Source organism: Acidovorax sp. GW821-FHT10E03 (assembly GCF_059415205.1).
The window spans coordinates 282,013-394,025 of record NZ_JBWKMU010000004.1 but is presented as its reverse complement, the minus strand read 5'-3'; the positions used below and the strand labels follow the sequence as shown (position 1 = coordinate 394,025).

Genomic DNA, 112,013 nt, shown 5'->3' with positions numbered 1-112,013 from the left:
TTCTTTTGGGTACTTTTCTTTGGCGAAGCAAAGAACAAGTACCTCGCCCGCCGGGGCGACATCCCGGCCTCCGCCCTTCACTCAGGCACGGCGTGAACTATAAGAACAATAGCTAACAGCGATTGAAGGACAGGCGCAAACCGATGATTTGCCTTCCAATCCCGTTGCAAAGATATCGCTCACCCGGCATCCGGCACCACCGCCGTCGCCTCGATCTCCACCTTCGCCCGCTCCTCCATCAAACCCGCCACCTGCACACACGCCATCGCCGGAAAATTTTTCCCCAGCACCTCGCGGTACACCGCGCCCAGCTCCTTCAGCCGCGCGTTGTATTCCGTGCGGTCCACCACGTACCAGGTCAGCCGCACCAGGTGCTCGGGCCCCGCGCCGCCGGCCTCCAGCACCGCACGCACGTTCAGCAGCGTCTGCCGGGTCTGGTCGATGAAATCATCGCTCTCGAACTGCTGCTGCGCATTCCAGCCGATCTGGCCGCCGGTGAAGACCATCGTGCCGCGCGCGGCCACGCCGTTGGCGTAGCCCTTGGGGGTCACCCAGCCTTCGGGTTGCAAAAGGGTGTTCTTCATGGTGTCTTGGTCGAGGAGGGTGTGGTGGTCGTGGCGGCGACGGCGCCCTGGCGCAGCTTGAAGCGCTGCAGCTTGCCGGTCTCGGTGCGGGGCAGGGCCGTGACGAACTCCACCACGCGCGGGTACTTGAACGGGGCGATGGTCGCTTTCACATGGTCCTGCAGCGTCTTGACCATGGCCGCGTCGCCCGTGTGGCCGGGTTTGAGCACGCAGATGGCCTTGACCACCATGCCGCGCTCCTCGTCGGGCACGCCGATCACGCCGCACTCGGCCACGGCGGGGTGGCGCAGCAGGGCGTCTTCCACCTCGGGGCCGCCCACGTTGTAGCCGGCGGTGATGATCATGTCGTCGTCGCGCGCCTGGTAGAAGAAGTAGCCGTCGGCGTCCTGCGTGAACGCGTCGCCGGGATAGTTCCAGCCATCCTTCACGTACTTGGCCTGGCGCGGGTCGTCGAGGTACTTGCAGCCCGTGGGGCCGATGACGGCGAGCTTGCCCACGGTGCCCCGTGGCACCTCATGGCCATCGTCGTCCACCACCTTGGCGGTGTAGCCGGGCACGACCTTGCCAATGGCGCCGGGGCGCGTTTCGCCGCCCGCCGACGATACAAAGATGTGGAACATCTCGGTGGCGCCGATGCCGTCCGTCATGTCGATGCCGGTGGCGCCCTTCCACAGCTGGCGCGTGGCGTCGGGCAGGCCCTCGCCGGCGCTCACGCAGATGCGCAGCTGGGGCAGGCCGATCTGTTGGGCGAACGGCGCCATCTGCCGGTAGAAGGTGGGCGCGGTGTAGCAGATGGTGACGCCCGCGTCGCGCATCAGCGTCACCATGGTCTGGGGCGTGTAGGGCTGGTCCGGGAAGTACACGCTGGCCCCCGCCCACATCGGGAACACGAGCAGGCCGCCCAGGCCGAAGGTGAAGGCTAGCGGCGGCGATCCGGCCACGATGTCGTCGGGCGTGGCGCGCAGCACGTGGCGCGGCCAGGCCTCGCAGGCGGCCAGCACATCGCGGTGGGTGTGCACGGCGGCCTTGGGCGCGCCCGTGGTGCCGGAGGTGAAGGCCATGAGCGCGATGTCGTCCGCCGCCGTGGGGCAGTGCGGTGTGGTGCCCGGTTTGTCCTGGGCGCGCTGGATGAGGTCGGCCGCGTCGGGCGCGGTGTGGAAGGGCACGATGGTGGCGAGCACCGGGTGCTGCGCCTGCGCCGCCTGCAGCTCGGCCAGCAGGCGGCCGTCGCACAGCGCCAGCGTGGGCTGGGCGCGCTCGATGATGCTGGCCAGTTCGCCCGCGCGCAGCAGCGGCATGGTGGCCACCGCCACCAGCCCGGCGTAGACGGTGCCCAGCCAGGCCAGCGCCATCTCCACCGTGTTGCCGCCGCGCAGCAGCACGCGGTTGCCGGGCACGAGGCCGTGGTCCTGCGTGAGCACCTCGGCGATGCGCGCGGCCTCGGTCCAGGCGTCGCGGTAGGTGTACGTGCGGTGCGGGCCGCGCAGCAGGGGCCGGTCGATGTGGCCCGCGCGCTCGGCCTGATCGAACAGGGCGTGCACGAGATTGACCTGCTCGGGGATCTGCTGCTCCGGCAGGTCGTAGCGCAGTGTGGGCCGGGCCCCGGGCGGGGGCAGGCGGTCGTGCACGAAATGGTCGGGCTGGGCGGATGCGGCTTTCATGGGATCACTCCTGCAGGACGGCCTTGCCGATGATGAGTTGCTGCACTTCGGTGGCGCCTTCGTAGATGCGCAGCGAGCGGATGTCGCGGTACAGCGACTCGACCTTGCTGCCCACTTCCACGCCGCGCCCGCCGTGCAGTTGCAGCGCCATGTCGATCACGCGCTGGGCGTTTTCGGTGGCGGTCATTTTTGCCATCGCGGCTTCGGCAGTGACGCGGGTGCCACCGCGCTTTTCGCCCTCGTCGCGCAGCCAGGCCGCGCGGTAGGTGAGCAGCGCGGCGCCGTCCACCAGCGCGGCCATCTCGCCGATCCTGGCCTGCGTGAGCTGGAAGTCCGCCAGCGTCTGGCCGAACATGCGGCGCTGGCGCGCGTGGTGCACGGCCTCGGCCAGCGCGCGGCGCGCCATGCCCAGCGCGGCGGCGGCCACTGACGCGCGAAAGATGTCGAGCGTGCGCATGGCCAGCTTGAAGCCGCCGTGCAGTTCGCCGAGCAGGGCAGTGGCGGGCACGGTGCAGTTGTCGAACTGCAGCGTGGCCAGCGGGTGCGGCGCCATCACGTGGATGTGGCGCGAGGCGTCGAGCCCGGGCGTGTCGGCGTCCACGATGAAGGCGCTGATGCCGCGCGTGCCGCCCGCCGGGTCGGTCTTGGCGAACACGCAGTAGAAGTCTGCAATGCCGCCGTTGCTGATCCAGGTCTTGGTGCCGGTGAGGGAATATGAGTCTTTTTGGCCGCTAGCACTTGATGGATAAGCGCTGGTGGCTACTGTTTGCATAGCGCCCACGTCGGACCCTGCCTCGGGCTCGCTGAGCGCGAACGCCGCGATCAGCTCGCCGCGCGCCACGCCCTGCAGGTAGTGCGCCTGCTGCGCCGGGCTGCCGGCCAGGGTGATGGCGCCGCTGCCCAGGCCCTGCATGGCGAACGCAAAGTCCGCCAGCGGCGAGTGGTAGGCCAGCGTCTCGCGCAGCAGCACCAGCGCGCGCGAGTCGAGCGCGGGCAGCGCGCCGCCCTGTGCGGCGGGCACGCAGTAGCGCAGCCAGCCGTCCGCGCCCAGGCGCCGCACCCAGTCGCGGCAGGCGGCGCGGTCGTCGGTCTCATCGACCTGCTGGGCGGCGGCCCAGGGCACCAGGCCCTCGGCCAGCGCGCGGTGGGCGTCGTCGAAGAAGGGCAGGGCCAGGTGCGCCGTCGAGGGCGGGCGGGGGGCCGGGGGGGTGGCGACGTGCATGGGCTCAATCTCCCTGGAACACAGGTTTCTGCCTGGCGGCAAACGCCTCGTAGGCGCGTCGGAAATCTTCGGTCTGCATGCAGATGGCCTGGGCCTGCGCCTCGGCCTCGATGGCCTGCTCGATGGTCATGCTCCACTCCTGGCTGAGCATGGTCTTGGTCATGCCATGGGCGAAGGTGGGGCCGCCCGCCAGCGTGCGCGCGGTGGCCTGCACGTTGGCCAGCAGGTCGGCGCTTTCATACAGGTCGTTGAAGAAGCCCCAGGCCAGGCCCTCGTGCGCCGTCATCGCGCGGCCGGTGAACAGCAGCTCGCTGGCGCGGCCCTGGCCGATCATGCGGGGCAGCAGCGCGCAGGCGCCCATGTCGGCACCGGCCAGGCCCACGCGGGTGAACAAAAAAGCGGTCTTCGTGGCCTCGGTGCCGTAGCGCATGTCGCAGGCCAGCGCCATCATCGCGCCCGCACCGGCGCAGATGCCGTCGATGGCGCCCAGCACGGGCTGCGGGCAGGCGCGCAGGGCCTTGACCAGGTCGCCCGTCATGCGCGTGAACTCCAGCAGCTCGGGCATGGTCATGGTGGTGAGCGGGCCGATGATCTCGTGCACGTCGCCGCCCGAGCAAAAGTTGCCGCCCGCGCCGGTGACGACGATGGCCTTCACGTCGGTGGCAAACCGCAGCGCGTAGAAAAAATCGCGCAGCTCCGAATAGCTCTGGAAGGTGAGCGGGTTCTTGCGGTCCGGCCGGTTGAGCGTGACAGTGCCCACGCCAGCATCGAAGCTCCACGCGAAATGCTCGGCCACGTAGCTGGCCTGGGGGTTGAACTGCTCGCGCATGGGGTTGCTCGCGCCGATGAAATGCTTCATTCCGTGGTCTCCAAAGAGTTGTTCTGGGTGTGTTCCTTGACCTTGCCCAGCAGGCGGTGCAGGGTGCTGATGTCGCGCTCGCCCAGCGTGGCGAAGGCCTCCACGATCCATTGCTCGTGCTGGCGCGCCATGTCGATGAACTGCTGGCGGCCCTGCGGCGTGAGGCGCACGAGGTACGCGCGGCGGTCGCCTTCCACGTCCATGCGCTCCACCAGCCCTTCGGCCACGAGCTGGTCGGTGATGCCGGTGATGTTGCCGCTGGTCACCATCATGCGGCGCGAGAGGTCCTTCATCTTCATGCCCTCGGGCGCGCGTTCCAGCTGCGCCATCAGGTCAAAGCGCGGCAGCGTGGTGTCGAACTGCGCGCGCAGGTGGCTGCGCACCTGTTTTTCGATGAGCTGGGTGCAGGTGAGCATGCGCAGCCACAGGCGCAGGGCCTCGGGGTGCTCGCTGGGGGCGGCGTCGTGCAGGCGGGCTTCAAGGTCCATGGCTAGCCTTCTTCCTCGGGTGCTCTGCTTTTGGTAGCTGCCTGCGCTTGATTGGCAAGCGCTGCAAGCTGTTTTTGCTTGGAAATCTCGCGCAGCATCTGGTCGCGGCCGCTGGCGTACTGCACGGGCCAGTCGGTGTGCGCGGCGGCCACGGGGCTCAGCTGCGCGGCCGCGTGCAGCGTCCAGGCCGGGTCGGCCAGGTGCGGGCGGGCAATGGCGCACAGGTCCGCACGGCCTGCGGCAATGATGCTGTTGGCGTGGTCGGCCTCGGTGATCGCGCCCACGGCCATGGTGGCGATGCCCACCTCGTTGCGGATGCGGTCGGCGAACGGGGTCTGGTACATGCGGCCGTACACCGGCCTGGCGGCGCGTGTGGTCTGGCCGGACGACACGTCGATCAGGTCGGCGCCGGCCGCCTGGAACAGGCGCGCGATCTCCACCGCGTCGTCCGGCGTGGTGCCGCCCGGCGCCCAGTCGTGGGCCGAGATGCGCACGCTCATGGGTTTGTCGGCCGGCCACACGGCGCGCACGGCGGCGAACACTTCGAGCGGGTAGCGGCAGCGGCCCTGCAGGCTACCGCCGTACTCATCCGTGCGCTGGTTGGTGATGGGGCTGATGAAGCTGGCCAGCAGGTAGCCGTGTGCGCAGTGCAGCTCCAGCCAGTCGAAGCCGCAGGCCACGGCGCGGCGGGCGCTGTCCACGAAGGCGGCGGTCATCCGGTCCATGTCGGCGCGGGTCATGGCGGCGGGCGCCTGGTTCTGCTCGCCGTAGGCCAGCGCGCTGGCCGCCAGCAGCGGCCAGTTGCCGTGGGGCAGCGGCTCGTCCGTGCCCTCCCAGCCCACGCGCGTGGAGCCCTTGGGGCCGCTGTGGCCCAGCTGCAGGCCGATCTTGGCGGTGCTGCTGCCGTGCACGAAGTGCACGATGCGCGTGAACGCGGCCTGCTGCGCGTCGTTCCACAGCCCGGTGCAGGCGGGGGTGATGCGGCCCTCGGGCGTGGGGCTGGTCATCTCCACCATCACCAGCGCCGCGCCGCCGAGTGCGCGCGCGCCCAGGTGCACCAGGTGGAAGTCCTGCGGCACGCCATCGACCGCGCTGTAGGTGGCCATGGGCGAGACGACGATGCGGTTCTTGAGCGTGAGGCCGTTGAGCGTGAGCGGTGTGAGCATGGGGGGAATAGCAGCTTTGCCGCCTGCCAACCACGCCTCGTAGCCCTCCAGCCATGCGGCATCGCGCAGTCGCAGGTTCTCGTGGCTGATGCGCTGGCTGCGCGTGAGCAGCGAATACGCGAACTGCTCCACCTCCATGCCGGTGTAGCGGCCCACGTTCTCGAACCACTCGGTGGAGTTGCGCGCGGCGTTCTGGATCTTGAGCACCTCGACGCTGCGGCGCGCCTCGTAGTGGGTGAGCACCTCATCGATAGGCAGGCCCGTCGAAAATTCGTTCGCCAGGTCAATCGCGTCTTCCAGCGCGAGCTTGGTGCCGCTGCCGATGGAGAAATGCGCGGTGTGCGCCGCGTCGCCCATCAGCACGATGGGCACGCGCTTGCCGCTGATGGTCTCGCGGTGCACCCAGGTGTTGCAGATCACGCGCGGGAAGCGGATCCAGTTGGCCGAGCCGCGCAGGTGCGTGGCATTGCTGATGAGCGCGTTGCCGTCCAGGTATTTGGCAAACAGCTTCTCGCAGAATGCAATCGCCTCGGGCTGCTCCATCTGGTCGAGACCGTGCGCCTTCCACACGGCCTCGGGTGTCTCGATGATGAAGGTGGAGGTGTCGGCGTCGAACTGGTAGGCGTGCGCCTGGAACCAGCCGTGCTCGGTCTGCTCGAAAGCAAACGTAAAAGCATCGAGTTTTTTGTGAGTGCCCAGCCAGACGAAGCGGCACTGGCGCAGGTCGATGTCGGGCTGGTAGGTGGCGGCGTAGCGGGTGCGGATGCGGCTGTTGAGGCCGTCGCTGGCGATCACCAGGTCGGCCTGGTACTGGGCGGCCAGCGCCTGGTCGTCGGCCACGTCGGTCTCGAACACCAGCTCCACGCCGACCGCGAGGCAGCGGTCCTGCAGGATGTTGAGCAGCCGCTTGCGCCCGATGCCGCAAAAGCCGTGGCCCGAGGAGCGCACGCTGCGGCCCTTGAAGAACACCTCGATGTCGTCCCAGTGGTTGAACGCATCGCCGATCAGCGCGGCCGTCGGTCCGTCGGCCGCGCGCAGGTTCTCGAGCGTCTGGTCCGACAGCACCACGCCCCAGCCAAAGGTGTCGAACGGCCGGTTGCGCTCGACCACCGTGACCCGGTGGACAGGGTTTTGCTGCTTCATGAGCAGTGCGAAATAGAGGCCTGCGGGCCCGCCGCCAATGCAGAGGATGTTCATGTGAAAATAGTTTAGGCCTAAACAAAATACTGTCAATGGGGCCTTCCCGGCGGGGGCTTGCGGGGGAGGTGTTGACGCAGTGCAGCACCCATTCAAAAATAGGCGGCATGAAGCACTTGCTGCACACCCTGGAGGGGCGGCTGGCTGCGTTGCCAGTGCCCATGGCCGTCCAGCTGCCCGCCGGGCAGCAGCTGGGCGCGTCCGAGCCCGCCGTCACGCTGCGGTTTCGCGACCGCATGGCGCTGGTGGCCCTGGCGATGGGCGAGATCGGCAACGTGGGCGCGGCCATCGTCGAGGGCCGCGTGGCGCTGGAGGGCGGCATGCGCGACCTGATGGCCGCCGCGGCGGGCCTGCTCACCCGCGACCCGGCCCGCGAGCAGCACAGCGGCTGGTGGCGCCGGGTGCTGGCGCGGGCACGGTCCATGGCGGCGCACACGGTGGCCCGCGATGCCCGCCAGGTGCAGTTCCACTATGACCTCTCGGACGACTTCTACGCGCTCTGGCTCGACCCGCGGCGCGTCTATTCGTGCGCCTATTTCCGGGATGCGGGCATGTCGCTGGCCCAGGCCCAGGAGGCCAAGCTGGACCACATCTGCCGCAAGCTGCGCCTGGCGCCCGGCGAGCGGTTCCTGGACATCGGCGCCGGCTGGGGCGGCCTGCTGCTGTGGGCCGCGGAGCACTACGGCGTGGATGCCACGGGCATCACGCTGTCGCGCAACCAGCACGCGCATGTGCAGCAGCTCATCGAGGCGCGGGGGCTGCAGGGCCGTGTGCGGATGCAGCTGTGCGACTACCGCGAGCTGCAGGCGGACCGGCCCTTCGACAAGGTGGCGTCCGTGGGCATGTTCGAGCATGTGGGCCGCGCGCAGATGGAACGCTACTTTGCCACCGTGGCCCGGCTGCTGCGCCCGGGGGGCCTGCTGATGAACCACGGCATCACGGCGGGCGCGGTGGACAACGCGCAGCTCGGCGCGGGCATGGGCGACTTCATCGAGCAGTACATCTTCCCCGGGGGGGAGCTGATCCACGTGAGCGCCGTGCTGCACGACATGGCCCGGGCGGGCCTGGAAATGGTGGACACCGAGAACCTGCGCCCCCACTACGCGCGCACCCTGTGGGCGTGGTCCGACGGGCTGGAGGCCCGTCTGCCCGCGGCGCGCGAGGTGCTGGCCGCGCAGTCCGGCGCCGAGCAGGGCGACAAGGTGCTGCGTGCCTACCGCCTGTACCTGGCGGGCAGCGCGCTGGGGTTCGAGCGCGGCTGGATGGCGCTGCACCAGATGCTGGCCACGAAGCCCGACGGCCAGATGGCGGCCGGGGCCCTGGCCGGAGCACAATCGGACTATCCGTTCACGCGCGACTACATGTACAACCGCTGAACCTGAGCGGCCCGCAAACGCCTGTCCACCATCGCCGTGCCGGGTTTGCCGGCCGCTTCAAGCCCTACCGAGGAATACGTTTCACCATGCTCTACAAATTCAAGTCCCGCGCTGCCGCCGATCTGATCATGCTGGAGCCGCAAGGGCGGCAGATCGTGACCATCATGGGCAAGACACCCGGTGCGAGCGGCATCGTGACGGCGGCGCAGATCCCGGGCGCCATCGCGGCGCTCGAGGCCGCCGTGGCGGCGGAGGAAACGCTGCCCCCGCCCGAGGACGCCAGCGACGATGCCGTGGCCGAGGAGCGCGCCGACACGGTGCGCCTGCGCCAGCGGGTGGCGCCGTTCATCGAGATGCTCAAGCGCAGCGCGGCGGCGGACGTGGACGTGGTCTGGGGCGTGTAGCACCGCATGAATGGCGGCGTGGCCGCGCGGGAGTGGCTGCGCGCCAGAGCGGGCTCCCGCTGTCCGCCCTGCCGGGCCCCTGTGCGGGCCGGGTGCCATGCCCTCCTGCGCTTTCCTTGTTTCACCATCCATCATGATCCACGACCCTTCGCCGCTGGCCGTCGTGCAGGCGCAACTCGATGCCTACAACGCCAGGGACATCGAGGCCCTGCTGGCCACCTACGCCGCCGATGCGCAGCAGCATGTGCTCCATGGAGAACGGCTCGCGCACGGGCATGCTGAAATGCGGCCGCGCTTTCTGGCGCGTTTTGCCGAGCCCGACCTGCATGCGCGGCTGCTGTCGCGCACGGTGATGGGCGGCGTGGTGGTGGACCTCGAACTGATCACGCGCAATTTCCCGGAGGGGCTGGGCACCCTGGAGATGCTCTGCGTCTACGAGGTGGCCCAGGGGCGGATCCAGCGGGCTTCGTTCGCCCAGGGCGAGAAGCGCTTGCTGGCCGCGCCCCCCTCGGCGCCACCGTGACTTGACCGACAGGCGGCTGCGCCGGGGGCCTGCCGCCGGCGTGGTCGGTCAGTCGACCTTCGCTCCCGAGGTCTTCACCACCTGCGCCCACTTCTTGTGCTCGCTGTCGATGTGCCTGGCGAAGTCCGCCGGCGTGTTGCCGCCCGGGATCGCGCCCTGCGCCACGAGCCGTTCCTTCATCGCGGGCGTGGCCAGCGACCTAGCGACTTCCTGCTGGATGCGGTGGACGATGTCGGGGGGCGTGCCCGCGGGAGCCAGCAGGCCGAACCAGGAACTGGCCTCGTAGCCCTTGAGCGCGGGGCCGCCCGCCTGCTCCACCGTGGGCACGTCGGGCAGCGCGCTGGAGCGCTCCGAGCTTGTCACGGCCAGCGCCGTGAGCTTGCCCGCCTTGATCTGCGCCATGGACGAGGGCAGGTTGTCGAACATCACGTCCGCATTGCCCGCCACCATGTCCATGAGGGCCGGGCCCGATCCGCGGTAGGGCAGGTGCAGCATGAAGGTGCCCGTCATGCTCTTGAACAGCTCGCCCGCCAGGTGGATGGACGTGCCGTTGCCGCTGGAGGCCATGTTCATCTTGCCGGGGCTGGCCTTGGCCACGCGGATGAAGTCCTGCACGTTGTGGATGCCCTGGGCCTTGGCCTTGTCGGCATTCATCACCATCACGTTGGGCACGGCGGCCACCAGGGTGATGGGCACGAAGTCCTTGATGGGGTCGTACGGCAGCTTGGCGTACAGCGCGCGGTTGATGCCGTGCGTGCCCACGGTGCCCATGAGCAGGGTGTAGCCGTCGCCGGGGGATTTCGCCACGATCTCGGCGCCCACGTTGCCGCCCGCGCCCGCGCGGTTGTCCACGATGAACTGCTGGCCGAACGCGCGCGAGAGTTCGGGGGCCATCGCGCGGGCCAGGATGTCGGTGGTGCCGCCGGGCGCGAAGGGCACGACGATGCGCACGGGCTTGGTGGGCCAACCGCCCGCGGCGGGCGTGGCCTGGGCGTGGGCGGAGCCTGGCGCGAGCAGGGTGGCGGCCGCCGCGATGGCCATGGCGCCCAGCGCGCTCAGGGTGAATGCGAACGCCAGGGCCTCGCGGCGGCTGCGCGCCGGGGCGCGGGGCTGGGAGGTGCTGCGCGCAAGGTGGTGGTGGTGGGCTTGTCGATGTTGCGCCATGGGCGGGCTTTCGTTGTGAGGGAGGATCTGCCGGCAAGAGAATGCCACGATGGTCCCCTTTTTACGCGGGCCGGCATGCCGGGGTTCACATGGATTACCCGGAGCGCGGCGGCGTGCGGCGGCCCGTGGCGGCGCGGGCAGGAAAAAGCCACCAGGCCCGGGGGGCGTGGTGGCTTGCCGGCTTCCTTCAATCCTTCAAGCAATCCTGAGCACCGCAGCCCGCAGGGTCGCGGGCTGGGGGCGCAGGTGCCGATCAGTCCGCGTAGGAGCCCGCAGCCTTGATGGCGGCGCCGAATTTCTCGGTTTCGGACAGCACGAACTTCTTGTGCTCGGCGGGTTCGACGCGCTTGTCGGTGGCCACCACGGCGCCCAGGCCTTCCTGCTTCTTGATGAACTCAGGGTCCTTCAGGGCCACCTTGAGGGCTTCGTTGATCTTGGTCAGCACCGGTGCGGGCGTGCCCTTGGGCGCGTACAGGCCGTGCCAGATGGTCACGTTGAAGTCCTTCACGCCGGATTCGGCCAGCGTGGGCAGGTCCTTGAGGGCGGGCGTCGTCAGGCGCTTGGAGGTGGTCACGGCGTAGGCCTTGACCTTCTTGGCCTCGATCTGCGAGGTGGTGTTGGTCGTCTGGTCGCACAGCAGGTCGATCTGGCCGCCGATCAGGTCGGTGATGGCGGGCGCGGTGCCCTTGTAGGGCACAGCCGTCATGTCGACCTGCACGGCGCTCTGGAAGATCAGGCCGCACAGGTGCGAGGCCGAGCCCTGGCCTGCATTGCCCAGGTTGATCTTGCCCTTGTTCTGCTGCAGCCAGCCAGCCAGTTCCTTGTAGTTGTTCGCGGGCATCGAGGGACGCGCGATGAGCGTCATGGGCACGTCGTTGATGATGCCCAGGTACTCGAAGTCATTGGCCACGTTGAAGGCCAGCTTGCGGTACATGGTGGGCATGGTGGCCATGCTCACGTGGTTCAGCAGCAGGGTGTAGCCATCGGGTGCGGCCCGCGCCACCTTGGCGGAGCCGATGGTGCTGCCCGCGCCGGCGGAGTTGTCCACCACCACGCTGATGCCGCCCAGGGGCTTGCGGATGGCTTCGGCCAGGTCGCGCGCCACGCGGTCGGTGGGGCCGCCCGCGGCGTAGGGGACCACGATCGTGATCGTCTTGTCCTTGGCGGGGAACTCCTGGGCGCTGGCGCCGAAAGCGGTGGCTGCGGCGGCAGCGATCAGTGCGAGTTTCAGCATCTTTTTCATGGTCTCTCCTGTGAATGACGGGCCATGATAGCGAGGGGGGTTTACGGGAACATTGCGGATATTACGTAGCCCGCCCGGGGCAGGGGCTTTAAGTGAAAAAGGCCTGCGGCGCCCGTCAATAAAGCGCTAAATGCTATAAAAAAAGGAGTATTGATTAGGGTAAACACTGCGGTGACCCGCCGTGCCAAGTGGGCATTTCTTGCGTTGCCGCAAACTGCCGGTGGTCCAGTGACCGGGTGCCTGTCTGTCTGTCTGCCTGCATGCTTGCACCGCACCGCTTCAGTCCTCTGCGCTCGATACCGGCGCAGGCCAGGCGGGAGGCGTCGAGCAAGGGCCGCCCCGCAGCGAGGGGGCCGGCCCCTCGGGGGAAGGCGCCGAAGGCGACGCAGGGGGCTACTTGTAACTCCGCGTGTCCTCGATCACCTTGCCGTCGTTGGGCAGGGTGCCCGGGGCCACCATCTGCACATCGCCGCGCAGCTTGGTCACCTCGCGGATGGCGTCGCCCAGCTGGCGCGCTAGGCCCTCGGCGGTTTCGCTGGTCTCCACCTGCAGCACCATCTGGTCGTTGGCCATCTCGCCGCTGACCACCAGCCGCGCGCGCAGCACCTGCGGAAAGCGCCGCGCGATGGTGGCCACCTGGCCGGGGTGCACGAACATGCCGCGCACCTTGGTGGTCTGGTCGGCGCGGCCCATCCAGCCCTTGATGCGGGTGTTGGTCCGGCCCGTGGGGCAGTCGCCGGGCAGCACGGCCGACAGGTCGCCGGTGCCAAAGCGGATCAGCGGGTAGTCGGGGTTGAGCGTGGTGACGACCAGCTCGCCCACCTCGCCCTCGGGCACGGGGTCGCCGGTGCCGGGGCGCACGATCTCCACGATCACGCCTTCATCGAGCACCAGGCCCTCGCGCGCGCTGGTCTCGTAGGCGATCAGCCCCAGGTCGGCCGTGGCGTAGCACTGGTAGCCGCTGATGCCGCGCTCGGCGAACCAGTCGCGCAGCGAGGGGGGGAACGCCTCGCCCGAGACCAGCGCCTTGGTCACGCTGGGCAGCGCGATGCCCATTTCCGCGGCCTTCTCGACAATGATCTTGAGGAAGCTGGGGGTGCCGATGTAGCCCGCTGGCCGCAGTTCGGCCATGGCCTGCACCTGCTGCTCGGTCTGCCCCGTGCCGCCCGGAAACACGGTGCAGCCCAGCGCATGGGCGCCGGTTTCCATCATCGAGCCCGCGGGCACGAAGTGGTAGCTGAAGCTGTTGTGGATCAGCTCGCCGCTGCGAAAACCCACGGCATGGATGGCCCGCGCCATGCGCCAGTAGTCGCGGCGCGTGCCCTCGGGCTCGTAGATGGTGCCGGGGCTGGCGAATACGCGGGTCATGCCGGGGCCAAAGCCCAGCGCGCTGAACCCGCCGAACACGTTGGCGGCGCGGCCCGCCTGCTGGCGCTCCAGCAGCTCGTACTTGCGCGTGACGGGCAGCTGCGCCAGCGCAGCGCGGCTGGTGACGGCGGCGGCATCCACGCCCGCCAGGATGCCGGCAAACGCGGGCGATGCCTTCTGGGCATGGGCGATCTGCCGCGGCAGCGCGGCCATCAGGGCCGCTTCGCGCTCTGCGGGGCTGCGGGTTTCCAGGGCGTCATAGAACGTGCTCATGCCTGGTGTTCCTTGTGAAGTGGTTTGAAGTGAAATTGGCCTCTAGCGCTTGTCCATCAATCGCAATCAGCTATGAATTTGGGAGTGGATTCATCCGTGGTCTCAGAAAGTGCGCTGCTCCCGCCAGCGCACCCGTGGAACTGGCTTCGCCAGGCCACCGGGTGCGTCCCCCTGAGGGGGAAGGCGCGCCAGCGCCTCAGGGGGCACGTCAAGCCAGCCAGCGCTTGCGCCGCTTGTAGCTCTTCACATCCTTGAAGCTCTTGCGCTCGCCACCGCCCACGCCCAGGTAGAACTCCTTGACGTCCTCGTTGCTGGCCAGGTCGCTGGCGGCGCCGTCCATCACCACGCGGCCGCTTTCCATGATGTAGCCGTAGTCCGAGTACTTGAGCGCCATGTTGGTGTTCTGCTCGGCCAGCAGGAAGGTGACCTTTTCCTTGGTGTTCAGGTCCTTGACGATGTTGAACACCTCTTCCACGATCTGCGGTGCCAGGCCCATGGAGGGCTCGTCGAGCAGCACCATGCTGGGGTTGGCCATGAGCGCGCGGCCGATGGCGCACATCTGCTGCTCGCCGCCCGACGTGTACGCCGCCTGCGAGGTGCGGCGCGTCTTCAGGCGCGGAAAGTAGTTGTAGACCTTCTCCAGGTTGGCCGCGATCTCGGCCTTGCTGGTACGGGTGTAGCTGCCCGTCATCAGGTTCTCTTCGATCGTCAGGTGGGCGAAGCAGTGGCGCCCCTCCATCACCTGCACCACGCCGCGCTGCACCAGGTCGGCGGGCGAGAGGTTCTCGATGCGCTCGCCACGCAGCTCGATGCTGCCCTTGGTGACCTCGCCGCGCTCGCCCTTGAGCAAATTGGAGATGGCGCGCAGCGTGGTTGTCTTGCCCGCCCCGTTGCCCCCCAGGATGGCCACGATGCTGCCTTCGCGCACCTGCAGCGAGACGCCCTTGAGCACGAGGATCACGTGGTTGTAGATGACCTCGATGCCGTTGACGTTGAGAACGATGTTGCTGTTGGAGTCCATGGTCTTGCCTTCCTGTGCCAATCCAAAAAGCTGCTGCACAACCCTTTGGATTGGCGGCTGCCAAAGAGGCAACCGCTGTTCACTGGCCCCTGAAACGGTCGCTGCCCAGGCCAGGGCCACCGCGCAAGGGCCGCCCCGCCGCGCTGGTGGCGTCCCCCTTCCCGCAGCGCGAAGCGCTAAGAGAGAAGGGGGAAGGCGCGTCAGCGCCTCAGGGGGATGGTCCGAATCAAGACTGGCAGTCCGCCGCATCCCGGCGCGTCATCTTCTTGTCGGCCAGGTACTTGTCGGCGCCCGCCTTGATCATGGGCTTGAGGATCTGCTCATCGGCCTGGTACCAGTCGGACGAGAAGTTCCACTTGGCGCCATCCCAGGTGTGCACGCGGGCCCAGGTGGAGCCCATGTGGTCGGCGCAGCTCGTGGACAGGGGGCGCATCACGCCGCCAAAGCCCATGGCGTCGAGCTTCTTCTGGTCCAGGGCCAGGTTCTCCATGCCCCAGCGCACCTGCTCGCCGGTCATGACCTTGCCCTTGCCGAAACGCTCCTGCGCGCGGCGCACCGATTCCACGGCCAGCATCTGGATGATCACGCCGCGGGTGTACAGCACCGAGCCCACTTCGTCCTTGGGTCCCGTGCCCTGGCCCTTGTCGTGCACGTTCTTCAGGATGTCCTGGATCACCTTGGGCTGCTGGCCCGAGGTGTTCAAGGCCAGCGCGTTGTAGCCCTTGGCGCCTTCGCCCACGTCACGCACGTCCGGCTCGGCGCCAGCCCACCACACGCCATACATCTTGTCGCGCGGATAGCCGGTGGCCTGGGCCTCCTTGAGGGCGGTGGAGTTCATCACGCCCCAGCCCCACAGCAGCACGTAGTCGGGGCGGCTCTGGCGCACCTGCAGCCAGGTGGCTTTCTGCTCCACGCCGGGCGCGGTCACGGGCAGCATCTGCAGCTCGAAGCCATGCATCTTGGAGCGTTCCTGCAGCAGCGGGATCGGCTCCTTGCCGAACGGGCTGTCGTGGTACACCAGGGCGATCTTCTTGCCCTTGAGCTTGTCCATGCCGCCCGCGGCCTTGCCGATGTGCTGGATCAGGATGTCGGCGCCGGTCCAGTAGCTGCCCATGAAGGGGAAGTTCCATTTGAACGCCTGGCCGTCCTGCGCCACCGACAGGCCGTAGCCCAGCGTCATCAGCGGGATCTTGTCCACGGGGGCCTTCTCGGTCAGCGCGAAGGTGATGCCGGTGGCCTGCGGGTCGAACAGCGACACGCCGGGGCGCCCCTTCAGGCGCTCGTAGCACTCCACGCCACGGTCGGTGGCGTAGCCGGTTTCGCATTCTTCAAAGGTGAGCTTCACGCCGTTGATGCCGCCGTCGCGGGCGTTGATCATCTTGATGTAGTCCTGCTTGCCGTTGGCCCATGGCACGCCGTTGGGCGCGTAGGGGCCGGTGCGGTACGACAGCAGCGGGAAGAACTGCTCCTTGGCTTGTGCGAAGGCACTGGTGGTGATGGTCGACGCACCGGCGGCGACCACGGCAGCGGCGATCACGAGTTTCGAAAGCTTCATGGATGTCTCCTTTGGATGAATGTGTTGAAGCACGGGGAAGAAACCGACGGATTCAAGGGCTGCGAGCTTTGCACTGGCATGCACGAGGCCAGCGCCACCGTGGAACTGGCTTTGCCAGGCCACCGGTGGCGTCCCCCTCCCGAAGGAGAGGGGGAAGGCGCGAAGCGAATCGGGGGGTGCATATCAATCAATGCGGGAAGGGCCACAGGCGCAGCTTCTGCTTGGCGGTGGACCACAGCTTGGCCAAGCCATGCGGCTCCACGATCAGGAACCACACGATCAGCGCGCCGAAGATCATCAGCTCGGCGTGCGAGACACCGGCGGTGGACACCTCGATGCCGAACAGGCCCATGAAGGCTGGCAGGAACTGGTTGAGCACGATGGGCAGCACCACGATGAAGGCGGCGCCAAAGAACCCCCCGGAGATGGAGCCCAGGCCGCCGATGATCACCATGAACAGGAGGCGGAACGAGATTTCCACCGAGAAGGCCGCGGGCTCCCACGCGCCCAGGTGCACGAAGGCCCACAGCGCGCCGGCCATGCCCACGATGAAGGAGCTCACGGCGAAGGCGCTGAGCTTGGCGTACATGGGGCGGATGCCGATCACGGCCGCCGCCACGTCCATGTCGCGGATGGCCATCCATTCGCGGCCGATGGCGCCACGCACCAGGTTCTTGGCCAGCAGGGCCACGACGACCAGCAGGGCCAGGCAGAACAGGTACTTGCTGGTGGCGCTCTCGATGGGCAGGCCGAAGACCTGCAGGTTGTTCACCGACACCGAGCCCGAGTCCGAGTTGTTGGTGAACCACTTGATGCGCAGGAACATCCAGTCGGAGAAGAACTGCGCGGCCAGGGTGGCCACCGCCAGGTACAGGCCCTTGACGCGCAGGCTGGGCAGCCCGAACAGGATGCCGAAGAACGTGGCGCACAGGCCGCCCAGGATCAGCGCCGGAATCAGCGGCATGCCCGGAAAGCGCACGAAGAAGTTGTAGGCGCCATAGGCCCCCACCGCCATGAACGCGCCCGAGCCCAGCGAGATCTGGCCGCAGTAGCCCACGAGGATGTTCACCCCCAGGGCCGCCAGCGCCATGATGACGAAGGGAATCAGGATGGCGCGGAAGATGTAGTCGCTGGCCAGCATGGGCACGACCAGGAAGGCGACGGCCAGCAGCAGCGCGATGGCGATGCGGTCCTGCGCGATGGGGAAGATCTGCTGGTCGGCGCGGTAGCTGGTCTTGAACTGGCCGTTTTCGCGGTAGAGCATGGAAGTTTCCTGTTCTTGTTGTTATGGGTTACACGCGGTCGATGATCTTCTCCCCGAACAAACCTTGCGGTCTGAACAGAAGGAACACCAGCGCCAGCACATACGCGAACCAGATCTCGATGCCCCCGCCCACGAACGGGCCCAGGTACACCTCGGACAGCTTCTCGCCCACGCCGATGATCAGCCCGCCGATGATGGCGCCGGGCACGGACGTGAGGCCGCCCAGGATCACCACCGGCAGCGCTCGCAGCGCCACCGTGGTCAGCGAGAACTGCACCCCGAGCTTGCTGCCCCAGATCATCCCGGCCACCAGAGCCACGACGCCGGCCACGCACCATACGATCACCCAGATGCGGTTGAGCGGAATGCCGATGGATTGCGCGGCCTGGTGGTCGTCCGCCACGGCGCGCAGGGCGCGGCCGGTGGACGTCTTCTGGAAGAACACCGACAGCAGCGCCACCAGTGCGGCGGCGATGGCGGCGGCGATCACGTCTTCCTTGTTCACCAGGATGCCGCCCTGGAAGAGGCTGTCCAGCATGAAGATCGGGTCCTTGGGCATGCCCACGTCGATCTTGTAGATGTCGCTGCCAAACAGCGTCTGGCCCAGGCCTTCCATGAAGTAGGTGATGCCCAGCGTGGCCATGAGCAGCGTGGCGCCTTCCTGGTTCACCAGGTGGCGCAGCACCAGCTTCTCGATCAGCCAGGCCACCACGAACATGATGGCGCCCGCAATCACGAAGGCCGCGAGGTTGGCCACGATGGGGCTGCTGATGCCCGTCCACTTGGGAATCCACTCGGCAAAGCGGGCCATGGCCAGCGCGGCGAACAGCACCATCGCGCCCTGCGCGAAGTTGAAGACGCCCGATGCCTTGTAGATCAGCACGAAGCCCAGCGCCACCAGCGAATACAGCATGCCGGCCATGAGGCCGCCGATCAGTGTTTCGAGAAAGAATGCCATTGTTTTTTTCTCCCGCCCTTAGTGGCTCGTGCCCAGATAGGCACTGATCACGTCTTCGTTGTTGCGCACTTCGTCGGGGCTGCCGTCGCCGATCTTCTTGCCGTAGTCGAGCACCACCACCCGGTCGCTGATGTCCATCACCACGCCCATGTCGTGCTCGATGAGCACGATGGTGGTGCCGAACTCGTCGTTCACGTCGAGGATGAAGCGGCACATGTCCTGCTTCTCTTCCACGTTCATGCCGGCCATGGGCTCGTCGAGCAGCAGCACCTGGGGCTCCATGGCCAGGGCCCGGCCCAGGTCCACGCGCTTTTGCAGGCCGTAGGGCAGCTGGCCCACGGGGGTCTTGCGGAAGGCCTGGATTTCCAGGAAGTCGATGATGTGCTCGACGTATTCGCGGTGGCGGATCTCCTCGCGCTCGGCCGGGCCGATGCGCAGCGCCTGCATCAGCAGGTTGCTTTTGATCTTGAGGTTGCGCCCGGTCATGATGTTGTCGATCACGCTCATGCCCTTGAACAGCGCCAGGTTCTGGAACGTGCGCGCCACGCCCATCTCGGCCACCTGGCGCGAGTTCATGTGCGAGAAGGTCTTGCCGCGGAAGGTGATGGAGCCGTCCTGCGGCGTGTACACGCCGTTGATGCAGTTGAGCATGGAACTCTTGCCCGCGCCGTTGGGGCCGATGATGGCGCGGATCTCGTGCTCCTTGACGTTGAACGAGATGTCCGTCAGCGCCTTCACACCGCCAAACCGCAGGCTGATGTTCTTGACGTCGAGGATGACGTCACCGATCTTCTTTTTGGTCATGGATTGAATGCCTGGACTCAATGGGTGGGGTGCGGGGTCATGCGGCCTTTTTCACCGGCGCGAAGGTCTTGGTGTCCGACAGCTTCAGGGTGGCACTCACGCTGCCGGTGCGGCCGTCCTCGAACTTGACCTGGGTCTCGATGTACTGCTCGGTGCGGCCCGCGTAGAGAGCGTCCACGAGCACGCCGTATTTCTCGGCGATGAAGCCGCGGCGGACCTTGTTGGTGCGCGTGAGCTCGCCGTCGTCGGCATCGAGTTCCTTGTGCAGCACCAGGAAGCGGCTGACCTGGCTGCCCGCCAGCATGGAATCGGTGGCGAGGTCGGCGTTGACCTTCTCGATGCACTCGCGGATCAGTTCGTACACGTCGGGCTTTTGCGCCAGGTCGGTGTAGCCCGCGTAGGGCAGGTTGCGGCGCTCGGCCCAGTTGCCCACGGCGTCGAAGTCGATGTTGACCATCACACACACCTTCTCGCGGCCGTCGCCCAGCGCGACCACTTCCTTGATGTGCGGGAAGAACTTGAGCTTGTTCTCCACATACTTGGGCGCGAACATGGCGCCATCGTTGGCGCCGCCCTTGATGCGGCCCACGTCCTTCACGCGGTCAATGATCTTGAGGTGGCCGTGCGCGTCGAGGAAGCCCGCGTCGCTCGTGTGGTACCAGCCGTCGGCCGTGAGCACCTCGGCCGTGGCCTTGGGGTTCTTGTAGTACTCCTTGAGCAGGCCGGCGGACTTGACCAGGATCTCGCCATTGTCGGCGACCTTGATCTCCACGCCCCGGATGGGCACGCCCACGGTGTCGGCGCGCGCCTGGTTGTCGGGCTGCAGGCACACGAACACGGCGGTCTCGGTGGAGCCGTACAGCTGCTTCAAGTTGATGCCGATGGAGCGGTAGAAGGTGAACAGGTCAGGCCCGATGGCCTCGCCCGCCGTGTAGGCCACGCGCACGCGGCTGAAACCCAGGTTGTTGCGCAGCGGGCCGTACACCAGCAGGTTGCCCAGGGCGTACTTGATGCGGTCGAGCGTGCCCACCGGCAGGCCGTCCATGAGCGCGGGGCCCACGCGCTGGGCCACGGCCATGCAGGCCTGGAACATCTTGCGCTTGAGGGTGCCCGCGTCTTCCATGCGGATCATCACGCTGGTGAGCAGGCCTTCGAAGATGCGTGGTGGCGCGAAGTAGTAGGTGGGGCCCACTTCCTTCAGGTCGATGGTCACGGTGCTGGCCGACTCGGGGCAGTTCACCACGTAGCCGCAGGCCAGCCACTGCGCATAGCTGAAGATGTTCTGGCCGATCCAGGCCGGGGGCAGGTAGGCCAGCACCTCTTCGCTGCTGGTGAGCTTGTCGAACTCGGCGCCCGCGGATGCGCGGTCCAGCAGCGTGCTGTGGGTGTGCACCACGCCCTTGGGGTTGCCCGTGGTGCCCGAGGTGAAGAACATCGCCGCCACATCGTCGGGCTGGGCCTTGGCCACCTCGGCGCGGAACCACTGGGGGTTCCTGGCGGCATGCGCCTTGCCCGCCTCGATCAGCGAGTCCAGCGACGCGAGGCCTTCTTCCTCGTAGTTGCGCAGGCCGCGCGGATCGTCAAAGAAGATGTTCGAGATCTGCGGGCACTGCGCGCGGATCTCGAGCAGCTTGTCGACCTGTTCCTGGTCTTCCACCAGGCAAAAGCGCACCTCGGCGTTGTTCAGGGGGAAGATGCATTCCGCGCCCACGGCGTCCTGGTACAGGGGCACCGGAATGGCGCCCAGCGATTGCGCAGCGAGCATGGTGGCATACAGGCGGGGGCGGTTGGCGCCGATCACCACCATGTGCTCGTGGCGCTGCAGGCCCGCCAGGTGCAGGCCGGCCGCCACCTGTTCCACCAGGCGCACCAGGTCGGCCCAGCTGTGGGTCTGCCAGATGCCGTATTCTTTTTCGCGCAGCGCCGGCGCGTCGGGGCGCTCGGCGGCATGCTTGAGCAGCAATTGCGGGAACGTGGTCTTCATTCCGGTTCCTAAAAGTAAGAGGTGTCGGCCCGGGGGCTGCCGGGGCGCGGCTGGGTGCCTTGTGGCAGCGCGTTGGGTCCAATGCTAGGACCCACTTTGACGCCATCTTGTCTTGCCGACGACAATTTACGGGAAACTACTCGGTGGGTGAAACCCTGCCTCCCTGTCCGGGCAGGCCCCGCGCTGTGCCCGGGTACGGCCGGGGGGCGTTTCATGGCAGGGCGGTATCCTCACGGCATGTACGCCCCGTTTTTCGGTCTTCAGCATCCCCCGTTTTCCATAGCACCGGACCCGCGCTACCTGTTCATGAGCGAGCGGCACCGCGAGGCGCTGGCGCACCTCCTGTATGGGCTGGACGCGGGCGGCGGCTTCGTGCTGCTCACCGGCGAGGTGGGCACGGGCAAGACCACGGTGTGCCGCTGTTTCCTGGAGCAGATTCCGGCGAACTGCAACGTGGCCTACATCTTCAATCCCAAGCTCACCGTGGGCGAGCTGCTGCGTTCCATCTGCGACGAGTTCGGCGTGCCGCACAAGCCGGCCGTGCCGGGGGTGGAGACGGTCAAGGACTGCATCGACCCGCTCAACGCGTCGCTGCTGGCCGCGCACGCCTCGGGGCGCAACAACGTGCTCATCATCGACGAGGCACAGAACCTCGCGGCCGACGTGCTGGAGCAGTTGCGCCTGCTCACCAACCTGGAGACCAGCGAGCGCAAGCTGCTGCAGATCATTCTCATCGGCCAGCCCGAGCTGCGCGCCATGGTGGCGCGGCCTTCGATGGAGCAGCTGGCCCAGCGCGTGATCGCGCGCTTTCACCTGGACGCCCTGACCCCGCTGGAGACGCAGCAGTACATCGCGCACCGCCTCGCCGTGGCCGGGCTCAACGGGCCGATCCCGTTCGAGCGGCGCGCCATCCAGCGCGTGCATGCGCTCTCCCACGGCGTGCCCCGGCGCATCAACCTGCTGTGCGACCGGGCGCTGCTCGGCGCCTACGCGGCGGGGGCGCGCCAGGTCACCAGGGCCATCGTCAACCGCGCCGCGCGCGAAGTGTTCGACGCACCGGCATCGGCCGCCGCGGCGCGCAGCGCGCGGCCACCGCTGCCGCGCTGGGCGTCCACGGGCCTGGGCGCCGTGGCGGGTGCCGTGGCCGTGGCGGCCGCGGGCTGGGCGCTGGGCCTGTGGCCCGCGCCGCAGCCGGGGCCGCAGGCGGCCACGGGCGCCGGGGCCGCTCCATCGCGCGCGGCCTCCCGTCCCGCCGCCACGCCCCCGCCGCCCGTAGCCGCGCCCCTGGTGGCGCCCGCGGTGCTGGCGGCGGCGTCCACCGCGTCCGCCGCGCAGGGGGCGGCCGCGGCCGCCATCCCGCCGGGGGCGCAACCTTCCGCGCTGGAGCAATTCGTGCTGGCGCAGCCCGCCAGCGACGCGCCGGCCTGGCAGGCGCTGGCCTCGGCCTGGGGCGTGAAGCTGCCCGCGGGGGCGGACGCTTGCGCCACCTTGCCGCGCGAGGGGCTGCGCTGCTACCGCAACCGCCGCGCGGGCCTGAACCTGGTGCGGCAGATCGACCGGCCCGTGCTGCTCGCGCTGTATCCGTCGGATGAAGCCGAGGCCCCGGTCTCCGTGCTGCTGCGCGGCCTGGACGGCGAGACCGCCGCGCTGGAAGGCGGCGGCCGTACGCTGCGGGTGCCGGTGGCCGAACTGGCGCAGGCGTGGCGCGGCGACATCGCCACGCTGTGGCGCGCCCCGGCCGGCATGCCCGATCGCGGCGAGATCAGCGACACCCCGGCCGGCGCGGCCTGGCTGGACCAGCAACTGGCCAGCAAGGCGGCCGGCGGCACGGGCTCCGGCAGCCGGCCGGTGACACCCGCGCTGCGCCAGTCGCGCATCCACCGCTTCCAGCTGGCCCAGGGCGTGACGCCCGATGGCCGTGCCGGCCCCCTGACACTCATGCTGCTCAACCGCGCCACGGGCGTGAACGAGCCGCGCCTGCGCAACGGAGACTGACCATGTCCTACATCCTTGATGCGCTGCGGCGTGCCGACGCCGAACGCGGCCGGGGGGCCGTGCCGGGCCTGCACTCCCAGGCCGCGCCCGCGGCCGGGGAATTGCCCGCCGTCCACCGGGCGGCGCCGGCCCCGCTCTGGGCCGTGGCGGTGGTGGTGGTGGGCGTGGCCGGGCTGGCGGCCGGTGGTACCTGGTGGGCCCTGCGGCCGCAGGCCCCGGTGGCGACGGCGGCGGCCCCGGCCGCGCCCGCCGTGGTGGCGCCTGCCCCTGCCGCGCCCGCCACACCCACAGCACCTGCCACGACGGCAGCTCCAGTGGCGCCGCCGCCCCCCTTGGCTTCTTCCGTGCCCGCGCCGGCGCCGCCGCCAGAGCCCGCGCTCGCCCGGGCGGCCCCGCCGGCACCCGAGCCGCGCCCGGCGGACAGCAAGCGCGCGGCGGACAAGCGTGGCGGCACCGCGCGTGAGCGCGAGCGGCCTGTGGCCGCGGTGGTGGTGGCACCACCCGCCGCACGGGCGCCGGCGGCCGATCCGGCGCGCCCGCGTGAGTCGCTTGGCGCGCCGCTCCCAGCCAACGGGTCTGCCCCGCGCTCCACGCAGGACCCCGGCGCTGCGCCGCCCGCGAGCCCGGTGTTCGCCCAGACCGACCTGCCGGACACCCTGCGCGCGCAGTTGCCCGCGCTCAAGGTCACGGGGGCCACGCATTCCAGCAACCCGGTGTACCGCATGGCCATCGTCAACGGGCAGGTGCTGCACGAGGGCGACCAGGCCGCGCCGGGCCTGGTGCTGGAGAAGATCGAGCCGGGGCGCACGGTCTGGACCTTCCGCGGCTACCGGTACGCGGTGGCCGCGCAATAGGGCGTCCCCGGGGCGCCGGCACCCCCTGGGATGCCGGCCGGTGCGTCTGCATGACGCCTGCCGCTCCACCAGGGCCGCCCGTGGCGCGGCCGTGGACTCTTTTGCTCTCCTGGCGCGGGCCGCGCTGAGCGCGCTTTTGCGGGGCTGGCCGCCGCCGCAGGGCGAACGCCTGGGCTCCGTGCGGCCCGGTGGACCGCGGTGCGCCACCGGGGGGAGCCCGCGCCGGTGCACGGGGCGGCCACGCCTTTCTGCCGCGCGCCGCGTTCGGGGTGGGGGGGTGGAGCGGGTCTTACGACCCGGCGCACAAGGTCGTAGGACATCAGTCGGATGGATTTGCCGCCCACCGCTTCGGACAATGGGCCCGGTGGCGGAGCGCTGCCTGCAAGGCCTGCGCTCCTGCCTGCCGCCGCCAAAGCGCCGTGCCTGCTGCCGGTATGAATCCAATAGCAAAGAATCAATATGGGACAAGCGTCAAAGCCACATTTGATTCAGGAATCACACCGTTCTGCCGCGCGGCGTTTTTGTTTTCTTTTGCCCTTTGCCTTGTCTTCCAGGAGAAATTTCACCATGCCCCATCTACCAGCGGCGAGGGAGCGCGCAGCGCGCTCCTGGCGCATCCGGTCCCGCCATGCAGGGACCCTGCTGCGGCTATTGGCCGTCTCCTGGATGCTGGCCGGCGGCAGCGCGATGGCGCAGGCCAGTTGCGCGCCGGGCCAGTGGCTGGCGGAGTACTTTCCCAATACCGGACTGTCCGGCGCACCGGTGCTGACCCGCTGCGAGGAGGGGCCGATCGACCGCTACTGGATGACCGACAGCCCCGACCCCCGGCTGCCGGTGGACGGTTTCTCGGCGCGCTGGACGGCCTCGGTGCCCTTTGCGGCCGGCACCGCCCGGTTCGTGACGTTCACCGACGATGGCGTGCGCGTGTTCGTCAACGGCCAGCGGGTGATCGACAACTGGACCCCGCACGGCATCACGATGGACGTGGCCGAACTGCCCCTGGCGGCCGGCAACCATACGGTGCGCATGGAGTATTTCGAGGCCGGCGGAGAAGGCCTGGCCCAGCTCGTCATCGAAGGCGGGGCCGAGCCGCCGCCGCCCGCGCCGCCACGCATCCTGTCGTTCGGGGCGGACCCGGGCACCATTGACGCTGGCGCCACGAGCACCCTGGCGTGGAGCACCGAGAACGCCGCCACGTGCACGGCATCCGGCGGCTGGAGCGGCGACCGCCCCGTCAGCGGCACCGCCCCCGCCAGCCCGGTGGTGACGACCACCTACAGCCTGAGCTGCAGCAACGCGCAGGGAGACGCCACCGGGGCCTCCACGGTGATCCTCGTGCGCAACAGTCCGCCGCCGGTGCCCCCCACCATCGCCAGCTTCGCCGCGACGCCCAGCCGCATCCGGCCGGGAGAAAGCGCGCGCCTGGACTGGCAGTCGCAGAACGCCTCCGGCTGCACCGCCTCGGGTGGCTGGAGCGGTGCGCGCCCGGTGCAGGGCAGCGAGCAGGTCAGTCCTGCCGCCAGCGCCGCCTACACGCTGGAGTGCGTCAACAGCGCGGGCCAGGCCACCAGCGCGCTCGTCAACGTGACGGTGGACGCAGGCAACCCGCTGCCCCCGGTGGGCGGCGTCACCGCCACGGCCACCCAGCAGGGCGTGCGTGTTGGCTGGAACCCCGTGACCAAGAGCGGCAAGTGGGTCAATGGCTACTACGCGGGCTGGTTCTGGAACCTGTTCCCGCCGGACGCCGTGGACATGACCACCATGACCCATTTCGTGTTCGGCCGCTATGCGCCCGCGCTGGGCTCGCTGCCCGGCGGACAGGCGGGCGATCTGCTGGAGGGCGCCGGAACGGGCCATCTGGCCAACGTGGAGGACGCGCTGATCGCCAAGGCCCATGCGGCGGGCGTCAAGGCGGTGATGATGGTGGGCGGGGACAGCGATGGCGCGGGGTTCATCGCCGCCACGGCGAACCCCACGGTGCGCGCACGCTTCATCAAGAACATCCTCGACAAGGCGGTGCAGAAAAACTACGACGGCGTGGACATCGACTGGGAAGAAAAGCTGGACACCGAGGTCGGCCGCGCCCAGGCCCTGGCGCTGCTGCGCGAGCTGCGCGCCGCCTCGGCGCTGCGTGCCCGCTACCAGGCGCCGAACGCGCCGCTGGAACTGAGCTGGCCCGGCTTCTGGGTGAACAAGAACCAGCCGGACATCACGCCCTGGCACGCCCAGGTGGCCGAGCTGGTGGACCAGTACAACCTGATGACCTACAGCATGGCGGGCGACTGGGGCTGGAAGTCGTGGCACCACTCCCCCCTGTTCGGCGAGGGCGACCTGCACCCCACGTCCATCGCCTCCACGGTGCAGGCCTACCTGAGCGCGGGCGTACCGCGCACCAAGCTGGGCATTGGCATCGGGCTCTACGGCGTGTACTACCCCCGTCCGGTGACGGGGCCGCGCCAGGACCTCACGGGCATGCAGGGCTGGGTGGACAACGGCGACTGGATGAACAACTACCAGCGCCTGGTGGAGGAAAACGCCTTCGGGCAGCCCGGCGCCGCGTATCGCTGGGACGACGTGGCCAAGCAGGGGTACATCACGTACTCGCAGCCCTGGTACCGGGGCTCCACGCCGGTCACCTACCTGAGCTTCGAGGATGAGCGCTCCATCGCCGAGAAGGGCAAATGGGTGCGCGAGCAGGGCCTGGGCGGCACGCTGGTGTGGACCATCAACTACGGCTATCTGCCGCAGTCCGGCACCAACCCGCAGATGCAGGCGGTCAAGAAGTCCTTCATTGCAAGCAGTGCCGCCAGCTACCGGGTGTACCGCGACGGCGTGGCGATCGCCACGGTCACCGATCCGGCCTACACCGACACCACCGCGCCCAGCGGCAGCCACAGCTACCAGGTCAGCATGCTGGATGCGTCCGGCAACGAAGGCCCCCTGTCCGCCGCGGTGGTGGTTCAGGTGCCCTGATTCCGCCCGCGCCACGGGGCGGGCGGCGCCCGTCCGGTGGCCGGGGGAGGGCAGAACGGCCGAAGGCCGCCGAGGCCCGGGCTCAGCGCAGGAAGCGCCCGTCGCGCCCGACCAGCGTCAGCTCGACAAAACGCGAGGCGTTGCGGTCCGGGGTGGTGGCATGGATCTCGAAGCCGCCCAGGTCCCACTTCTTGAGGTTCCAGGTGGCATCGATGAAGGCGGCGCGCGTGGCGTTGCGCCCCGCGCGCTGCAGTGCCTCGGCGAACACGCGGGCGTTGATGTAGCCCTCCAGCGCCAGGTGCGAAGGTTCTGCGGTGGCGCCCGCCGCCTTCCAGGCCGCCTGAAAGTCCCGCACCACCGGCATGACCGCATTGGAGGGCAGCGGGACGACCTGCGAGATCGCCATGCCCGTGGCGTCCGCGCCCAGGGCCTTCACGGTGGCGGGCGTGCCCATCACCGACAGCGCATACAGCGTCACGCCGCGCTTGATGGCGCGGAACGCCTTCACGAACTCCAGCGTGGGCTTGCCCGCCAGGCCGATCACGATGGCCTCGAGGTTGCCGCCCGCCAGCTTGGCCGCCGCCGTGCCCGCGTCCGAGGCATTGTTCTCCACCGTCACGGTCAGCGCCTCGGGCAGCTTGAGGCGGTCCATCGACTGCTTGGCGGCGGTGAACACCTCTTTGCCGAACGAGTTGTTCTGGTAGACGATGCCGATGCGCTGGATGCCGATGGTGGACAGGTGCTGCACCAGCTTTTCGGCCTCGTCGGCGTAGCTCGCGCGGATGTTGAACACGTTGCGGGCACTCTTGGTGCGGCTCAGCTGCGCGCCCGTGAACGGCGCGAAGAACGGGATCCCGCTGTCGACCACCTTGGGCAGCATGGCGTCGATCATGGGCGTGCCCATGCAGTTGAACAGCGCGAAGGTGCCCGGATCGGCCAGGAACTGCGTCACGTTGGCCAGCGCCTTGGGCACGTCGTAGCTGTCGTCCTGGGTGACCAGCTCGATGGTCTTGCCGTGGATGCCGCCCCGTGCATTGATGCCTGCAAACGCCGCCTTGGCGCCCTGGTGCATGGCCGAGCCGAGATCGCCCAGCGGGCCGGTGAGGGCGGTGGACTGTGCAATCCGGATGGCCCCTTCCTGCGCGCGGGCGCTGCCCAGTCCCAGCCAGGGCAGGCTGACGGCCGCGGCCAGCAGCTGGCGCCGGGCAAGGCGTGGCGAAGGGCGGATGGCTGGCCGTGCCAGGCCTGCGGGCGGGTGGTTGTCGGGCATGCGTGTCTCCTCGGGTGGCCCAGGCGGGCGCATCGGCTGCTGGGGAGGCGACATCATCCCGTCACAATTGACATTTTTTTGTCGTTCTGACGACAATCCGGGTCGTGGTATTCCCGCATCGCATGCCCCCTTTGTCGCTCTCCCCCGGACCCGCACCGCCATGGACTCACGCATGAACCAGGATCTTTCGCTCCACCAGCGGCGCCGGCCGCCCACGGTGGACGAGCTCGGCGGCATACCCTGGCTGAGCCTGCTGCTGCCCGCCGAGCGCGAGCGGGCCGTGGCGTCGCTGTTGGTGGGGGACGCCAACGCGGGCGACTACGTCTGCCGGGTGGGGCGGCCGGTGACCTACTGGTTTGGCGTGGTGGAGGGCCTGCTCAAGATGAGCAGCGACAACGCGCAGGGGCAGACCATGACCTACGCCGGCCTGCCGCCCGGGGGCTGGTTTGGCGAGGGCACGGCCTTGAAGCGCGAGCCCTACCGCTACAACATCCAGGCGCTGCGCAAGAGCGTGGTGGCCGGGTTGCCGATCGACAGCTTCCACTGGCTGCTGGACCACTCCATCGGCTTCAACCGCTTCGTGATGAACCAGCTCAACGAGCGGCTGGGCCAGTTCATCGCCGCGCGCGAGATCGACCGCCTGAACAACCCCGACGTGCGCGTGGCCCGCAGCCTGGCATCGCTGTTCAACCCGGTGCTGTACCCCGGCGTGGGGGAGGTGCTGCGCATCACGCAGCAGGAGCTGGCCTATCTGGTGGGCCTGTCGCGCCAGCGCGTGAACGAGGCGCTGGCGGCGCTGGAGGCGCAGGGCGCGATCCGGGTGGAATACGGCGGCCTGCGCGTGCTGGATCTGCTGGCGCTGCGCTCGAGCATCTTCCCGCTGCAGCAGGGCGTTTGAGCGGCGGCGGGCCTCAGCCCGGCAGCGAGGGTTGCTGGCCGCGCGAAGGGGGCTGCAGGCTGGCGCGCTGCGGGGGCGCCGGTACGGGCACCGGCGCGGGTGATGCGGCGCCGCCGCTCCAGTGGTTCTCGCCGCCGCCATCGCGCGTGAGGCGGAAGGTGCCCACCATCTGGGTGAGGCGGCCCGCCTGGTCCTTGAGGCTGTCGGCCGCCGCGGCCCCTTCCTCCACGAGGGCGGCGTTCTGCTGCGTCATTTCCTCGAGTTCGCCCACCGAATGGCTCACGTGGCCGATGCGCTGGCTCTGTTCCTGCGTGGCGGCGGTGATCTCGCCCATGATGTCGGACACGCGGCGCACCGACAGCACCAGCTCCTCGATGGTCTTGCCCGCGTGGTTCACCAGGGTGCTGCCCTCCTGCACCTGATGGACGCTGGCGCCGATCAGGGCCTTGATCTCGCGCGCGGCATTGGCCGAGCGGCCGGCCAGGCTGCGCACTTCGCCCGCCACGACGGCGAAGCCCCGGCCCTGTTCGCCGGCGCGGGCGGCTTCCACCGCGGCGTTGAGGGCCAGGATGTTGGTCTGGAAGGCGATGCCGTCGATCACGCTGATGATGTCGGCGATCTTGCGCGAACTGGCGCTGATGGTGTCCATGGTGCGCACGACCTGCGACACCACCTCGCCCCCGCGCGTGGCCGCGTCGGACGCGGTGGACGCGAGCTGGTTGGCCTGGCGGGCCGAGTCGGCGCTTTGCGACACGGTGCCGGTCAGGTCCACCAGCGCGGTGGCCGCGCCCTGCAGATTGTGCGAGGTCTGCTCGGTGCGCTGGCTCAGGTCCAGGTTGCCCGAGGCGACTTCCGAACTGGCCACGAGGATGGAGTCGGCGGTCTGGCCGATCTCGCCCACCAGCGTGCGCAGGCGCTCCTGCATGGCGGCGATGGCTTCCAGCAGGCGGCCGGTTTCGTCCTGGATGCGCACTTCCACCTGCGAGGTGAGGTCGCCGCGCGCGATGCGTTCCGCCACCACCACGGCGCGGCCGATGGGGGCGGTGATGCTGGCGGTGATGCGCCACGCGATCAGCGCGCCGAGCCCGATGGCCAGCAGCACCAGCAGGCCGCCCACCATGCGGGCGTTGCTCTGGGTCTGCTCGGCCGAGGCCGTGGCGTCGGCGTTGAGGCTGTTCTGCAGCTCGATGAGTTCGCGCAGCTTGGCGCGCCACGCGGTTTCCACGGGCGCCACGCGGGTCATCAGTGCCAGGGTCGCGCTCACCGTGTCGCCGTCGTCGGCCGATTTGATCGCGTTGTCGAGCTCGGGGCGCGCCTTGCGGCCCAGCGCCTGTACCTCGCCCAGCAGCTTGATCTCGGCGGGCGTGGCGCCGGCGGGGGTGAGGAGTTCGCCCAGGGCGGTTTCCTGGCGGCCGTATTCCTTGAGCGTCGCGGAAATGGCAGCGATCTGTTCGTGTGCCTGCTTGGGGTCGATGTCGTTGAGCATGGCCGCCGAGCGGCTCTGGATGCCGATGGCGCTCACGCTCTCCAGCATGCCGTTGACGAGCTTGGACTTGCTGGCGCCGGCACCGGTGACCTGGCGCATCTGCTCATGCACCTTGCCCACGGAAAGCTGGCCCACGGCAGCGACGGCCACCACCAGCACCAGCATGCAGCCGAAGCCCAGGCCGAGCCGGCTGGAGATCGACAGGGATTTGAGTGATGAAGCGGCCGGCATGGTGTTCCTTGAGGTCTCTGGGTGCAATGGATCGGGATGCACAAGGCAAAGCAATAACGGGGCCCGCATCAGCCGGGCCGGCGGCCGCGACCCGCACGCCGGCCCAGGGCAGTGTAGGCAGAATTGACAAGAAGTGTCATGAGGCTTGCGGATGGCGCCATGCCCGTTGTGCATGGGCGTTTGTTACAAATGGCCTTCCAGGGCGTGCACCACTCCCGCAGGGCAGAAGGCGGGGTGGAGGCTGTGGAAAATGAAGGAAAACGCAGCAAGGCGGCGTATTGCATTGGGTTTTTTGCTATTTGATTGGTAGCATTTGGCGGGTGCTTCGTTGGCCGGTGGCTCCCGGTGGCGCACCCCATCATGTATAAACCCGTTACAGATGTGAGGCCTCAGGATGAACCCGCTTTCCCTCCCCCTGGCGTGCCGCGCCGCCGCCGCCGCGCTGGTGGTCGCCGCGCTCGCCAGCTGCGCCACGGCACCCGCGCCCGGGCCGGACCAGCGCGAACTGGTCGTCGCGGTCACGGCGTCGCACGAGCTCATCACCTTCCATGCCGGCCAGCCGGAGCGCATCCTGGAGCGCCGCTCCGTGACGGGCCTGGCCCCGGGCGAGCGACTGGTGGGCCTGGACTTTCGCGTGGCGCGCGGCGTGCTGTATGCGCTCTCGCAGGCGGGGCGGCTGTACACGCTCGACATCCCCACCGGGGCCCTGCGCCCCGTGGGCCCAACGCCGGCCGTCCTGGCCCTGCGGGGGACGGCCTTCGGCTTTGATTTCAACCCCGTGGCCGACCGCATCCGCGTCGTCTCGAACGCGGGCCAGAACCTGCGGCTGCACCCGGACACCGGCGCCGTGGTGGACGGCGACCCGGCCGTCGAGGGCGTGCAGCCCGACCCGGCCCTGCGCTATGCCTGGAGCGACACGAACGCCGGCCGCGCGCCCGATATCGCGGGCGCCGCCTATACCTACAACGCGCAGGACGGCAAGCTCACCACCAACTACGCCATCGACCGTGCGCTCGGCGTGCTGGTGACGCAGGGCTCGCGGGAAGGCGCCACGCCCGTGGTGTCGCCCAACACCGGCCAGCTGCGCACCGTGGGGCCGCTGGGCCTGGGGCCCCTGACCGATGTGTCGTTCGACATCTCGGATGTCGGCAACACCGCGCTGATCGCCGTGCGCACGCCGGCCGACGGCCAGACGCGGCTGCACCTGGTGAACCTGGACACTGGCGCCACCCGTGCGCTGGGCAGGGTGGGCGAGGGCGCGCCCTTGCTGGGCATGGCCATCGAACCATGACGCATGCCTGCTTTCCCGCGCGCCGCACCGGGCGCCCGGTGGCCGCGTTCCTGCTGGCCGGTGCGTGCATGGCGGGCCTGGCCACGGCGGCGCGGGGTGCCACGGTGCAGGTGGACGTGCTGGACACCGCGGGCAAGCCGCTGGCCGACGCCGTGGTGTTCCTCGACTCGGCCGACGCGGCCCGGCAGGCCCGGCCGCTGGCCAGTGTGGAGATGGCGCAGGAGAAACGAAGGTTCGTGCCCGGCGTGCTCGTGGTGCCGGTGGGCACCGAGGTGCGCTTTCCCAACCATGACTCGGTGCGCCACCACGTCTATTCGTTCTCGCCCGCCAAGAAATTCGAGCTCAAGCTCTACACCGGTACGCCCTCCAATCCCGTGCTGTTCGACCGGCCGGGCGTGGTGGTGCTCGGCTGCAACATCCACGACCAGATGGTGGGCTGGATCCTGGTGGTGGACACCCCGCACTACGCGCGCAGCTCCGCCGCCACGGGCAGGGCGCAGCTCGACAATGTGCCGCCCGGCACCTACACGCTGCGCGCCTGGCACACGCGGCTGCCGGTGGGCGCCCCCGCGCAGGAGCAGGCGCTGACGGTGCCCGCCGCCGGCGGCGCCGCCGCGTCGGTGCGTTTGGCGGGGTTGCAGCCTTGATGCAGCTGCGCCTGCTGCGGCGCAGCCTGATCCTGCGGCTGGTGGGACTCTCGCTGCTGCTGCTGCTCATCGTGCAGGCGGCGGGTTTTGCGGTGGTGCGCGCCACCATCGAGCGCAATGCGCGCGCCCAGATCGCCCAGGCCCTGGACCTGGACGAGAACGTCTGGCGCCGGCTCCTCGAACAGAACGCCGACAAGCTGCGCCAGGGCTCGGCCCTGCTCGCGGCCGACTACGGCTTTCGCTCCGCCGTGAATTCGGGCGACGAGGAAACCATCCAGTCCGTGCTGGAGAACCACGGCAGCCGCATCGGCGCCGCCGTGACGGCGCTGCTGGGCACCGACCTCGCGCTGCGCGCGGTCAGCCTGTCGGGCAGCATGGAGGCGTTTCCGGCCACCCTGCGCGAACTGGTGCCGCCGCTGGCCGCGCAGGCCCAGGGCAGCCAGATCGCGGTGATGGACGGCGTGCCCTACCAGTTCGTGATGGTGCCGCTGCGCGCACCGGTGGTCATCGGCTGGGTGCTGATGGGCTTTCCCATCCACCAGCCGCTGGCCGACGAGATGCGGCAATTGCTGTCGGTGCATGTGGCGCTGGTCGTCCAGGGCGCGGACGGCTCGGTCCAGGTGCCCGTGAGCACGCTGCCGCCCGGCCCGCTGGCGCTGCTGCAGCGCCAGGGAATTGCTTCGGGTGAACTGCAGACGCCGGAAGGCACCTTGCTGGCGCGCACCATCCGCCTGCACAGCGTGGGCGGCGAGGTGCAGGCGCTGCTGCTGCGCTCGGTGGACGAGGTGCTCGCGCCCTACCGCCAGCTGCAGGTGCTGCTGGCCATCATCACCGTCGCCGGCGTGCTGCTGTTCGCGGTGGGCACGGGGCTGGTGGCGCAGCGCCTGACCACGCCGCTGCGCTCGCTGCTGGCCGCCACGCAGCGCCTCTCGCGCGGCGAGTACGACGTGCCGCTGGCGCACACCGCCCGCAGCGACGAGATCGGCAACCTCGCGCGCTCGTTCGACCATATGCGCGTGGACATCGGCGCGCAGCAAACGGAAATCCGCCGCCTGGCCTACTGGGACCGGCTCACCGGACTGCCCAACCGGGAGCGCTTTCGCGAAGCGGTGGTGCAGGCGATCGCGGGCGCGGGCGGCGTGGCGGCAGGGCCACCGCAGCCGCTGGCCGTGCTCACGCTCGACCTGGACCGCTTCAAGCATGTGAACGACGTGCTCGGCTATGCCTTCGGCGACCGCCTGCTGCAGGCCGTGGCCGAGCGCCTGCGCCAGCAGGTGCCGTTGCCCGGCCACATGGTGGCACGCCTGGGCGGCAACGAATTCGCCGTGCTGCTGCAGGGCGCCGATGCGGCCGCCGCCCACGACACCGCGCTGCGCATCACGCGCTCGTTCGAGGAGCCGCTGGCCTTCGAGGACCAGACGGTGGACCTGAGCGCCGGGATCGGCATTGCCTGCTGGCCAGGCGACGCGGACGATGCCGACACGCTGCTCAGCCGTTCCGAGATCGCCATGTACGCCGCCAAGCGCAAGCTCAGCGGGGCGCTGCAGTACGACGCGTCGTTCGATTCGGCCAGCACGCAGACCCTGTCCCTGCTGACCGAACTGCGCCGCGCCGTCGAACACCGCGAACTGCGCCTGTACCTGCAGCCCAAGGTGGCGCTGCGCGGCCAGCCCGGCCTGGCCGCCGAGGCCCTGGTGCGCTGGCAGCATCCGCAGCGCGGCCTGGTGCCGCCCATGCAGTTCATCCCGTTCGCCGAGCAGACGGGCTTTGTGCGCCAGCTCACGCTGTGGATGTTCGAGGAGGTCGCGCGCCTGCTGGCCGACCCGCGCACCCGGGGCCTGCCGCTCAGGGTCTCGGTCAACCTGTCCACGCGCGACCTGCTGGACCCGGAGCTCAGCGCGCGGCTGGCCGACATCCTGGTGCGCCATGGCGTGTCCGCCAGCGCCTTCTGCCTGGAGATCACCGAAAGCGCCATCATGGACGACCCCCAGCGCGCCGAGGCCATGCTCAACCGCCTGTCCCAGCAGGGCTTCAAGCTCTCCATCGACGATTTCGGCACGGGGTACTCCTCGCTGGCCTACCTCAAGCGCCTGCCGGTGGACGAGCTCAAGATCGACAAATCGTTCGTGATGGGCATGGCGGCGGGCGAGGACGACGCGATGATCGTGCGCTCGACCATCGACCTGGCACACAACCTGGGGCTCAGCGTGGTGGCCGAGGGCGTGGAAACCGCGGACATCCTGGAGCGGCTGCGCTCACTGGCGTGCGACGAGGCGCAGGGCTACCACATCGCACGGCCCCTGCCCGTCGATGATTTCCTGGCCTGGCAGGCGCGCCAGGGGTAAGCTGTCCGGTTTTTCACCGGTGGCGGATGCCGCAGAGGCACCGCCGGCCGGCCTTTCCGCGCCGGGCCCGCAAGGCCCGTGCGGCCCACAGGCGAAAATACGCGCAATGTCCTCTTCCAGTTCCCGTCCGCCCGCCGGCCCCGCAGCGGCTCCAGCCCCGGATGCCGGCGGCCCGTCCGCACCCGCGCCGCGCCCCGTGCTTCGCCGTCCCGTCGTCGAAGCCAAGGCGGCCAAGGCAGCGCCCGCCCGTCCCGCGCCGCCGCCCCGGCCCTCCCGCGCGCCCGCACCGCCCACCTACCGCACGGCGTCGGGTGGCTTTGTCGCGCCGGTGCGGCAGGCACCCCCGCCTGCCGCACGCACCGTGGCACCCAACGGCCTGGTCAGCTCCCGCCTGAACAAGCGCATGGCCGAACTGGGCATGTGCTCCCGGCGCGAGGCGGATGACTGGATCGCCCAGGGCTGGGTCAAGGTCAATGGCGAGGTCGCGGAGATGGGCGTGCAGGTGCTGCCCACCGACCGCATCGAGGTCGACAAGGTCGCCCAGGGGTTCCAGGAGCAGCGCGTCACCATCCTGCTGCACAAGCCCATGGGCTATGTGAGCGGGCAGGCCGAGGACGGCCACACGCCCGCCGTGGCGTTGATCAACCCCCGCACGCACTGGCGCGACGACCCCAGCCGCAACCGGTTCTCGCCGCCGCAGCTGCGTGGCCTGGCGCCGGCCGGGCGGCTGGACATCGATTCGGTGGGCCTGCTCGTTCTCACCCAGGACGGCCGCGTGGCGCGCCAGCTCATCGGCGAGGACTCCACGGTGGACAAGGAGTACCTCGTGCGCGTGCAGTACGGCGATGTCGCCACCGACGTGCAGTCGGCCTTCCCGCGCGAACAGCTCGCGCGGCTGTGCCACGGCCTGGCGCTCGACGGCCAGCCGCTCAAGCACGCCCAGGTCGACTGGCAGAACCCCGAGCAGCTGCGCTTCGTGCTCACCGAAGGCAAGAAGCGCCAGATCCGCCGCATGTGCGAGCTGGTGGGGCTCAAGGTGGTGGGGCTCAAGCGCATTCGCATCGGCCGTGTCACCCTGGGCAACCTGCCGGTCGGGCAGTGGCGCTACCTTTCTCCCGGCGAACGGTTCTGACAGGCCGGGCGCCCCGGCTTCTTCCTGTGTCGCTTGACCATTCCTGAACGGAGCCTTTCCACCCATGTCCCCATCACCGCGCCGCGGCGCCAATGCAGCCGGCCCCGGGGCAAGGCGCCCCGCCGAACCCTCCACGCCGGGCCCCCTGCGGCAGTTGCGCGTTTCCGACCTGCGCGGCGTGGCACGGCTGGCCACGCAGGCCACCACGGGCATCAGCCGCGTGGCCGAGGGCGTGCACCAGTCGGTGCTGGGCACCCTGGGTTTGCCTGGCGGGGCGCAGCCCGGGCAGGCGCGGGGCCTCACGGGGCTGGTCTACCAGAGCATTCGGGGCGTGACATGGCTCGTGGATGCGGGGCTGCAGGCGGGCCTGGCGCGGCTGGAGCCGTTTTTCGAGCCTGCCGTGCCGCACACCGGCGTGCAGTGGGAGCGCGAGGCCGTGCTGGCCGCCCTCAACGGCGTGATGGGGGACCGCCTCCAGCGCGACGGCAACCCGCTGTGCACCCGCATGGGGTTCCACCGGGAGGGGCTGCCGCTCGACCTGCCCGCCCTGGCCGCCAGCGGCGCGGCCACCGGCAAGGTGCTGGTGCTGGTCCACGGCCTGTGCATGAACGATCTGCAGTGGCGGCACGGCGGCCATGACCATGGCGCCTACCTCGCGCAGGCGCTGGGCTGCACGCCGGTCTACCTGCGCTACAACACGGGCCTGCACACCTGCGCCAATGGCGCGGAGCTCGCGGCGCAGCTGGAATCCCTCGTGAGGGACTGGCCGGTGCCCGTGACGGAGGTGGCGGTGCTGGCCCACAGCATGGGCGGGCTGGTCGCGCGCAGTGCGTGCCACCAGGCGGTGGCGCAGGGGCTGGGCTGGCCGGCGCTGCTGCGCCACCTGGTGTGCCTGGGCACGCCCCACCATGGCGCGCCGCTGGAAAAAGCCGGCCACTGGGTGGACATCCTGCTGGGCAGCACGCCGTATTCGCGCCCCTTCGCACGGCTGGCGCAGCTGCGCAGCGCGGGCATCACCGACCTGCGCCACGGCCACGTGCTGGAATCCGACGGGCAGGGGCGCGACCGCTTTCACCGCCAGCCTGACCGGCGCGTTCCGGTGCCGCTGCCCGAGGGCGTGGCCTGCCATGCCATCGCCGCCACGCTGGCCGCGCGGCGCAGTCCGGTGGCCGAGCGGCTGGTGGGCGACGGGTTGGTGCCGTTGCACAGTGCCCTGGGCATCCATGATGATGCGCGGCGGACCCTGGGTTTTGCCAAGGATCGGCAGGCCGTGTTCCACCGGATGGGCCATCTGGCGCTGCTGGGCGATGCGGGCGTGGCGCGGCAGCTGGAGCAGTGGCTTCGGCCCGCGTGAGCGGCAAAGGGAGAAAAGCGGTCCGGTGGTCCGCTTTTCCATGCCAACGGCCTTGTGGGGCCATGGCCCGCGGCTACCATGTGGCCATGAATATGTGACAAGGAGAAACTAGTGAGCGACGTGAAATACCGGCTGGTAACCCGCAGCGACTTCGACGGCCTCGTGTGTGCCGTGCTGCTCAATGAGCTCAATCTCATCGACGAGATCACCTTCGTGCACCCGAAGGACATGCAGGACGGCAAGATCGCCATCACCAGCCGCGACATCACCACCAACCTGCCCTATGTGCCGGGGGCCCACCTGGTCTTCGACCACCACGAATCGGAAACCGTGCGCAACTCGGGCCGGCGCGACGAAAACCACATCATCGAGGCCCATGCGCCGTCGGCGGCCCGCGTGGTCTACAACCACTACGGCGGCAAGGCGGCCTTTCCGCGCATCACCGACGAAATGATGGCGGCGGTGGACCAGGCCGACTCCGCCCAGTACTCCCGCGAAGACATCCTGGACCCCCAGGGCTGGGTGCTGCTGAACTACATGATGGATTCGCGCACGGGACTGGGGCGTTTCCGCGACTTCCGCATCAGCAACTATGCGCTGATGATGGACCTCATCCAGTATTGCCGCGACCACGACATCGCCGACATCCTGGCCCTGCCCGACGTGCAGGAGCGCGTGCAGCTGTACCGAGACCATGCCCCCAAGGCCCAGGAGCAGCTGCAGCGCTGCGCCATCCGCATCGGCAAGCTGGTGGTGCTGGACCTGCGCGAGGAAGAAACCATCTGGGCCACCAACCGCTTCATGATCTACGCGCTGTTCCCCCAGTGCAACATCTCCATCCACGTGATGTGGGGCCTGCAAAAGCAGAACACGGTGTTCGCCACGGGCAAGTCCATCCTCGACCGCAGCAGCCAGGTGCACATCGGCAACCTCATGCTGGAGTTTGGCGGCGGCGGGCATGCGGCCGCGGGCACCTGCCAGGTGGCCAACGACAAGGCCGACAAGATCCTGCAGACGCTGGTGCAGCGCATCACGATCGAGGGCTGAAGCCCGCCCCCTCAGTCGTCGCTGAGCAGCGCGCGGTAGATGGCGGCGCCCAGCAGCGCGCCTGCGATGGGCGCTGCCCAGAACACCCACAGTTCCGACAGCGCATAGGCCGGGCCAAACAGCGCCGGGCCGGTGCTGCGCGCGGGGTTGACCGAGGTGTTGGTCACCGGGATGGAGATCAGGTGGATGAGCGTGAGGCACAGGCCGATCGCCAGCCCGCCAAAGCCGCTGGCCGCGCGTTTGGCCGTGGCGCCCAGGATCACGATGAGGAACACGGCCGTCAGCACGACCTCCGTCACCACGGCGGCCACCAGGCCATAGCCGCCGGGGGAGTGTTCGCCATAGCCGTTGGTGGCGAAACCCCCGATGTCCGCGCCCGGCTTGCCGGTGGCGATGAGGTACAGCACGCCCGCCGCGGCGATGGCGCCCAGCACCTGGGCCAGCACGTAGCCGGGCAGCTCGGACGCCTTGAAGCGGCCACCCAGCGCCAGCCCCACCGACACGGCGGGATTGAAGTGCCCGCCCGAGATCGGTCCCAGGGCATAGGCCCCTGTCAGCACCGTGAGGCCAAAGGCCAGGGACACGCCGACAAAACCAATGCCCAGCTGCGGGAAGGCGGCAGCCAGCACGGCGCTGCCGCAGCCTCCCAGGGTCAGCCAGAACGTGCCGAGGAACTCGGCGGACCATTTTTGAAGGGATGTGGGCATGGCAGGACGGCTCCGAAAGAAAAAAGGGCACAGGGCTCTGGAAGGCTGCTCTCTTCGGAACAGCGGCGGCGCGTGCATCTTATGGGGGGCAAATGACAAAAAATACTGCCAGTTGCCTGCAGATTGTCAACAATCTTCAGCGCCCGGCCCCGTCTGCCCGCCGTCTGCAGGGACGGACGGCAGGCCGCGCCGGAGGCCGCCGTGTGCGAAACACCCTTGAAATCAGCCAGTCCGCCCCGAGGTGAACACGCGCGAACGCCTTTCCTCGCCACCCCCGTGGCCCGTGAAAGGCGTTCCCTTGCACCTTACACAGCAATCTCCAAGACACCATGAGCACCAAACAGACCCTGTCTTTCCAGGCCGAAGTGGCCCAGCTGCTGCACCTTGTCACGCACTCGCTGTACTCCAACCAGGAGATCTTCCTGCGCGAGCTGATCTCCAACGCCTCGGACGCGTGCGACAAGCTGCGCTTCGAAGGCCTGAACAATTCCGCGCTGTTCGAGGACGCTCCCAACCTGGAAGTGCGCGTGACCTTCGACAAGGACGCGAAGACGCTCACCATCACCGACAACGGCATCGGCATGAGCCAGCAGGAGGCCATCGAGCATCTGGGCACCATCGCCAAGAGCGGCACCAAGGACTTCATGGGCAAGCTCTCGGGCGACCAGAAGCAGGACGCGCAGCTCATCGGCCAGTTCGGCGTGGGCTTCTATTCGGGCTTCATCGTGGCCGACAAGATCACGGTCGAGTCGCGCCGCGCGGGCCTGCCTGCCGGCGAAGGCGTGCGCTGGGTGAGCGGCGGCACGGGTGACTTCGAGGTGGAAACCATTACCCGTCCGCAGCGCGGCACCAGCATCATCCTGCACCTGCGCGACGACGCCGAGGAATACCTCAACGCCTGGAAGCTCAAGTCCGTCATCGCCAAGTACTCCGACCACATCAGCCTGCCCATCCTCATGGAAAAGGAAGAGTGGAAAGACGGCGAGCTGATCAACCCTTCGGACGAGAACGGCGGCCGCCAGCCGGGCGCCATGGTCAAGACCGGCGAGTGGGAAACCATCAACAAGGCCAGCGCGCTGTGGAGCCGCCCCAAGAAGGACATCACGGACGAGCAGTACGCCGAGTTCTACAAGACCATCAGCCACGACCACGAGGCCCCGCTGACCTGGGCGCACAACCGCGTCGAGGGCAACACCGAGTACACGCAGCTCCTGTACATCCCCGCCAAGGCGCCGTTCGACCTGTGGAACCGGGACAAGAAGGCCGGCGTGAAGCTGTACGTCAAGCGCGTGTTCATCATGGACGACGCCGAGGCGCTGATGCCCACCTACCTGCGTTTCGTCAAGGGCGTGATCGACTCGGCCGACCTGCCGCTGAACGTGAGCCGCGAGCTGCTGCAGGAAAGCCGCGACGTGCGCGCCATCCGCGAAGGCTCGACCAAGCGCGTGCTCAGCATGCTGGAAGACCTGGCCAAGCACGACAAGCATGAGGCCACGGCGGGCGACGACGGTGTGACGGACGTGGTCGACGCCGACGACAAGGCCAAGGAAGGCAAGTACAGCCAGTTCTACGCCGAATTCGGCGCCGTGCTCAAGGAAGGCCTGGGCGAAGACTTTGGCAACCGCGAGCGCCTGGCCAGGCTGCTGCGTTTTGCGTCCACCACCAGCGACACCGCCACCGTGGGCTTTGCCGATTACAAGGCCCGCATGAAGGAAGGCCAGGAGGCCATCTACTACATCACCGCCGACACCCTGGCGGCGGCCAAGAACAGCCCGCAGCTCGAAGTCTTCAAGAAGAAGGGCATCGAGGTGCTGCTCATGACCGACCGCGTGGACGAGTGGGCGCTGAACTACCTGCACGAATTCGACGGCACGCCGCTGCAAAGCGTGGCCAAGGGCGCGGTGGACCTGGGCAAGCTGCAGGACGAGGCCGAGAAGAAGGCCGCCGAAGAGGCCGCCGAGACCTTCAAGCCCGTGCTCGCCAAGCTCAAGGAGGCGCTCAAGGACAAGGCCGAGGACGTGCGCGTGACCACGCGCCTCGTCGATTCACCCGCGTGCCTGGTGGTGCAGGACGATGGCATGAGCACCCAGCTCGCGCGCATGCTCAAGCAGGCGGGCCAGCAGGCGCCGGAGACCAAGCCCGTGCTGGAGGTCAATGCCGAGCATGCGCTGGTCAAGAAGCTCGACGGCAGCGTGCATTTCCACGACCTCGCGCACATCCTGTTCGACCAGGCGCTGCTGGCCGAAGGCGGCCTGCCCGAAGACCCGGCGGCCTACGTGCGGCGGGTGAATGCGCTGCTGGTGTGACGGGGATGAAATAGGCTTCTGGAGCCCGGCCATCAAGCGCCGATAGCTATTAAAAATAGAGCAAACCCCGTCGATGCCAGGGCATCACGGGGTTTTTTTGCGCCGGCGCTGGCGTCCTCCGCGCCAGCGGGCGGGGGCGGTGCGCCTCAATCCTCCGGCCGCGCCTGCTCCAGCAGGCGGTCGTGCGCGCGGTTGCGCTCCTGCGGGTCGGCGTCGATCAGCTCCTTGAGCGCGCCCTGCGGCGCCAGCAGCCCCTTGCGCCGGTCATTCTTGACGGGCAGGTTGCGCCAGCCCGAGAGCACCAGCCAGTCCCAGAGCTCGGGCGGCACGGGGCAGGTGATCGCCATCTTGACCGGCCCCCGGATGATGAACGTGCCCACCGCCGGCAAGGGCCCCACCGGGGCAGGCCGGCGCTGCTGGCGGATGGAAAAGAGGTTGCGGAACAAATCCTTCATGGCCGGGGCAACTCGCTGGGGGATCTGGGATGGCGCAGCATAGCCCAGTGCCGTGGAGCCGGTCCACTGCCCGGGGGCCGCCTGCGCGCCACGGCCTGCGTGGTGGAAACAATACGCAATACGGTTCACGAACGTTAACGATTGTTTCTGCGCGGATTACGCCTGCCGCGCTCGATAAATTCAGGCCCTGCCTTTGCCCATGGCGGCCCAGGCGCGTTCACGCACTCCCTCGCATTTTTTGCCAGCCCTGAGGGGCCTGGTGAGGTCGCGGCGTGGCCGGAAGTTCGAGCCATCCACTTCAGGAGAATTCAATGCCCTATCGATTGACGCGACTATGGACGAGCGGCCGCGCTCCCTGGCGCGCGCAGACATCCAGCGGGTCCATGCAGCCTGCCAGCGATGCCACCGCGCAGGCACGCGAGGTTCCTGCGGCTGCGCCCGCGCAGCGCGCCGTGCGCCGCTTCCGCTGGCTCTTGCTGGCCAGCGGGTTGTTTGCCGGGGCCGCCCTGGCGCAGTCCGCCGACCTGGTGGTGAACCATGCGGATTCCCCGGACCCGGGGCCCGCCGGAGGCATCTTCACGTACACGCTGCGCATCGACAACAACGGCCCGAACGGCGCCACCGGCGTCACGCTGGTGGACACCCTTCCCGCGGGCTCCACGTTCATCGACGTGAACACCACGGCGGGCTCGTGCAGCGAGGCCGGCGGCACCGTCAACTGCGCCGTGGGCAACATCGCGTTCAACACCAACCAGACCGTGACGATCCGCGTGCGGCTGCCTTCCGCGGGCGTGTGGACCAACACCGCCACGGCCTCCAGCGCCACGTCCGATCCCAACACCAGCAACAACGTCAACAGCGTGCAGGACACCACCGCCACGCAGGCGGCCGACCTGGCGCTCGTGGCCACGCCTTCCACGGCCAACGTGGTGGCCGGGCAGGCCTACAGCTATGCGCTGCAGGCTGCGAACAACGGCCCGAATGTGGCCGATGGGAGCCAGCGCATCAGCTTCACCGTGCCGGCCGGCGCCTCGATCACGTCGACGCCCACGGGCACGGGCTGGTCGTGCACGGCCTCGGGCGGTTACCCGCTGAACAGCGGCACGGTGACCTGCACCCGCGCGGGCACGCTCGCCAACGGAGCGTCCGCCGCCGTGCTGACGGTCCCCGCCGTGTCCAACGTCAACGGCACGGTGACCGCCGCATTCGCCATCGACGGCCTCAAGCCCGACAACTCGGCCATGCCGGACGGCAACACCTCCAACAACACCACCTCCGCCGACGTGACTTCCGCCTCCGGTGCCGATGTGGCCATCACCAAGAGCGCCGCCAGCTCCAATGTGGCCCAGGGCACCAACGTGGTGTACACGCTCACGCCGCGCCTCAATGGCGGGGAGTCGCTGGTGGGCCGACCCGTCACGGTGACCGATACGCTGGGCGCGGGGCTCACCTTCGTGTCCGCCGTGGGCACGGGCTGGACCTGTGACGCCACGATCACCTGCACGCGCACGGAGTACACCGGTGCCAACTTCACCAACATGCCCGTCATCACCGTGACCGCCACGGCCGACAGCGCGGGCACGCTGGGCAACACGGCCGCCGTCAGCACGCCGCTGGCCGACCCGGTGCCCGCGAACAACTCGGCCTCGGTCAACGTGACGGCCAGCAACGATGCGGACATGCAGCTGACCAAGACGGCCAGCATCAACCCGGTAGTGCCGGGCCAGGCGTTCAACTACACGCTGACGGCGCGCAACACCGGCCCCTTGGCGGTACCCAACGGCCAGGCGATCACCATCTCCGACGTGGTGCCTGCCGGTGTGACGCTCAACAGCCTTGTCAGCGCCACGGGCTGGACCTGCGATGCACTGCCCTTTGTCGGCAACGGCGTGGCAGCCTGGAACTGCACCCGCTCCACGGGCCTGAACGCGAACTCCAATGCGCCTGCCGTCACGGTGTCCGCCGTGCTGGCCAGCGCGGGTACCGTCACCAACAATGCCTGTGTGGCGCTGGGGGGAGGTGCGCGAGTGGACAGCAACGGGACGAACAACTGCGTGGGCGTGGGCGTCACCGCCACCGCCACCCAGGCCGACCTGCGCGTCGTGTCCAAGACCGCAGCGCCGGACCCCGTGGTCGCGGGCCAGAACCTGACCTACGTCATCACGGTCGACAACGTCGGCCCGGCGGCCGCCAGCAATGTCATCGTGTCGGACACGCTGGCCAGCCTGGTGACCACCGGCGGCTTCCAGTCCGCCGTGGCCTCGCAGGGCAGCTGCACGCCCAACGGCGTCACCAACGGCACCCCGCAGAACCTGAGCTGCAACCTGGGCACGCTGAACTCCGGCGCGCAGGCCACGGTGACCGTGGTGGTGCGCCCCAGCATTGCCGTCACCGGCCCGCGCACCAACACCGCCACCGTGCGTTCCGCCGACGTGGGCGACCCCAACCAGACCAACAACAGCGGCAGCGTGACCAGCCAGGTCACGGCCATCGTGGACGTGACCGCCGCCAAGACGGCCACGCCCTCCACGGTCGCGGCCGGTGCGCCCATCACCTTCGTGGCGACCATCGGCAACACGGGGCCTTCCACGGCACAGACCGTGCAGATGGTGGACACCCTGCCGTCCAATGCCGCCTTTATCGACGTGGTGAGCGTGAGCGGGGGCGGCAGCTGCGTCCCCATCGCGGCAGGCACGGTGGGCGGAACGCTCACCTGCAACTGGGCCAGCATCAATGCCGGCGTGCAGCAGACGGTGAACTACCGCATGCGTCCCCTGGGCAACGCGGCAGGCAGCAGCGTGGTCAACAGCGTCGCCGCGACCACCGCCACCACCGAGTCGAGCCTGGCCAACAACAGCGCCACCACCACGACGCCCGTCACGGCGCCGCAGCTGGACATCCTGGTGAACAAGGTGGACAGCTCCGACCCGGTGGACCTGGGGCAGTCGACGACGTACACGATCACGGTGAACAACAGCGGCCCGTCCTTCGGCACCAACGTGGTGATGACCGACGTGTTCCCCGCGCCGGGCTCCTCGCCGACGGCCACCTTCAGCTACCGGGGCTCGCTCACGGTGAATGCGGGCGGCTCCTGCACCGAGCCCGCGGTGGGTGCGACCAGCGGCACGCTGATCTGCTCCTTCCCAGGGCTCAGCAGCGGCCAGAGCGCCACCATCACCTACGTGATGCGCGCTGAAACCCTCACCGTCGCGGGGGCCACGAGCGGCACCGCGTTCAACCAGGCGAGCGTGGTGGTGGAGGAAACCGAGACCACGCTGGCCAACAACGTGGTGACGCATGACACGACCGCGCGCCGCTTCACCGTGGCCACGGACCTGGCCCTGACCAAGACGGCGCCCGCGGGCCCGATCGCACCGGGCGCGGCGCTGGACTACACGCTGGTGGTGACCAACAACGGCCCGCTGGCCAGCGATGGCGCGCAGGTGGTGGATGTGCTGCCGGCGGGTGTCAACTTCGTCTCCGCTGCCGGGTGCGTCAATGCCTCGGGCACCGTGCGCTGTGCGGTCGGCGCACTGGCGGTAGGGGCTTCGCGCACCTTCACGATCAGCACCATGCTGTCGTCCCCCTACAGCGGCGCACGTCCGCTGGTGAACTCCGCCACCGTGGATGCGCCGGGCGATACCAACCCGCCCAACAACACGGCCAGCGCCACGACCACGGTGTCCAACACCACCAGCAGCATCCCCACGCTGTCCGAGTGGGGCCTGATCCTGCTGGCAGTCCTGCTGGGGCTGATGGCCTGGCAGCACCCTGCCGTGGGTCGCCGCCGGTAGTGCGCGCGTGGCAGCGGCTATCGCGGTGATCGCGCCGGGATAGCCTGCTGCTCGCGGCCCGGTCCAAGGCCAGCACGCTGCCTGCGTGCTGGCCTTTTTTCATTCCGGGATGCGTGTGGGGTGCGGGAGGTCCGCCGGGTGTGTGCCGCGGGCTGCGTGTGCGCCGCGTGGGCCGGCCCGCACGCTGGCGGGGGAGGGCGCGGGGGCCGTCTAGCCGCGCGAATCCGCGGCGTCCAGCCGGTAGCCCATGCCGTAGATCGCAGTGATCGTGTAGCCGTTGCCCGGGGTCAGCTGCAGCTTGGCGCGCAGGCGCGATACATGGGTGTCGAGCGAGCGCGAAGCCGCCTCGCTGATTTCGCCCCACACGACTTCGCGCAGGTGCGCGCGGGACAGCAGCCGCCCCGCGTTGCGGAACATGAACAGGGCCAGTTCGTACTCGCGGTTCTTCAGCGCCAGCGGAGCGCCGTGCAGGGTCAGCAGCCGCCGCTCCGCGTCGAAGCGGTAGGGGCCGAAGACCAGCGCCTCGCCCATGGTCTGCGGGTAGGCCCGCCGCAGCAGGGCCGAGACGCGTGCCACCAGCTCGCCCATGCGCACCGGCTTGGTCATGAAGTCGTCGGCGCCCCGGTTGAGGGCCTCGATCACGTCGCGCTCCTCGTTGCGCCGGGTGACCAGCAGGATGGGAAGCTGGTGCCCGATCATCTCGCGCATGCGCTGTATGACCTCGATCCCGTTCATGTCGGGAAGATGCCAGTCTGCGATCAGCAGATCGAAGGTCTCGTGGCGCACGTCCTTGAGCAGGCTCGCGCCGCTGGCATAGAAGTGGCACACGTGGTGGAGGCGCTCGAGGGCACCCTTGATCATGTCGGGCAGGAGGGGGTCGTCGTTGAGGACGGCAATGCGCATGGTGGTGTGAGTCTTCGGGCCTGAAGGCCCTTCGCAAGTCAGAAAAATGCCCTTCTTGAAGGTCGTTTTTCTGATGGTGCGCGACATCGCACCCGCGTGCACACGGGTTGACAATCGTTTGCAATGAAGAGGCGCCAAGGGCATCGCCGGCACCCGCGGCGCGAACCCCGTGGCGCGGCACGCAGGCCGCGGGGCTGCCTCAGGCGGACAGGGGCTCTTCCTGCATGGCCTCGATCTGCTCGATCAGCATGTCCACCTGCCCGCGCCAGTAGTCGCTGGTGCCGAACCACGGGAAGTTGACCGGGAAGATCGGGTCCTGCCAGCGGCGCGCGAGCCAGGCGCTGTAGTGGATCAGGCGCAGCGTGCGCAGCGGCTCGATGAGCGCCAGCTCGCGGCGGTCGAAGCCGCGGAACTGCTCGTAGCCGTCGATCAGGGCGCCGAGCTGGTGGGTGCGCTGGCGCCGGTCGCCCGACAGCAGCATCCACAGATCCTGCACGGCCGGGCCCATGCGGGCGTCGTCCAGGTCCACGAAGTGCGGGCCGCCCCGGCCCCATTCGTCCAGCGGCGTCCAGAGGATGTTGCCGGGGTGGCAGTCGCCGTGCAGGCGGATGGGGGTGGCATCTTTCAAGCTAAATGGAGCTCCAGCGCTTGATGGATAAGCGCTGGCAGCTATCAATTCAAGAGCTTTTTCGCACTGGGCCTTCCACTGGGCCTGCATGTCGAGCGGGATGATTTCCCGGGCAAGCAGCCAGTCGTACGACGCCGTGCCAAAGGTCTGCACGTCCAGCAGCGGGCGGTGCACAAACGGCCGGGCCGCGCCCACGGTATGGATGCGGGCGAGAAAGCGGCCGATCCATTCGAGCACCTCGAAGTCATCCAGCTCGGGCTGGCGGCCGCCGCGCCAGGGGCTGACCGAAAACGCAAACCCGTCGTGCTGGTGCAAGGTGCTGCCGTTCAGCACCAGGGGCCCCACGGCGGGCACCTCGGCGGCCATCAGCTCGGCGGCAAAGGCGTGCTCTTCCAGGATCTGCGCCTCGCTCCAGCGGCCAGGGCGGTAGAACTTGGCCACCACGCGCTCGCCATCCTCCAGGGTGACCTGGTACACCCGGTTTTCGTACGACGACAGGGCCATGAGGCGCCCATCGCCATACAGGCCCACGCCGGCCAGCGCGTCCAGCACCTGGTCGGGGGTGAGGCGGGCGTAGGGGTGCTGGTCGGCGGGGGGGCGGGTGTCGGGCGCGGTGTCGGGAGGCAATGGGGTCATGCCCCATTGTCGCCGCCCGCCCCGGCATGTCCCGCGCGTTGCGTGTCAGCGGGGCAGCATGGTGGCGATGTGCCCGGCGCGCGGGTCGCCGCTGCCGGCCAGCACGGCGGCAAACAGCGCCTGCGTGGCCTCGGGCCCCTCATGGTTGTGCACCACCAGCCAGGGGTTGGAGGCGGTCTGTACGGCGGCGCTGAACTGGTTCCAGGCCGCCACCAGGCGGTCGTTGAGGCCCTGTGCACCCCAGTCGGCGTGGCGCTTCTTGACCTGGGCGGGCGCAAAGAACATCACCGGGCGCGGGCCGGGCAGCTGGCCGGCACCGCCCAGATCGCCCACATGACTTGCACCCACCGAGCAGCTGTAGGCCAGGCCCGTGAAGTGGGCGTGGATGCGCTGGCGCAGGCCCACGCTGCCCGCGAAGTCGATGTACACGCTGGGCGTGGCGCCGTCGAGCTGCGATTCCAGCGCGTCGTAGGTGACCACGCGGTCGTAGCAGCCCAGGCTTTCGCAGAAGGCCACATTGCCCGGCGACGTCAGCCCCACGACCTCGATGCCGCCCCGTTGCGCCAGCTGGAACGCGGTGCCGTAGGCCGTTTTGCTCGACGCGCTGGACAGCAGCATGCGCCTGGCGCCGAAGAACTGCTGGTCTGCCAGAAAGTCGTCGATGAGCCACGAGGTGATGAACAGCGGCCGCAGCAGCGCCTGCACGTCCTCGTTGTCGGCGCGGTACAGCGGGTCGGTGCGGGTGCGCAGGTAGTGGTTGTAGACGGCGTGCAGGCCCGCGCGGTGGGGGGCACCGTCGCTGAAGCCGGCCGCGTTGGCGCGCTGGGGCGAGAGCACCGCCTGGGTGCCCATGGGCCAGTAGCCGTACAGCCGCTCGCCCACCGCCACGTCGGGGTGCGATGACTCGGTCACCGTGCCAAACCCCCACACGGGCACGATGCCCCAGCCGGGCTCGCTGGTGGGGAAGAACTGCCAGTAGTTGAGCATGTTCCCCAGCGCCGCATAGGTGATGTTGTTGGACGTGAGGGCGAACTGTTCGACCCGCACGCGGACCTGGCCCCCGGCGAGTGCGGGTTCTTCGGCGGCCCACAGGCGGGTGGTGGCCAGCTGGTTCTGGCGCACGAGGAGGGTGGTGGTGGTGCTCATGCCGCGACGCTAAACGAAACCCCCCACCGGCTCAAGATGCCCGCGCCGCCTGCGCGACAGCGCGGCCCGGCCGCTCAGCCGCCCAGGGGGTGCGCCAGCTGCTCGAACGGAAGCGACTGCTTGACCAGGATGACGGTGCAGGGCGCGTCGCGCGCCACGCGCATGGGCACCGTCGCGATGAAGCGCTGGGTGTGCAGGCCGTGGGTGGCCGCGCCCAGGATCATCATGCTCACGTGGTTGCTGGCGGCGTAGCGCACCAGCGCCTGGGCCACGTCGCTGGCTTCCAGCACGTGGTAGCTCGCGTGGTGGCCCGACAGGTCCAGCCCCTGCGCCCATTGCCGCAGGCGCGCCATGTGCTGGCGGTGCAGCGTGGTCTCGCTGCGTTCGCTGTCGCTCGTGCTGCTGGCCGAGGGCGAGATCACCGTCACGCAGGCCAGGCGCGCGCCGGGCCGGATGCCCAGCGAGCGCGCGACCGCTTGGCGCAGCGAATACAGCGTGGCATCGCTCACGTCGGCATGTGGCACGGCCACCATGAGGATGGGAGTCTCCTCGATCTGCTGCGCGGGCAGGGGGCTGGGCTGGTAGTGCATGCCCGCCGCGCGCACCCAGCGGCGCAGGTGCGTGGTGAGCGGCGTGCCCTGCGTGCGCTGGCCGCGCGCGGTGATGGGCACCTGCGCCGGGTGGGTCAGGTCGAACGCCAGGTGGGCGGCCGAGGGGTAGCGGCTGGCGGCCTCGGGCTCCAGGCAGCGCAGGATGGCTTCCTGCAGCCAGGGCGGGATGTCGGCGCGGTGCTTGCGGGGGGGCGCGGGCGTCATCCACAGCCGCTGGCGCAGGCCGCCCTGCGTGGTGGGCGAGCCAAAGGGCAGCTCGCCGGTGGCCAGCTCGTACAGCATCACGCCGATGGCGAAGATGTCGCTGCGCGGGTCGCCGCGCACGCCCACCACCTGTTCGGGGGCGATCCAGGTGGGCGAACCCACGGCCTGGCGCATTTCCTCGGCCAGCAGGTCGGGGTAGTGCGCGTGGCACGAGAGCCCGAAGTCCAGCAGCACGGCGTCGCCGTCGCTCTTGATGAGCACGTTGGCCGGCTTGAGGTCGAGGTGGCAGACGTTCTGCTGGTGCAGGCTGTGCGCGGCGTGGGCAATGGCCGCGCCCAGCCGCGCAATGGTCTCTGGCGGGGTGGGCGCCATGCCCGGACCGGCGGCGCCGTCCAGCCAGTGCTGCAGCGTCTGGCCCGGCACGTATTCCATGACGAGGTAGGGCAGGCGCACCAGGTCGCCGGCGGCGACGAAGCGCGGCACGTGGGGGCCGGTGAGGACCGGAAGGATCTGCAGTTCGACCTCGAAGCCCACGATGTTCTCCGCGCCGTCGCCTGCGGTCATGCGCGGGATCTTCATCGCCATCGGAAAGCCGGGGCTGCGGCCTGCCTGCGCGTACTCCACGGCATAGATATGCGCCATGCCGCCCGCGTGGATGCATTCGACCACGCGAAAGCCGTCGATCTCGGTGCCGGGCTCAAGCAGTTTCATGTTGATTTTCCCTTGCGCCGCGTGCCGCGCTGGCGCCGTCCCCCTGCCCGCATCCCCCAGCGATGCGGGGGCGGGAGAAGCGGCGCAGCCGCTCAGGGGGGTGTTTCATCCCTACTGGCCTTTTTCCAGGCGGTCCGCATAGAAGCCGGGCAGGCCCGCCGCGCGGATGGCGGCCGCGGCGGCCAGGTGGTCGTACGGCACCCGGTGGAAGGTGATCTGCGCCGCCGCGTCGTCGAACAGCGCGTACATGGCGCGTGCGTCGCCGTCGCGCGGCTGGCCCACGGAGCCCACGATGGCGAGCCACTGGCGGTGTGGCGGCACGGGCACGGGCACGCCGGGCTCGGGCGCAAAGCGCATGAGCTTGGCGGTGGGCGTGAGGAAGTACAGCACCTGCTCGTGCACATGGCCGCAGAACACATAGCGGATGGCGGGGTCGATGGCCTGCGCCGCCATCATGCAGCGCTCGGCCGCGTTGGAGTCGTCCACGTAGCGCCACTGGGCAGGTGCGTCGGCGCTGGCGTGCACGAGCAGGGCGTTGCCGCCCAGCCGCGCGGTCAGCGGCAAGGCCTGCAGGAAGGCGTGGTGCCGCGACGCGAGGCGGTCGTGTGTCCACCGCGCGCCCAGCTCTGCGCGGTTGCGGGGCGTCGCGGGCGGCGCGAGCGCCATGGCGTCGTGGTTGCCCAGCACGCACAGCGCGCCGTTCTGCGCGAGCGCCATGGCCTGGTCTGCCACGGCCACGGGGTCGCCGCCGTAGCCCACGAGGTCGCCCAGCAGGGCGAATCGCTGGGCGCCCTGCGCGCGGGCATGCTGCAGGCAGGCGTCCAGGGCCTGGCGGTTGGCGTGGATGTCGGAGAGGAGGGCGGTCTTCATGGCGCGAGTATTGGGCACCATCATCGCGCGCGTGGCTGAATGCCAGCTTGCAGCGCGCGGGCCGGGCGCCGGGGAGCGCCATGCCGCATGTAAAGATAGCTTCCAGTGCTTGGCAGACAAGCGCTGGAAGCTATGATTTTTGTAGCTACTACAGGCTGCGCTGGCGCGCGGGCTTGTCCAGGGCCAGCACCAGGGCCAGGGCGATGATGGCCGGCAGCGCCTGGGTGAAGAAGATCTTGGGCACGGCGGTGGCGGCGCCGAAGACCCCGGCCACGATCACGCAGCCCAGGAAGAAGATCTTGAACAGCCGGTTGCCGGTGAACAGCCCCCAGAACAGCCCGGCGGCCAGGAAGCCGTTGTACAGCCCCTGGTTGGCCGCCAGCGTCACGGTGGCATCGGCCAGCTCCTGGGTCAGGTTGAAGGTCTTCAGGCCCAGGGGCTTGTTCCAGAAGAACATCTCCAGCACCAGGATGTACACATGCTCGATGGCCACGAGGGCCACCGCGATGCGGGGAAGCAGCAGCCGGCCCATGGCTTACACCAGCGTGATGGTCACGTCGATGTTGCCGCGCGTGGCGTTGGAGTAGGGGCAGACCTGGTGGGCTGCGTCCACCAGCTTCTGGGCCGTGGCCTTGTCCAGGCCGGGCAGGCTGATGGCCAGGCGCGCGGCGATGCCGTAGGCGTTCGGGATGGGGCCCAGGTCCACTTCGGCGTCGATGGACACGTCCTGCGGCACGGGGATGCCGATCTTGCCGCCCACGGCCTTCATCGCGCCGATGAAGCAGGCTGCGTAGCCCGAGGCGAACAGCTGCTCGGGGTTGGTGCCGGTACCGGAGGTGCCGGGCGAGGACAGCTTGACGTCCAGGCGGCCGTCATCGGTCTTGGCGGCGCCGTCACGGCCACCGGTCACGTGGGCCTTGGCGGTGTAGAGGACTTTTTCGAGTTGCGTCATGGTGTCTTCCTTTGCAGTGGGTCAATGAATGTCCGCGATGCGGACGGGGGGTGGAAACGAACGGTGAAAGAAAAGGGTCAGCGCGGCGGGTTGATCCGGTCGCGGAAGGTCTTGAGCTGGCCGGTCAGGGCGGTCAGCTCGGGCAGGGTGCACTGGCTGCTTTCGAGCACGCAGGGCGGAATGCTTTCCGCCTTGTCGCGCAGCGCCCGGCCCGGGGCCGTGAGGCTGATGCGCACGCGGCGCTCGTCCTGCGCATCGCGGATGCGGGCGATCAGGCCCGAGGTCTCCAGGCGCTTGAGCAGCGGGGTGAGCGTGCCCGAGTCGAGGAACAGGCGCTCGCCGAGGTCGGAGACGGTCACGCCGTCCTGCTCCCACAGCACCAGCATCACGAGGTACTGGGGGTAGGTCAGGCCCACGGCCTCCAGCAGGGGCTTGTACAGCTTGGTCATCGCCAGCGAGGCGGAATACAGCGCGAAACACACCTGGTTGTCCAGGCGCAGCGCTGCCGGGCTGGGGGTGGTGGAAGTGTTGCTGCGTGCCATGGGGTGGATTGTGCGGTGCAATTCAATTGTGCGCAATTGAATTGTGTAATCTTTTGTTGCTGGGTTGGTTTTTGCGGACGGACGCGGCGGCCTTTCGCCTGCGGTGCTATCCGCGCGCAGCGCGCGTGCCATCAAGGCGCAAGAGGCCCGGCCCGGCCTGGCCGCGGCCTCTGCGGGCCGTCAACGCCCGGTGAAACGCGCGGGCCGCTTTTCAACGAAGGCGCGCACGCCCTCGGCCGCATCCTCGCTGTTGGCCAGCTGTTTCTGCACGGGAATGAAATCGGCCACCGCGGCGGCCTGCCCCTGCTCGATGGCCTTGAGCACGTTGAGCCGCGTGGCCACCACGGCCCGTGGCGCCTGGGCCTCGATGCGCCGGGCGATGGCGATGGCCTCGTCCAGCACCTGCGCGGCGGGCACCACCTTCTGCACGAAGTTCAGGCGCAGCGCCTCGCTGCTTCCGAACTCGTCGGCGGTCAGCAAATGCAGCAGCGCATTGCCGGTGCCCGCGCGTTCGGCCATGCGCAGCGTGGCGCCGCCCGTGGCCATGATGCCGCGCTGCACCTCCATCTGCGAGAAACGGCAGTCATCGGCGGCGACCACGATGTCGGCGCCCAGCATCAGTTCGATGCCCACCGTGAAGCAGATGCCCTTGACCGCCACCACCATGGGCTTGCTGCGGCGCCGGTAGCCGGGCAGGCCGTAGTCGTGGGGCTCCACCAGGCCTTCGGGGATGGCTTTTTCGCCGCGCTGCATGTAGGCGCTCACGGCGGGCAGGTCCAGCCCGGCGGTGAAGTGGTCGCCAAAGGCATGCAGCACGCCCACGCGCAGCTCTGGGTCATCGTCGAGCCGGGTGTAGGCCTCGGCCAGTTGGCGGAACATGGGCGGCGTCCAGCCATTGCGCTTGGCCGGGCGGTTGATGCCGATCAGCAGGATGTGGCCGAGCACCTGGGTGTCGATGCAGCCTTCGGCCGGGGGCGTGGTGGGGGTGATGCTGCTGGTCATGGGCGCAAATGTCTCCTTGCCCATGATTGAAAACCCAACGCGATGGGCGCGCCGTCCCCGGGGGGACAGCGCGCCTGGGGTCCTCAGTAGGTGTAAACGCCCTGGCCGGTCTTGCGGCCCAGGCGGCCGGCGGCCACCATTTCCTTGAGCAGCGGGCAGGGGCGGTACTTGCTGTCGCCGAACTCGGTGAGGTAGACGTCCATCACCGCCAGGCAGACATCCAGGCCGATCATGTCGGCCAGCGCCAGCGGGCCGATGGGCTGGTTGCAGCCGAGCTTCATGCCCGCGTCGATGTCCTCGGGCGTGGCCAGGCCCTCGGCCAGCACGAAGAAGGCCTCGTTGATCATCGGCACCAGGATGCGGTTCACCACGAAGCCGGGCGCGTTCTTCACGGTGATGGGGCTCTTGCCCAGGGCCTCGGCCAGGGCCTTCACGGCGTCGTGCGTGGCATCGCTGGTCTGCAGGCCGCGGATGATCTCCACCAGCGCCATCATGGGCACGGGGTTGAAGAAGTGCATGCCGATGAAGCGGTCGGCACGCGACGTGGCGGCGGCCAGCTTGGTGATGGAGATCGAGGAAGTGTTCGAGGCGATCAGCACCTCGGGCGCGACCAGCGCATCCACCTGCTTGAGGATCTTGAGCTTGAGCTCGTAGTTCTCGGTGGCGGCCTCGATCACGAGCTGCGCGGCCTTGAGGTCGTCGTAGCTGGTGGAGACCTTGATGCGCGCCAGCGCCGCGTCCTTGTCGGCCGCCGTGATCTTGTCCTTCTTGATCAGGCGGTCCAGGCTGCCCGACACCGTGGCCAGGCCTTTTTGCACCGCGGCATCGGAGATGTCGACCATCACCACGTCGATGCCCGAGACCGCGCAGGCCTGTGCAATGCCATTGCCCATGGTGCCCGCGCCGATGATGCCAACCGTTCGAATCGTCATATAGAGAGCTCTCTTCAAAGTGAAACAGACGGGCAGCATGGTAAAGCGAATCGAACGCCCGTTCGGTTATCGTGCCTCCACACCGCCGCCATGTACGGCGCAGGAGGCAACACAACATGTTCGATTACATCGTCATTGGCGGCGGTTCGGCGGGCTCCGTCCTGGCGGGCCGGCTGACCGAAGACCCCGCCGTGCGGGTCTGCCTGCTCGAAGCAGGCCCGGCCGACAGCAGCGTGCTCATCCATTGCCCCGCGGGGCTGGCCGTGATGGCCAAGTTCGAACTCAACGGCTGGGGCTTCAACACCACGCCGCAGGCCGCGCTGAACCACCGCAGCGGCTACCAGCCGCGCGGCAAGGTGCTCGGGGGCTCCAGCTCGATCAACGCCATGGTCTATATCCGGGGCCAGCATGCCGACTACGACCATTGGGCCGCCCAGGGCAATCCCGGCTGGGGCTGGGAGGATGTGAAACCCTACTTCCTGCGTGCCGAGAACAACGAGCGCGGCGCCGATGCCTGGCATGCCCAGGGCGGCCCCTTCAACGTGGCGGACCTGCGCGCGCCAAACCGCTTCAGCCAGTACTTCGCCGACGCGGGGGTGCAGGCCGGGCATCCGTACAACCCCGACTTCAACGGTGCCACGCAGGAGGGCGTGGGGCCGTACCAGGTCACGCACAAGAACGGCGAGCGCCACAGCGCCGCCAAGGGCTACCTCACGCCGCATCTGGCACGGCCCAACCTCCAGGTCGTCACCGGCGCGCAGGCCACCCGCATCCTGTTTGACGGCCGGCGCGCCGTGGGCGTGGAATACCGCCAGGGCGGCGCGCTGCGGCAGGTGAAGGCCTCGCGCGAGGTGCTGCTGAGCGCGGGGGCGCTGCTGTCGCCGCAGCTGCTCATGCTCTCCGGCGTGGGGCCAGGCGCACAGTTGCAAAGCCACGGCATCCCGGTGCTGCATGGCCTGCCCGGCGTGGGCGCGCACCTGCACGACCATCCCGACGTGGTGCAGGTCATGGATGCGCCCGCGCTCAAGGACCTGTTCGGGCTGTCGCTCTCGGGCATGGCGCAGACCCTGCGCGGCATCCGCGAATGGCGGCGCAGCCGCACGGGCATGCTGACCACCAACTTCGCCGAGGCCGGTGGCTTCATCAAGAGCGATCCGTCCGAGCCCGTGCCCGACCTGCAGCTGCACTTCGTGATCGGCAAGCTCGTGGACCACGGCCGCAAGACGGTGTTCGGCCACGGCTACTCGGCCCACGTGTGCCTGCTGCAGCCGCGCAGCCGGGGCTCGGTGACGCTGGCGAGCAAAGACCCCATGGCCCTGCCGCTGGTGGACCCGCAGTTCCTCGCCGACCCCGATGACATGCGGCGCATGGTGCGCGGCTTCCAGCGCACGCGCGAGATCCTCGCGCAGCCTGCGCTGGCGAAGTTCGGCGCCAAGGAGCTGGCGGCATCCGCCAACGCGCGCACCGACGTGGAGATCGAGCAGTTCATCCGCCAGTACGCCGACACCATCTACCACCCCGTGGGAACCTGCCGCATGGGGACGGGGCCCATGGACGTGGTGGATGCCGAACTGCGCGTGCATGGCCTGTCGGGCCTGCGCGTGGTGGACGCGTCCATCATGCCGCGCATCGTGAGCGGCAATACCAACGCGCCGACGGTGATGATCGCGGAGAAGGCGGTGGACCTGCTGCGTGCGCGGGTGTGAAGGAATTCACATTCGCGGCACTGAACGCGGTTTTTAAGGTTCGAAGAAGGTCTGCTTAAGGAGTTTTTAACAGGCAAACCGGCCGCGCTTTTCTAGACTTCTTTTCATGGAAGCGGGTGCATGGTGCACCCGGCCCGGCACCCCTAGAAGCAGGGTGTTGAGAGGCCCCACGAGGCCATGAAAGAAGCAGATGAAGATTGATGCCCGCGAAATTGCCGCACTGACCCAAGCCCAGCCCGCCGCCCGCCGCATGGACATGTACGCCAGCATCCACAAGGCGCTGCGCGCCTTCATGGCCGACACGCTGCTAGGCCTGGGCCGCATGGATGTGGAGGACGACCTGGAGTTCGCCCACACCTGCGACCGTGTGATGCAGCTGCTGGACCTGTGCCGCGCGCACCTGCACCACGAGAACCAGTTTGTGCACGCCGCCATGGAGGCGCGCCAGCCCGGCTCCAGCCAGAGCATTGCGGGTGAGCATGTGGAGCACGAACAGGCCATCACGGCCTTGGCAGACGGGGTGAACCACCTCATGGCCTGTGCCAAGCCCGCACGGGCTGCGGCCACCCTGGCCCTGTACCGCCAGCTGGCGCTGTTTGTGGCACACAACTTCGAGCACATGCACGAGGAAGAGACTGGGCACAACCGCGTGCTCTGGCAGTGCTACACCGATGCGGAACTGGCCGGTGTGCACGATGCGCTGGTGGCCTCGATCCCGCCGCACGAAATGATGGTGGTAGCCCGCTGGATGGTGCCCTACATGTCACCGGCCGAGCGCACGGCCATGCTGTCGGACATGCAGCAGCATGCGCCCGCCCCCGTGCTGGCCGCAGTGCTGGCGCAAGTGCAGCCGCACCTCACGCAGCCCGAGTGGACCAAGCTGATGCGCAGCCTGGGCCTGCCGGTGGTGCCTGGTCTGGTGCACTGAGGCGTCAGGCGTCTTCCAGCACCACGGGGCGCAGCACGCACAGCCGAAAACGCCCGCGCCCTGTTTTTTCGATATGGATGTGCGGGCAGTTCTCCTGCAGGCGGCGCTGCAGCAACAGCAGGCGGGCCTCCAGGTTGTCGGCCACATCGGGCAGGCGCAGGGTGGGGTCCAGCCGCAGTTCGCGGTTGGTGAAGTCCACGCGCCCGGTGTGCTGGTGGTCGCGCAGCAGCTTCCAGATGATGGCTCCTGCCACGCCCTTGATCAGGTAGTCGTCGTTGATGAACACGCTGTCATTGGCCGCAAAGTGGCGCACCCGCAGCGCGCTGCCGCTCACTGGCGTTGCTACAGCGGGGGCGGGCAGGGGCTCGGTCGCATCGGGCGCTGCCTGCAGCAGGTCGATGGCGGCAGCCAGCTGGCCCGCAATGGCCACCAGCAGGTCTTCATCCTCGAAGCCAAACCGCATGTCCTGGGGGCTTTCGGCAAACAGCACGCCCAGCGGGCGTCCGGCGGACATCAGGGGCACCGCCACCTGGCTGTGCGGCTGGGCCAGGCCCGGGTAGGGAATGTCCAGGCCGCGGGCGGGCTGGGGATTGCCGGTGCCGGCATGGGCATCCAGGCTCTCGCGGATGGCGTGGCTGTAGCGGGCGGCATTGGTGAAATGGCTGATGCGCACGGGTGTCCCTTCCTGGGCCGCGACGCCGATCACCCCCTGGCCGAGGCGGATCTCCGATCCGACGCCCGAGGTTGCGTAGCCGCAGCTGGCCACCGTGTAGAGCTGGCTGGAAGGCGCGTCGAGCAGGAGCACCATCGCGTGCTCGATGTCCAGCTGCTCGCGCAATGCGCCCAGGGTGCATTGCAGCAGCTCGTCGAGCGCGGTGCAGCGGGCCATGCGCTCGCTGCAGGCCCGCAGCGCGTGCAGCATGCCGGGGCGCGGCGCTGGCGGAGGCAGGCTCTCGCCCGCCACGGATTCGATGCGGTCCACCGCGTAGATGTCGGCCCCCTTGAGTTCGAAGACGCCCGCCATTCCCGCGTGCGAGGCAATGCCCGCCAGCTGCGCGCGCATGCTCTCGAACACCGGGCCCGTGGCTTCCGTGCGCTGGTAGACGAGGTGCAGGCGGTAGAAGCTGGCCGTGCGCGGGTCCAGGACCAGCACCGAGGCGCGGGGGTTGCGCAGGATGTTCTGGCGCGTCTTGTTGAAGAACTGGAACGACAGGGCGACATGCCCTTCGTCCACGTACACCGCCTGCGAGATGTAGGCGACGTTGGGGGTTCCATCGGCGTTGCAGGTGGCCATGACGGCCGGTATCGCTCCTTCCAGGCAGGGGCGGATCGTGTGCAGGGACAGGAGGGGCTGGCTCATGGCTGCGGCGCGGGCAGCGCGGCGCCCGCGCGCGGCCCCGGTGTCTGGTCGAAGGCCCTGGCCGGCGTGAAGCTGACGGCGACCACGTCCGCCAGCGGCGCTGCCAGCATCGCGCCCACGTAGCGCGGACCGTACCCCACCAGGCCCACTTCGTGTTCCATGGAGCGCAGGTACGCCTCCAGCAGCGGCGCGTCGGCGGCGGCGGCCGGGCGCTGCACCGCCCGGCTGGCCTTGAGCTGCAGCGTGCGGTGCGTGGACGGCTCGCTGAAGACGACGGCGATCTGCCCTGTCTCGGCAATGTCCTGCAGCAGTTGCCGCGACTGGCTGCGGCGCAGGAAGACGGTGACCTGATGCCCGTCCGCGCTGATGTGGGAGCCGACCGCGCGCATGATGCTCGGCTGCAGCTGGGCGTTGCACGATGCCACGATGGCCGACACGCCCTTGGCGACCATGGCCATGCGGTCCGGATCCAGCAGCGGGGGAAGGGCCATGGCGGTGCCGCCGGTTCAGGCCTTGAAGCGCCTGCGCGTGAGCGCCAGGGCCACCCAGAAGGCCACCACCGTGGTCACCACCAGCACCAGCCCGTGGCGCAGCGCATTGGCAGGCCACTGGTCCATGAACAGGGGCCGCACCAGCTCGACCGCATTGGTCAGCGGCAGCCAGTCCGAGATGGCGCGCACGATGGGCGGCAGCTGCTCGCGCGGGAAGAACACCCCCGACAGGAACATCATGGGCGTGAGCACCAGCGTGAAGTAGTAGGTGAAGAAATCGTAGCCCTTGGCGAGTGCGTTGAAGATGAGCGCGATGCTGGAGAACATGATGCCGACGAAGAGCAGCACCGGCCAGGCCACGAGCAGCTTGGGGCTGTGGCTGATGGAGAGCGCGAGCATCACGCCCAGGATGGCCGTCACCGTGAACAGCGCCTTGAAGGCGGCCCACAGCATTTCGGCGAGCACCACGTCGTCAAGCCGCACCGGCGCGTTCATGATGCCGTCCCAGGTCTTTTGCACATGCATGCGCGAGAAGGCGGAGTACAGCGCCTCGAAACTGGCGGCGTTCATCGCGCTCATGCAGATCGAGCCACTGGCCAGGAACAGGATGTACGGCACCTGCGTCGTCGCGCCGCCCGCCGTCCCCACGTTCACCTGTCCCACCAGGGCGCCCATGCCGTAGCCAAACGCCACCAGCCACATCAGCGGCTCGGCGATGTTGCCCACCAGGCTGGGGATGGCCAGCTTGCGCCAGACCAGCAGGTTTCGCAGGAACACGGGCCACCAGCGCGCCGAGAGGCTGGGCGCGCGCCAGACGGAGGCAAGGGGCGGGGCGGCAGCGGTTGCCGCGGAGGGAGATACGGATTGCATGGGCTTATTGTGCTGTGTCGGGCCGGGGGTGGATAGGTGGCCGTGTCCACCGCCCCACGGGCCTGTGGGGCCGGCGGGCACGGGCATTGCTTGCGGTCGTGCCATAGCGCACTGATCCGACACCCGCCCCCAAGGAGCCCCATGAACCGCAACGACGTCACCGAGAAGATCATCAGCACCAAGGTCGCCAAGGGCCTGCAATGGGATGCCATTGCCAGGAAGGTCGGCCAGTCCAAGGAGTGGACCACCGCCCTGTGCCTGGGCCAGATGACCGCATCGCCCGTGCAGGCCAAGGTGCTGGGCAAGATCTTCGGCCTCACGGCCGAGGAGCAGAAGTGGTTGCAGGTCGTGCCCTACAAGGGCTCGCTGCCCACGTCCGTGCCCACCGACCCGCTGATCTACCGCTGGTACGAGATCGTGAGCGTGTATGGCACGACCATCAAGGAACTGATCCACGAGGAGTTCGGCGACGGCATCATGAGCGCCATCGACTTCAGCATGGACATCACGCGCGAGGCCGACCCCAAGGGCGACCGCGTGAAGGTGGTGCTGTCGGGCAAGTTCCTGCCGTACAAGCAGTACTAGGGCGTGCCATCAATCCCTACCCCCACGCGCTGGCCCCGCAATGCGGATAGATGCGCGAAGCGGTGCGCGGCGGGGCGGGCAGCGGCCTACGCCGCTTTCCAGAAGATGTAGTCGGCCTGGTACTTCACGCTCTGGCGCTCGCCCTTGTTGGCGGCCGCACAGGGCGAGGCAGGCGCCACGCCGCCCTTCAAGGCCACGCGCTGGATGAAGGTCACACCTGCCATCGCGCCGCCGCCCATGGCGGGGTGGGCCTTGACCAGCTGGTAGGGCAGGTTGCCTGCACCCGATGGCGCCACGGCCAACTGGGTGGCCGTCAGCTTGGAGCCATCGGCCGACTCCCAGGTGGCGGGTGGGCCGTAGTAGGTGCCCACTTGCTTGCCGCTGCGGTCGTTCAGTACCGCCTTGGGGCCCACGAACACCCATTCGGTCTGGCCGGGCGCGTTGGCCTTGTCGCGGCATTCATAGGTGATGTCGCCCACGCCGATGGTTTCCATGGCGACCCGGTTGCCGGCGGGTACCTTGATGGCGTCCGGCAGGCTGTCCTGCGAGAACATGGGGCTGGGGGTGGGCTGCTTCATCGCCCCGCAGGCGGCCAGCAGGGCCGTGGCGGCAAGTGCGCCCGTCAGGGCCGCGAAACGGGAGCGCAATGGCTGGGTGTGCATGGTATTTCCCTTTTCTTCAGTGGGTTGAAAAAGCGCAGCGGTCCCAAGAACGGTCTGCTGCCCCTGGGAGTACGCGCGCCAGCGCCGCCTGGATCCACCCGGCGCAAAAAATAGTCCGCACGCCCTGTGGCCGGGGTGGCGGGGCGCGCAACCCGTGCATTAAAGTTGGCCGATCGCCGCGGCTTCACGACCCTTTCTGCCGCCCGTCCTCACTTTTTTCTGGAAAACCTCCCATGACCACCCTCGGAACCCCGCTGTCGCCCCATGCCACCAAAGTCATGCTGCTGGGCTCGGGCGAGCTGGGCAAGGAGGTGCTGATCGCGCTGCAGCGCCTGGGTGTGGAAACCATCGCCGTGGACCGGTACGAGAACGCCCCCGGCCAGCAGGTGGCCCACCACCAGCGCACCATCACGATGAGCGACCCGGCCCAGCTCAAGGCCCTGATCAAGGCCGAGAAACCCCACCTGGTGGTGCCCGAGATCGAAGCCATCGCCACGCCCATGCTCGAAGAGCTGGAAGCCGCCGGCACCGTGCGCGTGATCCCCACCGCCCGCGCCGCGCGCCTGACCATGGACCGTGAAGGCATCCGCGTGCTGGCCGCCGAGACGCTGGGCCTGCCCACCAGCCCGTACAAGTTCTGCAACTCGCTTGAGGAACTGCAGGCGGCCATCGATGCCGGAATTGGCTACCCCTGCATCGTCAAGCCCGTGATGAGCAGCTCCGGCAAGGGCCAGAGCAAGATCGACGGCCCCGCCGACGTGCAAAAGGCCTGGGACTACGCCATGGCCGGCGGCCGCGTGAGCCATGGCCGTGTCATCGTCGAGGGCTTCATCGACTTCGACTACGAGATCACCCAGCTCACCGTGCGTTCGGTGGGCGCGGACGGCCAGATCGCCACCAGCTTCTGCGACCCCATCGGCCATGTGCAGGTGAGCGGTGACTACGTGGAAAGCTGGCAGCCCCACCCCATGCACCCGGCCGCGCTGGAGAAGTCGCGCCAGATCGCCAAGGCGGTCACGGACAACCTGGGTGGCCAGGGCCTGTTCGGCGTGGAGCTGTTCGTCAAGGGCGAGCAGGTGTGGTTCAGCGAGGTGAGCCCGCGCCCGCACGACACCGGCCTGGTCACGCTGTGCACCCAGCACCAGAGCGAGTTCGAGCTGCACGCCCGCGCCATCCTGGGCCTGCCAGTCGATACCAGCCTGCGCAACCCCGGCGCCAGCGCCGTCATCTACGGCGGCGTGGAGGCCCAGGGCATCGTGTTCGACGGCGTGGACGAGGCCCTCGCCGTGCCTGGCACCGACCTGCGCCTGTTCGGCAAGCCCGAGAGCTTTGCCAAGCGCCGCATGGGCGTGGCACTGGCGCGTGCGGCCGAGGTGGAAACGGCGCGCACCAATGCCAAGCTGGCGGCCAGCAAGGTGAAACCACGCACCCCCTGAGCCGCTTCGCGCCTTCCCTCTGTCTCGCTTCGCGGGAGGGGGACGCCACCCGTGGCCTGGCAAAGCCAGTTCCAGGGTGGCACCGGCTTGCGCTGTGTCAGTTTTCGCCGTTGCGTGAAGCGTGGCGCACCGGAGTGCACTGATCCAGACTTCAGTTCAGCCATCCTCGCGGATCTGCCGCCCCGTGAGCTTGAGGAACAGGTCCTCCAGGTTGGCCGGCCGGTGCAGGGTGCGCAGGTGCGGGTGCGCGCCCAGCGCCTGCAGCAGGGGCCCTGCGTTCTGGGTGTAGAAGAACACCGTCTCGCCGCTGATCTCCACGCGCGCCGCCAGGGCCCGCAGGGCGGCATTCTCGGCCAGCGCCACGGCGCCCACGCCGAACACTTCCACCACGTCCGGCTCCAGGTGCTGCGCGATCAGTTCGCGCGGGCGGCCCTCGGCGATCTTCTTGCCGTGGTCCAGCACCAGGAGGCGCGAGCACAGGCGCTCGGCCTCGTCCATGAAGTGGGTGGTCAGCAGGATGGACTTGCCCTGCTGGAGCAGCAACTGCAGGCGCTCCCACATGAGGTGGCGGGCCTGCGGGTCCAGCCCCGTGGTGGGTTCGTCCAGCAGCAGCAGGCGCGGGTCGTTGACGAGTGCGCGGGCCAGGCTCAGGCGCCGCTTCATGCCCCCCGAGAGTTCGCCCGGCTTGGCGTTCGCCTTGTGCGTGAGCGCCGCGAAGTCGAGCAGGCGCGGCACGCGCTCGTCCATCACCGGGCCCTTGAGCCCGAAATAGCGGCCGAACACGCGCAGGTTCTCGGCGCAGGTGAAGTCGGGGTCCAGGGTGTCGAACTGGGTCACCACGCCCAGCTGGGCCTTGATGGCGAGGGCATCGCGCGGCATGTGCAGCGGGGCGCCGCCCGGCGCGGGTGTGAAGTGCACCGCACCGCCGTCGGGCGCCGTCAGGCCCAGGCACATGCGGATGGTGGTGGTCTTGCCCGCGCCGTTCGGGCCGATGACGCCCAGGCATTCGCCGGGAGCGATGGAAAAGGAGACATCGTCCACCACGGTGGTGTTGCCATAGCGCTTGCGCAGTTGCAGGGCTTCGAAGAGTGCGGTCATGGCCTGATTGTGTGCCATGCTGGCACCCCGGGCCGCGCGGCGGATGATGGCCGCCCCCCCGCAGAGCGCCCGCCCCTTTGAACGAGAAATGCGCCATCCTGCCTGCACCATGAAACCCAGCCCCGCCGATACCAACTATGTCGAATTGCCGCTGGACGCCCTGGATGCGACCCGGATCGAAGCCGTCTGGCGCTACGACGCGGCGGCCCAAGGCCGGCAACTGGTGCTGCCGGACGGCAGGATGGACCTGGTGGTGCATTGCGCCCTGCGGCCCGATGGCATGGTGGCGTCCGTCTGGCCGGTGATCGCGGGCCCCGCCGACCAGCCCGCGTTCGTGAGCCTGCGCGCCGCGACGGTCGTCCTCGGGGTGCGTTTTCACATGGGCTGGGGCGGCGCCTGCCTGGGCACGGCGCCCAGGGCGCTGCGCAACCGGACGGTTTTCGGCGCCGAGGCCGCGCGGATGCTGGGTCCTTCTTGTGCCACCAACCCCTTGCTGCAGGCGCGCACGCTGCGGGGCGTGGAGCAGGCCTTGCGCTCCACCGCCCGCGCGCTGGCGGCCCGGGCCTCGGTGGCAGCGGCCCAGGGTCGGGCGCTCGCGGCCATCGAGCAGATGGTGCGGCAGGGCCAGACCGTGGAGGAAGGCGGTGGCGGCTGGGCCGTACCCTCCTCGCGCACGCTGCGCCGGGACATGGCGGCGGTGGCGGGCTTGCCCCTGCGGAGCCTGGCGGGCATCCTGCGCTTTCAGCGCGCCATGGACCTGCTGCAGGCCGGCCGCCCTTCGCTGGGCGAGGTCGCCTTGGCGGCGGGCTATGCCGACCAGGCGCACATGACCCGCGAGTTCCGCCGCTACGGGGGCTTCACGCCCGCCGCGCCGGCACCGGCGCCGCTGGTCCGGCGGGCGCCCTGCTTGCCCTGACGGCGTTGGCCGAAACCTTCAAGACGCGCGCGTGCGCAACGGCCAGACTTCCCTCTTTTTTTGAGCCCGTGCGATGTACAGCCAATCCCTCTTCTCCATCGACGATGTCCGCGAACTGCAGGGCCTGGTGCGCTCCTACCCCCTGGCGACCGTGGTCGCGGCGGCGCACGCGGGCCTGGAGGCCCACCTGCTTCCGCTTCTGCTGCTGGCCGAAGGCGGCGGCCTGGGGCTGCTTCAGGGCCATGTGGCGCGCATGCACACGCTGGCGCGGTCTGTCCCGCAGGGCGCGGAGGTGCTCGCGGTGTTCCAGAGTCCCAATGCCTATATTTCTCCGCGCTGGTACGTGAACGGCCAGCGCAGCGCGCGCCTGGCCCCCAGCTGGAACTATGTGGCGGTGGAAGTCAGGGGGCGCATCCGTTTCGTCGACGACGGCGGCTGGATGAGGGACCACCTTGCCGCGCTCACGGCGTCCCAGGAGGCGCACCGTGCGCAGCCGTGGTCCCTGCACGATGCCTCGCCTGCCTTCATCGACGAGGCGGCGCTGCATCTGCGGGGCTTCGAGATCGAAGTCACCCGCCTCGATGGCAAGCGCTTCCTGTCCCAGCAGCGCACGCCCGCGGACCGGTCCAGCCTCGTCGCGCACCTGGCGCTGGAGCGCCAGGGGGCGGCGCACGATGTCGCGGCGCTGATCGTTCCCTGACCGCCTGCCGTTGCCCGGAGGTGGTCTTCAGGTGGCGGCGGTCAGCCGGCCGCGGCCCGTGGCCTTGGCGTCGTAGAGCGCGCTGTCGGCCCGTGCCATCAGGGCCGCCAGGCTGGATTCTCCGGGCTGCAGCACGGCCATGCCGGCGCTGTAGTCCAGGATGAAGCCCAGTTCTGCCGCGCTGGCGTCATGCAGCTTGTGGCGCAGGCGCCGGTCGAACGAGACGCCCGCCGACGCCGTGTTGTGCAGCATCAGCACGCCGAACTCCTCGCCCCCGAGCCGCGCAATCAGGTCGCCGCTGCGGCAGGTGTCGCCCAGCAGCCGCGCAAACAGTTGCAGCGCACGGTCGCCCGCGTCGTGCCCGTGGGTGTCGTTGATCTGCTTGAAGTGGTCCAGGTCCAGCATCAGCGCGGTGAGCGGCAGCCGGTGGCGCCATGCATGCGAAAGCAGGTTTTCGCCCTGGGTGGTGAAGCCTCGGCGGTTGAGCAGGCCCGTGAGCCCATCGGTCATGGCCAGCGTGCGCAGCTTCTGCTCTGCCTCGTACCGCCAGGCCACCAGCACGGCGACGGTGCCCAGCACCAGGCTCACGTTGGTGGCCAGCGCCGCGGCCAGGTTGACCGGGTGCGGCGTGCGAAAGCTGGGGTACTCGTCGGTGAAGGCGCCCAGCAGCCCGCGCGCCAGGGTGAAGGCGGCCGAGGTGGCCAGGCAGCCCAGGAGCAGGCTGCGCCAGCGCACGTCGGCGAGCACCAGCGGGTACAGCGTGGCCCGCGCCACGATGCACAGGATGACCGCCATCAGCCCGTTGGCCCAGCCCACGCGCCAGGCGTAGTGGTCAAAACCCAGCGTGTAGCCCAGCGGCGCGGCCACCACCAGCGCCAGCAGCACACGCCGCAGGGGGCGGGGGCCCAGCCATTCTTCCAGCGCGCGGTAGAGCATCCACTGGGCAGCGGCGTTGCATGCGATGGACAGCGTGGACAGCGCCCGGTCCCATAGCGAGGACGACGCGATGATGGCGGCCCAGGCCAGCGCCTGCAGCAGCATGCTGGCCTGCACGTGGCGTGCGGCGCGGCTCACATCCCGCCCCATGATGAGCGGCAGGACGGCCGAGATCATGAACAGGTTGGCGGCCATCGCCGCCATGAGCGTGAGGAAGTCCAGGGGCATGGGAGACGGGGCGCTGCTTCTTTCTTGTCGTCACTGGAAGGCGACTTCGGCAAAGCTGCGCAGCTTGCGGCTGTGCAGCCTGTCCACGCCGCCGTTGCGCAGGATCTCGATGGCGCGCATGCCGATGCGCAGGTGCTGGTCCACGCGCTCGCGGTAGAAATGGTTGGCCATGCCCGGCAGCTTGATCTCGCCGTGCAGCGGCTTGTCGGAGACGCACAGCAGGGTGCCATACGGCACGCGGAAGCGAAAGCCGTTGGCCGCGATGGTGGCGCTTTCCATGTCCAGCGCCACGGCGCGGCTCTGGCTGAACCGGCGCTGGGGCATGTTGTCGGGCAGCAGTTCCCAGTTGCGGTTGTCGGTGCTGGCCACGGTGCCGGTGCGCATGATGCGCTTGAGCTGGTCCTCCGGCACCCGCGTCACGTCGGCGACGGCCTGCTGCAGCGCCATCTGGATCTCGGCCAGCGCCGGGATGGGTACCCACAGCGGCAGTTCCTCGTCCAGCACGTGGTCCTCGCGCACGTAGGCGTGGGCCAGCACATAGTCGCCCAGCTGCTGGCTGTTGCGCAGGCCCGCGCAATGGCCCAGCATCATCCACGCGTGCGGGCGCAGCACGGCGATGTGGTCGGTGATGGTCTTGGCGTTGGCCGGCCCCACGCCGATGTTGACCATGCTGATGCCGCTCGCGTCCTTGCGCACCAGGTGGTAGCCGGGCATCTGCGGCAGGCGCGGCGGGGCGATGCCCAGCTCGTCGCCCGGCTGCGCGGGCAGGCCCGCGCGGCGAGTGACCACGTTGCCGGGCTCGATGAAGGCCACGTACTCGCTGTCTTCCCTGGCCATCTCGGCGTGGCCCAGGCGCACGAACTCGTCGATGTAGAACTGGTAGTTGGTGAACAGCACGAAGTTCTGGAACCATTCGGGCGCGGTGCCCGTGTAGTGGCGCAGGCGGTGCAGCGAGTAGTCCACGCGCGGCGCGGTGAACAGCGACAGCGGCTGTGCCTCGCCCGGGCGCGCCTGCCAGGTGCCGTTGGCGATGCCGTCGTCCATGGCCGCGAGGTCCGGCAGGTCGAACACGTCGCGCATCAGCATGCGGCGCTCGGCCGTGAGCGTGCCCTCGATGTGGTCGTGCTCGGCGAACGAGAAGTGGATGGGGATGGGGTGCGCGCTGGTGCCCACCTCCAGCTCGACGTTGTGGCTGGCCCGCAGCAGGCGGAACTGCTCGGCGTAGTAGTTGGCGAACAGGTCGGGGCGGGTGAGGGTGGTTTCGTACCGCCCGGGGCCTTCCACGAAGCCGTAGGCCAGCTTGGAGTCCGCCCGTGCCACCGTGGTGGTGTGCACCCGCACGAAGGGATAGAACGCGCGCACCGCGCTTTCGGGCGTCTCGCCCGCCACGAAGCGCTGCATGGCATCGCGCAGGTGGCCGATCTGTTGCTGGTAGATGCGCTGCACCTGGGCCAGCGCTTCGGCCGGGTCGGTGTGGCGGGTGGGGGCGATGAAGTCGGGAATGAGGGGCATGCCCCTATTGTCCACAAGCCGGGAACGTGTTTGTGTGACGGGCTGGCGCCGGGGCCGCGGAGGGCCTCAGGAATTGACCGCCAGCAGGGGCTCCAGGCCGTGGAAGTCGCGCATCCAGCGCAGGATGGACGCGGCGTCCCGGGGCACCGACACCACATGGCCCTGGATCAGGTCGCACCCCAGGCCCGCCAGCAGATCCACCTGCGCCTGTGTCTCCACCCCCTCGGCCACGGTCCTGATCTGCAGGCTGCGGCCCATCTGGATGATGGCGGTGACGATGGCCACGTCGTCGGCGTTGTCCGGGGTGTCGACCACGAAGGAGCGGTCGATCTTGAGCTTGTCGATCGGGTAGCGCTTGAGGTAGGCCAGCGATGAGTACCCGGTGCCGAAATCATCGATGGAGATTCCGACGCCGAGTGCCTTGAGGGCATTGAGGGTGTCCAGCACCTGGCCCGTCTGGTGCATCAGCACGGATTCGGTGAGTTCGATCTCCAGATACTGCGGTGCCAGCCCGGTCTCGTGCAGCATGGCCGCGATCTCGCCCGCCACGTCGCGCTGGCGGAATTCGAGGGCCGACAGGTTCACCGCCACCGGCACCATGGCCAAGCCCTGGTCCTGCCACTCCCGGAGCTGGCGGCAGGCCTCGCGCATCACCCAGCGGCCAATGGGGGTGATGAGGCCGCGGGATTCCGAGAAGGTGATGAACTCATCCGGCCCCACCAGGCCGCGCTGGGGATGGCGCCAGCGCACCAGGGCCTCGAAGCCGCGCAGCGAGCCGTCTTCCAGGCAGATCTGGGGCTGGTAGTGCAGCACGAAGGCGTTGTGGACGATGGCCTCGCGCAGCAGCCGCTCGTGCTGCAGCACATCGATGGCGCTGGCCTCCATGCTGGGTTCGTAGAACTGGCGGTTGCCCCGGCCGCTTTCCTTGGCGTGGTGCATGGCCGCGTCGGCGCAGCGCAGCAGCGCGTCGCCGGTGGCGGCATGCTCCGGAAAGAGGCTGATGCCGATGGACGGCGAGACGGTCAGCGGCACCTGGTCGAGCGTGAACACGCCGTGCATGGAGTCGAGCAGCTTGTCGGCCACCCTGGCGGCGTCATCGGGGCTTTGCACGTCGGTCAGGACCACCACGAACTCATCGCCGCCCAGCCGCGCCACCACGTCGGCATCGCGCACGCCCTGGCGCAGCCGCTCGGCCACGTTGCACAGCAACTGGTCGCCCGCGTGGTGGCCGAGCGAGTCGTTCACCGTCTTGAAATGGTCCAGGTTCACGAACAGCACGGCCGCGCGGCCGTGGCGCCTGCGCGCCAGCGACAGCACCTGCGACAGCTGCTCCATCAGGAAATGCCGGTTGGGCAACTGCGTGAGGGTGTCGTGCAGCGCGATGAAGGCCTCGCGCTCCTGCGCCTGCTTGCGCGCGGTGATGTCCCGCACCACCACGATGCGGTAGTCCGCATGGTGCAGCGGCATGGTCTTGCCCACCACCTCGACGGGGATGGCATGCCCGTCCTTGTGGCGGATGGTCACTTCGTAGGGGTCTTCGCGCCCGCTGCGGGTGTAGTCCAGCGCCACGGCCCGCCATTCGGGACTGATGAAGTGGAAGATCGAGACCCCCAGCACCTCCTGCAGCCCGTAGCCCACCAGGCGGGTGAGCGCCTCGTTGCCGTCCGTGATGATGCCGTCGCGGTGGAACACGATGGCCTCGTCCGTGGCCTCGGTGAACTTGCGCATGCGCTCTTCGCTCTGGCGCACCTGGCGTTCCGCGCGCCAGCGCTCGGTGATGTCGGTGATCAGCACGAACGAGCCCAGCTGCTGCGAGCCGGCGCCGAAGTGCGGGATCAGGTTGACCTCGATCATGCGCGTCTCGCCATTGGGCAGGATCTGCTCGCGCGTGTACTTCACGTGCTCGCGGCGCGTGGAGCGCTCCACATGCGGCTGGATCACCTGCCAGGCCTTGTCGCCAATGGCTTCCTGCACCGTGAGCCCCAGGATCGATTCGGTCGTGTGGCCGTTGTAGGCGGCGTAGCCCTGGTTGGCGAACTGGCAGCGCAGGCCGGGCAGGTCGAAGTACGCCATCAATGCGGGCACGGAATCGGCGATCAGGCGCAGCAGCGAGTCGCTGGAGCCCCCCTGGCCAGGGGCGTTGGCTGCGTTGATTGAATCTGGCATGTCCCACCCGGTGCTGAGAAGGTGTGGCGGTCTGCACGCGGCCCCGTGGAGATCGCCAGCACGTTCTTCCGTTATAGCCGATAGACCTTGCGCGCGTGCAAGGTAGTTGCCCGGATACCCCGGGCGGGATAATCGGGCCATGACCTCCAAAGAAAACCAAGCCGGCACTGACTTCAGCACGCTGGCCCTGAGCCCTGCCATGCTGTCCAACCTGCAGCAGCTGGGCTACATGCAAATGACTCCGATTCAGGCGGCCAGCCTGCCGCCCGCGCTGCTGGGCAAGGATCTGATCGCCCAGGCCAGCACCGGCAGCGGCAAGACCGCCGCCTTCGCCCTGGCCCTGCTGGCCAACCTCAACCCGCGCCGCTTCGCCGTGCAGGCGCTGGTGCTGTGCCCCACGCGCGAGCTGGCCGACCAGGTGACCACCGAGATCCGGCGCCTGGCGCGCGCGGAAGAGAACATCAAGGTCGTGACCCTGTGCGGCGGCGTGCCGCTGCGCGCCCAGACGCTGAGCCTGGAGCACGGCGCCCACATCGTCGTGGGCACGCCCGGCCGCGTGATGGACCACCTGGAGCGCCAGCACCTCTCGCTGGAAGCGCTCAACACCCTGGTGCTCGACGAGGCCGACCGCATGCTCGACATGGGTTTCTTCGACGACATCGCCACCGTGGCGCGCCAGTGCCCTTCGGCCCGCCAGACCCTGCTGTTCTCGGCCACCTACCCCGAGGGCATCGCCAAGCTCAGCGCCCAGTTCATGAAGGCGCCGGTGCAGATCACGGTGCAGGCCCAGCATGCCGAGGGCAAGATCGAGCAGCGCTGGTACGAGGTGAAGCACAGCGAGCGCCTGCACGCGGTGTCCCAGCTGCTCAACCACTTCCGGCCCGAATCGTCGATCGCCTTTTGCAACACCAAGCAGCAGTGCCGCGACCTGGTGGGCGTGCTGCAGGCGCAGGGCTTCAGCGCGCTGGCGTTGTACGGCGAGCTGGAGCAGCGCGAGCGCGACCAGGTGCTGGTGCAGTTCGCCAACAGGAGCTGCTCGGTGCTGGTGGCCACCGACGTGGCGGCGCGCGGGCTTGATATCGCCAACCTGGCCGCCGTGATCAATGTGGACGTGACGCCCGACCCCGAGGTGCACATCCACCGCATCGGCCGCACGGGCCGGGGCGACGCCGAGGGCCTGGCGCTCAACCTGGCCAGCCTGGACGAGATGGGCAGCGTGGGCAAGATCGAGGTGCTGCAGGGCCGGGAGTCGCGCTGGTTCCCGGTGGCGGAGCTCACGCCCGCAGGCAGCGGCCCGCTGGTGCCGCCCATGGTCACCATCCAGATCATCGGCGGCCGCAAGGAGAAGATCCGCGCGGGCGACGTGCTGGGCGCGCTGACCGGCGAGATGGGCTACAGCCGCGAGCAGATCGGCAAGATCAACGTGAACGACTTCTCCACCTACGTGGCGGTGGACCGCGCCATCGGCGCCCAGGCCGCGCAGCGCCTGAACCAGGGCCGGGTGAAGGGCAAGGCCGTGAAGGCCCGCCTGGTGACGGATTGATGGTGGCTTGCCGAGGGGGCACCCCCCATCAGGATGGCAAATGCCGCTGGACCTTGTCCGGCGGTTTTTTTTGCTCCTTTTTGTGGGTAGCTGATCGTCCGCAACGGGACCCCATCCCGAAGCCTGGGCATCCGCCGCCGTGCCTGTGGTATTCACTTATTGTGCAAAGACCTATAGAGGACTATAGTTCTTTGCCATGATCTCCCATTCAAAAGTCGTGGCGCTGGATTCCTCCCCGGGCCTGAGCCGGTACGCCGCCCTGGCGGCTGCACTGCGTGCCCGCGTGGTGGCCGGGGAATGGCCGCCCGGCTCGGCCCTGCCGGCAGAAAGCCTGCTGGCCACGGAGCACCAGGTGGCGCTGGGTACCATGCGCCGTGCGCTGGAACTCCTGGTGGCGCAAGGGCTGGTGGAGCGCGTCCACGGCCGGGGCACCTTTGTGCGCCAGGGCATTGCCGGCGCCTCGATGCTGCGGTTTTTCCGGTTTGACAGCGGCGGCGGCGAAATGCCGCGCTCGCGCATCCTGTCGCGCCAGCGCATGGCGGCCCCGGCTGCCGTGGCCCGCAGGCTGGGCCTGGCGACGGGCGAGATGGTGCTGCGGCTGCAGCGCCTGCGCCTGCTGGCCGACCAGCCCTGCCTGCTGGAAGACCTGTGGCTGCCGCTGGATGTGTTTGCGCCCCTGGCAGAAGGAAACACCGCCGAGTGGGACGACCTGCTGTACCCCATGTTCGCGCGCCGCTGCGGTGTGCATGTGCACCGGGCCGTGGACGACATTGGTTTTGCTGTGCTGACAGCCCCGCAGGCCCTCCACCTGGGGCTGGCCGCAGGCCATCCGGGCGTGGTGGTGCAACGGGCCGCCTACGACCTGGGCGGGCGCTGCATCGAATGGCGCACCACGCGCGGCGATGCCCACGCCTTTCACTACACCGTGACCATTACATGAACGGCACCCCTGTGCGGTGCCACGGGCCTGGCAAGGCCCGTGCCGCTGCGCCTGCCGGCCTGGGGCGCGCCGCTCCCGGCGCGCGCCGCTCCCGGCGCACTCCCATGAACGACTGAAGACGAAACCAAGGAGACCCGTATGCACCATCTATCCGATCCTCTGAATTCACCAGATCTGTCGCGTCGTGCGGCGCTGGCTGCCGTGGGTGTCACGCTGGCAGCGCCCTGGGTGCGCACCCACGCTGCGGGCGTGGGGGGCGGGCGCACCGTGACCCTGGTCGTCTCCTACCCCGCAGGCGGCGGCGCCGACCTGATGGCGCGCATCATCGCGCCCCGCATGGCCGAAGCGCTGGGGCAAGGCGTGGTGGTGGACAACAAGCCCGGCGCCAGCGGCCAGCTGGCCGCATCGGCCGTGGCCCGCGCCACGCCGGATGGCACGACCCTGCTGCTCGATGCGTCGTCGTTCGCCGTCAATCCATCGCTGTATCCCAAGCTGCCCTACGACAGCAACACCGCCTTTGTGCCGCTGGCCGTGCTGGCGACCTTTCCGAACGTGCTGGTGTGCCACCCGGGCTTCGGTGTCAATTCCGTCAAGGAAGTCATCGCGCGCGCCAAGGCCAAGCCCGAGGACGTGGCCTATGCGTCGTCCGGCAATGGCTCGGCCCAGCATCTGGCCGGGGCGCTGTTTGAAGAGCGCACGGGCGTGCGCCTGTCCCACATTCCCTACCGGGGGGGCGGCCCCGCCATGAACGACGTGATGGGCGGGCAGGTGCCGCTGTTCTTTGCCAATGTGGCCTCGTCCCTGGGCCACATCCAGGCGGGCAAGCTGCGCCCGCTGGCGGTAACCAGTGCGCTGCGCGCCCGATCGCTGCCGGATGTGCCCACCATGGCGCAGGCCGGCGTGGCCGACTACGAAGTGCTGGAGTGGAACCCAGTTTTGGCCCCGGCGGGCATTGCGCCCGAGGTGCGCACGCAGCTGGTCAACGCCATCCGCAAGGCGCTGGCCGACCCCGAGGTGCTGGGCCGCATCCGCGCGCTGGGCGGCGATGCCTTTCCCGACGCGACCCAGGCCAGCGCGGGCAGGTTCATCCAGGCCCAGCAAGCGCAATGGGGCAAGGTCATCCGAGAGCGCAAGATCGTGGTGGGCTGACCCATGAGTGCGCTGGCCCCCTCCGCGCCGTTGCGGGATGTCCCGGAGGGATGGGACACGCATGTCCATGTCTTTGATGCAGCCGCCCCGGTCCAGGCCGGGCACTACCAGCCCGCGCACCAGCCCCTCGAACGCATTGAGGCCGAAGCCGCGAGGCTGGGCGTGGGGCACCTCGTGCTGGTGCAGCCCAGCGTGTACGGCACCGACAACCGGCTTGTGCTCGAGGCCCTGGCGCGCGAGCCGGGTCGGCACCGCGCGGTGGTCGTGGTGGATACCGACATTGCCGATGACGCGCTGCAGACCATGCACACGCTGGGCGTGCGCGGCGTGCGTTTCAATCTGGTGTCCCCGGTGGGCAACGGGGCGCGGGCCATGCAGTCGCTGGCGCCCCGCCTGAAGGCGCTGGGCTGGCATGTGCAGTGGTATGCGGCGCCTGCCCAGCTGGCGCAGATCGCCCAGCTGCATGCGCAAACGGGCCTGCCCTGCGTGCTGGACCACCTGGCGGGCATGCATGCCGCCCTGGCGCGGGACGATGCGGCCTGGCAGGCGCTGGCAAGGCTGGCCGGCCTGGGGGCGTGGATCAAGCTGTCAGGCTGGTACCGCCTGCAGGCCGCGGCGCCCTACGCCGAACTGCACGATGCGATCCGCCGCGTGGCCGGGCTGGCGGGGGAGCGGCTGGTGTGGGGTTCGGACTGGCCGCATACCGCATTTGCACCGGACTCCATGCCCGCCTACGCGAGTGTGTGGGAGCCGGTGGTGAATGCCCTGGGCGCGGTACGCGCCGACAGGGTGCGCATGGCGGGCGCAGCGCTGTACCGCTGAAGTGGGTGGGGCAGTGCGCCCGCACGGGTGCATCCCGCATCCGCTGGCTACCTACCTACCTGGCGCCCGCGGCCTCCAGCATCCGCACCATCTCGCTGAAGCCCCGCTGGCGAGCCAGCTGCAGCGGCGTGTTGCCCTGCCGGTCGGTCAGCGCATGGCTGGCGCCGGCCTGCAGCAGCGCCTGCAGCGTGGCCTGGTGGCGCGGGCCTCCGTCGCCCAGCACGATGGACTCGATCAGCGCCGTCCAGTGCAGGTTGTTCACATGGTCCAGCGGAGCGCCGGCGGCGATCAGCTGGCGCACCACGCCGTCGTGCCCCAGGTGGGCCGCGGCGATCAGTGCCGTGCCGTCGTACCGGCTCGTCACCTGCCCGGCGCGGGCGCCCAGGGCCAGCAGCAGGCGCAGGGTGTCTTCGTCGTCCGCCACCGCCGCGATGGTCACGGCGTCGTAGCGGTCGTTCTCCAGCGCATTCACATCGGCCCGGGCCTGCACCAGCTGCCGGATCACATCGCGCTGGCGGGCGAACGTGGCCACGTGCAGCGGCGTGCGGCCGTGGGCATCGCGGGCATTCACATCGGCGCGTGCCGCCACGAGCTTTTGCAGCATGCCCACATCGCCGCGCGCGGCGGCGGCGTGCAGGCCCTGGTAGGCCGCCGTTTGCGCCGCGGTGGGCGCCACCTGCGCCTGGGCGGGCTGCGCCAGCAGCAGGGCCGCGGCCAGGGCCAGGGGCATTGCGGTGTGTCGGTTCATGGCGTGTCCCTTCAGCGGTTGGTGGTGCTTTGGCGGGTGTCTGCGCAGCGGGCGAGCGCCCCAGGACGGGGCGCTGCGCTGTGGGCTTACTTCAGCTGGTCCGCCACCTTGGCGATGGCGGCCATGGCGCATTGCTCGTCCAGGTGGCCGCCGGGCGCGCCGCCCACGCCCACGGCGCCGATGACTTCATTGCCCACCTTCAGGGGCACGCCGCCGCCCAGCAGCAGGTAGCCGGGGATCTGGCCCAGGTTGGCGGCGGCGGGGTTCTTCTGCGAGCCTTCCATGATGGCCAGCGTGGTGTTCTTGGCCGATGCCGAGGTGTAGGCCTTCAGGCGGCTGGCTTCCAGGGTGTGGGGGCCGGCGTTGTCGGCACGCTGCACGGCGCGCACGGTGCCGGCGCGGTCCACCACGGTGGCGGTCACGTTGTAGCCGGAGGCCGTGCACGCGGCCACGGTGTGGGCGACGATCTGGTTGGCCAGGTCCAGCGAGATGTTCTTTTCGGTGCGCACGCCTTCGGCGCTGGCGGCGGCGCAGGCGGCCAGGGACAGGGTGAGGGCGGCGGCTTTGGCAAGGGTGTTCTGCATGGTGTTCTCCGTGGGCGTTCGGTGGTTTCGGGTCCGGTGCCACCCGTTGTGGCGCCGTGGGAGAACTGTAGGAAACGGCGTGGATTCCGGCCATTCGTACGCCTACGCCAGAGCCTCCGTAGAACTACGCAGTGCCCGCCAGGCGGTGGGCGGTTTGAAGGCCGCATCCGCAGCCCGCGGGCTGGCTATTGCACCAGGGCGGCGTAGCGCCGGATCAGTTGCGCCAGCGACTCGGCCCCGAGCTTGGCGAACAGGTTGGCGCGGTGGGTTTCCACCGTGCGGGGCGAGAGTGCCAGCACCCGGCCGATTTCCTTGTTGGTCAGGCCCTCGACGATGAGGCCCAGCACCTCGCGCTCGCGGCCCGAGAGCTGGGCGTAGCGCTCGCGGGCCTGCTGGTCGGCCTGGTGGCGTTCGCGCGAACGCACATGCTGGCGCACGGCGTTCTGCAGGGCTTCGATCAGCACCTCGTCATCCACCGGTTTTTCCAGGAACTCCGCCGCGCCTGTCTTGAAGGCGCGGCGGCACATCTCCACCGTGCCGTGGCCGGTGAGCAGGACCACCGGCTGGTCCACGCCCTGCGCCAGCAGCTGCTCCAGCACCGCGAGGCCGCTGATGCCGGGCATGCGCACATCCAGCACGATGGCGCCGATGCTGGCCCGGTCAAACCCGGCCATGAAGGCATGCGGGTCGGCCCAGGTCTGCACGCGCAGCCCGATGGTGCTGATGAGCAGGCCCAGGCTGTCGCGCACGGCGGCGTCGTCGTCCACCAGGTGAATGAGGGGGGAAAGGGACGTGGCGCTGTCGCTCATGGCTGCGGAGAGGGTGGCGCGGCGGCAGGGGTGCCAGGCGCCGCGGGCAGCACCAGCACGAACTCGGCGCCGCGTTGGGCGGCGGCGTTGCCTGGCGCCGCAGGGGCCAGTTCCAGGCTGGCGCCCATGGCCTGGGCAAGGCTTTCGCACAGTGTCAGGCCCAGCCCCAGGCCGCCCGAGCGCGTGGTGTAGAAGGGCTCGAACAGATGCTCGCGGGCTTCGGGCGGCACGCCGGGGCCTTGGTCGCGAACCGACAGGGCGATCCGCGTGCCATCCCGCGCCGACAGCCGCAGCGTGAGCCGGCGTTCGGCGGGGGGAACCTGCTCCATGGCCTGCATGGCGTTCATCAGCAGGTTGTGGATGATCTGCTGCAAGGCCACGGGCTCGGCCAGCACGGGCGCCAGGTCGGGCGCCACCGTCACCTCGGCCGCGATGGCGCGCTGCGCCAGCTCGGGCTCCAGCAGGTGCAGCACATCCTGCAGCGCCGTGGCCAGGTGCAGCGGCTGGGCCTGCGCCGACAGGTCGGGTCGCTCCACCAGGCGGCGCAGGCGGCCCACCACCGTGGAGGCTCGCCGGGCCTGCTCCACCGCGCGCGCCATGGCTGTCTGGGCCGTCTCCAGATCCGGCGGGTCGTCCGCCAGCAGCCGCTGTGCGGCCTGGGTGCTGGACAGCAGCGCCGTGAGCGGCTGGTTCAGCTCGTGGGCCATGCCCGCGGCCAGCTCGCCCAGGGTGTTCAGGCGGGCGACCTGGCCGAGCCGCAGCAGCTCTTCCGCCCGCTGGCGCGCAATGCGCTGGCGCCACAGCGCCCGGCCCGCCGCCCACAGCGCGGCGGTCAGCACGCACCAGCCCAGCATGCCCAGCCAGGGAAGCTCGCGCAGGCCCACATGGCGCTGCGCCACCACATCCAGGGGCTGGCTCGGCGCCGCGAGCAGCTTGTGAAAACCATACGACCAGCCCAGGCCCCAGCGGCCCGGTTCCGTGCGGCCCGGCTGCACGACGAAGGCCGTGCCGCCCTGGGCGAGCGTGACGCGCACCGGGCTGCTGTCCATGGCCATCGGCCATTCGTCCCGGGGGATGGTCATGCGCAGGTCGATCTGCAGCGCATAGCTTGCGGGGGTGCTGGCCAGCACCAGGTGGTAGCGGCCCGCAGGCAGGTCGGGCAGTGCCATTTCGGCATGGCCTGACTGGCGCGATGCGGCCTCGGCGGCCGCCAGGGCCGGCTGCAGCGCGGTGGGCCATGCGCCCCCCGCAGGCCGCTGCAGCACGGAAAGGATCTGCGGGTAGACCGAAGGCAGGCGCGGCAGCGGGGAGGCTGCCGTGGCCTCTTCGGTGGCGCGCGCGGCATCCGGGGTGGCGCCTGGCTCCGGAGGCTGCAGCAGGGCCAGGGTGGCCATCACCGCGTCGTGCTGCACCACGCGCTGGCTCAGGAGCCGGTGCACGATGCGGGCATCGGTCTCGAAGGCCTCCCGCAGCTGCTGCAGGCGCGCGTGAACCAGCCAGCCCGCGCCGGCGCAGGCCACCACGGCCCACAGCAGCAGGCCGGTGAAATGAACCCGCGCGAAACGGCGGCGCCATGCCCTGGTCATGCGCCGATTCTGGCATGGGGCCCTGGCGGTGGCTGCGCGGCGCAGCCTCTCTGGCTCTGGTGTAATCGGCTGCGCTCGCCGGTTTCCGTTTCCCCTGTCGCGTCTGGATGCCTCTCTCATGCCTGCAACTGCCCCCGTGGTCCATCGCTGGTTCTCGCCCCGCAACCTGCTGTGGGCTTCCGTGGCGGTGGCCGTGGTCACCATCCTGCTCAAGACCCTGGCCTGGCTGGTGACGGGGTCGGTCGGGCTGCTGTCGGATGCGATGGAGTCGTTCGTCAACCTGGCCAGCGCGATGTTCGCGCTGGCGATGGTGACCGTGGCGCAGCGCCCGGCCGACGACGACCATCCCTATGGCCACCACAAGGCCGAATACTTCTCGTCGGGTTTCGAGGGCATCCTGATCGTGGGCGTGTCCGTGGGCATCCTGTGGGCGGCAGGCCACCGCCTGGTGGCGCCCCAGCCCCTGGAGCAGGTCGGCTGGGGCCTGGGCCTTTCGGTGCTCAGCTCGGCGCTCAATGGCCTGCTGGCCTGGCTCATGTTCCGTTCGGCGCGCGAGCACCGCTCCATCGCGCTGGAGGCCGATGCCCGCCACCTTGTCACCGATGTGTGGACCTCCGCCGGCGTGCTGGTGGGCATCGCCGGCGCGGCCCTGACCGGCTGGCTGTGGCTGGATGCGCTGGCGGCGATCGTGGTGGCGCTGAACATCCTGAAAGAGGGGCTGGAGCTGGTCTGGCGCTCGTCCCAGGGCCTCATGGATTCGGCGGTGGAACCCGAGGTGCAAGCCACCATCGACGCCACCTTGCAGCAGTTCGTGCAATCGCAGGCGCCCGGCGCCGTGCGGTTCGACCATGTCTCCACCCGCCGCGCGGGCCAGCGCCGGTTTGTGGACATGCACCTGCACATGCCCGCCCACTGGACCCTGCGCCACGCCGCCGAGCTGCGCGGCCAGGTCGAGCGCGCGCTGATGGCCGCCGTGCCCGGCCTGCGCGCCACCATCGAGCTGCTGCCCTCCGACGTGGAAGCGCATTTCGACGACGCCCGTGACGATTTGAAGGATGCCGTGAAGTGATCAGCGTATTGCAACGTGTGCGCGAAGCGCGCGTAGATGTGGACGGGCAGACCGTGGGCGCCATCGGCGCAGGCCTGCTGGTGCTGGTGTGTGCTGAACGCGGTGACACGGAGATGGAGGCCGACAAGCTGCTGGCCAAGATCCTCAAGCTGCGCATTTTTTCGGACGCCGCAGGCAAGATGAACCAGAGCGTGCAGGACACCGGTGGCGGCCTGCTGCTGGTCAGCCAGTTCACCCTGGCGGCAGACACCACCGGCGGCAACCGCCCCAGCTTCACCCAGGCGGCTGCACCCGATGAGGGGCGGCGGCTGTACGACTATGTGGTTGCCCAGGCGCGCAAGGTGCACCCCGAGGTGGCCACGGGCCAGTTTGCCGCCGATATGCAGGTGCATCTCATCAATGACGGCCCGGTGACCATCCCGCTGCGGATACCTCCTAGAGCGGCTTGGTAGTCAAAAAGGATAGCATTCAGCGCTTGATGGATAAGCGCTATGGCCTTGTTTCTTTCTTGTTTTCGAGGGAAACCAAGGGCGACACCGGCAGCACCCGGAACCCTGCCGACGCCAGCGCCAGCCAGGTGGCAATGGCCAGCATGACGGCCGTGTAGGCATCCCATCCCTGGCGCTGCGCCCAGGTGGCGACGATGCCAGTGAACCACTGCATCAGCGCCACCCCCAGGAACATCGCCATGGTGTAGGCCGACAGTGCCCGGCCTGTGAGCGTGGGCGGATAGGAGGCCCGCACATCGGCGTACTGCAGCACGCCGTAGCCCGACAGCAGGCCCATCAGCAAAATCAGCACCACGCTGGCCCAAGCGTTCCCGTGCAGGAACGCCAGCACGATGAACAGGCTCGCCATGAGCAGCGAGGCATTGCCGATCCAGCGTCTGCGGCGGGCGATGCCCGGGTCCAGCCGACCGCCCAGACCCGGTGCGAAGAGGGCAATCAGCGAGAGCCCCAGCGCAACGTTGCCACTGTCTACCAGCGAGAGGTGGTAGCGGTCCATCAGCAGCGGTGCCAGCCACAGGCCGCGCAATGACAGAAACGCGGCGTAGCCCGACATGCCCAGCAGCAGGATGCCCCAGGTGTGCGGCACCGTGAGCAACTGGCCAAAGCCCAGCAGCGCCTGGCCCCAGGTTTCGCGCTGCGCCGGGGGCGGCACCAGCGGGGTGGGCTCGTGCACGCGCAGCCAGATCAGCAACCACGACAGCGCGCTGAGCACCGCCAACACGGCATAACCCGTGCGCCAGCCGCCGCCGTGTTGCACCAGCCAGGCCAGCGGCGTGCCGGTGAACAGCAGGCCCAGGCCACCCACACCCATCGCCACGCCCGACAGGTAGGCAAACCGCTCTGCCGGAAAATGCCGCGCAATGAACAGCGTGCAGGCCAGAAACGCGGGCGAGCAGCCCACGCCGATCAGCAATTGCCCTGCCATCAGCCAGGGGTAGGCCGGCGCGGTGGCCGAGAGCGCCGACCCCGCAACCGCCAGCGGAAACGCCGTGAGTACCGTGCGCCGCAGGCCGTACAGGTCCAGCCCCACGCCCATCAGCAACTGGGCCACGCCGAAGGAAAGGCCAAACAGCCCCGCAAACGCGCCCAGCGACCCTGGCGAGAGCCCGAAGTCCGCCGTCAGTCCCTGGGCCACCATGGCCGTGGTGGTGCGAAAGGCCTGGCTCAGTGCAAACCCGCTGAGCAGCGCAAGCAGCATGGCCCACAGCGCACGCGGTGATGGCCGGCCGCTGCCCACGGGCAAGGATGGAGGCGCCGACGAGGACGGCAGGGGATTGCCGCTCACTGCCGCCAGAAGAACAGAGCGGCCATGACCATCCCGGTAGCCACAATGCCCCAGCGCAGCACGTTGGCAGGCAGCTTGCGCGCTACGCGTGCACCGCCGTACCCGCCAGCGGTGGCGGCCACCATCATCATCAGCGCCTGCGGCCACAGCACCACGCCACCCGCCGCATAGATGAGCACGGCAATGGCTGTGAGCAGGGCCGACACCCAGTTCTTGAGGCCGTTCATGGCGTTCAGGTTCGTCTGCCCGAGCAGGCCGAACAGCGCCAGCAGAAGGATGCCCAGCCCGCCGTTGAAGTAGCCGCCATAGGCGGCCACCGCCAGCACGCCCACCGTGGCCTTGGCGGTGGAGGGTTTGCCGCCCGCCAGCATCCGGCGCAGCTGAGGCCCGAATGCAAACAGCGCCGTGGCCGCCAGCAGCAGCCAGGGCACCACGCGGCGGAAGGTGGCGTCGGGCGTGACCAGCAGCAGCGCCGCACCCGCCGCGCCGCCGATGAGCGACAACACCACCAGCAGCCGCATGGAGAGCCCTGGCGGCGGTGCCGTGTCCTCTCGAAACCCCCACGCCCCAGCCATGTAGCCGGGCAGCAGCGCGACCGTGCCCGTGGCATTGGCCACCACGGGCGGCACGCCGGTGAAGACCAGGGCGGGAAGGGTCAGGAAGCTGCCGCCTCCGGCGACGGCATTGAGGGCGCCGGCGACGAAGGCGGCGGTGAGCAGCAAAGGGATGTCGAGCATGCACCGATGGTAGGGGGTGGCGCTGCCGCCATTGGCGACGGCGCGGATGCAACACTTTTGCTTGCGACCACGTCGATGGGTGCCGGTTGCCATTGCGGCCAAGGCCGCACAACGACCGGCGCTTTCAGCGCCTCAGTACAGATAGGCTGAGTTGGGCACGGCGGGTGTTACGCCATCCGTAGCGCTGCTGGTGCCCACGGCCAGGGTGCTGGCATCACCGGAAAGCGCTACGCCAGCGCCGAAGCTCGCGAGTGCTTGCGGTTGGGGGGGCTTGAGATAGGCGCGGTGGCCCCAAGTCGTGCCGTCGCGGCGGTAGACATTGACGGCTCCGGCTGAATATAAGGCCTGGTTGTTGGGGTTGCCATTGATGCCAGAGGCGTTGCTGGCATCGTTGAGGTCGCCCACGGCGAGCGTGCGGCCGTCCGCAGAAAGCGACAACATGACACTGTTTGTAAAGAACCCGCCGGCAGCCTTGACCGGCAGTGCGGGCTGCTGCGTCCAGGCGTCCCCCGCCGTGCGTGTGAATGTTCGCAGCTGAACGTCAGTACCTCCAGAGCGGTCCAAGACGGCCAGTGTGCTTCCGTCCCTGGACATTGCAAAGGGATTGTGCGAAGCCGGTAGCACACCGGCGGCTGGAACGCGCCACACCTGCGTGGGTGCACTCCAGGCACCGCCGAGATGGGTCAGGACCGAGACGTCCTTGTCGGTGTTCGCCGCAAGCACGGTTCCGTCGCTGGACAGGGCTACAACCGCCCCGAAGCGGGCCATGGTCGGGTCGGCGCTGCTGCCTGGCAGGTGCGCCTGCTCGGCCCAGCCGCCGTTGTTGCGGGCAAAGGTGTGAACGGCTCCCACGCCGCCCCCAAAAATGGTTTCGCCGGTGAAGGAGAGCCCACCCAACACGGCGGCAGACCCCGGGGTGAAGTTAGCGCCTTCTTCGGGCGCTCCTACCGCCAGCAGGTTCCCGTCGGCTGACAGAGCCACGCTGAAGCCAAAGTGTTGGGGGGTGCAGGGAAATATAGCCGTGCCCATGATGTCCAGGCGGCTACAGGTTTCGACTTTCGCAGGCGTGTTGCGGGACTTGATGTAGGCCTGCTGGCTCCAGGTGCTGCCGTTGTCCATGAAGATATACGCAGCCCCCGCGCCATACGCGTCGCGGTTGGCCGCATCGCCGTTGATGCCGCGCGCATTGCTTCTTTCTTCCGGCGCACCCACGGCCAGCGTGCGACCGTTGGCCGACAGCGCCAGGCTGGCGCCAAAGGCCATCTTTGCGGCGGGACTGCTGCCTTCCAGTCGCGCCCGCAGGCCCCAGGCAGGGGTTGGCATGCCAATACCTGGCATGCTGCGGCTGAAGATGTACACCGCGCCCGCCCCTGCCAGGTCACCTGAACTGCCCTCGCGGGGCGAACCGACGGCCAGCGTTGCACCGTCGGCCGACAGGGCAATTGCGTTCGTGTAGGCACCAAATCGCTTGGTCGGATCGCCGCCAGCAAGGTCGAAGCGTCCTATGGCCTGGGTGAGGTCGGGTGTTACCGCGGCAGTGAACGGGCCGCAGCCGCTCGCGTCGCAGGCGCGCAGCCGGTAACTCGCGTTCACCCGCTCGTGCAGCAGCCCCCCAATCTGTAGAGGGAAGCTGGTGGCGTTGTTGGCGTTGGCGCTGCCGAACAGCGATTCGGATTGGGGGCCTCCCGCGCCATCAGGGTCCTCGAACAGTTCGTAGCGCATCGCGCCCGGGGTGACGGCCCAACCGAAGTTGTAGGTCTTGGGGCCGTAGCTCGCCACGCTGAAGCCGGAAGGGGCCGAGAGTCCGGCGGACTCCGATTCGCCACTGCCACCCCCGCACGCCGCCAGAACGAGTGGCGCCGCCAGCAGCAATGCGCGATGCAAGGATGGGAGGCCCGAATTTGCCATGGGGGCAGGGTGCCGCGGGAAATTGGCCACAGAGAAGACTCCTGAAAGAATGGGGGAAGACAGGCAGGGCGCGCGGCGGGAGTGCTGGCAGGTCTGCGAGACGCCCACTGGAGGAGTCAATCCTCACTTATCAAGGCAACGCCAAGGCCCGGCAGATGCGAGTACTTTGTACCAAATGGTAAAAAACTGCGCCGCTGCCCTCGGCAATAGGGATGGCGTTCAGGAGGTCGCGTACGGATCGGCAAATCCCAGCTCCCGCAGGATGTCGGTTTCGTACGACTCCATCTCCAGGGCATCCGCCTCGCTCGTCTCGTGGTCCCAGCCCTGGGCGTGCAGCGTGCCGTGTACCAGCATGTGGGCGTAGTGCTCTTCCAGGCTCTTGTTCTGCTCCTTCGCCTCGCGCTCGATCACGGGGGCGCACAGGACCAAGTCGGCGGTCACGACCGGCTCCTGGGTGTAGTCGAAGGTGAGCACGTTGGTGGCGTAGTCCTTCTTGCGGTACGCGTGGTTGAGCTGGCGGCCCTCGTCCTCACCCACGATGCGCACGGTGATCTCGGCGTCGGTGGCCAGGGCGTGGCGAATCCAGCGCGTGACCTTGTGGCGTGGCAGCACGGCGCGGTGTGCCGCCGCGCCGTCAAATGCGCCGAATTGCAACGACAGGGAGAGGTGGTTCAAGGGCATTGGGGCCTCAGGCGCTTGATTGGAAGGCGCAGATAGCTATAGAAACAGGAGCAAATGCTCAGCGGCGCGCAGCGGGCGCCGCACGGCGTGGCGCGTCGTATGCATCCACGATGCGCGCGACCAGCGGGTGGCGCACCACGTCGGCGGAGGTGAAGCGGGTGACGGAAATGCCCTTGACCCGCTTGAGCACGCGCTCGGCATCGATCAGGCCGCTCATCGCGCCCTTGGGCAGGTCGATCTGGCTCACGTCGCCCGTCACCACGGCCTTGGCTCCAAAGCCGATGCGGGTGAGGAACATCTTCATCTGCTCGGGCGTGGTGTTCTGTGCCTCGTCCAGGATCACGAAGGCATTGTTCAGCGTGCGGCCCCGCATGAAGGCCAGCGGCGCGATTTCGAGTGCGTTGCGCTCGAAGGCCTTTTGCACCTTGTCGTAGCCCATCAGTTCGTACAGCGCGTCGTACAGCGGGCGCAGGTAGGGGTCCACCTTCTGCGCCAGGTCGCCGGGCAGGAAGCCCAGGCGTTCGCCGGCCTCGACCGCCGGGCGGGTGAGCACGATGCGCTGCACGGCGCTGCGCTCCAGCGCATCCACGGCGCAGGCCACGGCCAGGTAGGTCTTGCCGGTGCCCGCGGGGCCGATGCCGAAGGTGATGTCGTGGCTGGCGATGTTTTCAAGGTACAGGTTCTGCGTGGGCGTACGGCCGCGCAGGTCGGCCCGGCGGGTGTTGAGCACGATGGCGCCCTCGGGCGCCTCCACCAGAGCGGTATCACCCGCCAGCATGAGTTGCAGGTAGTCCTCGGTGATGGGGCGTTCCGCCATTTCGTACAGGGCCTGCAGCAGTTCCATGGCCTGCGTCGCCCTGGCCTTGGGGCCATCGACCTTGAACTGCTCATGGCGGTGCGCAATGCTCACCTGCAGGGCCACTTCGATGGTGCGCAGGTGCGCGTCGGCCGGCCCGCACAGGTGCGTGAGCCGGGTGTTGTTGTGGGGGGTGAAGGTGTGGCGCAGGATCACGCGGATAATTCCAGTCAGGCAACGGAAAAACAGCAAGAACGACGGCGCAGGGTGTCATGCCAGCGGCGTCAAAGGACATCAATGATAGGCAAATTGACCGGCACCCTGCTGGAGAAGAATCCCCCCGAGGTGCTGCTGGACTGCCACGGCGTGGGCTATGAGGTGAATGTGCCCATGAGCACGTTCTACAACCTGCCCGCCGTGGGCGAGCGGGTGAGCCTGCTCACCCAGTTCATTGTGCGCGAGGACGCGCAGCTGCTGTATGGCTTCGCCACGGCGCCGGAGCGCCAGGCATTTCGCGAGTTGATCAAGATTTCGGGCGTGGGGCCGCGCACTGCGCTGTCCATCCTGTCCGGCATGGGTGTGGCCGACCTGGCGCAGGCCATCACGCTGCAGGAAGCGGGCCGCCTGGTCAAGGTGCCGGGCATCGGCAAGAAGACGGCCGAGCGGCTGCTGCTGGAGCTCAAGGGCAAGCTGGGGGCCGACATGGGCGCCGTGCACGGTGGCGCCACCAGCGACGCGCAGGCGGATATCCTCCAGGCATTGCTGGCGTTAGGGTACAACGACAAGGAAGCCGCGGCGGCGCTCAAGGCGCTGCCGGCGGACGTAGGGGTAAGTGACGGGATCAAGCTGGCGCTGAAGGCGCTGGCCAAGTAACGGGTTCAACCGGAGGGATAACCGAGATGACGTATCGCGCTTCGTTCAAATTTGCCGGACTGCTGGTCGCGCTGGCCATGGCGGCTTGTGGCGGCGGCGGCGGGGGGGATTCACCTGCAGCGCCCCCGGTGCCGACCACCCCGGCCGGCCCGGAACAGCCTACCACCCCCACCGTTCCCGTCACGCCAACGCCGGTGAGCACCGACCGTATCGAGCCGCTCGACACGGGGCTTCCCAAATCCGCCAGCAGCGCCGGAGCCAAGGTCGCAGTGCGTAGCGGCACCGCCGTGCAGGCGACGTCCATCCGCCTCGGCCCGCTGGAAGGCGACACCCAGGCCCTCGTGAAGAAGGCCATGCAACCCGCGGGGCTCACCAAGGGTGATCCCCAGCAGATTGGTGTGGCCCGCCCGGTGGCAGCCACCGCCAAGGCGCGCGACCTGATGGGCCAGCTCAATTGGCAGCCGGTAGGTGCGGGCCTGCAGCGGGCCGCCATCAGTTTCACAGCAGAGGGCGCCCTCGGCGTCCGGCTGGGGCTGGTGGTGCGCCAACTGCCCGCTGGTACGGTGCTGCGTTTTTACGCCCACGCCGGCGGCGATTCGGTGCAGGTTTCGGGCGCCGAAGTGCTGCGCAGCATCCAGCGCAACCTGGATGCAGGCGACACCGGCGATGCGGCACGCACCTATTGGAGTCCGGATTTTGGCGGGGCCGAGACCACGCTGGAGCTGGAGGTTCCCGTGGCCGCGCGGCTGGAGCAGGAACTGGACATCGCGGTGCCCATGCTCTCGCACTTCTTCGTGTCGCCCGACCAGGCCACGGCCGCAAGCTTTGCCAAGGTGGGTGAATCCGGCACCTGCAACATCGACGTATCTTGCAAGCCCGAACTCAGCGCCGAAAGCCGATCGGTGGCGCGCATGGTGTTTGTCGTCGAGGGCGGCAGTTTCCTGTGCACGGGCACCTTGCTCAACGACGCCCTGTCGAGCAAGAAGCCGCACTTCCTGTCGGCGCACCACTGCATTTCCACCCAGACGGTCGCATCGTCCCTCACCACCGACTGGTTCTACCGCTCGTCGGCCTGCAACAACGCTACCGCAAATCCCGGTACGCAAAAGGTCAGGGGCGGCGCAGAGCTGCTGTTTGCCGACTCGCAGACTGACACGTCCTTCATGCGCCTGAACAGCGCGCCGCCGCAGGGCGTTGTGTATGCGGGTTCGTACGTCGGATCCGTGAACACCTCCGCCGCCGTGGTGGGCATCCACCATCCCCGTGGCGACCTGCAAAAGACGAGCGCTGGCTCGGTGGCCCAGTTCAGCTATTGCAGCGGCGAACGGTGCTTCCCCGAAACGCAGCAGGACGGAAAGTTCTACGCGGTGGGATGGACGGAGGGCACGACAGAGGGCGGCAGCAGCGGCTCCGGCCTGTTCTTCACCATCGGCTCCAGGCGGTACCTGGTCGGCCAGCTCTACGGCGGATCGTCCAGTTGCGCGGCGCCCACGGGCCTTGACCACTACGGGCGCTTCGACCTGCCTTTCAAGCTGGCTCTCAAGACCTGGTTGATGCCCGGTTCCTGATGCCGGAGACGGCGAGAGCGCACACAAAAAGATGACCATTCAGACCGACGATTTCGCCCCTGCGCCCTCCAAACGCGTGATCTCCGCCGCGCCCGCATCGCCCCAGGAAGAAGCCATTGAACGCGCCCTGCGCCCCAAGCTCCTGCAGGAGTATGTGGGCCAGGCCAAGGCGCGCGAGCAGCTCGAGATCTTCATCGGCGCGGCGAAGAAGCGCGGCGAGGCGCTCGACCATGTCCTGCTGTTTGGCCCGCCGGGGCTGGGCAAGACCACGCTCAGTCACATCATCGCGGCCGAACTGGGCGTGAACCTGCGCCAGACCAGCGGCCCCGTGCTTGAAAAGCCCAAGGACCTGGCGGCGCTGCTCACCAACCTGGAGAAGAACGACGTTCTCTTCATCGACGAGATCCACCGCCTCTCGCCCGTGGTCGAGGAAATCCTCTACCCCGCGCTCGAGGACTACCAGATCGACATCATGATCGGCGAAGGGCCCGCGGCGCGCAGCATCAAGCTCGACCTGCAGCCCTTCACCCTGGTGGGCGCCACCACGCGCGCGGGCATGTTGACCAACCCGCTGCGCGACCGCTTCGGCATCGTGGCGCGGCTGGAGTTCTACACATCCGAAGAGCTGGCGCGCATCGTCAAGCGCAGCGCTGGCTTGCTCAACGCGCCCATGGACGACGAAGGCGGTTTCGAGATCGCCCGCCGCTCGCGCGGCACGCCGCGCATCGCCAACCGGCTGCTGCGCCGCGTGCGCGACTATGCCGAGGTCAAGGGTGACGGCCGCATCACCAAAGGCATTGCCGACAAGGCGCTGGCCATGCTGGACGTGGACCCGCAGGGCTTTGACGTGATGGACCGCAAGCTGCTCGAAGCCGTGATCCATCGCTTTGACGGCGGCCCCGTGGGCCTGGACAACATCGCCGCCAGCATTGGCGAAGAGGCCGGCACCATCGAGGACGTGATCGAGCCCTATCTCATCCAGCAAGGTTTTTTGCAGCGTACGCCGCGCGGGCGCATCGCCACGCTGGCGGCATTCCGGCACCTGGGGGTGGCGCCGCCCAGCGCCGGGGCGCCGGGGTTGTTTGGCGCCTGAGAAGCCTCCTACCGACCTTCACGTCCGCCGCCGCCCAGGCCGCGCAGCACCGCCATGGCAACACCGCGCAAGCATCCCAAGAAGAGCGACCGACGCCGCCAGTTGCGCGCCGAGGTCCGGACGCGCGCTGCGCGGGGCTGGGCGGGGTCGGACGGACCCGTGACCGTGCCCGAGCAACAGTTCCTGCGGTCCTGCGCCGTGGCCTTGCTGGCGGGCACGGTCGCATTGCATGCGCTGGGCGCGCTCATCTATGGCCAGCTGTCCATCTTTGTGCTGGAAGGCTTTGCCGACCTGCGCGGCCGCGTCGCCGTGTGCGCGGCGGTGGCCGAGGCCGCACTGGTGGCAGGCCTGGCACTGCACCTGATCGACGGCCACAGGCGGGGCAGGACGACCGCCGCGTGGTCGCACCGCCTGCTGGTGTGGCGTGCCAGCGCCTACATCCTGTTCGCCGTGCTGGTGCCGGTGACCTTTGTGCTGTGGATGGTGGACAGGCCGCGCTTCTCCATGGACCTGCCTGCGCAGCGCTGGCCGGGGCTGGCCGCGCAATCGGAATGGCTGTTGGCGCCCTTGCCCTGGGCCTGGCATTGGCTGCTGCCGGTGGCCAGCGACCGCCTGCAGGCCTGGCTGGTGGCCGGTGCGGTGCTGGCCGGTTGCCTGGGTGTATGGTGCACGGCAGGCTCCACCAAGCGATGGGGCACCGGGTACGCCTTCTATGGCCTGGCGCTGGTGCTGACCGGCTTCTGGGCCCTGGGAGGCGCCGTGTACCACTACACCGCCGGGCGGGGCTTGATTGCCGTGCAGGAAGCGGCCATGGCCGCCCTGCTGCAGGCGCGGCCTGGCTGGTACAACGCCGACACCCTGCTGTGGTTGCTGAGCGCTGGCTCGTTCACCCTCGCCGGTGTGCTGTTCATTGCGGGTGCGGCGTACATTCCGGCCGCAGCGCTGGCCCGCACGTGGTCGCATTAGCCACGACAGGAACAGAAGCAACAACGACCGGCGGGCTGTCAGGCGCCGTGGCCTCATGCGCAGGCACCAGCAACGCCGCTGCAGCCTTCAGCACCCCCGCCACGATGCACGCCTGCGCCACGTAGTAGGTGCTCAGCACCCACACCTGCGACCACGGCAGGGGCTGCACGAAGCGGTGGGTGGCCAGCAGGGAATCGCTGAGCATGAAGAACACCGCCCCCACCGCCACCAGCACCGACGCTCCATCGCGCAGCACGCTGGCCCGCCCGATGGCCTGCGCGGCCATCAGTGCAATCACCAGCACATAGGCTGCCACCGGCCCCCGCAGCGCGGCGGGCAACCCGCCCATCCACAAGAAGGCATACATCGCCACGCCGACACCGAGCGTGCCCGCCAGCGCGCCGCGGTGCGGAAACCACCGCTGCCCGGTCTTGAACAGCGCCACATAGAACAGATGGGCCACCAGGAAGCTCACCAGTCCGGGGATGAAAAAGCCCTCGAACATCAGAAACACATCGCCCGCCAGCGACCCCGCCAGCGCGGCACCCAGCAGTGCCAGGGTTTTTGATGAAAATCTGCCCCTGTCGCTTGACTGGTAAGCGCTGGCAGCTACCAAGACAATAGCAATCACCATGGTCAGCGGCTTGAACACCCAGTGCCACTGCACGAACCCCAGCGCGCTGGTGGCCGTGGCCAGCGCGCCGCTTTGCAGCACCAGGGCCATCAGCATGCCGATGCGCCCCTGCATCACCGCGCCCAGCGCCCACTGCGCGACCAACAGCGTGGCGAACCAGACGGCGTTCCGGGCCAGCGGCGCGCTGTCGGCTTGCCACAGAAAGGCCGCCACCCCCGTGAGCAGCAGCGCGAACTGCACCAGCGCGAACCACTGCACCGCGCGTGCCATCGGCGGGTGGTACAGCTGCATCTGCGCCATGCTGAAGGGGGGCTTGGGAAAACGCTCTGCCACATCGGCGGGCCGCCAGCCCGGGGGCTTGAGCCACACCCGGAGCTTGTCGGCCCAGCTGCGCGCATGCCAGCTGTCGTGCGCCAGGCCCGCGTACACCTGGGCATTGGCCCACAGCGGGTCCCAGCTGTTGAGCAGGCCGCGCGTGCCGTACACGCAGCGGTCCTGGTCGTCTTCGTCCTTGAAGGTGCCGAACAGGCGGTCCCACACGATGAGGATGCCGCCGTAGTTCTTGTCGAGATAGGCGTCGTTCACCGCATGGTGCACGCGGTGGTTGCTGGGGCTGCAGAACCAGCGGTCGAACCAGCCCAGGCGCCCCACCTGCTCGGTGTGCACCCAGAACTGGTAGAGCAGGTCGATGAGCGCCACCACCGCAAACACCAGCGGCGGCACGCCCGCCAGCGCCATGGGCACATAGAAGATCCAGCCCAGCGCTGCGCCAGAGCTGGTCTGGCGCAGCGCGGTGGACAGGTTGTAGTCCTGGCTCTGGTGGTGCACGGCATGCGCCGCCCACAGCACCGCCGACTCGTGCCCCATGCGGTGCAGCCAGTAGTAGCACAGGTCGTAGAACACCAGCGCCAGCAGCCAGCCGTGCAGGCTGGTCCAGAACGCGTCGTTGTGCCACAGGGCCACGTGCTCGAACAGGGCGGTGTAGATGCCAATGCGCAGCAGCCGCGTGAACACGGCGCTCGTCTGGCTGAGCATCCCCAGGCTGATGCTGCTGACCGCGTCGGCCAGCCGGTAGGTATTGCGCCGGCGCCGGTAGCCCACCACCAGCTCGATGGCGATCAGCAGGAAGAAGACGGGGGTGGCGAGAACGATGATCTGGCTGGGGCTCATGCCGCAGCATTCTTGCCCCAATCGGACCAATGCACCTCTGGCATCAACCCTGAGTCGTGGTCTTCTGATGTGATTTTTCCCCTAAGCTGCCTACGCGGCAGTGAACATCCAGGACCTGACCGATGCGCTTGCCGAAGATTTCTGAGCTGCCTATGCGGCAGTGAGCCGACAGGATCGTCGCAGGGCTCCATCGACAATTTTCTGAGCTGCCTATGCGGCAGTGAACGACATGTCGGAGATCGACGAGATGCTGGTCGATTTCTGAGCTGCCTATGCGGCAGTGAACAGATGCTGGTGGCGTGGGTTGGTCACCCAGTCTTTCTGAGCTGCCTATGCGGCAGTGAACGATGCCGCCGCCCTGCTGGCCGTGGTGGACTGTTTCTGAGCTGCCTACGCGGCAGTGAACCTTCATTCCACTCGCCAGGCGGGCATTCAGCATTTCTGAGCTGCCTATGCGGCAGTGAACGTGGCATGGGCGCACAAGCCAGAGCTGCTCATTTTCTGAGCTGCCTATGCGGCAGTGAACCGCTTGAAACCCTCACCGCGCGGGCATTCGACTTTCTGAGCTGCCTATGCGGCAGTGAACTGCGCGCCTCGACTCCGGTGCTGCAGGGCGTGTTTCTGAGCTGCCTATGCGGCAGTGAACAACCATTGGTCATAGTCCGCCGGCTCGATAGGTTTCTGAGCTGCCTATGCGGCAGTGAACCTACCTAGCCGCAATTTTTGCGGCTTTTTTCTGTTCCTGAGCTGCCTATGCGGCAGTGAACCCTTCACTGCTTCTTCCATCTGCACTGCCTGCTTTCTGAGCTGCCTATGCGGCAGTGAACCCCGCCGTTCGCCCGGGAACGGCCCAGGTCACTTTCTGAGCTGCCTATGCGGCAGTGAACGGCAGCACCTTGCGCGAAATCGCGCGCCACCTTTTCTGAGCTGCCTATGCGGCAGTGAACGATTTGCAAGGTGGTCGATGGATTGCAAATCCTTTCTGAGCTGCCTATGCGGCAGTGAACGGTGGGAGGTAAACCCCGGCGGTGCGGCCTGGTTTCTGAGCTGCCTATGCGGCAGTGAACTCCAGGCGTCCATGGCCGCATTCGCACGGGCGTTTCTGAGCTGCCTATGCGGCAGTGAACATGGTGTCGGCGTGCTCGGCCATCAAGGACACTTTCTGAGCTGCCTATGCGGCAGTGAACGTGCGCCTGTCGCCCACGGGCGTGCAAGAGGTTTTCTGAGCTGCCTATGCGGCAGTGAACTGTGTCTGGTCGATGTGTTCCACCGGCGTGTTTTTCTGAGCTGCCTATGCGGCAGTGAACATGGAGGTGCCCCGGCACGCCTGCAGTGTGTATTTCTGAGCTGCCTATGCGGCAGTGAACCGCTACTGATGTCGAAACATTGAGGGAGGCGTTTTCTGAGCTGCCTATGCGGCAGTGAACACGAAGGTGCGTGCACGCGCCGGATACGCGGCTTTCTGAGCTGCCTATGCGGCAGTGAACGCGGTGGCCATGGCGTCGGCCTCGCTGCCGTATTTCTGAGCTGCCTATGCGGCAGTGAACTTCCTCCCAATGCGAAACAAGGCCCGCGCGCATTTCTGAGCTGCCTATGCGGCAGTGAACTCAGTCGCGCAACGTGGGTGGCACGGTCTATACTTTCTGAGCTGCCTATGCGGCAGTGAACTGTCATGGGGCGCTTCACGCAATCAATGGCTTCTTTCTGAGCTGCCTATGCGGCAGTGAACGCAAAAATCCCGCACACCGGCCCGCACACCATTTTCTGAGCTGCCTATGCGGCAGTGAACACATGAACTACCACGGCGGGGCTGCGTCGATTTTTCTGAGCTGCCTATGCGGCAGTGAACCAGTCGCGCCGGTAGGGCCAGTAGCTCCGTCAGTTTCTGAGCTGCCTATGCGGCAGTGAACGCTTTGCATGAGGCCGTCGACCGCGGCGCGGATTTTCTGAGCTGCCTATGCGGCAGTGAACGTCGCGTTCCGATCCGTCCCCCCCGCTGCATCTTTCTGAGCTGCCTATGCGGTAGTGAACGACTGGCACGGCGCCACAGAGGCGGAACGACATTTCTGAGCTGCCTATGCGGCAGTGAACAGGTTGGCCTGCTCCAACTCTGCCTGCTTGACTTTCTGAGCTGCCTATGCGGCAGTGAACCGCCATGGCCGACCTGGCCCTGGTGTTCCATTTTTCTGAGCTGCCTATGCGGCAGTGAACGCAGGCCGCCTCCGCCTCTACCCAGTCCACACATTTCTGAGCTGCCTATGCGGCAGTGAACGTCTTGGCGGCGTGGATCAACTCGGGCCACCCTTTCTGAGCTGCCTATGCGGCAGTGAACATGAACGGCTATGCGCAGCGGTTCAACGGCATTTTCTGAGCTGCCTATGCGGCAGTGAACGATGACCGAACGCGAACTGAAAGAGGGTGACTTTTCTGAGCTGCCTATGCGGCAGTGAACAACGGCTGGCCGACCAGTCGTACCGCGTACATTTTCTGAGCTGCCTATGCGGCAGTGAACGTTCCAATCGACTCCGTCTGCAAGGACTTCCATTTCTGAGCTGCCTATGCGGCAGTGAACACCTCGACCTGAGCCCTGAAGAGCTTCAGACCGTTTCTGAGCTGCCTATGCGGCAGTGAACGCCAAGGCCTGGGGCCTGCCCGGCGTGCGGGTTTTCTGAGCTGCCTATGCGGCAGTGAACCTGCAGCCGGGCGAGCTGGAGCAGATCCTGGCTTTCTGAGCTGCCTATGCGGCAGTGAACATCGACGCCGCCCGAGCCCGCCTGGGCGAGAATTTCTGAGCTGCCTATGCGGCAGTGAACGCAGTAGGCGAGTGGGATGAATCCTTGCTGGATTTTCTGAGCTGCCTATGCGGCAGTGAACGGCACGGTCGGCCCACCGCTCAGGCGCTTGATTTTCTGAGCTGCCTATGCGGCAGTGAACAGGCAGGGTGTTGAGGCGGTCGCGGCGATGCTTTTCTGAGCTGCCTATGCGGCAGTGAACGCCATCATGTCGCCCGTCGCCGCTGGCATCAACTTTCTGAGCTGCCTATGCGGCAGTGAACCTTTGCAGTCGGTGCGTCGCAGTGCGCTAAATTTTCTGAGCTGCCTATGCGGCAGTGAACGATCACTCAGCATTCTGTCCTCCTTCCTTTTGTTTCTGAGCTGCCTATGCGGCAGTGAACTCCCGATGACGGATGAGGAGGCGCGGTCGTATTTTCTGAGCTGCCTATGCGGCAGTGAACAAGGCGCAGCGCCTGGGCGAACGCGATGCACTTTTCTGAGCTGCCTATGCGGCAGTGAACTCCAGCTTGGCGATTCGCTCTCCGGAATAGGTTTTCTGAGCTGCCTATGCGGCAGTGAACGCCTGCGTGGGCCTGACGGCGGCCACGCACACTTTCTGAGCTGCCTATGCGGCAGTGAACTTGCACGCCAAAGAAGTCAAGCACCGCGGGGGTTTTCTGAGCTGCCTATGCGGCAGTGAACTGCACATCGCCGGCTGGGCGCCGGACGTGAACTTTCTGAGCTGCCTATGCGGCAGTGAACTTGTTCCCGTTGAACGTGACGATCCGGTAGTTTTTCTGAGCTGCCTATGCGGCAGTGAACCACCTGCGGTGCACGGTTCCGGGTTGATCCGTCTTTCTGAGCTGCCTATGCGGCAGTGAACCCCGTTCATGCGCATGTGGCGGGTGCTCGATTCTTTCTGAGCTGCCTATGCGGCAGTGAACCAGGCAGTCGCCTCGCGCTTGGTCGGCCAGACTTTCTGAGCTGCCTATGCGGCAGTGAACCGGAAGTGGGAGCACCTGCGCGGCATCAACGTTTTCTGAGCTGCCTATGCGGCAGTGAACAACTACAAGGTGCGCACCGGTGTGCCCTCGACTTTCTGAGCTGCCTATGCGGCAGTGAACACACCCCGCACCCGTGGCGAGCAAAGCAGCTTTTTCTGAGCTGCCTATGCGGCAGTGAACGCTGCGCCCCAGCCAGCAACGGCAGATGCGCTTTTCTGAGCTGCCTATGCGGCAGTGAACTTCGGATCGCCGCGAGCTTGGGGTGACGAGCGTTTTCTGAGCTGCCTATGCGGCAGTGAACTATTTGGGCCGCATTCTTTCGTAATTGAGATATTTCTGAGCTGCCTATGCGGCAGTGAACGGCTGTCGAACATGTTGATGGGCGCCGTTTCTTTTCTGAGCTGCCTATGCGGCAGTGAACAAGGACTTTGCGCGCAACTTCCGCGACACCGTTTTCTGAGCTGCCTATGCGGCAGTGAACAGCAATTCGCCATCCGGGCCAATCGCCGTATTTTTCTGAGCTGCCTATGCGGCAGTGAACCACTACGCCGCGTTGCCCGTCTGGACCGACCATTTCTGAGCTGCCTATGCGGCAGTGAACCTGTGACAGAGGTACTTGGTCTATTTAACCAATTTCTGAGCTGCCTATGCGGCAGTGAACCGTGGAGCGCAACGAGGTGCGCGGCTCCAACGTTTCTGAGCTGCCTATGCGGCAGTGAACTGGCAGTCTAGCGCTGCAAGTAACTGATTTTTAAAGAACATTTCCCATCCAAACTAGAACACCCCAATTTCCGAGGTGTTCTGTAAGTGGTTGATTCACAAGGCTTCGCCACAAGCCTTGGAAAAAGGGTATTAAAACCAGGGCACCGTGGCTTCGTGCCCTAGGCCGTAGGCGTTGAAGCCTCCAGAAACGGGCTGTGCCTGTAGCGGCCCGTGCTCCACGCACAGGCAAAACGGTTGGCCGGTGCTGTTGCTGCGCAGTTGCACAAATGGCAAGTCCGGGCGGCGTTCTGCGCTATCGGGAATGGCGGCTGTGGCTTGTTCGGCGGTTTCTCCCTTGCGCTGCATGCGGCGGCGGCGCAAGCGGTCGGCGTTGGTTTTGAATTGGCGCCTGCGCACGGTGCGGTGCTGCACGTCGGTGGGCGCGGTGCGCAGTTCACTTACCTTTGTGTGGTCGCGCATGCCCCGGAGCCAGTCTTGCCCCATCAGGAGCTGCAGCGCATCTGGCATGCCGTGCAGGCGCAGCACTGCACCCAAGGTGCGGCGGGCCAGGGGCTGGCCCACGTGCTGTGGATAGCTCACACCGATGTCGGTGGTCTGCCCCTGCACCAGCGCCCGGTGCAGCTTGGCCACCAGCGCGCCCAGCAGGTGCGCGTGACTGAATTCCGGGTCGGGCAGCAGGGTGATGTCGATGTAGTGCGTGGTCATGGCGCCTCGCGCATCAGCTGGCGTCGCCAAACACACCGCCACGGATCAGCACGGCCATCACAAAGTGTTGCTGCTCTGCGGGCGGCACCTGGTCTTTCAGCAGCCAGTTATCCAGCAGGGTGTAGAAGTCCAGCTTCTGCTTGGGTTGGCGGTAGGCCTTGCCCTGGGTGGTGACAGAGCCGTAGGGCTCCACCGCGATGGGGCCGAGTTCTTCGGCACCTTCGTACCAGGTGTCGACGGTGCGGATGGCGTTGCCGATTTTTTGCGAATGGATGGCGGCGACGCCGTCCACGTGATAGAGCGTCTTGCTCTTGCCCGCGCTGCCCTTGTCCAGAATCAGCTCTTGCGATGGGAACACCTCTTGCCCCGCGCCCTGCCGCACAAAAGCCGTTACCCGCAGCAGCACATGGGCCGATCCTGCCAGCCCGGCCGCAATGGCCTGGCCCAGTTCTTCGAGTTCTTTTGCTTCTGTATTGATAGCGTCTACCGACCGTGTATTAAGCGCCAGGGCATCAAAAGGCCATGTTGTTGCAGCTTGGCCGTCCTGCATCTGCTCCACGGTCACGTCCACCTGTTCCGCCCCCGCGCGGTTGCGCCACAAGAAGCGGCCATTGGCCAGGTTGGCCGCGTAGCGCCGGGCCAGTTCGCCAAAGCCGTGCTGCTGCACATAGCCTTGCACCGTGGCCAGCAGCTTGGTCTGGTAGGCCGCGCTGTTGCAGGCCGATGGTGTGCCCGCACCGCCCAGCACGCGCAGCGTGAACTGCACCTTGAGCGTGTCGGCCTCAGCGGGCAGGGCGGCCACGTCTACGGTTTGCAGGTTGGGGTTCTCGATGGCGGCATCGAGCTTGGCGGGGTCCTGGTCTTTGGCCTTGAGGCGGTTGCTGATGGTGCCGCGCACGGACTTCTCGCGGATCACTACGGGCTGCCAGGCGTGCGACTGGGCGCGGTCTTCCCAGCGGCCGGCGTGGAACACGGCGTCGGAAGGGTCCAGTTTGCGTTCAAAAGCCAGGACGGAAGCGGTGGTGAGTTTGATGTCGGTCATGGTGTCAATCTTTCAAAAATGGGGTGTCTGTTGCGTGTGAACGAGCGGTGCTTCCGGCTCAGGTGTAGTCGTAGGCCTCGGCGTCGTCCCAGTCATCGAGCGTGTCGACTTGGCTATGGACGTTTGTGGTTGCGTCGGCCTCTGGCGCGGGCTGATAGCCATTGCGGCAGCGGTACAGACCCTGGGCCTCGTCGGTTTCGGCATGCCACAGCAATTGGCCCAGGTGGGTAAGGCGGTGCGGGCTGATCCATTCACTCAGCGCATAGACCGACTCCACAAACCGCAGCGGCACCGTGGCGTCGCGCGCATTGCGCACCGTGCCTGCGGCATGGGCCTGCGGGGTAAGGGCGGCATAGCCCACCGGGATGGGCACCACCCAGCCGCTGCCCTTTTTGCGCAGCGGATCGCCCCAGGTCACCTTGCCATCGGGTGCTGATGCACCGTCGGCGCTGGGCAATGGCTGGTGGTTGAAGCGGGCCGCATGCAGCCAGGCGTCCAGCAGCGTGGCGTCGGGCTGGGTGGTACGCAGGTGCTTCAGGCGTTGGGCCAGCAGGTCGTCGCGCCCCACCAAGGCAAAGCCAGGCAGCCATTGCCGACGCCATTTGCGAAACTCGATGGCAGCGGCCTCGGGGTCTTCGGGCACGATGGCCATCCATGGCCGCACCCGCTTGCCCGGCACGGGGCGAGATGGCAGCACACTTCCGCCCGCGACGCGCATGCCGGCAAGGATGTCGCCTGCCTTCTTTGCCCAGTCAGCCAGTTGCGTGTCGCTGCCTTGCACCAGCGTTGCGGGTGTGCCGGGCACGGGCTTTTCCGACACGGCCAGCACCAGCGTGATCTGCAGGTGCATGCGTCCTTCTTCCACGATGGCCGCCGTGCTGCCGTCTTTGTCTACGGGGTTGCGCGTGAGGTTGAATTCAAAGGGGGCGTACAGGCGTCCTTTGCCGTACACCTGCTCTTGATGGTTGTGGCATACCACGCCCACACCGTGCAGCCGCAGCGGCACGCCAGCCTGGGCCAGCTGGCGCTCCAACGCCCACATCATGCCGGTGAAGGCGGTGATGGACGGGAAACCGTGCGTGAGCGGGCTGGCAATGGCGTTCGCGTTTTGGATGCGCAGGTGGGGCAGTACGAGGATGGCTTGGGGTTGCTGTTGGCTCATGGGTTCTCCTCCCGAAGTGCCACCAGTTCCGCATGTGTTTTGCGGATGGGGATGTAGTGCGGCGCATCCAGCTTGTCGCGCAGCTCGCGCAACTGCTGCTTGAAGCCATCCTCATCGGTCAGCAGCACTTTCTTCCACTCGCGTGCTTCGGCATCGCCCATGGGTAGCTTGCCGCGCAGTTGCGCGTTGAGCCAGTTGCCGAAGGCTTTGCCGATGGCTGCAGGCCAATCCATGTACAACCAGTCATGTGCAAATTGGGCCTCTTCGGGTATCTCTGCGCGCAGTGGGTCCAGCCAAAGCGTCTCTGCGTAATCGAGCTTTTCAAAGCGCTCGTCATCGCGGCTCCACCCCGGCGGCAGGATTTGCTGCAGCTCAGCGGCCAGCGACACCAGTTCGTCCACCAGCGAGTCCAGCAACTCCTCGCGCCGCTCACGGGTCGCCAGGTTGGCGTCGGGGTCGGATTCCAAGAAAACCCGCAGCGCCCGCACTGCGCGGCGTACCTCGGGGCGGGCGATGAACAGCTTGTCGAACACCGAAGATGCGTGCACCGGCAGCCGCACCGCGCTGGCCTGCCATTGCGGCGGCAGGGACGAGAGCAGGTAGTTCATGCCCCGCCGCTCGCTGTTGAGCTGGCTGATGTTCTGCGGCTTGGTGCCGCCCATGTTCTGCACGGCCAAGCCGGGGTAGTCGTGAAACGCCCCGTTATGCGCCTTGCGCTCGCGCCGTGCCTGGCGGGCCGCCTTGTTGACATCGCCAAAGCGGTCTTCCTGCACCTGGGCGTGCACGCCATGGGCCAGGGATGTGGCGTACAGCGGGGCCAGCAGGGTGTAGTCGGCATCGTTGCAGGCGTTGGAGCCCGTCAGCCAGTACAGCTGTTTCGCCAGGGTATGGCTGCTGGGGCCTTCGGCGCGTGGCTGCGTCAGCGACACGAAGGCATCGTGCAGCGCCTGGGCCTGAGCCGGGTCGGCGTGTAGCGCGGCCAGTGCGTCGGTATCCTGTGCCAGCAGTGCGGTGAGCAGGCTGCGCCCGTCCACCTCCAGCTTGAGCAGCTTGTACACATCCAGCGCGGCGGCGTTGCCCACCACATCGCCCACAAAGCGTTGGCCCAGCGCATGGCTGCCCAGCTCTGCCAACGGGGGCAGGGTGCTGGGCTCCACATAAAGGTTGGTGCCCCGGGCATCGGGGTGGATGGGTTTGAGGGAGTGGGTGACGGCCTGGATTTGTTCCACGCGCTTGGCAGCACTGGCCAGCCACACATCATGAGCGAACGACGCAATCACCTCGTCGCGTTGGGGATCGTCAGGCTTGAGCTTGTCCAGCTTGGCTTGCAGGCGCTCTTGCAAGAAGGCGCTGATGGCCGCTCGATAACCTGCTTTGCCACCTATTACAGGGGCTTCAGACATGGGAATACCTTTCCAAAGGGGTTGGAAGCTAGAATTCCCGGTCAGCACAAAGCCAACCGGGGGACAGGTTTGGACGGCAAGCCGTCATACGACTAATAAGGTCAAGTGCTTGCTAAGCACAAAGCCTCCTTTCTTCTGGTGCCTGCTGGGCACGTTGCTGAATCAACCGTGGTGCAACTGGTACTTGCACCACGGTTTTTCTCAAGTTTCGAATTTTTTTCCAGTCAGCTAACTTGCGAAGCAATATTATTCGAATGGCATGAATGGTAGTCGAGAGATAGCGGACAATCAACTGCCTGTCGCAAGACAGCTCAGAAAAGTCACCTAACCTGCGTGGCTCTAGTCTTCTGCCGAACAGGCAGCTCAGGCTTTCTTGGTAAAGCCTAAGCGCTCATCCCACCACCAGCCCGCCTGAGATTGAGGCAGGCTGGTGGTGGAATAGCGTTCTGCGCAGCGCTCGAGCGACAAGCCCTGCGCTTGTGCGAGTGCAACCAGTTCCTCCATCAAACTCACCTGCGGCCAGGGCGACACGCTGGATGACGCCAGTTGCGCTGCAGGCACCGGATGGCACAGGCTTTGGTGGATGGGCACGTAGAGCTTGTCGTAGCGCCGTTGCCCGTCTTGTACGCGGTGCAGGCGCAGCGTTTCTTCTTCCTCATCCGGTAGCAGGGCCACGTCGTCGCGTTGTTGTGGGTCGTAGCGAAAGCGCTGGACTTGTGGCAGCAGGCCAGTGAGCCACAGATGACCGGGATGCGCCCAATGCAGGAAGGCCGCGCGCTCTGGGGCGGTGGTGTATTTGCTGGCCGCAGAGCGTTGCAACATGGCATCTCGCATGCGCTCGTGTTCCAGGTCGGCCCAATGGCGGCGGGGGTGGTATTGCGCGCTGGCAACTTCAATGCGCGGCTGGGCATCCACCGCCCACGGTTCATCATCTTTTACTGACCGAGCCATCAGTTGGCGCAGGCTATGGCTGAGCAGGTAGAAGTTCTGCGCGGCGTCGCTCGACCCTGACGGCTGTGGGTCCATCTCAAAGCCTGGCTTGCAAAACGCCGCTTTGTTTTTGTCTTTGAAGTGCCACAGGTTGCTGTCCAGCACCACCATGTTGACCCCACCCACTGCCCCGGGCCGGTGCCGCCGCACGCGTCCGGCCAGCTGGATGAGCGAGCGCATGGACGAGGGCTCGACCACGGCCCAGTCGTAGTCGTGGTCGCGGCCCACTTCGGTCACGGGGCTGCCCAGCACGATGAACAGGTGGTGGGGCTCGGGGTGGGCGTGGATCAGCGCGCGCAGGGTTGGGCGGTACAGCGCGGGGTCGTGGCCCTCCTTGGCACCACGGCGGTTGAGTAGGGTGTCCAGCTGCTGCTCGATGGCTGAGCGCAGCAGCTGGGGGAACTGCGAGTGGTACACGCACAGGTGAATGCGGACCTTGCCTTGCAACTCGGGTGGTAGGGTATCGGCTGCGTGCATGGCCAGTGCCACGTCGTACAGCGGGGCGATGTTGGCCATGCGGATGAGACCCAGGCTCACGCGCTTGCCGCTGGCGTCGGTGCTGTGATTTTGGGGCTGCTGGTGTAGCTCCCACGCGTGCGCTAGCGCCAAGCGGGCAAAGTCTTTGCAGCGTTCAGCTTCGTCCAGGCTGTGCCAGTTGTCGGGCAGGGCGGCAATTTGGGCGAGACGGCGTATTTCGGCCTGCTTCAGTTTTGCCACCCGCCTGTGCACGTACTGGGTGTGCGCTTCGCGGAAGGTGGCTCCGTCCCCGCAGTCTTGTGTGGTCTGGTGGAACTCGTCGACCCACAGGCAGCACACATTGACGCTCTCGCCGGGCCGCTCACTGCGGTGCTGCTGGTACACGGCCCGCCCGGCGCGGTAGGCTAGAAACAGCCCTTCCACCAGCGCGGGCGGCAACGTGGCTGATGACAGTAACACACGGCTGCCCAGCAGGCCTGCCCAGTGCACCAGCCGGGTGAGGGCGGGCAGGTCCGCCATGTCGAAGTCGTCGGGCTCGTCCAGCACCAGGTCCCCCGTCAGCAGGCGCAGCATGGGCGCGATCTGGCGGCCACCCCGCAGGCTTTCGGTGGCGGGGGTGAGGTGGTCCACCGTGCAGGCCAACAGCGGCGCGGCAATCAGCGCACGGGCTTTGGCATCGTCCGTCAGGCGCTGCAGCAGCGGGTGCTGGTCGTTGCCTTCGTGGAGCACGGTGCCCGCTTCGTCGAGCAAGTCCTGGCGCGATGCCGAACCCGTGGCTTCGGCTTGCTGCTCCCAGTATTCAAACAAGGCCCGGCTGGCGGCGCCGCCGACCTGGATGGCGAGTTGTTCTTCGCCCAGGCCCAGGTCGTTTTGGAAGCTGCGCCCCGTTTGCAGCGTGAGTGTGCGCAGTCCGATGGCAAACGCGCAGCGCATTCCGGTGGCAGGGTCGGCCAGCGCGTTCATGATGCGCGCATTGCCCAGCGTCTTGCCACAGCCGGTGGACGCCATGTTGACGATGAAGGCTCCCTGGCGCGCCGCATGGAAACGCACGCCGGTGGCCAGGTCGGCCGCCTTGTCCTGCCAGGCAAAGCGCGGGTCGGTGCTGCGCCTTTTGAGGGGCTTGTGGTTCTTGAGCGCGGGCAGGCTGTGCGTGAGGCTGGGCAGGGAGCGTGCCACCAACGTGGCGTGGGCTTGCACGCCCAGCAGGTGTTCATCCAGGGTTTGGTTGAAAAGTGGGTTCTGGCGCTTTTCACTCAAGTGCTGGAAGCCGTCATTTTGATAGTTGCTGCTGAGGGTGTTGGCATACAGCGGATAGCCTTCGTTGAGGTAGGGCGTCCGTGCGGCTTTGTCGGTGAGGCTGGAGTAGTGGTGGTCGGCCAGCATCAGGCACAGGCGCGAGACATGCATGACAAACGGGTCGTGCAGCGCGGGGGGCTGGGTGAGGGCTTGCGACAACACCAGCAGCTTGCGGGCATACCGGGAGGCCTGTTTGCGCCACGCGGTGGTGGTGACTGGCAGACCATGGGGGAAGTGCCAGTGGGCTTGCACGGTGGCGTGGTCGGAATGCTCGCGAGGTTCATTCCAGTCGGCACTGATGCGGGCCAGCACATCATCCAGTTGGTTGGAGTTGATGAAGCTCGGATGCGCGCCAAAGCGCCGGTGCTCTGCGTGGGGTGTGTTGCGATCTTCATCGCCGCTGCCATTGGGTTGTTTGACAGGCAGGCAGGGCAAACGGTGGTGGGTAAGCACCAGCCAGGCCACGGCCTGGGCCAGGGGCGGCAGTTGGGCAAAGGGCGGGTGCTGCGTGGCGCGGGGCTCGTCCAGACCGTCGCGCAGCAAGCGCCCGCCTGGGTGATCCAGCCACAGCGCTTCAACGGCTTGGGTATCTGTTTCCGCGTCGGCGCAAGCCGCCAGCCGCTGTAGCCAGCTGGCATCGTCGCCTTGGCCCACAAATGCCTGGAATAGCCGCACCGACACCCATTCGTGCCGGTAGTGGTTGCGTTGAGGTACCCCTAGGCTTCGCAGCCGGTCCTGAAAAGCCTGCGTCGCTTTCCCCAGGTCGTGCAGCAAAGCCGCCAAAGCGGCCAAGAAAGTCATCAGCGGCAGATGGTGCCAGGTGTTTTCGTCGCTGGCGCGCAGCACATTGCTGGCTGTAGTGTTGGTGGGGGTTGTACCTTCCGCGTTGAACTGTTGGTTGTCACCCACGACCCACAGCATTTCGCTGTGGTCTTTGCCATGAATCCAGTGGCAGGCCACGGCGGTGTTTTTGCGCGCTGTCTTTCGCAACAACTTGCGAACCGTATCCAGCCCGGCTGCAGTGATAGGGGTCTGCCATGAGCGCTCGCCACGCCGCTCGGCGAACTGGTCAAGGATGCGGCGCGTTTCTGTCAGTGCGCGCTTGCTGCACTGCGAAATAAACAGCACATTCATGGCCGGATATCTTGGGCGGCATGCCGTGCCGTTGTGGTGGCAATGGCCTTGAGCGTATCCACCATGAAATCCAGCGATTCGCTGCGCGTGAGTGCTTCAATACAACGGCGCCGGAACTGCTGCTCATCGTCCCCCTGCATGGCGGACAGAAATGCCTGGGGCAAGATGGTTGCGTCTTTCACGAGATCTGCGGCATCAAACACCAATCCGCCCCGCCGTGTCTTGCCATGCAGCACTGCCAGACCGTGTGGCAGACCCAGCACCCAGGTGGCTGTAGCACCCAGGCCATAGGCTAGATAGTTGCCGTGGTCCAGAAACCGATTCGCCACATCGGTGCCGCCGCCGCGTTTGGCGCGGACAAAGTCGCCATAGCCAGTGGCGTCCACGGCCAGCTTGAACAGCGACTTGGTCAAGCTGGCTTCATCGGTGAGCAGGACGGTCACATCTGGCGCCTTCGCAATGCGCTGGGTGAATTGTTCCACCAGAGTGTCAAGGCGCTGCGCATCCACTGCGAACCCAGCATCGCGCAGCACACGCGTGGTCCATTGCTCCCGCAGACGTTTCAGGCGCTGTGTTTGCAATGATTTGGCGGCCATCAGGCGCAGATCGTCGTCGAACCAAAAACGGACCCAGGCCTGCAAGTACTCAGTAGAGCGGTATTCGGATTGGGGGGTGAACCACGCTACCTCTACGTCGATCTCATTGGCGCTGAACAGGGGTGTTCCTCCACCGCCTGCGAATCCCACCAGCACCCCGGCCTTGGCCAACTCGCGCATCGCCGCTTGTGTGACGGACGTGCCCGTACCCAGCAAAATGCTGGTGGTATTGGCGATAGGGATGTTCCAGTAGAGGCTGCGTTTACCCGAGTCGGTGACATATTCAACCCGGCCTCCATTGACCAAGACCCGGCAGTGTTCTAGGTAGTAGAGGTTGGCCCGTTGGGAATGCAGGATGGTTTTGAGGTCAGACGATGCAATGGTCTCCATGGCATCAGTGTTGCCCAAAACAGGAGACAGATCACTCTATTTTTTGTGCTGCGATGGTTTTGCGCTGCGTTGGTGCCGTGCATTGCTTCAGGTCAACGCGCCTCTGGCATCAACCCTGATGATGCGCTCGACCACGCCCGCGGCCAGGCCGCCGCGCACCCCGGTCATGAAGTCGTGCAGGTTCACCGTGGGGTCGCAGTGCCCCGGGATGAGCCACAGCATGCGGCCCAGCGCGGGCAGGCGGGCCTTGGGGCCATCGGCGTGGAGCACGCCGTGTTCGTCGCCTCCATTGGAAAAGCGCAGCGCGCGGTCCGGGGGCAGCAGGGCCACGGTGGGCAGGCCGGAGTCGATGGCGTGGCTCTTGTGGCCCGCGTCGCACACCGCATGGGTGTCGCGCACCGATACCACCTGGGTCTTGATGAAAAGCGCGTGCTCGAACGGGGGCTGCGCGGGTTCGCGTTCGTTGCGCGCGTAGTCGGCGTCCATGAACAGGAAGGATCCCGCCTGAAGCTCGCCGAACACCCCGCTGGCCGCCTCGTGCACCAGCGTGCCGGTGCCCGAGCCCGTGACCAGCGGCACGGGCACGCCGGCGGCCTCGATCAGCTGGCGCGTGTGTTCCGCGGCGCGCACCACGGCGGCGATGGCCTCCCTGCGGCCCACCGTGCTGGCCAGGTGCTGGGCACGTCCGTGGTAGGCCTGCAGCCCCGCAAAACGCAGGCGGGGGCTGCGCGCCACGGCCAGTGCCAGCGGCACGGCGGCCTCGCCCGGCGGCACGCCGCAGCGGCCCTGGCCGACGTCGATCTCGACCAGCACGTCGATGCCCGCGTCGCTGCCGGATTGCGCCATCGCCTCGTTCAGGCGTTCGATGCCCTCCAGGTGATCCACCGCCAGGCCCAGGCGGCCCCCCCGTGCCGCCAGCAGGGCCGCCAGCCGTGCCACGCGGTGCAGCTTGGGCATGGCGATGACCTGGTTGGTGATGGTGATGTCGTCCACGCCGCCCGCCGCCAGGGCCTCGGCCTCGGCGACCTTCTGCACGCACGCCCCCTGGGCGCCCGCGCGCTGCAGCTGCAGCGCGAGTTCGGCGCTCTTGTGCAGCTTGGCATGGGGGCGCCAGCGCACCTGGTGCTTGCGCGCGAAGTCGGCCATCCGCTGGATGTTGCGGTCCATGGCGTCCAGGTCGATGACGAGGGAGGGGGTGTCGATCAGGTCCACCCGCAGGCCGACGGTGGCCTGGAGGGCGTCAGGAATGGGTTTCATCGCGCGCTGCGTTGTCCAGGTGCTGGGTGTCGGCCCAACCCACGAGGGTCAGGCCATCCGGGGTCCACAGCAGCCGGTTGATGGCCGCGTTGGAGAGTTGCCAGGTGCGCGGCGCCTGGATGTCCTGGCGGGTGGCCAGGCGGTACAGCACGTCCAGCACACCGCCGTGCGCCACCATCACCACCTGCTCGCCCACATGCTGCTGGGCCAGGGCCGTCACGGTGCGCTCGATGCGCTCGCGCAGCGCCACCAGCGATTCGCCGCCCTCGGGCGTGTAGTGCGGATCGCGCTTGCGCCAGCGCAGGGCATCTTCGGGCAGCTCGGCCTCGATCTGCGCGAAGGTGCGCCCCTGGAAATGCCCGAAACTGCGCTCGCGCAGGCCGGGCTCCGCCGTGAGCGGCGCACCGGTGGCGCGGGCCACGGCCTGGGCCGTGGCGTGGGCGCGCTGCAGGTCGCTGGTATAGATGACGGCGATCGGCTCGCCCGCCAGGGCGCGGGCGACCTGGTCGGCCTGCCACAGGCCGGTGTCGTTGAGGGGGATGTCCAAGTGGCCCTGGATGCGGGTGTCCACATTCCAGGCGGTTTCGCCGTGGCGGATGGCGACGATGCGGGTGGCGTGCATGCAGGTGGCGGTGTGTGTGGGCGGGCGGGCGGAAAAGAAACAGTGTTTGATGAGTGTTCTTCAGGGCGCGGGCGGCGCCAGCGGCAGCCGCACCTGGCGTACCCCGCCGGGCGGCTTGGGGAATCCGTTGAGCGCGGCATCGAACAGCACGCCATAGACGGCCGGGTCGCTCACCCACACGTCCTCGTGCACGGCGGAGGTCTCGTACACCACGGCCTGCGTGGTCGCGTCGCGCAGCACGATGCTGACCGCGCGGCGGTGCAGGGGCGTGGGTTCGCTGAACCGCCAGGTGCCCTGCATGCCCCAGCCCCGGCCGTACCAGCCGCCAAAACCCCAGGGATAGGGGCCGTAGGGGCCGTACGGACGGAAGGGGTCGTGGCGCGGCACGGCGTCGGCGTGGGCGCCGATCTGCACGAGCAGCCGGGGGGCGGTCTCGTCGCGCTGCAGGCCCGCGCGCGCCAGCGCCTGGTCAGCCAGGGTGGCGATCGGGTCGAACGACGGCGTCTGCTGCGATGGCAGGCGCTCGATGCGGTAGGTGGCGGGCGTGGGCAGGGCCGCCAGGGTGGAAAAGCTCTGCACCTGGCCCTCGACGATCCGGGGGGCGCTGCTGCAGCCCATCAGGGCGGCCGCGGCCGCATGCAGGAACAGGGTGGAAATCCATCGGCGCGTCATGGTGAAGCCTCCTGGGCGGAAGGAAAAGGGATTCCTGTCAGAGTGCTGCGGCACCCGGGAGGTTCACGACAGTTGGACCACCTGCACACCCGGCAGCGAGGGCGACGGCGCCGAGAACTCCTCCTTGTCGAAGGCCTTGTCGCCGTCCTCGTTCGCCACGCCCGTGGCCTTGGCATTCTTGAAGTCGTACAGGCCGCCGTCGAGCAGGTGCGAGGGCACCACGTTCTGCAGGGCGTTGAACATGTTCTCCACGCGGCCGGGGAATTTTTTCTCCCACTCGCGCAGCATCTCGCCCACCTGCTTGCGCTGCAGGTTCTCCTGGCTGCCGCACAGGTTGCAGGGGATGATGGGGAAGTCGCGGTGCGCGGCCCAGCGGGCGGTGTCCTTCTCGGCCACGTAGGCCAGCGGGCGGATCACCACGTGCCTGCCGTCGTCGCTCACCAGCTTGGGGGGCATGCTCTTCATCTTGCCGCCAAAGAACATGTTGAGCAGCAGGGTCTGCAGGATGTCGTCGCGGTGGTGGCCCAGCGCGATCTTGGTGCAGCCCAGCTCGTCGGCCACGCGGTACAGGATGCCCCGGCGCAGGCGGCTGCACAGGCTGCAGGTGGTCTTGCCCTCGGGGATCAGGCGCTTGACGATGCTGTACGTGTCCTCGTTCTCGATGTGGAACGGCACGCCGGTGCTCCGGAGGTACTCGGGCAGCACGTGCTCGGGAAAGCCGGGCTGCTTCTGGTCGAGGTTGACGGCCACCAGGTCGAAATGGATGGGCGCCCGCGCCTTGAGCTTGAGCAGGATGTCGAGCAGGGCATAGCTGTCCTTGCCGCCGGACATGCAGACCATCACCTTGTCGCCTTCCTCGATCATGTTGAAGTCGACGATGGCCTTGCCGACCTCGCGGCACAGGCGCTTCTCGAGCTTGTGGGTTTCGCGCTCGATCTTGAGTGGCGCAGGGATGCCTTCTGGCAGGCTAACGGAGGCGGACTGGGCGGTAGGAAGCATGGCGGGATTATCGCCCTTCGGCCTTCAGGGCATCAGGCCTTTCCAGCGCAAGAACCCCGCCGCCAGATTGGCCTCCGCCGGGGGGACGCGCGCTCTCTGTCGATTGATTTCGGCAATGACGCCGTGATGCGCTGTGGGCGGATCGGGTGGGCGTACCCAGTGTGTGCGATCGCCGTCCAGCTGCACGAACAGCAGATCAGGCTCGTCCTTGACCTTGATCAGCACGCGGTCTCTCTCCATTCCTTGTGCGTGAAAGATGTACCTTGGCTGCTGCCGAGGCTCGACGAAGCGGCCTTGAAAATCGCTGGTGCATGAGCGCATGCCCAGGGTGGACAGCACCGATGGAACGAGGTCTGCCTGTTGCCATTGCCCGGCAATGCTGCCGATGCCTCGGTAGCCAACGCCAGCGATGACGGCCGGAACCCGCGCATGCGCGGCAGGTCCAATGGTCCTGGCCTCACCGGGGCGCTGAATGGTCATGCTTCGGTGGTCCCCCATGATGATCAGAATGCCTTGGTCCAAAAAGCCCCGCTTTTCCAGCTGGCGCACGAAGTGACCCAGGGCGCGGTCCGCGTACCGCACCGCAGCCTCCTCGCCATGCTGACTGGAGCCCGGGATCACGAAGGGCGGGTGGGTGGTGATGGTTTGTATCACCGAGAAAAAAGGCCCAGGAGCGCGTTCGTGATCAAACCACTGCAGGTAGCGTTGGTATAGGGCTTCGTCTCCAGGATCATTGAACGAGCCCCGGGGCATGCTGTTGTAAAAGGGGTGTTCGGGCCCTTCGATATACGAGAACTGGAGTTTTTTCAGCCAGTCCCCCATGCCGATAAACCCCAGGTCGGAAGTCGAAAAATACGACGTTGGAATACCTGCCGCCTGCAGCGGGCCCAACATATCCTGCTTTGGGCTGTCATACCCTTGGTAAATGTCGATACTGTGGTAACGGTTGATGTTGGGAATGGGGGCATAGCCGGTCAGCAGCGCAATCAGCCCGCCGTCGGTGGAAAACCCGTTGGCATAGAAGGACTCCAGATGACCATATTTGCCCGCGATGGTGTCCAGTTCTGGGGTGTAGTCTTCGATGCCGGAAAACTTCTTGCTGTGGTAAAGCGAAAGTGATTCGACAATCAGCAGGATCACGGGGCGAGGTGCATGCCGGGGCTTGGCGCATGTTTGCGCGGGCGGTGCCTGACGCTCCAACTCTGCGCGCTTTTGCGGTGTGTAGGGCGTGTCGATGCCACTGGGGAGATTGTTGGTGATGTAGTCCGTGTAGACCTGCCCGGCAGCGTAGGGCGTCGTGGCTGGGAGGGTGCGGGCCGCGAGAAGGCCCAGCGCCGCCACCGTGAACACGCCCAAATGCTTGGCGCCATGGCGCATGCGCAGCGCCAACACCCAGAATGCGAGGCATCCCGCCAAGGTCAAGGTGAACAGCGCCGCCCCAGATGGTGACGCGAAGTGGGGTAGGGCCACGGTTTTGTTCAGTTCTACATCGTCCGCATATTTGATGATGTCGGTGATGTCGAGGCGAATGTTCAGCAGATCGGCAACAAAAACGTCCGTGCTGTAAAGCAGGAGAATCACTCCTCCCACGGCGGCCTTCAAAGGCCGGGCCCAGCGAGGTAGTACTCCGGCAAACCCTAGCAGAAGCACCAGCAGTCCAAAAACTCCCGCATCGTAAGCTGGGGCTTCCCAGCTCCAGCCGCAATGGCGGCAGTCGGTGGCAAGAACGATGGCATGGCGTATGTGGGAGAGCCGGACGAACATCAGACCGGTGCATGCCAGGGCGAGAATCAAGCTCCAAAAAAGAGTGCTGCGCTTGCTCACCACTGTCCTGTCTCTACGCGAATCGCCACTTCGCAGTCATCAAAAATCTCCAGCTTGGCGATCTTCACGCGCACGCCCAGCACGCCGGGCAGCTGCATGAGGCGGTGGGCCAGCTTGCCGATCAGGCTCTCGAGCAGGTTCACATGTTCGGCCCGGCATTCGTCGATGATGATCTGGCGCACCTTGCGGTAGTCCAGTACATGCAGGATGTCGTCGTCGCGCGGCGTGAGCGGCTGCACGCCCAGGCTCAGCTCGGCATCCACCTGGATGGGCTGCGGCGTCGTCTTCTCATGCGACAGGATGCCCAGGTTGGCGTCAAAGCGCAGTCCGGTGAGCGTGAGGATCTGGGTGCCAGCGGCGTTGTTCATGGATGGATGCTTTCTGCGTGAGCATGTGCTCACATCATGGAGAAGTCGCGCTCGAACTTCATCAGGTGCTGGCCGCCGTCGACCAGCAGCGTGGTGCCGGTGATCGAGCGGTTCTCCAGCGCGAATTTCACGGTCGCGGCCACGTCCTCGGCCGTGGACGATCGACCCAGCGGGCTCAGCGCATGCAGCTGCTGGAACTTTTCCTGCGCCAGCATGTGGCTCGTGATCGTGAGGCCGGGTGCCACACCGACCACGCGCACCCGCGGTGCCAGGGCCAGCGCCAGCATGGTGCCGGCGGCTTCGAGCGCCGCCTTGGACAGCGTGTAGCTCACGAAGTCGGGGTTCTGGTTCCAGAGCTTCTGGTCCAGCAGGTTGACCACGGCGCCCTGCGCGTCGGCCTCGCCCTTGGCAACGCGGTCGGCCACGTGCTGGTGCAGCGCCTGGGCCAGCAGCATGGGGGCGGCGGTGTTGCTGC

General features: G+C 67.9%; 92 protein-coding genes and 1 CRISPR repeat array (1 of these 93 running past the window's edge). Of the genes, 32 read left to right on the top strand and 60 right to left on the bottom strand.

The features are described 5' to 3' along the window. Window positions 1-179 precede the first annotated feature (179 nt). Genes AC07OD_RS09825 through AC07OD_RS09800 form a run of 6 tightly spaced genes read right to left on the bottom strand, consistent with a single transcriptional unit; the run spans window position 180 to window position 7,177 of the window. Window positions 180-584, bottom strand: a complete 405-nt coding sequence (locus tag AC07OD_RS09825) for a RidA family protein (protein WP_492246287.1) — start codon at window positions 582-584, stop codon at window positions 180-182. Beyond that, entirely contained in the window at window positions 581-2,245 is a 1,665-nt protein-coding gene (locus AC07OD_RS09820) for an AMP-binding protein (protein WP_494596368.1), read from the bottom strand. The genes AC07OD_RS09825 and AC07OD_RS09820 overlap by 4 nt, the downstream gene beginning before the upstream one ends. 4 nt (window positions 2,246-2,249) lie before the next feature. Continuing rightward, complete coding sequence (locus tag AC07OD_RS09815; protein WP_494596366.1) at window positions 2,250-3,467, bottom strand: acyl-CoA dehydrogenase family protein; 1,218 nt, start codon at window positions 3,465-3,467, stop codon at window positions 2,250-2,252. Between the two features lie 4 nt (window positions 3,468-3,471). Further along, entirely contained in the window at window positions 3,472-4,326 is an 855-nt protein-coding gene (locus AC07OD_RS09810) for an enoyl-CoA hydratase family protein (protein WP_492246289.1), read from the bottom strand. Beyond that, on the bottom strand, window positions 4,323-4,814 hold the full coding sequence (locus tag AC07OD_RS09805) for a MarR family winged helix-turn-helix transcriptional regulator (RefSeq protein ID WP_218297242.1): 492 nt from the start codon (window positions 4,812-4,814) through the stop codon (window positions 4,323-4,325). Before AC07OD_RS09805 ends, AC07OD_RS09810 begins: the two co-directional genes overlap by 4 nt. 2 nt (window positions 4,815-4,816) lie before the next feature. After that, the gene (locus AC07OD_RS09800) at window positions 4,817-7,177 is read right to left on the bottom strand and encodes a bifunctional salicylyl-CoA 5-hydroxylase/oxidoreductase (RefSeq protein ID WP_494596363.1); all 2,361 of its coding nucleotides are present in this window, start codon (window positions 7,175-7,177) and stop codon (window positions 4,817-4,819) included. A 107-nt stretch (window positions 7,178-7,284) separates the two neighbouring features. On the opposite strand from AC07OD_RS09800, the gene AC07OD_RS09795 reads away from it, so the two are divergent. The 3 genes from AC07OD_RS09795 to AC07OD_RS09785 all read left to right on the top strand — a co-directional run bounded on the left by AC07OD_RS09795 (window position 7,285) and on the right by AC07OD_RS09785 (window position 9,480). Further along, on the top strand, window positions 7,285-8,553 hold the full coding sequence (locus AC07OD_RS09795) for a class I SAM-dependent methyltransferase (protein WP_218297240.1): 1,269 nt from the start codon (window positions 7,285-7,287) through the stop codon (window positions 8,551-8,553). A gap of 86 nt (window positions 8,554-8,639) precedes the next feature. After that, window positions 8,640-8,957 (top strand): DUF1840 domain-containing protein, encoded by a 318-nt coding sequence (locus tag AC07OD_RS09790; protein WP_218297239.1) that lies wholly within the window; start codon window positions 8,640-8,642, stop codon window positions 8,955-8,957. Window positions 8,958-9,090: 133 nt separating this feature from the next. Beyond that, the gene (locus AC07OD_RS09785; protein WP_369641275.1) at window positions 9,091-9,480 is read left to right on the top strand and encodes a nuclear transport factor 2 family protein; all 390 of its coding nucleotides are present in this window, start codon (window positions 9,091-9,093) and stop codon (window positions 9,478-9,480) included. Between the two features lie 48 nt (window positions 9,481-9,528). On the opposite strand, the gene AC07OD_RS09780 is transcribed toward AC07OD_RS09785, so the two are convergent. The 9 genes from AC07OD_RS09780 to AC07OD_RS09740 form a co-directional block, all read right to left on the bottom strand. Next, window positions 9,529-10,521 carry a Bug family tripartite tricarboxylate transporter substrate binding protein gene (locus AC07OD_RS09780; protein WP_218297390.1) on the bottom strand — a complete coding sequence of 331 codons (993 nt, stop codon included), beginning with the start codon at window positions 10,519-10,521 and terminating at the stop codon, window positions 9,529-9,531. A 376-nt stretch (window positions 10,522-10,897) separates the two neighbouring features. Continuing rightward, window positions 10,898-11,887 (bottom strand): tripartite tricarboxylate transporter substrate-binding protein, encoded by a 990-nt coding sequence (locus AC07OD_RS09775; protein WP_218297238.1) that lies wholly within the window; start codon window positions 11,885-11,887, stop codon window positions 10,898-10,900. 393 nt (window positions 11,888-12,280) lie between these two features. Beyond that, window positions 12,281-13,528, bottom strand: a complete 1,248-nt coding sequence (locus AC07OD_RS09770) for a phenylacetate--CoA ligase family protein (RefSeq protein ID WP_494596360.1) — start codon at window positions 13,526-13,528, stop codon at window positions 12,281-12,283. 208 nt (window positions 13,529-13,736) lie between these two features. After that, window positions 13,737-14,549 (bottom strand): ABC transporter ATP-binding protein, encoded by an 813-nt coding sequence (locus AC07OD_RS09765; protein WP_218297236.1) that lies wholly within the window; start codon window positions 14,547-14,549, stop codon window positions 13,737-13,739. Between the two features lie 226 nt (window positions 14,550-14,775). Next, window positions 14,776-16,104: an ABC transporter substrate-binding protein gene (locus AC07OD_RS09760; RefSeq protein ID WP_218297235.1), complete on the bottom strand. Its 1,329-nt coding sequence runs from the start codon at window positions 16,102-16,104 to the stop codon at window positions 14,776-14,778. 187 nt (window positions 16,105-16,291) lie between these two features. Continuing rightward, entirely contained in the window at window positions 16,292-17,368 is a 1,077-nt protein-coding gene (locus AC07OD_RS09755; protein WP_218297234.1) for a branched-chain amino acid ABC transporter permease, read from the bottom strand. A 28-nt stretch (window positions 17,369-17,396) separates the two neighbouring features. Beyond that, the gene (locus AC07OD_RS09750; RefSeq protein ID WP_218297233.1) at window positions 17,397-18,326 is read right to left on the bottom strand and encodes a branched-chain amino acid ABC transporter permease; all 930 of its coding nucleotides are present in this window, start codon (window positions 18,324-18,326) and stop codon (window positions 17,397-17,399) included. Between the two features lie 18 nt (window positions 18,327-18,344). Then, entirely contained in the window at window positions 18,345-19,130 is a 786-nt protein-coding gene (locus AC07OD_RS09745; RefSeq protein ID WP_055400027.1) for an ABC transporter ATP-binding protein, read from the bottom strand. 37 nt (window positions 19,131-19,167) lie between these two features. Beyond that, on the bottom strand, window positions 19,168-21,114 hold the full coding sequence (locus tag AC07OD_RS09740; RefSeq protein ID WP_218341427.1) for an AMP-dependent synthetase/ligase: 1,947 nt from the start codon (window positions 21,112-21,114) through the stop codon (window positions 19,168-19,170). A gap of 237 nt (window positions 21,115-21,351) precedes the next feature. On the opposite strand from AC07OD_RS09740, the gene AC07OD_RS09735 reads away from it, so the two are divergent. The 3 genes from AC07OD_RS09735 (at window position 21,352) to AC07OD_RS09725 (ending at window position 26,936) form a co-directional block, all read left to right on the top strand. Continuing rightward, a complete protein-coding gene (locus tag AC07OD_RS09735) occupies window positions 21,352-23,109 on the top strand; it encodes an ExeA family protein (RefSeq protein ID WP_494596356.1) in 1,758 nt (585 codons plus the stop codon). A 2-nt stretch (window positions 23,110-23,111) separates the two neighbouring features. Next, window positions 23,112-23,963, top strand: coding sequence for a general secretion pathway protein GspB (locus AC07OD_RS09730; RefSeq protein ID WP_494596354.1), 852 nt, complete (start codon window positions 23,112-23,114; stop codon window positions 23,961-23,963). Window positions 23,964-24,530: 567 nt separating this feature from the next. Further along, window positions 24,531-26,936, top strand: a complete 2,406-nt coding sequence (locus AC07OD_RS09725; RefSeq protein WP_494596353.1) for a glycosyl hydrolase family 18 protein — start codon at window positions 24,531-24,533, stop codon at window positions 26,934-26,936. An 82-nt stretch (window positions 26,937-27,018) separates the two neighbouring features. On the opposite strand, the gene AC07OD_RS09720 is transcribed toward AC07OD_RS09725, so the two are convergent. Then, window positions 27,019-28,206, bottom strand: a complete 1,188-nt coding sequence (locus tag AC07OD_RS09720) for an ABC transporter substrate-binding protein (RefSeq protein ID WP_492246297.1) — start codon at window positions 28,204-28,206, stop codon at window positions 27,019-27,021. Window positions 28,207-28,378: 172 nt separating this feature from the next. Between AC07OD_RS09720 and AC07OD_RS09715 the strand changes: the two genes are divergently transcribed. Further along, window positions 28,379-29,104: a Crp/Fnr family transcriptional regulator gene (locus AC07OD_RS09715; protein ID WP_255591280.1), complete on the top strand. Its 726-nt coding sequence runs from the start codon at window positions 28,379-28,381 to the stop codon at window positions 29,102-29,104. A gap of 13 nt (window positions 29,105-29,117) precedes the next feature. On the opposite strand, the gene AC07OD_RS09710 is transcribed toward AC07OD_RS09715, so the two are convergent. Then, window positions 29,118-30,821, bottom strand: coding sequence for a methyl-accepting chemotaxis protein (locus AC07OD_RS09710; protein ID WP_492246298.1), 1,704 nt, complete (start codon window positions 30,819-30,821; stop codon window positions 29,118-29,120). 159 nt (window positions 30,822-30,980) lie between these two features. On the opposite strand from AC07OD_RS09710, the gene AC07OD_RS09705 reads away from it, so the two are divergent. The 7 genes from AC07OD_RS09705 to AC07OD_RS09675 all read left to right on the top strand — a co-directional run bounded on the left by AC07OD_RS09705 (window position 30,981) and on the right by AC07OD_RS09675 (window position 38,637). Then, on the top strand, window positions 30,981-31,124 hold the full coding sequence (locus tag AC07OD_RS09705) for a hypothetical protein (protein WP_492246299.1): 144 nt from the start codon (window positions 30,981-30,983) through the stop codon (window positions 31,122-31,124). Between the two features lie 91 nt (window positions 31,125-31,215). Then, window positions 31,216-32,112 carry a DUF4394 domain-containing protein gene (locus AC07OD_RS09700; protein ID WP_492246300.1) on the top strand — a complete coding sequence of 299 codons (897 nt, stop codon included), beginning with the start codon at window positions 31,216-31,218 and terminating at the stop codon, window positions 32,110-32,112. A gap of 68 nt (window positions 32,113-32,180) precedes the next feature. Continuing rightward, on the top strand, window positions 32,181-32,759 hold the full coding sequence (locus AC07OD_RS09695) for a methylamine utilization protein (RefSeq protein ID WP_492246364.1): 579 nt from the start codon (window positions 32,181-32,183) through the stop codon (window positions 32,757-32,759). After that, on the top strand, window positions 32,759-35,104 hold the full coding sequence (locus AC07OD_RS09690; RefSeq protein WP_492246301.1) for a putative bifunctional diguanylate cyclase/phosphodiesterase: 2,346 nt from the start codon (window positions 32,759-32,761) through the stop codon (window positions 35,102-35,104). Before AC07OD_RS09695 ends, AC07OD_RS09690 begins: the two co-directional genes overlap by 1 nt. 106 nt (window positions 35,105-35,210) lie before the next feature. Beyond that, window positions 35,211-36,236 carry a pseudouridine synthase gene (locus tag AC07OD_RS09685; protein ID WP_494596348.1) on the top strand — a complete coding sequence of 342 codons (1,026 nt, stop codon included), beginning with the start codon at window positions 35,211-35,213 and terminating at the stop codon, window positions 36,234-36,236. A 64-nt stretch (window positions 36,237-36,300) separates the two neighbouring features. Beyond that, the gene (locus AC07OD_RS09680; RefSeq protein WP_494596346.1) at window positions 36,301-37,590 is read left to right on the top strand and encodes an esterase/lipase family protein; all 1,290 of its coding nucleotides are present in this window, start codon (window positions 36,301-36,303) and stop codon (window positions 37,588-37,590) included. A gap of 111 nt (window positions 37,591-37,701) precedes the next feature. After that, window positions 37,702-38,637 (top strand): exopolyphosphatase, encoded by a 936-nt coding sequence (locus AC07OD_RS09675; RefSeq protein WP_218293065.1) that lies wholly within the window; start codon window positions 37,702-37,704, stop codon window positions 38,635-38,637. Between the two features lie 11 nt (window positions 38,638-38,648). On the opposite strand, the gene aqpZ is transcribed toward AC07OD_RS09675, so the two are convergent. Further along, window positions 38,649-39,344, bottom strand: coding sequence for an aquaporin Z (gene aqpZ / locus AC07OD_RS09670; RefSeq protein ID WP_218293066.1), 696 nt, complete (start codon window positions 39,342-39,344; stop codon window positions 38,649-38,651). Window positions 39,345-39,673: 329 nt separating this feature from the next. On the opposite strand from aqpZ, the gene htpG reads away from it, so the two are divergent. Next, window positions 39,674-41,650 (top strand): molecular chaperone HtpG, encoded by a 1,977-nt coding sequence (htpG, locus tag AC07OD_RS09665; RefSeq protein ID WP_494596343.1) that lies wholly within the window; start codon window positions 39,674-39,676, stop codon window positions 41,648-41,650. 146 nt (window positions 41,651-41,796) lie between these two features. On the opposite strand, the gene AC07OD_RS09660 is transcribed toward htpG, so the two are convergent. Continuing rightward, a complete protein-coding gene (locus AC07OD_RS09660) occupies window positions 41,797-42,105 on the bottom strand; it encodes a hypothetical protein (RefSeq protein ID WP_218293068.1) in 309 nt (102 codons plus the stop codon). Between the two features lie 311 nt (window positions 42,106-42,416). Between AC07OD_RS09660 and AC07OD_RS09655 the strand changes: the two genes are divergently transcribed. Next, a complete protein-coding gene (locus tag AC07OD_RS09655; RefSeq protein ID WP_494596341.1) occupies window positions 42,417-45,899 on the top strand; it encodes an IPTL-CTERM sorting domain-containing protein in 3,483 nt (1,160 codons plus the stop codon). Window positions 45,900-46,109: 210 nt separating this feature from the next. On the opposite strand, the gene AC07OD_RS09650 is transcribed toward AC07OD_RS09655, so the two are convergent. From AC07OD_RS09650 to AC07OD_RS09605, 10 genes are all read right to left on the bottom strand, one after another. Beyond that, window positions 46,110-46,802 (bottom strand): response regulator transcription factor, encoded by a 693-nt coding sequence (locus AC07OD_RS09650; RefSeq protein WP_218293070.1) that lies wholly within the window; start codon window positions 46,800-46,802, stop codon window positions 46,110-46,112. A gap of 199 nt (window positions 46,803-47,001) precedes the next feature. Continuing rightward, window positions 47,002-48,066 carry a serine/threonine protein kinase gene (locus tag AC07OD_RS09645; protein ID WP_218293071.1) on the bottom strand — a complete coding sequence of 355 codons (1,065 nt, stop codon included), beginning with the start codon at window positions 48,064-48,066 and terminating at the stop codon, window positions 47,002-47,004. 45 nt (window positions 48,067-48,111) lie between these two features. Further along, window positions 48,112-49,212: a DUF2855 family protein gene (locus tag AC07OD_RS09640; protein ID WP_494596338.1), complete on the bottom strand. Its 1,101-nt coding sequence runs from the start codon at window positions 49,210-49,212 to the stop codon at window positions 48,112-48,114. Window positions 49,213-49,286: 74 nt separating this feature from the next. Further along, window positions 49,287-50,738, bottom strand: coding sequence for a protein kinase domain-containing protein (locus AC07OD_RS09635; RefSeq protein ID WP_492246310.1), 1,452 nt, complete (start codon window positions 50,736-50,738; stop codon window positions 49,287-49,289). A gap of 111 nt (window positions 50,739-50,849) precedes the next feature. After that, complete coding sequence (locus AC07OD_RS09630; RefSeq protein WP_218293074.1) at window positions 50,850-51,608, bottom strand: metallophosphoesterase family protein; 759 nt, start codon at window positions 51,606-51,608, stop codon at window positions 50,850-50,852. A gap of 148 nt (window positions 51,609-51,756) precedes the next feature. Then, window positions 51,757-52,140, bottom strand: a complete 384-nt coding sequence (locus AC07OD_RS09625) for a DUF1304 domain-containing protein (protein ID WP_369641293.1) — start codon at window positions 52,138-52,140, stop codon at window positions 51,757-51,759. A gap of 3 nt (window positions 52,141-52,143) precedes the next feature. Then, entirely contained in the window at window positions 52,144-52,560 is a 417-nt protein-coding gene (locus AC07OD_RS09620) for an organic hydroperoxide resistance protein (RefSeq protein ID WP_218293076.1), read from the bottom strand. 77 nt (window positions 52,561-52,637) lie between these two features. Next, window positions 52,638-53,102, bottom strand: a complete 465-nt coding sequence (locus tag AC07OD_RS09615; RefSeq protein WP_218293077.1) for a MarR family winged helix-turn-helix transcriptional regulator — start codon at window positions 53,100-53,102, stop codon at window positions 52,638-52,640. A 180-nt stretch (window positions 53,103-53,282) separates the two neighbouring features. Then, entirely contained in the window at window positions 53,283-54,104 is an 822-nt protein-coding gene (locus tag AC07OD_RS09610) for a crotonase/enoyl-CoA hydratase family protein (protein ID WP_218293078.1), read from the bottom strand. A gap of 83 nt (window positions 54,105-54,187) precedes the next feature. Next, a complete protein-coding gene (locus AC07OD_RS09605) occupies window positions 54,188-55,036 on the bottom strand; it encodes a 3-hydroxybutyryl-CoA dehydrogenase (protein WP_218293079.1) in 849 nt (282 codons plus the stop codon). 116 nt (window positions 55,037-55,152) lie between these two features. Here AC07OD_RS09605 and AC07OD_RS09600 point away from each other — a divergent pair, with 116 nt between their 5' ends. Further along, window positions 55,153-56,742 carry a GMC family oxidoreductase gene (locus AC07OD_RS09600; RefSeq protein ID WP_494596333.1) on the top strand — a complete coding sequence of 530 codons (1,590 nt, stop codon included), beginning with the start codon at window positions 55,153-55,155 and terminating at the stop codon, window positions 56,740-56,742. A gap of 190 nt (window positions 56,743-56,932) precedes the next feature. Next, window positions 56,933-57,670, top strand: a complete 738-nt coding sequence (locus tag AC07OD_RS09595) for a hemerythrin domain-containing protein (protein WP_494596331.1) — start codon at window positions 56,933-56,935, stop codon at window positions 57,668-57,670. 4 nt (window positions 57,671-57,674) lie between these two features. On the opposite strand, the gene AC07OD_RS09590 is transcribed toward AC07OD_RS09595, so the two are convergent. Genes AC07OD_RS09590 through AC07OD_RS09580 form a run of 3 tightly spaced genes read right to left on the bottom strand, consistent with a single transcriptional unit; the run spans window position 57,675 to window position 60,391 of the window. Beyond that, window positions 57,675-59,030 (bottom strand): GAF domain-containing protein, encoded by a 1,356-nt coding sequence (locus AC07OD_RS09590; protein WP_494596329.1) that lies wholly within the window; start codon window positions 59,028-59,030, stop codon window positions 57,675-57,677. After that, on the bottom strand, window positions 59,027-59,521 hold the full coding sequence (locus tag AC07OD_RS09585; protein WP_218340577.1) for a hypothetical protein: 495 nt from the start codon (window positions 59,519-59,521) through the stop codon (window positions 59,027-59,029). Before AC07OD_RS09585 ends, AC07OD_RS09590 begins: the two co-directional genes overlap by 4 nt. A gap of 15 nt (window positions 59,522-59,536) precedes the next feature. Next, window positions 59,537-60,391, bottom strand: a complete 855-nt coding sequence (locus AC07OD_RS09580) for an ABC transporter permease (RefSeq protein WP_494596327.1) — start codon at window positions 60,389-60,391, stop codon at window positions 59,537-59,539. Window positions 60,392-60,532: 141 nt separating this feature from the next. Between AC07OD_RS09580 and cynS the strand changes: the two genes are divergently transcribed. Then, a complete protein-coding gene (gene cynS / locus AC07OD_RS09575) occupies window positions 60,533-60,976 on the top strand; it encodes a cyanase (protein ID WP_492254537.1) in 444 nt (147 codons plus the stop codon). 86 nt (window positions 60,977-61,062) lie between these two features. Here the strand turns inward: cynS and AC07OD_RS09570 are convergent, their stop codons facing one another. Then, window positions 61,063-61,638 carry a DUF3455 domain-containing protein gene (locus AC07OD_RS09570; protein ID WP_494596324.1) on the bottom strand — a complete coding sequence of 192 codons (576 nt, stop codon included), beginning with the start codon at window positions 61,636-61,638 and terminating at the stop codon, window positions 61,063-61,065. 233 nt (window positions 61,639-61,871) lie between these two features. Here AC07OD_RS09570 and purT point away from each other — a divergent pair, with 233 nt between their 5' ends. Beyond that, window positions 61,872-63,074 (top strand): formate-dependent phosphoribosylglycinamide formyltransferase, encoded by a 1,203-nt coding sequence (gene purT, locus AC07OD_RS09565; protein WP_494596322.1) that lies wholly within the window; start codon window positions 61,872-61,874, stop codon window positions 63,072-63,074. 156 nt (window positions 63,075-63,230) lie between these two features. Here purT and AC07OD_RS09560 read toward each other — a convergent pair whose 3' ends face one another. Then, window positions 63,231-64,172: an ATP-binding cassette domain-containing protein gene (locus AC07OD_RS09560; RefSeq protein ID WP_218293088.1), complete on the bottom strand. Its 942-nt coding sequence runs from the start codon at window positions 64,170-64,172 to the stop codon at window positions 63,231-63,233. A gap of 109 nt (window positions 64,173-64,281) precedes the next feature. Here AC07OD_RS09560 and AC07OD_RS09555 point away from each other — a divergent pair, with 109 nt between their 5' ends. Further along, complete coding sequence (locus AC07OD_RS09555; RefSeq protein WP_494596319.1) at window positions 64,282-65,088, top strand: helix-turn-helix domain-containing protein; 807 nt, start codon at window positions 64,282-64,284, stop codon at window positions 65,086-65,088. 73 nt (window positions 65,089-65,161) lie between these two features. Further along, on the top strand, window positions 65,162-65,788 hold the full coding sequence (locus tag AC07OD_RS09550; RefSeq protein WP_494596317.1) for an FMN-binding negative transcriptional regulator: 627 nt from the start codon (window positions 65,162-65,164) through the stop codon (window positions 65,786-65,788). 27 nt (window positions 65,789-65,815) lie between these two features. Here the strand turns inward: AC07OD_RS09550 and AC07OD_RS09545 are convergent, their stop codons facing one another. From AC07OD_RS09545 to AC07OD_RS09535, 3 genes are all read right to left on the bottom strand, one after another. Continuing rightward, window positions 65,816-66,952 carry a GGDEF domain-containing protein gene (locus AC07OD_RS09545; protein WP_218293091.1) on the bottom strand — a complete coding sequence of 379 codons (1,137 nt, stop codon included), beginning with the start codon at window positions 66,950-66,952 and terminating at the stop codon, window positions 65,816-65,818. 30 nt (window positions 66,953-66,982) lie between these two features. Further along, entirely contained in the window at window positions 66,983-68,464 is a 1,482-nt protein-coding gene (locus AC07OD_RS09540) for an AMP nucleosidase (protein WP_218293092.1), read from the bottom strand. A 66-nt stretch (window positions 68,465-68,530) separates the two neighbouring features. Then, window positions 68,531-70,630: a putative bifunctional diguanylate cyclase/phosphodiesterase gene (locus AC07OD_RS09535; RefSeq protein ID WP_218340570.1), complete on the bottom strand. Its 2,100-nt coding sequence runs from the start codon at window positions 70,628-70,630 to the stop codon at window positions 68,531-68,533. 139 nt (window positions 70,631-70,769) lie between these two features. Here AC07OD_RS09535 and dbpA point away from each other — a divergent pair, with 139 nt between their 5' ends. The 4 genes from dbpA to AC07OD_RS09515 all read left to right on the top strand — a co-directional run bounded on the left by dbpA (window position 70,770) and on the right by AC07OD_RS09515 (window position 75,084). Continuing rightward, window positions 70,770-72,173 carry an ATP-dependent RNA helicase DbpA gene (dbpA, locus tag AC07OD_RS09530; protein ID WP_218293094.1) on the top strand — a complete coding sequence of 468 codons (1,404 nt, stop codon included), beginning with the start codon at window positions 70,770-70,772 and terminating at the stop codon, window positions 72,171-72,173. Window positions 72,174-72,369: 196 nt separating this feature from the next. Next, a complete protein-coding gene (locus AC07OD_RS09525; RefSeq protein WP_494596313.1) occupies window positions 72,370-73,113 on the top strand; it encodes a GntR family transcriptional regulator in 744 nt (247 codons plus the stop codon). 138 nt (window positions 73,114-73,251) lie between these two features. Then, on the top strand, window positions 73,252-74,262 hold the full coding sequence (locus AC07OD_RS09520) for a tripartite tricarboxylate transporter substrate binding protein (protein WP_494596311.1): 1,011 nt from the start codon (window positions 73,252-73,254) through the stop codon (window positions 74,260-74,262). Between the two features lie 3 nt (window positions 74,263-74,265). Further along, the gene (locus tag AC07OD_RS09515; RefSeq protein WP_494596309.1) at window positions 74,266-75,084 is read left to right on the top strand and encodes an amidohydrolase family protein; all 819 of its coding nucleotides are present in this window, start codon (window positions 74,266-74,268) and stop codon (window positions 75,082-75,084) included. A 55-nt stretch (window positions 75,085-75,139) separates the two neighbouring features. Here the strand turns inward: AC07OD_RS09515 and AC07OD_RS09510 are convergent, their stop codons facing one another. The 4 genes from AC07OD_RS09510 to AC07OD_RS09495 all read right to left on the bottom strand — a co-directional run bounded on the left by AC07OD_RS09510 (window position 75,140) and on the right by AC07OD_RS09495 (window position 78,811). Further along, window positions 75,140-75,832 (bottom strand): ankyrin repeat domain-containing protein, encoded by a 693-nt coding sequence (locus AC07OD_RS09510; protein WP_494596308.1) that lies wholly within the window; start codon window positions 75,830-75,832, stop codon window positions 75,140-75,142. An 86-nt stretch (window positions 75,833-75,918) separates the two neighbouring features. Beyond that, a complete protein-coding gene (locus AC07OD_RS09505) occupies window positions 75,919-76,416 on the bottom strand; it encodes a GlcG/HbpS family heme-binding protein (protein ID WP_494596306.1) in 498 nt (165 codons plus the stop codon). A gap of 185 nt (window positions 76,417-76,601) precedes the next feature. Beyond that, window positions 76,602-77,225 (bottom strand): response regulator transcription factor, encoded by a 624-nt coding sequence (locus tag AC07OD_RS09500; RefSeq protein ID WP_494596305.1) that lies wholly within the window; start codon window positions 77,223-77,225, stop codon window positions 76,602-76,604. After that, on the bottom strand, window positions 77,222-78,811 hold the full coding sequence (locus AC07OD_RS09495; protein WP_494596304.1) for an ATP-binding protein: 1,590 nt from the start codon (window positions 78,809-78,811) through the stop codon (window positions 77,222-77,224). Before AC07OD_RS09495 ends, AC07OD_RS09500 begins: the two co-directional genes overlap by 4 nt. Before the next feature lie 118 nt (window positions 78,812-78,929). On the opposite strand from AC07OD_RS09495, the gene AC07OD_RS09490 reads away from it, so the two are divergent. After that, on the top strand, window positions 78,930-79,880 hold the full coding sequence (locus AC07OD_RS09490; RefSeq protein WP_494596303.1) for a cation diffusion facilitator family transporter: 951 nt from the start codon (window positions 78,930-78,932) through the stop codon (window positions 79,878-79,880). Continuing rightward, a complete protein-coding gene (gene dtd / locus AC07OD_RS09485; RefSeq protein WP_492805743.1) occupies window positions 79,877-80,332 on the top strand; it encodes a D-aminoacyl-tRNA deacylase in 456 nt (151 codons plus the stop codon). Before AC07OD_RS09490 ends, dtd begins: the two co-directional genes overlap by 4 nt. Before the next feature lie 37 nt (window positions 80,333-80,369). On the opposite strand, the gene AC07OD_RS09480 is transcribed toward dtd, so the two are convergent. The 5 genes from AC07OD_RS09480 to AC07OD_RS09460 form a co-directional block, all read right to left on the bottom strand. Beyond that, on the bottom strand, window positions 80,370-81,632 hold the full coding sequence (locus tag AC07OD_RS09480; protein ID WP_494596374.1) for an MFS transporter: 1,263 nt from the start codon (window positions 81,630-81,632) through the stop codon (window positions 80,370-80,372). 38 nt (window positions 81,633-81,670) lie between these two features. Next, entirely contained in the window at window positions 81,671-82,411 is a 741-nt protein-coding gene (locus tag AC07OD_RS09475) for a sulfite exporter TauE/SafE family protein (protein ID WP_494596302.1), read from the bottom strand. Between the two features lie 132 nt (window positions 82,412-82,543). Further along, window positions 82,544-84,295 carry a WD40 repeat domain-containing protein gene (locus tag AC07OD_RS09470; RefSeq protein ID WP_494596301.1) on the bottom strand — a complete coding sequence of 584 codons (1,752 nt, stop codon included), beginning with the start codon at window positions 84,293-84,295 and terminating at the stop codon, window positions 82,544-82,546. Window positions 84,296-84,538: 243 nt separating this feature from the next. After that, window positions 84,539-85,000 (bottom strand): rRNA maturation RNase YbeY, encoded by a 462-nt coding sequence (ybeY, locus tag AC07OD_RS09465; RefSeq protein WP_218293106.1) that lies wholly within the window; start codon window positions 84,998-85,000, stop codon window positions 84,539-84,541. Window positions 85,001-85,058: 58 nt separating this feature from the next. Beyond that, on the bottom strand, window positions 85,059-86,012 hold the full coding sequence (locus tag AC07OD_RS09460) for a PhoH family protein (RefSeq protein WP_218293107.1): 954 nt from the start codon (window positions 86,010-86,012) through the stop codon (window positions 85,059-85,061). Window positions 86,013-86,093: 81 nt separating this feature from the next. Here AC07OD_RS09460 and ruvA point away from each other — a divergent pair, with 81 nt between their 5' ends. The 4 genes from ruvA to AC07OD_RS09440 are packed head-to-tail and all read left to right on the top strand — an operon-like array spanning window position 86,094 to window position 90,296. Further along, a complete protein-coding gene (gene ruvA, locus AC07OD_RS09455) occupies window positions 86,094-86,669 on the top strand; it encodes a Holliday junction branch migration protein RuvA (RefSeq protein ID WP_218340557.1) in 576 nt (191 codons plus the stop codon). A gap of 26 nt (window positions 86,670-86,695) precedes the next feature. Next, the gene (locus AC07OD_RS09450) at window positions 86,696-88,237 is read left to right on the top strand and encodes a trypsin-like peptidase domain-containing protein (RefSeq protein WP_494596299.1); all 1,542 of its coding nucleotides are present in this window, start codon (window positions 86,696-86,698) and stop codon (window positions 88,235-88,237) included. A gap of 31 nt (window positions 88,238-88,268) precedes the next feature. Then, a complete protein-coding gene (gene ruvB, locus AC07OD_RS09445) occupies window positions 88,269-89,330 on the top strand; it encodes a Holliday junction branch migration DNA helicase RuvB (protein WP_218293110.1) in 1,062 nt (353 codons plus the stop codon). A gap of 54 nt (window positions 89,331-89,384) precedes the next feature. Continuing rightward, window positions 89,385-90,296 carry a hypothetical protein gene (locus AC07OD_RS09440; RefSeq protein WP_494596297.1) on the top strand — a complete coding sequence of 304 codons (912 nt, stop codon included), beginning with the start codon at window positions 89,385-89,387 and terminating at the stop codon, window positions 90,294-90,296. Here AC07OD_RS09440 and AC07OD_RS09435 read toward each other — a convergent pair. From AC07OD_RS09435 to AC07OD_RS09370, 14 genes are all read right to left on the bottom strand, one after another. After that, window positions 90,238-92,100 carry a lysoplasmalogenase family protein gene (locus AC07OD_RS09435; protein WP_494596296.1) on the bottom strand — a complete coding sequence of 621 codons (1,863 nt, stop codon included), beginning with the start codon at window positions 92,098-92,100 and terminating at the stop codon, window positions 90,238-90,240. The two genes, AC07OD_RS09440 and AC07OD_RS09435, sit on opposite strands and share 59 nt — an antisense overlap. A 78-nt stretch (window positions 92,101-92,178) precedes the next feature. Further along, window positions 92,179-96,599: a CRISPR direct-repeat array (repeat unit 28 nt; unit sequence TTTCTGAGCTGCCTATGCGGCAGTGAAC). A gap of 131 nt (window positions 96,600-96,730) precedes the next feature. After that, entirely contained in the window at window positions 96,731-97,306 is a 576-nt protein-coding gene (gene cas6f, locus AC07OD_RS09430; RefSeq protein ID WP_492246332.1) for a type I-F CRISPR-associated endoribonuclease Cas6/Csy4, read from the bottom strand. A gap of 13 nt (window positions 97,307-97,319) precedes the next feature. Then, entirely contained in the window at window positions 97,320-98,348 is a 1,029-nt protein-coding gene (gene csy3 / locus AC07OD_RS09425; RefSeq protein ID WP_492246333.1) for a type I-F CRISPR-associated protein Csy3, read from the bottom strand. A 58-nt stretch (window positions 98,349-98,406) separates the two neighbouring features. Then, complete coding sequence (gene csy2, locus AC07OD_RS09420; protein WP_494596295.1) at window positions 98,407-99,510, bottom strand: type I-F CRISPR-associated protein Csy2; 1,104 nt, start codon at window positions 99,508-99,510, stop codon at window positions 98,407-98,409. Continuing rightward, window positions 99,507-100,913, bottom strand: coding sequence for a type I-F CRISPR-associated protein Csy1 (csy1, locus tag AC07OD_RS09415; protein ID WP_494596294.1), 1,407 nt, complete (start codon window positions 100,911-100,913; stop codon window positions 99,507-99,509). The genes csy2 and csy1 overlap by 4 nt, the downstream gene beginning before the upstream one ends. A gap of 363 nt (window positions 100,914-101,276) precedes the next feature. Then, on the bottom strand, window positions 101,277-104,810 hold the full coding sequence (cas3f, locus tag AC07OD_RS09410) for a type I-F CRISPR-associated helicase Cas3f (RefSeq protein WP_494596292.1): 3,534 nt from the start codon (window positions 104,808-104,810) through the stop codon (window positions 101,277-101,279). Next, the gene (gene cas1f / locus AC07OD_RS09405; RefSeq protein WP_492246337.1) at window positions 104,807-105,796 is read right to left on the bottom strand and encodes a type I-F CRISPR-associated endonuclease Cas1f; all 990 of its coding nucleotides are present in this window, start codon (window positions 105,794-105,796) and stop codon (window positions 104,807-104,809) included. The genes cas3f and cas1f overlap by 4 nt, the downstream gene beginning before the upstream one ends. Window positions 105,797-105,883: 87 nt before the next feature. Next, window positions 105,884-107,053: a DSD1 family PLP-dependent enzyme gene (locus tag AC07OD_RS09400; protein ID WP_218293113.1), complete on the bottom strand. Its 1,170-nt coding sequence runs from the start codon at window positions 107,051-107,053 to the stop codon at window positions 105,884-105,886. After that, window positions 107,037-107,675 carry a histidine phosphatase family protein gene (locus AC07OD_RS09395; protein WP_494596291.1) on the bottom strand — a complete coding sequence of 213 codons (639 nt, stop codon included), beginning with the start codon at window positions 107,673-107,675 and terminating at the stop codon, window positions 107,037-107,039. The genes AC07OD_RS09400 and AC07OD_RS09395 overlap by 17 nt, the downstream gene beginning before the upstream one ends. 60 nt (window positions 107,676-107,735) lie before the next feature. Then, window positions 107,736-108,347: a DUF4136 domain-containing protein gene (locus tag AC07OD_RS09390; RefSeq protein WP_218340553.1), complete on the bottom strand. Its 612-nt coding sequence runs from the start codon at window positions 108,345-108,347 to the stop codon at window positions 107,736-107,738. Window positions 108,348-108,410: 63 nt separating this feature from the next. Further along, window positions 108,411-109,346: a tRNA 2-thiocytidine(32) synthetase TtcA gene (gene ttcA, locus AC07OD_RS09385; RefSeq protein ID WP_494596290.1), complete on the bottom strand. Its 936-nt coding sequence runs from the start codon at window positions 109,344-109,346 to the stop codon at window positions 108,411-108,413. A 24-nt stretch (window positions 109,347-109,370) separates the two neighbouring features. Further along, window positions 109,371-111,170, bottom strand: a complete 1,800-nt coding sequence (locus AC07OD_RS09380; RefSeq protein WP_494596288.1) for an LTA synthase family protein — start codon at window positions 111,168-111,170, stop codon at window positions 109,371-109,373. Continuing rightward, a complete protein-coding gene (locus AC07OD_RS09375) occupies window positions 111,167-111,538 on the bottom strand; it encodes a dihydroneopterin aldolase (RefSeq protein ID WP_218293118.1) in 372 nt (123 codons plus the stop codon). Before AC07OD_RS09375 ends, AC07OD_RS09380 begins: the two co-directional genes overlap by 4 nt. Window positions 111,539-111,567: 29 nt before the next feature. After that, window positions 111,568-112,013: the 3' portion of an SDR family oxidoreductase gene (locus AC07OD_RS09370; protein WP_494596286.1), read on the bottom strand. 340 nt of this gene lie beyond the right edge of the window; 446 of the gene's 786 nt are visible here — the last part of the coding sequence; its start codon lies off the right edge, out of view; the stop codon is at window positions 111,568-111,570.

What these genes read in the sequence shown, in the direction of transcription:
- AC07OD_RS09700 (WP_492246300.1), top strand. Translation starts at nt 31,216, where the DNA reads ATGAACCCGCTTTCCCTCCCCCTGGCGTGCCGCGCCGCCGCCGCCGCG.
- AC07OD_RS09490 (WP_494596303.1), top strand. Translation starts at nt 78,930, where the DNA reads ATGCCTGCAACTGCCCCCGTGGTCCATCGCTGGTTCTCGCCCCGCAAC.
- AC07OD_RS09630 (WP_218293074.1), bottom strand. Translation starts at nt 51,608, where the DNA reads ATGAAGACCGCCCTCCTCTCCGACATCCACGCCAACCGCCAGGCCCTG.
- AC07OD_RS09695 (WP_492246364.1), top strand. Translation starts at nt 32,181, where the DNA reads ATGGCGGGCCTGGCCACGGCGGCGCGGGGTGCCACGGTGCAGGTGGAC.
- AC07OD_RS09510 (WP_494596308.1), bottom strand. Translation starts at nt 75,832, where the DNA reads ATGAACCGACACACCGCAATGCCCCTGGCCCTGGCCGCGGCCCTGCTG.
- ybeY (WP_218293106.1), bottom strand. Translation starts at nt 85,000, where the DNA reads ATGCCCTTGAACCACCTCTCCCTGTCGTTGCAATTCGGCGCATTTGAC.
- AC07OD_RS09660 (WP_218293068.1), bottom strand. Translation starts at nt 42,105, where the DNA reads ATGAAGGATTTGTTCCGCAACCTCTTTTCCATCCGCCAGCAGCGCCGG.
- ruvB (WP_218293110.1), top strand. Translation starts at nt 88,269, where the DNA reads ATGACCATTCAGACCGACGATTTCGCCCCTGCGCCCTCCAAACGCGTG.
- AC07OD_RS09790 (WP_218297239.1), top strand. Translation starts at nt 8,640, where the DNA reads ATGCTCTACAAATTCAAGTCCCGCGCTGCCGCCGATCTGATCATGCTG.
- AC07OD_RS09440 (WP_494596297.1), top strand. Translation starts at nt 89,385, where the DNA reads ATGGCAACACCGCGCAAGCATCCCAAGAAGAGCGACCGACGCCGCCAG.
- cynS (WP_492254537.1), top strand. Translation starts at nt 60,533, where the DNA reads ATGAACCGCAACGACGTCACCGAGAAGATCATCAGCACCAAGGTCGCC.
- AC07OD_RS09535 (WP_218340570.1), bottom strand. Translation starts at nt 70,630, where the DNA reads ATGCCAGATTCAATCAACGCAGCCAACGCCCCTGGCCAGGGGGGCTCC.
- AC07OD_RS09475 (WP_494596302.1), bottom strand. Translation starts at nt 82,411, where the DNA reads ATGCTCGACATCCCTTTGCTGCTCACCGCCGCCTTCGTCGCCGGCGCC.
- cas1f (WP_492246337.1), bottom strand. Translation starts at nt 105,796, where the DNA reads ATGGAGACCATTGCATCGTCTGACCTCAAAACCATCCTGCATTCCCAA.
- AC07OD_RS09705 (WP_492246299.1), top strand. Translation starts at nt 30,981, where the DNA reads ATGCCCGTTGTGCATGGGCGTTTGTTACAAATGGCCTTCCAGGGCGTG.
- AC07OD_RS09725 (WP_494596353.1), top strand. Translation starts at nt 24,531, where the DNA reads ATGCCCCATCTACCAGCGGCGAGGGAGCGCGCAGCGCGCTCCTGGCGC.
- AC07OD_RS09605 (WP_218293079.1), bottom strand. Translation starts at nt 55,036, where the DNA reads ATGACGATTCGAACGGTTGGCATCATCGGCGCGGGCACCATGGGCAAT.
- AC07OD_RS09820 (WP_494596368.1), bottom strand. Translation starts at nt 2,245, where the DNA reads ATGAAAGCCGCATCCGCCCAGCCCGACCATTTCGTGCACGACCGCCTG.
- AC07OD_RS09780 (WP_218297390.1), bottom strand. Translation starts at nt 10,521, where the DNA reads ATGGCCATCGCGGCGGCCGCCACCCTGCTCGCGCCAGGCTCCGCCCAC.
- AC07OD_RS09745 (WP_055400027.1), bottom strand. Translation starts at nt 19,130, where the DNA reads ATGACCAAAAAGAAGATCGGTGACGTCATCCTCGACGTCAAGAACATC.
- AC07OD_RS09655 (WP_494596341.1), top strand. Translation starts at nt 42,417, where the DNA reads ATGCCCTATCGATTGACGCGACTATGGACGAGCGGCCGCGCTCCCTGG.
- AC07OD_RS09810 (WP_492246289.1), bottom strand. Translation starts at nt 4,326, where the DNA reads ATGAAGCATTTCATCGGCGCGAGCAACCCCATGCGCGAGCAGTTCAAC.
- AC07OD_RS09600 (WP_494596333.1), top strand. Translation starts at nt 55,153, where the DNA reads ATGTTCGATTACATCGTCATTGGCGGCGGTTCGGCGGGCTCCGTCCTG.
- AC07OD_RS09785 (WP_369641275.1), top strand. Translation starts at nt 9,091, where the DNA reads ATGATCCACGACCCTTCGCCGCTGGCCGTCGTGCAGGCGCAACTCGAT.
- AC07OD_RS09390 (WP_218340553.1), bottom strand. Translation starts at nt 108,347, where the DNA reads ATGACGCGCCGATGGATTTCCACCCTGTTCCTGCATGCGGCCGCGGCC.
- AC07OD_RS09550 (WP_494596317.1), top strand. Translation starts at nt 65,162, where the DNA reads ATGTACAGCCAATCCCTCTTCTCCATCGACGATGTCCGCGAACTGCAG.
- AC07OD_RS09760 (WP_218297235.1), bottom strand. Translation starts at nt 16,104, where the DNA reads ATGAAGCTTTCGAAACTCGTGATCGCCGCTGCCGTGGTCGCCGCCGGT.
- AC07OD_RS09715 (WP_255591280.1), top strand. Translation starts at nt 28,379, where the DNA reads ATGAACCAGGATCTTTCGCTCCACCAGCGGCGCCGGCCGCCCACGGTG.
- AC07OD_RS09615 (WP_218293077.1), bottom strand. Translation starts at nt 53,102, where the DNA reads ATGGCACGCAGCAACACTTCCACCACCCCCAGCCCGGCAGCGCTGCGC.
- AC07OD_RS09525 (WP_494596313.1), top strand. Translation starts at nt 72,370, where the DNA reads ATGATCTCCCATTCAAAAGTCGTGGCGCTGGATTCCTCCCCGGGCCTG.
- AC07OD_RS09805 (WP_218297242.1), bottom strand. Translation starts at nt 4,814, where the DNA reads ATGGACCTTGAAGCCCGCCTGCACGACGCCGCCCCCAGCGAGCACCCC.
- AC07OD_RS09735 (WP_494596356.1), top strand. Translation starts at nt 21,352, where the DNA reads ATGTACGCCCCGTTTTTCGGTCTTCAGCATCCCCCGTTTTCCATAGCA.
- AC07OD_RS09770 (WP_494596360.1), bottom strand. Translation starts at nt 13,528, where the DNA reads ATGAGCACGTTCTATGACGCCCTGGAAACCCGCAGCCCCGCAGAGCGC.
- AC07OD_RS09685 (WP_494596348.1), top strand. Translation starts at nt 35,211, where the DNA reads ATGTCCTCTTCCAGTTCCCGTCCGCCCGCCGGCCCCGCAGCGGCTCCA.
- purT (WP_494596322.1), top strand. Translation starts at nt 61,872, where the DNA reads ATGACCACCCTCGGAACCCCGCTGTCGCCCCATGCCACCAAAGTCATG.
- AC07OD_RS09560 (WP_218293088.1), bottom strand. Translation starts at nt 64,172, where the DNA reads ATGACCGCACTCTTCGAAGCCCTGCAACTGCGCAAGCGCTATGGCAAC.
- aqpZ (WP_218293066.1), bottom strand. Translation starts at nt 39,344, where the DNA reads ATGCCCACATCCCTTCAAAAATGGTCCGCCGAGTTCCTCGGCACGTTC.
- ttcA (WP_494596290.1), bottom strand. Translation starts at nt 109,346, where the DNA reads ATGCTTCCTACCGCCCAGTCCGCCTCCGTTAGCCTGCCAGAAGGCATC.
- AC07OD_RS09520 (WP_494596311.1), top strand. Translation starts at nt 73,252, where the DNA reads ATGCACCATCTATCCGATCCTCTGAATTCACCAGATCTGTCGCGTCGT.
- AC07OD_RS09570 (WP_494596324.1), bottom strand. Translation starts at nt 61,638, where the DNA reads ATGCACACCCAGCCATTGCGCTCCCGTTTCGCGGCCCTGACGGGCGCA.
- AC07OD_RS09635 (WP_492246310.1), bottom strand. Translation starts at nt 50,738, where the DNA reads ATGAAACTGCTTGAGCCCGGCACCGAGATCGACGGCTTTCGCGTGGTC.
- AC07OD_RS09555 (WP_494596319.1), top strand. Translation starts at nt 64,282, where the DNA reads ATGAAACCCAGCCCCGCCGATACCAACTATGTCGAATTGCCGCTGGAC.
- AC07OD_RS09650 (WP_218293070.1), bottom strand. Translation starts at nt 46,802, where the DNA reads ATGCGCATTGCCGTCCTCAACGACGACCCCCTCCTGCCCGACATGATC.
- AC07OD_RS09775 (WP_218297238.1), bottom strand. Translation starts at nt 11,887, where the DNA reads ATGAAAAAGATGCTGAAACTCGCACTGATCGCTGCCGCCGCAGCCACC.
- AC07OD_RS09375 (WP_218293118.1), bottom strand. Translation starts at nt 111,538, where the DNA reads ATGAACAACGCCGCTGGCACCCAGATCCTCACGCTCACCGGACTGCGC.
- AC07OD_RS09690 (WP_492246301.1), top strand. Translation starts at nt 32,759, where the DNA reads ATGCAGCTGCGCCTGCTGCGGCGCAGCCTGATCCTGCGGCTGGTGGGA.
- AC07OD_RS09800 (WP_494596363.1), bottom strand. Translation starts at nt 7,177, where the DNA reads ATGAACATCCTCTGCATTGGCGGCGGGCCCGCAGGCCTCTATTTCGCA.
- AC07OD_RS09595 (WP_494596331.1), top strand. Translation starts at nt 56,933, where the DNA reads ATGAAGATTGATGCCCGCGAAATTGCCGCACTGACCCAAGCCCAGCCC.
- AC07OD_RS09730 (WP_494596354.1), top strand. Translation starts at nt 23,112, where the DNA reads ATGTCCTACATCCTTGATGCGCTGCGGCGTGCCGACGCCGAACGCGGC.
- AC07OD_RS09400 (WP_218293113.1), bottom strand. Translation starts at nt 107,053, where the DNA reads ATGAAACCCATTCCTGACGCCCTCCAGGCCACCGTCGGCCTGCGGGTG.
- csy1 (WP_494596294.1), bottom strand. Translation starts at nt 100,913, where the DNA reads ATGTCTGAAGCCCCTGTAATAGGTGGCAAAGCAGGTTATCGAGCGGCC.
- cas6f (WP_492246332.1), bottom strand. Translation starts at nt 97,306, where the DNA reads ATGACCACGCACTACATCGACATCACCCTGCTGCCCGACCCGGAATTC.
- AC07OD_RS09515 (WP_494596309.1), top strand. Translation starts at nt 74,266, where the DNA reads ATGAGTGCGCTGGCCCCCTCCGCGCCGTTGCGGGATGTCCCGGAGGGA.
- AC07OD_RS09580 (WP_494596327.1), bottom strand. Translation starts at nt 60,391, where the DNA reads ATGCAATCCGTATCTCCCTCCGCGGCAACCGCTGCCGCCCCGCCCCTT.
- AC07OD_RS09825 (WP_492246287.1), bottom strand. Translation starts at nt 584, where the DNA reads ATGAAGAACACCCTTTTGCAACCCGAAGGCTGGGTGACCCCCAAGGGC.
- AC07OD_RS09585 (WP_218340577.1), bottom strand. Translation starts at nt 59,521, where the DNA reads ATGGCCCTTCCCCCGCTGCTGGATCCGGACCGCATGGCCATGGTCGCC.
- AC07OD_RS09395 (WP_494596291.1), bottom strand. Translation starts at nt 107,675, where the DNA reads ATGCACGCCACCCGCATCGTCGCCATCCGCCACGGCGAAACCGCCTGG.
- htpG (WP_494596343.1), top strand. Translation starts at nt 39,674, where the DNA reads ATGAGCACCAAACAGACCCTGTCTTTCCAGGCCGAAGTGGCCCAGCTG.
- AC07OD_RS09625 (WP_369641293.1), bottom strand. Translation starts at nt 52,140, where the DNA reads ATGGGCCGGCTGCTGCTTCCCCGCATCGCGGTGGCCCTCGTGGCCATC.
- AC07OD_RS09720 (WP_492246297.1), bottom strand. Translation starts at nt 28,206, where the DNA reads ATGCCCGACAACCACCCGCCCGCAGGCCTGGCACGGCCAGCCATCCGC.
- AC07OD_RS09435 (WP_494596296.1), bottom strand. Translation starts at nt 92,100, where the DNA reads ATGAGCCCCAGCCAGATCATCGTTCTCGCCACCCCCGTCTTCTTCCTG.
- cas3f (WP_494596292.1), bottom strand. Translation starts at nt 104,810, where the DNA reads ATGAATGTGCTGTTTATTTCGCAGTGCAGCAAGCGCGCACTGACAGAA.
- AC07OD_RS09450 (WP_494596299.1), top strand. Translation starts at nt 86,696, where the DNA reads ATGACGTATCGCGCTTCGTTCAAATTTGCCGGACTGCTGGTCGCGCTG.
- AC07OD_RS09610 (WP_218293078.1), bottom strand. Translation starts at nt 54,104, where the DNA reads ATGACCAGCAGCATCACCCCCACCACGCCCCCGGCCGAAGGCTGCATC.
- AC07OD_RS09620 (WP_218293076.1), bottom strand. Translation starts at nt 52,560, where the DNA reads ATGACGCAACTCGAAAAAGTCCTCTACACCGCCAAGGCCCACGTGACC.
- AC07OD_RS09755 (WP_218297234.1), bottom strand. Translation starts at nt 17,368, where the DNA reads ATGCTCTACCGCGAAAACGGCCAGTTCAAGACCAGCTACCGCGCCGAC.
- AC07OD_RS09540 (WP_218293092.1), bottom strand. Translation starts at nt 68,464, where the DNA reads ATGCCCCTCATTCCCGACTTCATCGCCCCCACCCGCCACACCGACCCG.
- AC07OD_RS09505 (WP_494596306.1), bottom strand. Translation starts at nt 76,416, where the DNA reads ATGCAGAACACCCTTGCCAAAGCCGCCGCCCTCACCCTGTCCCTGGCC.
- AC07OD_RS09640 (WP_494596338.1), bottom strand. Translation starts at nt 49,212, where the DNA reads ATGAGCACCACCACCACCCTCCTCGTGCGCCAGAACCAGCTGGCCACC.
- AC07OD_RS09545 (WP_218293091.1), bottom strand. Translation starts at nt 66,952, where the DNA reads ATGCCCCTGGACTTCCTCACGCTCATGGCGGCGATGGCCGCCAACCTG.
- ruvA (WP_218340557.1), top strand. Translation starts at nt 86,094, where the DNA reads ATGATAGGCAAATTGACCGGCACCCTGCTGGAGAAGAATCCCCCCGAG.
- AC07OD_RS09795 (WP_218297240.1), top strand. Translation starts at nt 7,285, where the DNA reads ATGAAGCACTTGCTGCACACCCTGGAGGGGCGGCTGGCTGCGTTGCCA.
- csy3 (WP_492246333.1), bottom strand. Translation starts at nt 98,348, where the DNA reads ATGACCGACATCAAACTCACCACCGCTTCCGTCCTGGCTTTTGAACGC.
- AC07OD_RS09815 (WP_494596366.1), bottom strand. Translation starts at nt 3,467, where the DNA reads ATGCACGTCGCCACCCCCCCGGCCCCCCGCCCGCCCTCGACGGCGCAC.
- dbpA (WP_218293094.1), top strand. Translation starts at nt 70,770, where the DNA reads ATGACCTCCAAAGAAAACCAAGCCGGCACTGACTTCAGCACGCTGGCC.
- AC07OD_RS09765 (WP_218297236.1), bottom strand. Translation starts at nt 14,549, where the DNA reads ATGGACTCCAACAGCAACATCGTTCTCAACGTCAACGGCATCGAGGTC.
- AC07OD_RS09645 (WP_218293071.1), bottom strand. Translation starts at nt 48,066, where the DNA reads ATGACCCCATTGCCTCCCGACACCGCGCCCGACACCCGCCCCCCCGCC.
- AC07OD_RS09590 (WP_494596329.1), bottom strand. Translation starts at nt 59,030, where the DNA reads ATGAGCCAGCCCCTCCTGTCCCTGCACACGATCCGCCCCTGCCTGGAA.
- AC07OD_RS09495 (WP_494596304.1), bottom strand. Translation starts at nt 78,811, where the DNA reads ATGACCAGGGCATGGCGCCGCCGTTTCGCGCGGGTTCATTTCACCGGC.
- AC07OD_RS09710 (WP_492246298.1), bottom strand. Translation starts at nt 30,821, where the DNA reads ATGCCGGCCGCTTCATCACTCAAATCCCTGTCGATCTCCAGCCGGCTC.
- AC07OD_RS09500 (WP_494596305.1), bottom strand. Translation starts at nt 77,225, where the DNA reads ATGAGCGACAGCGCCACGTCCCTTTCCCCCCTCATTCACCTGGTGGAC.
- csy2 (WP_494596295.1), bottom strand. Translation starts at nt 99,510, where the DNA reads ATGAGCCAACAGCAACCCCAAGCCATCCTCGTACTGCCCCACCTGCGC.
- AC07OD_RS09750 (WP_218297233.1), bottom strand. Translation starts at nt 18,326, where the DNA reads ATGGCATTCTTTCTCGAAACACTGATCGGCGGCCTCATGGCCGGCATG.
- AC07OD_RS09680 (WP_494596346.1), top strand. Translation starts at nt 36,301, where the DNA reads ATGTCCCCATCACCGCGCCGCGGCGCCAATGCAGCCGGCCCCGGGGCA.
- AC07OD_RS09740 (WP_218341427.1), bottom strand. Translation starts at nt 21,114, where the DNA reads ATGAAGACCACGTTCCCGCAATTGCTGCTCAAGCATGCCGCCGAGCGC.